Origin of the sequence: Pectobacterium carotovorum (genome assembly GCF_033898505.1) — a bacterium.
Taxonomy (GTDB): Bacteria; Pseudomonadota; Gammaproteobacteria; order Enterobacterales; family Enterobacteriaceae; genus Pectobacterium; species Pectobacterium carotovorum_J.
Genome location: NZ_JAXAFK010000001.1, coordinates 748,992 through 864,334 on the forward strand (window position 1 = coordinate 748,992; position 115,343 = coordinate 864,334).

Below are 115,343 nucleotides of genomic sequence, written 5' to 3' on the forward strand. Positions count from 1 at the left end.
CGTGCGAGACGCATATCGACAATCTTCTGGTAGAGCGGGTCTTCGCTGCTGGTGGCTAACTCGGCGACCAGATGACCCAATTCATGGGCCGGACGGTCAAGATAAAACCCACGATTACGGTGGTAATGCAGCATGCCTTTTTCCGTCAGATACAGCAGTGCGGCCTTGACCGGCGTGCGTGAGGCATTCAGCACCTGCGCCAGCGACGATTCGATCAGATGTGCGCCGGGGGGCAGTTGCTCGCGGCGAATATAGGCGACAATCTGCCTGACAATCCTTGTCTGTAGGGGAGTTAAAGCCATCGCTATCCTGCTATGTCATTTAAGGGTGTTACGGGGGACGTTATGTTCTGGTCAGCATGCTCCGGCTGGGCCGGAGCAATCCTGAGTTACTGGTGATAGAACGGAAACGCGCCGAAGACAATACCACCGACCAGCAGCGACAGGCTGACAAAAATCGCCCATTTGATGGCAAAGCGTTGATGATCGCCGATGTCCACTTTTGCCAGACTGACCAGCAGGTAGAGTGACGGCACCAGCGGGCTGAGCAGGTGGAACGGCTGGCCGACAATCGACGCCCGGGCGATCTCCTCTGGGGTGATACCATAGTTGACCGCCGTCTGTGCGATAACCGGTAAGATTCCGAAATAGAATGCATCGTTGGACATCAAAAAAGTAAACGGCAGGCTAATGAGCGCGGTGAATACCGCAAGATACGGGCCGAAGCTCTCTGGTATCACCTGCAGTAGGCTTTTCGCCATAGCATCCACCATCCCCGTACCGGATAAGATCCCGGTAAAAATCCCGGCGGCGAAAATGAGCGATGTTACCGCCAACACGTTAGCCGCGTGTGAGCCGATTCGCGCTTTTTGCTCTTCCAGCTTGGGATAGTTGAGCATGACGGCGATGGCAAAGCCGACCATAAACAGCACCTGAATCGGCAGAATGCCGATCACCAGAAACACCAGAAGCAGGGTGGTCAGGACAAAGTTAGGCCAGAACATCTTAGGGCGGCGATTGGCATCGCTTTCTTCGTCACTACCGTTGCCCAGGTTGATCGAGGCATTCTGGAAGTCGCTGATATCAATGATCCCCAATCGTTTACGTTCCTGTAGCCCCAGAAACACGGCCACGCCGACCAGCGTTAGGCTGGCTAGAATAATTGCAGGGAGCATGGGGAGGAAAACGTCCAGCGCATCAACGCGCAATGCAGCGGCGGCGCGCGCCGTAGGGCCGCCCCAAGGGGAAAGATTCATCACGCCGCTGGCGATGTTCACCAGACAGGTCAATCCGAGCACGCTCATACCCAACCGCTGATAGAGCGGCAGGAATGCGGCAATCGCGATCATGTAGGTTGTTGTGCTGTCGCCATCCAGCGCCACCATCAAGGTTAATACGGCGGTGCCGACCAACACTTTCAGCGGATCGCCCTTAACCAGACGGAGAATGAAACGCACCAGCGGATCGAACAGCCCCGCGTCGATCATGATGCCGAAGTAAAGAATAGAGAACGTCAGCATAACGCCCGTTGGCGCCAGCGTTTTGATGCCGTCCAGCATCATTGCCCCCAGCCCCTGATAAAAACCTGCCGCCAGCGCAAACAGTGTAGGGACAAGAATCAGCGCGATAAGCGCAGACATTCGTTTGGTCATGATCAGGTACATAAAGCAGATGACCATAGAGAAACCGAGAATAGTGAGCACAGTGAATCTCCTGTTTTTTATTATTTTCCGAGTAGCTTACTGCCTTTCTCTTCGGCAAATTTAGGGTGCCAAAAGCCGTGCGGTTTTTGCATAACCGCATATCGAAAGGGATAGGAACGGGTTATTTCCCAGTGTCAGAGACGTTCAGAGGAAATACGGATAAAAGGAGGGAATTAGCTTCCGGGGTCGATACGAATAATAAACGACAGGTAATGATGGCGAGACAAGGTAACGGTAATCGGCAACATAATCGACCTCGATGCGAGCGGTAATAATATTCCTTTTATCCCCATCAGCTGATATCTAACCGATTGTTTGGCATGACGTTAAGCGGCGAATTGCCACGGCTGGTAGGAGGCTCTTTTTGTTAAAAACAAATTAAATCATTGTAAAATGAAACGCAAATTGCGCTAAATTGGAATAAAAAACAATTGAACGGAGAGAGGGACTGCGATGACTAACATAATTTTAAAAGATAAACAGCGGTGTGAAAATTTAATGGCTGCGTAGAAATTTATTATCGATTAACGGAAATTCATCCGCGTTCATTAATAAATCTTTACAAGATGAGGTGAGGAATAAAAGTATTATCGGAAAGATTAGTTAAACGTTGTCTAAACCAGCGTGTATTTTCTGGACGACATGTATTCCTAAGCCGCCACGGCTTGTACTCAATGGCTTGGATTCGTGGCGGCTTAGGCAAGAGGATTAGCTAACGTTTTCTGCGGTAGTACGCAGCCGGTCTTTCAACTGGCTGTATTCCTGCTGTACATAGTTCTCCGCCGCTTGCTGATCGTCAATCGCCTCCAGCTTAACGGCGCAGTGTTTATATTCCGGCGTCTTAGATACCGGATCGAGATGATCCAACGTCAGCTCATTGCAGGCACCGATCCACCACTGGTAAGTCATGTAGACGGCACCTTTATTGATGCGCTCGCTGACGGCCACGCGAGAGATAACCTTACCGCGTCGCGACGAGATCCAGGCTAGTTGCTGATCGCGGATGCCTAAACGTTCGGCGTCATATGGACTAACCTGCACGTAGCCGGGCTCATCCGCCAGTGTTTGTAATGCTGTACAGTTGCCTGTCATGGAACGGCAGGAGTAGTGGCCGACTTCGCGCACGGTGCACAAGACCAGCGGATAATCCTCATCCACCAGCTCCATTGGCGGTCGCCATTCGGCCGTCATGAGCAGACCTTTCCCGCCGGGACGATCGAAGTGATTACCCGCATACAGCCACGGTGTTCCGGGGCTGTCTTCCGTCGGGCACGGCCAGGGCACATAGCCCAGCCCCGCCATTTTCTCGTAGGTCGCGCCGTAATACAGCGGGCAGAGTGCTCGCAGTTCGTCCCAGATCTCCTGCGTGTTGCGATAGTGCATTGGATACCCGAGCGCTGTTGCCATCAGGCTGATGATTTCCCAGTCGGGTTTCACATCGCCCTGTGGTTCCACCGCTTTATAAAAGCGCTGGAATCCCCGGTCGGCCGCGGTATACACCCCTTCGTGTTCGCCCCAGGACGTTGCAGGTAAAATCACATCGGCAATTGCGGCGGTCTTGGTCATGAAGATGTCCTGCACGATCAGCAATTCCAGCTCGTTGAAGGCATCACGCAGCATCGACAGGTCCGGCTCGGTTTGCAGCGGATCTTCGCCCATCACATAGTTGGCCTTGATTTTCCCTTCTTGTATTTTGTGTGGGAGATCGGTCAGCGAGTAGCCCACTTTGTCAGAGAGTGCAGGCACGCCCCAGGCATCGGCAAATTTCGCCAGCACTGCCTTATCCGTGACGTTTTGATAACCGGGGAACATATTGGGCAGCGCACCCATATCGCAGGCACCCTGCACATTGTTTTGCCCCCGCACTGGTCCGACGCCGACGTTCGGACGCCCCAGATTGCCGGTCAGCAGCGCCAGACCGGACAGCCCTTTGACTACATCCACGCCTTGCCCCCATTGCGTCACGCCCATTCCCCATAGAATGGTGGCGGACGGCGCGGCGGCATAGATCCGCATCGCGTCTCGAATCAATTTCGGCGACAGGCCGGTGATGTCGGCAACATATTCCGGCGTATATTTCGCGACAGTTTGGCTGAATTCCTCGAAGCCTTCGGTATGGCGGGCAACGTAAGCCTTATCGTAGTGGCCTTCGTTAATCAGTACGTTGGCGAACGCGTTGACCAGCGCCATATTGGAGCCATTTTTCAACGGCAGCCACAGATCGGCGATACGGGCGGTTTCAATATGGCGTGGATCGCACACGATGATTTTTGCCCCGCGCGCTTTGGCTTTCAGGATCCGACGCGCCACGATAGGGTGTGAGTCGGCGGCGTTGTAGCCGAAAATCAGGATGCAGTCGGTCTTTTCAATTTCACAGATGGAATTACTCATTGCGCCGTTGCCCAGTGTCACCTGTAGCCCGGCGACCGAAGGGCCGTGGCAGAGTCGGGCGCAGCAGTCGACGTTATTATTCCCGGTGACTGCCCGGGCGAATTTCTGCATCACGTAATTGGTTTCATTACCGGGGCCGCGTGACGAGCCAGTGTGCATAATCGACTCGGCGCCGTACTTCTCTTTAATGGCCTTCAGTCGAGAGCTGGCAAAATCGATAGCCTCATCCCAGGACACCGCTTCAAAGGGCGCGCCTTTCTGACGACGGATTAGCGGCTGTTTTAAACGCGGCGTCAGAATTTTTGTGTCATTAAGAAAATCCCAGCCGTAATAGCCTTTCAGGCACAGTTCACCTTCGTTGGTGACGCCGTTTGCCCCTTCTGCACCAACCACTTTGCCGTTCTCTACCAGCAGGTTAATTTTGCAGCCCGACCCGCAATACGGGCAGACGGTAAGCACTTTCTGCATGATTATTCTCCAAAGTCGAGTCTTGGATCGTAAGAACTGCATTCTTATCGCTGGCTGTTGATGCAGTCATCTAACTTTCGATAATCACCGATAAAGAAAATTAATTTACTGATCGTGGTCATGCTCAGGGCGATGACAAATCGGCCTAACGCGTTGAGCGCGGCGACCTTTTTTCATAGGGCATTCGTCTGGAAAATAACGTGACAGCGTATTCCTCCTCTTTATCCGTTAATGCCTATACTGTTTTTGACGATATTAACTCTACATGCCACCGATTTGGCTGTGGTAGTGACGCCTATCGGCCGTTTAAAACCATGGAGACGGGTATCTCAAGGAAGATAACGCATTGTGTTCGTGAGTTTTTTAGCGTGACTTCCCATTTGATGGGTAATGAATCAGGGAATTCCAGAACGTCTGTGAGATCGCGTGGGATAAGGGCGCGAGACAACGGACGGCACCGTCATGAGTAAAAAGTAAATACTTTTCCGACAGAGCGTGCGGGCGGGAAATATTTGTTAACGTCGCGGAGTGCATTATGGAATTTCTAAGAAATGTCAGCATAAAAATAATGGTGCTGGTCATAGTGGCTTCCCTGTTAGTGGCGTGGGGAGTGGCATCAGGATTTAGTCTTTACTCACTTTATCAGGTCACCAATCTGCTTGATAAAAGTGAGACTCAGCGAAAAACGTATTCCCATCTGGTCTATGGAGCCGATCAATATTTTCGGGCCGTAACTCGTATGGAAAGAACGATGGACTATTTGCAGCGTAACGAGCCAGAAAACGCCAAACAGACGTTGGATATGGCACAGGTTGCGCTAAAAAATACCAAGGATTCGCTGGAGAAATTCCAGACAGCGGAACACGTCGGCGTTGAGCAGGCGACGGTTGATGCAGTAAACAAAACGTGGAGCACTCTGATTGCTACCGCGATCGATCCGATGAATGCGGCGCTGCAACGTAATGATTACGAAGGGTTTCGGCAGATCTTCCGCTCCGTTTATCCGCCCATTAGCCTGACGTTTGGTGAAGATATCAAACGCTATTCGGATGGCATTACCGCCTCCTCATTAATTCCAAGCGTGAATGAACACAATACCCAAAACCGTAATGCGCTGATTGCCGTGATGGTGATTGGCTTCATCGTGTTGATTTTCACGGAATACTATTTGAGGAACTACTTGGTTATTCCGATTTCAGTGCTTAAATCCCATCTGGCTCAGCTGACGGCGGGCCGCTTAGGCTGTGAACTGGCGGAGTTTGGCAGGAACTGTGCGGGACGACTGATCCCCGACATCAAGCGGTTACAGAAAAGTTTGCGCGATACGGTGACCGTCATCCGGCAGAGTACGACGGAAATTAACAACGGGACGTCGAGTATTAAGGATGGCAACGATAATCTTTCCAGTCGCACGGAGCAGCAGGCCGCGGCACTACAGCAGACGGCTGCCAGTATGGAAGAGATTAGCTCCACGGTACGGCAAACTACCGATCATGTGCATCAGGTGCGTCAGCTGGCGAAGGATGCGGCGGATATGGCGCAAAAAGGCGGGAATATCAGCACCAATGTGATGACGACGATGGATGGCATTAGTGCCAGTTCCCGACAAATTTCCGATATCACTTCGGTCATTAACAGCATCGCGTTCCAGACCAACATTCTGGCGCTGAATGCGGCGGTTGAAGCCGCGCGTGCGGGGGAGCAAGGGCGAGGATTTGCGGTCGTGGCCGGCGAGGTTCGTACACTGGCGCAGCGCAGTGCGCAGGCGGCGAAGGAAATTGAGGCGCTGATTGCCGAATCGGTTTCGCGAGTTGCAACCGGGGCAGGACAGGTTCGACAGTCCGGTGAAGCGATGACGGCAATTATTGCCTCCATTTCGCATGTGAACGACCTGATTGGTGAAATCGCGGCGGCAACGGATGAACAAACGCGCGGTATTACGCAGATTAGCCAGGCGGTGCACGAAATGGACAGCGTCACGCAGCAGAATGCGTCGTTGGTGATGCAGTCGGCAGAAGCGGCTGCCCGCCTGGATGAACAAACCAGCGAGCTGTCCGCTGTGGTGGATGTATTCGATCTGGATTCCGATTGCGATCCGGCAACATCTTTCTCCCGTCCGGCGGTCGCTGCCCCTGTTCATCGCGCTGTTGGGCAGAGCACCACGCCGCTGTTGTCGGCACAGGGCCGCAACGGCGAAGGGTGGGAAAAATTCTGATCCATTGCGGGTTTAAACGCGTGACAGAACCTGACCGTGCGGGCAAACGCTGAAGACGAGGTAAGCCATGAGGCTGGCGACGACAGGGCGGAAAGGAGTCCGTCGGGTTCTGTTAGTCTCTGATTATTGTCTGAATACCACTGTGACTTAATGCGAGTGGCCGTTGCCCCAACGTCGTGGTGAAACGCGTTAACGGTGATGCGTGTAATGCCTTGGATTACAGAGGAAAAAGGGTATTTTTCTCTGTAAATCTGACTGTGGTAGTGTAAAGAAATGCTATCTTGAGACGAGGGTCTCCAGCGTAAAAGTGGTTTTCGTTAATTCGTGGCATATTTATTGCTTTATTTTTGTGGGCGAATTTTGCCGTTTTTGCGATCAAAAAACCGTATTTTTCTGGGGTTATGAGAAAAAAGTGGTTTTTTTTGAGCGATAAGTAATTTTGAAATCATTTGTTACACACTAAAGTCTTTATTGCTTATATTTTCGTGACGTAAATCAAGACAGATGGCGGCTTCAAAGTGATAATAAGAATAAATATCATTTGTGCTTCATTACACGCTTATGTCTATCTGGCAAAAAACGCTTCTGTTGCTGTGTTGGCTGTTGAGTTGTTCAGTGGCAGTTGCCGCGACCGATTACGCTTCATTCATTCAGGATATCGAAACCCGGCTGGATAAAACGGCTCAGCTCTATGAGCAGAAAAAGCCGGATGATGCCCGCACCGAAGTTCAGATGGCCTATTTCGAGGTGTTTGAAAACCTTGAAGGCCCTATCCGCATCAACATTTCCGCGCAAAAAAGCTATCAGCTAGAGGCCACGTTCGGTGAAATTCGCCGCATGATTGGCGAAGGAAAGCCGCAGGCCGAGGTACTGGAAAAAATTTCATGGCTGAAGGGCGAACTGGATGCCGTTCTGCCCGTGCTCTCAGAAGGCCACAAGCTGGTTGCACAGGAGCAGCACGGTGCTTATGACAACACTGATATCGCACCGTACTGGCAGCAGAGTTTTAAAATCATCGATGACCAGCTCGCGCTGGCCGTGACGGAATATCAGGCCGGTGATTACAAAAAGGCCAGTCAGAGCGTACAGCAGGCTCACTATCAGGGGTTTAAAAACTCTGAAATGGAGATGTCGGTCAGGCAGAATCGCTCGGCGCAGCAGGCCGCTTCCATTAATCAACAATTCTCCGCCCTGATTACGTTAGCTGGCCAGCCCGACCAACTGACAGACGTCGCCTATCGGGTGACCACGCTGTTACAGGACATCGAGGATGTCTTACCGGGATTGCCGACAACGCGCGACAGCCAGCAGGCGACGGCAACACCTGCCGCGAGTGCCGATACGGGTGCCGTGCCGGACGCAAACTGGGCGAAAGTCGCCGACGATATTAATCAGGCCATTGCTGCCGCGATTGCGCAGTACCGTCAGGGTCAGGTCAAACCTGCCATCATGGCGGTGCAGGACACCTATTTCGATCTGTTTGAAGCCACTGGCATGGAGAACAAAATTGGTTCTCGTGATGCGGCGTTCAAATCTACGCTGGAAGGCTATTTCACTCGTCTGGTGAGCCTGATGAATGCCAAACAGCCTGCGGAACAGCTGCAAGGGCAGGCCGAGGCGTTACAGCAGGAACTGGCGAAGGCGGTCACCATGCTGGGAGACGGCGGTGAAACGCACTGGAGTCTGTTGATCTACAGCCTGCTGATTATTGTGCGCGAAGGTTTGGAAGCCTTGCTGATTGTGGCGGCGATCGTGGCCTATCTGGTGAAAAACAACCAGCAGGACAAGCTGCCGCTGATTCGCCAGTCGGTTTACGTCGCGCTGCTGTGTAGCGTGATTACCGCTGTCATCTTCCAGCTCTTGTTCACCAATTCCGGTGCCAGCCGTGAGTTGCTGGAAGGCATTACGATGCTGATCGCCGTGGTGATGCTGTTCTTCATGAGCTACTGGCTGTTGTCCAAAGTAGAGGCACGACACTGGAAGGCCTATCTGGAAGGCAAGCTGTCCCATTCGCTGAGCAGCGGTTCCATGATTGGCCTGTGGCTGACCAGCTTTCTGGCGGTGTACCGCGAAGGCGCGGAAACGGTGCTGTTCTATTACGCTCTGGTCGGTGATGCCAGCAACATGGCGGGTCACCTCTCCATTCTGGCCGGATTTGCCATTGGCTGTGTGATTTTGCTCATCGCTTATCTCGTGATGCGCTACACCATTGTCAAACTGCCGCTTAAGCCGTTCTTCATGTTTACCGGCTGCTTTATGTACCTGATGGCGTTTGTGTTTGCGGGTAAGGGCGTGTTGGAACTGATCGAAGGCAAACTGTTTGAGCCGACGCTGCTGACTGGCGTACCGGAAATCAGCGGGTTGGGTATTTATCCTTATGTGGAAACGCTGATTCCACAAGGCGTGCTGGTTGTCGCGGCGTTCATTGCCCTGTGGGTGATGCGGCGCAGGGCGTCTGCCGTCTGAGAAAGAAAGCATTCGACGTTAATTTAATACTGAAAGCAATAAGAGCAGCAAATAACCATAACAACCCCAATCGCTTAGCGGATTAAGCGAAGAGGGACGACTGAGATGAGGATGGGTTTGATGAATATGCAAAAAAGTCTGATCGCGGGTGCCGTTATTGCCGGTATTTTCACCGCGCCTGTCGCGCTGGCGTTTAAAGAGTATCCAGCGGGTGAGCCGGTTTCCATGAACGAAATGGAGATCGCTGCCGTTTATCTGCAGCCTATCGACATGGAACCCCGTGGAATGGGTCTGCCTGCTGCGAAAGCTGATATCCACCTGGAAGCCGATATTCATGCTGCTGAAGGTAACAAAAATGGTTTCGGCGCCGGTGAGTGGATGCCGTTCCTGACCATTGCTTACACCCTGACTAACACCGATACCGGTGCGAAGCAGGAAGGCACTTTCATGCCAATGGTTGCCAGCGATGGCCCGCACTACGGCGCGAACATCAAAATGATGGGCGTGGGTAACTATAAAGTGACGTACCACATCGAACCGCCATCAAAAGCCGGTATGCACCGTCACACCGATGGTGAAACGGGTGTAGGCCGCTGGTGGAAACCGTTTGATGTCAGCTTTGACTTCAAATACGTCGGCTTAGAATAAGATCTTCTGTCCGCGATGTTCTGTCGCGGTCATATTCACGCTTCTGCGGGTACGCTATCGCTGCCCGCAGAGGTGGTGATTTTTCGGTCAGAGTACTGATGCCACCCGGCATCACGCTCAGCTAATGCACTTCTGGTCAGTGATTCGGGCGACTGACAAATCTGCCAGAGGCAGATTTGAACGCTGCTTGCAGCGGCCCCAAGGGGGCGAGGCACACGTGAGTGCGCCGAGTAGCGCAGCCAACGCACATGCAACTTGAAGTATGAAGAGTATATGAGTTATTTCTTTATCACGACCCTCCAATCCTTCCTGCCGATCGCGCTATTGCTGGGGTTGAACTGGAGCCATCGTTCTACGCCGACAATCAGGCCGCTGGGTTGGATCACGCTGCTGGCGCTGTTCGCCGGTACGTTTATTGGCGTGCATTTTCCTAACGGACAGGCGTTTCTGCTGGGCTTTACGGCGCTTCAGGCGCTTGCCTTGATCCTGTTTCTGGTCTGTCAGTATTTTTCCCACCCGCGTCTTGGCTACCTGTGGCAGGCGCTGCTGGTGGCGGGAGCGGCGGTGCATTGGGGCAGCGATCCTAATCTGACCGCGCTGACGACCACCCATGTGGTGAATACCGATCTGCTGCTGAATTTTAGCGCCGTGGTGCTGGCGTTTGGCTGGCTGCTGTTCTGTGCCGCGCTGTGCGGCATGATCGTGCGCCGCATTCGCTTACTGCGCTGGCCGCTTCTTGCGCTGTTGGTCGCACTTCTGCTGCTGCCTATAAGCGGCAACCTACTGCTGCTGTTGATGAAATTACAGGTGCTGGGGCTGACCAAGCCGCGTCTGAGTTACGTGGCGCACGTCACCAACAGCGCGCATTTATTGAATTACCTCAGTGCATTATTTATGACGGCGCTGGCCGTGGGGCTGGCTTGGCCGCTGCTGCATGCGCGTCGCCAGATGCTGGCTGAGCATGAAGCGATTGAAAAGCGTAAAGCGACGGCAGGCTATCGCACGGTGCGCCGTACGCTGCTGGCGACAGTCACGGCGCTGCTAGTGGTGGTGTTGGCCCAGCTCTATTGGGACAAGGTCGCGTCACAGCCGCCTCGTCTGTCGGAAGCACAGCCAGTGACGCTGGCGGCCGATGGCAAAGTGCATATTCCGATTGAGCAGGTGCGTGATGGCAAGTTGCACCGTTTTGTGTGGATTGCCGATGACGGCAAGGCCGTGCGCTTTTTCATTATTAACCGCTATCCCGATCGCCTGCGTCTGGGTGTGGTGTTTGATGCCTGCCTGCTGTGCGGCGATCAGGGCTACGTGATGGAAGGCAATCAGGTGATTTGCGTCGCCTGCGGCGTGCATATCTTCATTCCTTCTATCGGAAAAGCGGGCGGCTGTAATCCGGTGCCGATTGAAGGGTGGAGCAACGACGATAATGAACTGGTGATTGGACGAGCATCACTGGCGGCAGGCACTAACTACTTCTCGACGGTGGTATCGATGGAAGTCATCGACCCGGTTGATGGTTCCAAACTGACCAACGTGAATGCGGAACATAAATATCGCTACGGCGGTAAAACGTACTTCTTCTCGTCGGAGGCCAACTATAACCGCTTCCGCGAAAGTCCCGCGAAATTTGCCACTGCCAAAGCGGCGGCTGGCGAGCAGGCTGAGGGGGAATAATCATGCTGTGGCGACTGTTACGTCAGTCCTGGCGCAGAAATATTCGGCGTAAATCGCTGGCGGTGCTGACCGTGTTTTTGGCGGCGGGGTTGATCTCCGCGCTGCTGGCGGTGTCCATCGACATCGGCGACAAAATGGCGCGCGAGCTGAAGTCCTACGGGGCGAATATTCTGATTGAGCCAGCAGGGCAAGCGGCGCTGCCTGCGCTGTTTGGCGAACGCAGTAATCCGCTGGAAGGGCAGGATTTCCTCGATGAAGCCGAGTTGCCGAACATCAAAGATATCTTCTGGCGCAATAACATTGTCGGCTTTGCGCCGCTATTAAGCGGTGATGTTGAGATCAATGGACAGCCGGTTGCCGTGCTGGGCACCTTCTTTTCTCAGCCTGTCGCCGTGCCGGATGAAGAAGACTATCGCACGGGACAAATGACCGTTAGCCCTTACTGGCAGGTGGCGGGGCAGTGGCCGCAGGAACCGGTGGCGGCAGAACATGTGGCGCAGGCGCTGGTGGGAAAACAGCTGGCGGCGCAAACGGGCTGGAAAGTCGGGGATAAACTCGCGCTGCACGGCCCGAAAGGGGAGGCAACGGTAGAAGTGAGCGGCATTCTGAGCAGCGGTAGTGATGAAGAAAGCCGTCTGGTCATGCCGCTGGCAACGGTGCAATCGCTGCTGGGGCTGGCCGGTAAAATTCAGGCGATTCGCGTATCGGCGCTAACCGTGCCGGAAAACGAACTGTCGCGGCGGGCGCGGGAAAATCTGGAAGCGCTGAATGCCGAAGAGTATGACCTCTGGTACTGCACCGCGTATGTCTCTTCGATTGCACACCAGTTGGAAGAAGCCATTTCTGGCTCGGTGGTGCGTCCTATCTGGCAGGTAGCCGCCTCGGAAGGCGTGGTGATCGACAAGATCCAACTGCTTCTGGCGGTGGTGACGTTTGCCGCGCTGGTCGCTTCTGCGATGGGAATCGCCTCGCTGATGACCAGCACGATTATGGAACGTGCCAAAGAGATCGGGCTGATGAAAGCGCTGGGGGCCCGCCAGTGGCAGATTATGCTGCTGTTTTATCTCGAAGCGGCGCTGAGTGGGCTGGCGGGTGGGATCGCGGGCTGTGTCGCGGGCTGGGGGCTGGCGAAAGCCATTGGCCTGATGCTGTTCGGCGTACCGTTGAGCTTCGCGTGGATCGTGATTCCCTGCGTACTGGTGATCTCGGTGTTGATTGCCATCATCGGAACGTGGTTCCCGGCGCGTCGGATTGCCGGACTGTATCCGGTGGAGGTGCTGTATGGGCGCTAATGGCTGGATGAACAGCATGTTCTGGCGACTGGTGTTCCGTGCGCTACGGCTGCGTATGCAGCGCGTCAGCGTGGTGTTCGCGGCGCTGATGGTCGGGGCGGCGATTGTGACGGCGATGTCCGCCGTCTATTTTGATATCAACGCCAAGATGAGTCAGGAACTGCGCACCTTCGGCGCGAATTTTTATATTGGCCCGGCGCGGGGCAATACGATTCCACAGAGTACGTTTCAGCCGATTATCGACAATGCACCAGCTGGGTTAATCAATGCATCCAGCCCTTATCTGTACGGCATGGCACGTACGGAGCTGGAAAAAGTGGTGCTGATGGGCGTGTGGTTCGAGTCGTTGCGGCAGCTGGCGCCGTACTGGCAGGTCACGGGTAACTGGATTGGCGTGAGCTTCGATGACCGTAACGCGATGATCGGAGTGAAGCTGGCGGAGCGACTGAACGTCAAAGTTGGCGACAGTATCACGCTGGTGGGTGACGGCGGGAAGCAGCGCTTGCAGATTAAAGGCATCGTGGAATCCGGCGATGCGACGGACAACATGCTGATCGTCAATCTGGAGTTGGCGCAGAAGTGGCTGGATAAAGAAGGCGCGATCAGTAATGCGCTGCTGAGCGTCAGCAACGATCTGGGACAGGTTGATCGCTTCGCCGCCCAACTCCAGCAGCAGTATCCGCAGTTGGAGATCCGTCCGATCCTGAAAGTGTCGGCGTCGGAAGGTCAGGTGCTGAATAAAATCAAAGGGCTGATGGGGCTGGTATCGGCGGTGATCCTTGTGCTGTCTTCGCTGTGTGTAAACACCACGTTGATGGCAATTGTCGGGGAACGCGCGCGCGAATTTGCGCTACAGAAAGCGCTGGGCGCGAGCGGGCGAGACATCATTCGGCAGATGCTGGCGGAAACCGGCATCATCGCGCTGGCGGCCGTGGTGTGCGGTTCGCTGCTAGGCTATTTGCTGGCTCAGGTGCTGGGGATGGCCGTCTTCAACGCAACAATTTCGCTGCGTTTACCGGTATTCCCGCTCACGTTGGGGCTATCCTTGCTGGTTGCTGCGGTCGCGGCGGTGGTTCCTACCCGGCGGGCGATTTATGTTGAACCGGCCAAAGTCTTGAAAGGAGAGTAGGTCGATGTCTGTAGAGGTGAACGTGCAGGAAAGGGCACAGGCCGCGGAGGCGGTGATTGAAACTCGCCAGCTCTATAAACGCTTTGGTCAGGTTACCGCGCTGGAGAACATCAATATTCGCATCGCGCGCGGCGAGTTTGTCGCCATCATGGGCGCGTCCGGTTCGGGTAAAACCACGCTGATGAATATTCTCACCTGTCTGGATACGGTGAGCGAAGGGCAGGTACTGCTGGATGGCGTCGATGCGGCCGCGCTGGATGAGGAAGGGCGGCGTCAGTTTCGTGCCGATAAGATTGGGTTGGTCTTTCAGCAGTTCCACCTGATTCCGTTTTTGACCGCGCTGGAGAACGTGATGCTGGCGCAGCATTACCACAGCGTGGTGGATGAAGCGGCAGCGCAGCGCGTGCTGGAGCAGGTTGGTCTGGTGCATCGCGTGAATCATTTACCGAGCCAGCTTTCCGGCGGTGAACAGCAGCGTGTGTGTATTGCCCGTGCGTTGGTGAATGAACCTCCCGTGATTTTCGCCGATGAACCGACGGGAAATCTGGATGAAGAGAACGAACGGCGGGTGCTGGATCTGCTGCAAGATCTGCATCGGCAGGGGCGCACTATCGTGATGGTGACGCACAATCCTGAGCTGGGGCGGTTTGCTGACCGTATTATCCGCCTGCAACACGGCAAGTATTTTGGTGAAGAGGTGAATCATCATGAAATGGCGTAACGGGATTACCGCACTCTGTCTGCTGGGCGTAATAGCGCTGAGCGGCTGTAAGGAAGAACAGGTTAGCGTTGGGGCGCAGGCACCAGCGCTGGCGGCTTACGATCTAGCTGGCCAACAGGTGGATCTGTCGCGCTGGCAGGGGAAAAGCGTGTACCTGAATTTCTGGTCATCGGGCTGTGGCGGTTGCATGGTGGAAATGGGCGCGCTGGAGAAGCTGAGCCAGGAGTATGGCGATAAAGTCGTGGTGGTTGCGGTTAATACCGATCCTGACGGCGTGGATATCACCTCGATGCTGGCGCACCACAAGGTGACCTATCCGGTGGTGCGTGACCAGTTGGGCATCACCAAAGAGCGCTATCAGGTCAGCGGCACGCCAACCTCATTCATTATTGATGCCAACGGCAAGGTGACCGACCAGCATCAGGGCGCGCGCGATGAAGCGCAACTGACCGCACTGTTTCAAAAGCTGGCAAGCCGGACATAAAGACCGGCTTGTCTTATTTCCTCACCCGCTTTCACTCAGTCCGTGAAATCGGCACCTGAACTTCCACAATCACAGGTTCCGGTTTCACCCGCATCGCGTAGATTACGCCGATAATCAGGCAGGTGATGCCGCAGAGCGTCAGCAGCGGCGGCCAGGACTGCCGGATAAGGAAGGCATAGGCCAGTCCCGCCAGCGTTTCAAACACAATCAGCGGCCCTACCAGCACCGTCGGCAGGCGCTGGCTGGCTTCATTCCAGCACAGCGTGCCGATCCATGAGCAAAACAACCCAATCGCAATCATCAGTGGAATGAAAACCTCGGGTCGTGGGCCGAACGGCTGCGTAAAGGTACTGTCCGTTAGCGCCAAATGACCGCACACCAGCATATAGCCCAATAGCGCCAGCGGTAGCGTCACCAGCCCCTGCGCCGTGGCCCAGGTGGTCGGCGTATTGCCTTTGTGGTCGCGTAGCCAGCGGGCGTTGCGCAGCGGATACCAGGTCCAGCAAACCACAGCGAGAAATGCCATCGCAATCCCGCTGGCGTAACGCCATAAATCGAATTCGACGGAGGTTCCTTTCAGCTCCGCAATATTGACGCAAACCAACCCCGCCGCAATCAGCAGCAGCGAGGGCAGCAGTCGACGCCACGCCACGCGGCCATCGTGCTTGCTGTACAGCACATTGGCGGTGACGGAAATTACAACGGGCAGGGTGCCGATAATCATCGTCGAGATTGGCGCGCCCGTACGTTGGATGGCGCTGGCGAGCAGGAAGTAGTACAGCAGGTTGCCGATAATCGTGAGCTTCGTGGCTTCCAGCCAGTCGCGGCGGGTTAACTGGCGCAGACGACGGCGATCGAGCCACGCCAGCGGTAAGGCAATCAGTCCAAAAGCCAGATAGCGTCCGGTGGACTGCAAGGCAGCAGAGTAGTCCGGTACGATCAACGGTCCAACGAAAATTAGCCCCCACATGAGCCCGGCGGCAAGCGCAAATAAAACACCTATCAGCATAATAAACCCGTTTGTTCACAATAGTGCATCGCGCCAGTCTAGGGAGAGTCAACGGCAAATTATTGTAGGATATTGCTGTTTGTCATCGGCGGGGGAACGGTGAAAGCATGCGTGCTGAAAGCGTTAGCGCCGAACTGGATACACCTGCTTTTGGTAGCGAATGGGTGTGACACCATAGCGCTGAGCGAAGGTGCGGGTCAGATGTGCCTGATCGGTTAGCCCAACGGCGACGGCGACATGAGCCGCAGCCATACCGCGCGTCAGCATCTGTTTCGCCTCATACAGCCGAATTGCCATCAGCATCTGGTGCGGCGTGACGTGAAACTGGGCTTTAAACTGGCGCAGGAAATGATACGGACTCAGAGAAACCAGCGCCGCCAGCTCTTTTAAAGTTACGGAATGGGCGAAATTCTCCCGCAGATAGGCTTTCACTACATCAAAGCGGTGCAGCGGTTCAATCCTCTGACGCTGCGCGATGTGCGCGTGAGGACGGAAAAGCGCAATCAGCGACAGCAGCAGGCTTTCGCTCGCCAAGGGATCGGTCGTCTGCCACAACGCGGCCAGCGTCCTGGCTAGCCGGCGTGCGGTAGCCGGATCGTGGCGCACGACATCGGTAAACCACCAGCCTTTCTCGCCGGAGACGTTCTCCAGCACATCGGGCGGGATGTAGATCATGCGATAGCGCCAGCCGTCTTCCGCCGCCGATTCCCCCGTATGCAGCTCATCAGGGTTCATCAACACTAACGAATCGACAGGCGCAATATGCTTGGCACCACGATAGCGGAATCGCTCAGCACCAGCGTCGATGGTGCCGATGCCAAACGCCTCATGCGTGTGCGGCTCAAAGGCATAACGGCAGATGTGCGCGTGGTAAAGCTCAATGCCGGGCAGCGTCGGCAAATGCCGGAACTGGGCATAGTCTCTTTCATCGGTAAACTGTTCCGGTACGCCCTGCATGCTGCCACCTCGTCTCTGATCTTGACCGCCATCATAGCAACGATAGCACGTCAGCTTGAAGTGGTACGTCTTATTTAGCGCATACGGAAAGCGTGAATACAGGGAATAAACGCGCTGGGATAAATAGACCAGAAAGGCATAAATCATAGCGAAATGGTTGATTGATGATACGCGCGTGACAAAAATGAATTTATATAACTATTTGATTTTTATGCTTATGTCTATTTCTTGTTAGGTAAGGCTGTGCGGCAGACATACCGTTAGTATAAAAAAATATAATCAACTCCATTTGCTTATTTGTTCTGGCTCTCATTACTTGCATCAATATTGCTATCTGTAATAAAGGACAAGGGAGTGAAAGGTGAACTTTCAGCAACTGAAGATTATTCGTGAATCAGCACGGTGCAATTACAATCTGACCGAGGTGGCGAATACGCTGTTTACCTCTCAATCCGGCGTGAGCCGCCACATCCGCGAGCTGGAAGAAGAGCTGGGGATTGAAATCTTCATTCGTCGTGGCAAACGCCTGTTAGGCATGACCGAACCGGGAAAAGAGCTGCTGGTAGTAGCGGAGCGCATTCTGAATGACGCCAGCAATATCCGGCGGCTGGCGAATGTTTTCACCAATAACGATACCGGCCAGCTGGTGATCGCGACCACGCATACGCAAGCGCGTTACAGCCTGCCGCCCGTGATTAAAGCCTTCCGCTCTCTGTATCCGCAGGTGCGTCTGGTGCTGAATCAGGGAACACCGGATGAGATCGTGGCGATGCTCCATTCCGGTGAAGCTGATATTGGTATCGCCAGTGAGCAGTTGATTAACGATCCCTCGCTGGCAGCGTTCTCCTACTATCGCTGGCACCATTCCGTCATTGTGCCAGAGGATCACCCGCTGACCCAGGAGCGGGTTATTACGCTAGAGATGCTCAATGCGGAGCCGTTGATTACCTATCGCCAGGGAATTACCGGTCGCTCACGTTTGGATCGTGCGTTTCAGGCGGTGGGGATGTCGCCGGATATTACGTTGAGCGCGCAGGATTCGGATGTGATTAAAACCTATGTTGAACTGGGGCTCGGGGTGGGGATTGTGGCCGATATGTCATACGATCCCGCGCGCGATACCGGGTTGGTGCGGTTAAATGCCGAGCATTTGTTTGAAGCGAATACGGTCTGGCTGGGGTTAAAAAAGGGTCAGTTACAGCGTAACTATGCCTGGAAATTCATTCAGCTGTGTAACACGGAACTGTCGCTGGATGAGATTAAAGATAAGGTGTTCTCGGATAACGATGAAGCGGTGATTGATTACCAAATCTGAGTAACAGCATCGTTTCCTAACCCGATGCCCAGCCAGCGTTTTTTCTGACTGGGCAGGGTTTTCCCTTTCGATTTCGTTGCAATTTTTTGTACCGCAGCGTCCGCCGTTTTCTGTGATCGATTCAGCATAAATATGGTTTATCGTGCCGACAATCTGCTTGATCTGATCGTGCTGCAATAGTAGCATTCCTGCCATAACAATAACTTATGTCTGAATTTTTGTTAAGTGATACAAATGCTTGTGCGTTTTTATTGAATAATTATGTTAACGATTTTTGTATCGTAATAGAGAATTTACCCTAAATCATTCGAGTGGCAGGACAAAACGTGTGCGTTTTGAACAGCGCGCATGCAGCTTGAAGTATGACGGGGTAATCCATCAGACATCCTTCTCAATAGTCAGTCACCTCCACGTTGATTTTTTCGGTTCGCATTGCGCCGGAGTCGCGCTAGCGCCATGTTCGTGATGGCGGGGAGTTTAAAACGGAAAATGACGATGAAAACACAAAAAATCAGCCTTGCCTGGCAAATCCTTATCGCATTGGTACTGGGTATTGCACTCGGTGCCGTGCTGCATGAACAGCAAGAAAGCCGCCAGTGGCTCATCAGCAATATTCTTAGTCCCGCCGGCGACATCTTTATCCGCCTGATTAAAATGATCGTTGTCCCGATCGTGATCGCCACGTTGATTGTCGGGATTGCGGGCGTAGGGGATGCCAAAAAGCTCGGACGTATCGGCTTCAAAACCATTCTCTACTTTGAAATCATCACAACGGTGGCGATTATCCTTGGTATCACGCTGGCGAATATCTTCCAGCCGGGCCACGGTATCGACATGTCGACGCTGACCGCCGTGGATATCTCGCAGTATCAAAAGACTACCGAGCAGGTGCAGAGCGGTTCGCACAGCCTGGTGGGGACGGTGCTATCGCTGATCCCGCCGAATATCTTTGCGGCGATGGCGCACGGTGACATGCTGCCGATTATCTTCTTCTCGGTGCTGTTTGGTCTGGGGCTATCCTCGTTGCCGAAAGAGCACCGTGAACCGTTGCTGAACGTCTTCCGCGGCGTGTCGGAAACCATGTTTAAAGTGACACACATGATTATGCGCTATGCGCCTGTTGGGGTGTTTGCGCTGATTTCCGTCACGGTTGCCAACTTCGGTTTTGCGTCGCTGTGGCCGCTGGCCAAGCTGGTTATGCTGGTGTACGCCGCGATTTTCTTCTTCGCGCTGGTGGTGCTCGGTATCGTTGCGCGACTGTGTAAGCTGCGTATCACCATCTTGATTCGTATCCTCAAAGATGAACTGATCCTCGCATACTCCACCGCCAGTTCCGAAACCGTGCTGCCGCGCATCATTGAAAAAATGGAAGCCTATGGCGCGCCGAAGTCGATTACCAGTTTCGTGGTGCCGACTGGTTACTCCTTTAACCTCGACGGCTCTACGCTGTACCAGAGTATTGCAGCGATCTTCATCGCGCAGCTGTACGGCATCGAACTGTCGATTGGGCAGGAAATCGTGCTGGTGCTGACGCTGATGCTGACGTCCAAAGGCATTGCCGGCGTACCGGGCGTGTCATTTGTCGTGCTGCTGGCTACGTTGGGTAGCGTCGGTATTCCGTTGGAAGGTCTGGCGTTCATTGCGGGCGTTGACCGTATCCTCGATATGGCGCGTACCGCGCTGAACGTAGTAGGAAATGCACTGGCGGTACTGGTCATCGCCAAGTGGGAACACCAGTTCGATGAGAAAAAAGCGCAGGCCTACGAGCGCGAAATAAAGGGAATCACTACGCAGCCTGCCCAACAGGGGTAATCCCGGAAAGAAAAAGAGAAACGGGTGCATCGGTTATTCGATGCACCCGTTTCCATTTCGAAGGGTGATTATCAACTAGGCCGCGTGGCTATTTATCACACCCGTTTCTAACGTTTGCGTGCGCCACAGCGCCTGTTGGATTCGTTCAGCATCCGTGGCGAAAGGCAGCCGTGAGGCAATTTTTGGTGCGACTTTCACGTGCTGCGCGATGTTTTCAATCAGCTGTGGACGTTCGTTCAGACCGAGAGCACTTAGCGTTATCGGGCTGCCGTAGCGGCGCAGTAGGGTGAAAAGTTCTTCGCGATCGGCATCGCTATCGTGTTCCAGAAACGCCTGCACGGCCAGACCAAAACCTACTTTCTCACCATGCAACCAGTCATGCAGTTCCGGCAGGCGTGTCATGCTGTTGTGAATGGCATGGGCAACGCCGATACGTGGCACTTCATCTTTTATGCTGTTTGCCAAACCCGTTAGTGCGATAACGGCGTCGATCGCGCTGCGCAGGGCAGGTGTGACCAGACCTTGCTTATTATCTGCGATGGCCTGCTCACCATAGGTATTCAATGTCTCCACGGCTAGCCGTGCCGTCTGCGCTTTAAGTGCCAACGCCAGCCCGCCGTCGCCATGGCGCAGGTACGGTTGACATTCGTACCAGGTTGCCAGCGCATCTACGATACCGGCTTTGAGATAGCGCGAAGGGCTACGGGCAATGATCTCGCTGTCTACCAGCACCCACGCCGGTAAACGCGTTAGCGAAAATGCACCGTTGTACGCGCCGCTATCGCTGTAAATCACGCTGAAGGATGACCAGGCGGCGCAGGTGGCGGCAATTGTCGGTACGGTAATGACAGGAATCTGTCCCAGAATGTCGCCGACGACTTTGGCGACATCCAGCACGCGCCCGCCGCCAATGCCTAAAATCAGTTCAGCACCGAATGTTCGCGCCTGTGCCGTCAGCGCTTCTATCGCGGGTTTGGTGCAATCGCCCGGCAAAAATTCGACCTGATATCGTAAGCCATATTCATTAAGGCTTTGTTCGACGGCTTCTGATGTGACTTTCCATGCCTGCGGGCTGGTAATAATCAATATTGTGCGGGCATAGGGTGCTGCATATTCGCCGACAGAACGGATGACGCCATCACGATTCAGATAGGTTTGTGGCGCTTGTATTGCAATCATGGTCGCGACCTCTCATCTCTGTGGGAAAAGATAAATCAGTTGTAGCAGCGATAGAGAACACCGCAAAAGAACAATTCTGGCTATGAATGGGTAGATTTCGCATAACCAGAATGGCAGCGAAATAGGGTCTGGCAGGCTTATTTGGAAAAAAGCGGAGAGGGATTGGTGCGTTCGGGGTTATCAGCCACTTCGCCGCCCATTGCTGGGCGGCGTTTAGGGATAGCGAATCGAATTATAGGAAGCCGTACATTGCAGCGAACACCCAGCCAAAGATACAGGAGGTGGTTACGCCAATGAGTCCCGGCAGAATAAAGCTGTGGTTGATAACGAAACGACCAATTTTTGTGGTGCCGGAGCGGTCAAACTGGATTGCCGCCAGATCGCTTGGGTAGGTCGGCAGAATGTAGTAACCATAACAGGCTGGTGCGGATGCCACGATATACGCCGGATCCACCCCGATTGCCAACGCGACGGGGACAATGGCTGCCAGCGCTGCTGCCTGCGAGTTCACGAACTTTGACACAATCAGCAGGATAATGGCGTAGGCCCAGGGATAGACTTTCACCAATGAACCGAGCGTACCTTTGATCTCTTCCAGATGCGCGCCGAACATGGTTTCCGCCATCCAGGCGATACCGTATACCGCGACGATGGCAATCATCCCTGAACGGAACACTTCATTCTTTGAGATCGATGACGGATTGGTTTTGGTCGCAATAATGATGATGGCACCAGACAGTAGCATAAACATCTGAATGACCAGCACCATCGACAGCGGCTTGCCAGCAAAGACCGGACGCAGTTCTTCAACGGCACCCAGAATCGCTACCGCAGCGATGGTTGCCAGAAAGATCCACATGGCGATCCAGTTACTGCGCGGCAGTTTTCTGTCGAGCAGCGTGGCGGTATCGCCATACACATACTGTTTGTTTTCTGGATCGGCGATGAATGTCTGGAAATCTTCATCCTTGTCCAAATCCTTGCCGCGGAACCAGCTGAAAATCCCAATCGCCAGAATACCCAACAGGGTAGAAGGGATAGTAATAGACAGCAGGTCGAGGAATCCCAGATGTTTACCCTGGAAGGTGAAGTTAGCCAGCATGGCAACCAGCGACACTACCGCAACAGAGACCGGGCTGGCGATAATCCCCATCTGAGCGCCGATCGAACTGGCGGCCATCGGTCTTTCAGGGCGGATATTATTCTTGATGGCGACATCATAAATAATTGGCAGGATGGTATACACCACGTGGCCGGTACCACACAGGATCGTCAGAATACAGGTGACGAACGGTGCGATAATCGAAACATATTTCGGGTTACGCCGCAGCATACGCTCCGCGATTTGCAGCATGACATCCAGCCCGCCTGATGCCTGAAGCGTTGCCGATGCGGCCACCACGGCAATGATGACCAGCATGACGTCAACGGGAGGTTTACCCGGTTGCAGTTTAAAAATAAAGACCAGAATAACAAGTCCAATCCCGCCTAATAAACCCAGCGCGATCCCGCCTTTTCTTGCCCCGTAAAAAAGGCAGATCAGGACAATGACTAATTGAATGATGAAGTCCATAGTAGCCCCATTGCATTGCTTTATAAGATGAACTAATTAGTGATACCCGTCATACTTCAAGCTGCTTGTGCGTTGGCTGCCCTTACTCACCCCAGTCACTTACTTGTGTAAGCTCCTGGGGATTCGTGCGATTGCCGCCTTCACGCAACTCGAATTATTTAGGGTATAGAATTAAAATAAGTGAGTTTTTACTGTGGGTACTATATGGACGGGTTGTTATTTATTTTCTTGATCTAAATCTATTAAATTTTATCTTTGCCCTCTTTCCTGAAAATAAAAGATCGCGATCGCAATAATTATGTTTTTCTGATTTATTTAGTTATTTAAGTGTGATTTTAATTTATTAATTCCGGTTTAAAGCATCCCTTGGCGAAGTTGTTAATGGATGACGGGGTGTTTTTAAAAGTGATTAAATTATTGTTCTTATTTTGTTGTGGCCTGTTTTATTTTATTTTCTATTTTCGTTAACGGTTACCGTCAAAAACCCTACCTTAATGTTATCTCCTCTACCTCTAATGAGGTATTTTTTCCTATTGTATTGTTTTTAAATGATTAGTTTAAAAATGACAAAATGAATCCCTTTTTGGTAATGAAGTCAACGTCAGGCCGCCGAGTCATGGACGAAAAATAAAAAGGGTCGCTATGCTGTCGTTATTCACGTCAGAAATATAGCTGACGGGTTTACTGTTGTTTTTACATCGGGTGCGAAGAAAGATGCCTTTTATAGTGTGATTGGTTATTAATATAAAGTTTTTTATAAATATTTTAGAATATCTGGATGCGGCTTATTTTCCTTTCTAAACTGGACGTGGCCGAATACCAGCCACATTCGCTTTATCTCTATATCGCTTTCCGAACTTATGTCGCTAGATGTGCACGAAATAGGTCGCTAACTGACGCAAGGTTTGTTCGTCCAGCGTACCGGCGTAGTAACGCAACTGTAGCCAGGCCGTCAGCCAGGTATAACGCGCTTCGGTCAGATCGCGCCGTGCGCCATAGAGCTGCTGTTCGGCATTCAGCACGTCAAGGTTCACGCGTTCTCCGCCCTGAACGCTTTTCTGTGTAGCCGTAACCAACGCCAGCGCCGACTTTTCCGCCAGCTCATAGGCGCGGATTTTCGCCTGACTGCTGGTGACCAAATTAAACTGGCGGCGCAGTTCCGTCTGGATTGTCGCCGTCTGTTCGTCTTTCTCCAACGCCGTCTGCTGATAGCGCTCCTGTGCCTGACGCGTCGCGGCAGAGACGCCGCCGCCGGCAAAAATCGGTACGCTGACGCGGATGCCAATCGAACGCGTATCGTATTTCTGGTTGTAGCTGTTTTCGGTATCTGACTGCGTATTACGCGTGCTGGCAACCAGTGTGACCTGCGGCAGATGACCCGCCCGGTTACGCTCAATGCCGTATTTCGCGACGGCCAGCGACTGGTTTAGCGCTAATAGTTGAGCGTTGTGACGCACCGCCAATGATTGCCAGTGCTGATAGCCCGCAGGTTGAAGCGGCTGCGGCGTGAAGCGTGGCGTTAGCGCCGCAAGCTGATCCACACCAACGGGCATCCCCAGCAGCGTTTCCAGTTCACGCAGGCTGATATCCAGATTGTCCTGCGCTTCGATGAGCTGCGCTTCCGTCAGGTTAACGCGCGCTTCGGTTTCCAGCATATCGGTGCGGGTGCCTTCCCCCTGCTGGAAGCGGCGTTGATTCAACTGATATTGTTCGCGATAAGCGCGCTGCTGTGCCTGAACCAGCGCAATCTGTTCGCGGCTAAACAGCACATTGGTGTAAGCCTGAAACAGACGCACCAATAGCTGTTGGCTGGCATCGCGCAGCTGTTCGTCTGCCAGCACGGCGCTGGCTTCACCCTGCTGATAGCGCGACCATGCCGCGTAGTCAATCAGCGGCTGTTGCAGAGAAAAGCTGGAAGCGCGGCTGGTGTAATCCCGCTCTGACTGTTGCCCACCTGCCGTCACCGTGGAATCGTTGCGGGACTGGCTGTAGTCATAGGTGACTTTCGGCAACAGCCCGGCACGCCCGATGTTCTTCTCTTCGCTGTCGGCATTACGCGTGTGCACGGCGGCCTGAAAAGCCGGGTCGTGCGTTAGCGCCTGCTGCCAGGCTTCCATTAATCCCAATGCTTGACTCGGTGCACTGTAGAGCAGCGTGAGAACAAGGGGGATGGCATAACGGGAGCGGATCGCCGCGCGATAAACGGATGAAAGGCGCAGCATGATTACTCCTCGGTCAGCGCCAGATGCAGGCGATCGGAAAGCGGTTTAAACAGGTAGTTGAGCAGGGAGCGCTCACCGGTACGAATAAAGGCTTGTACCGGCATGCCGGGACGCACGTCCAGTCCGGCGAGCTGCTGCTTACCCTGTTCATCGACGTGAATACGCAGGGCGTAATAGGGTTTTCCGGTCTGTTGCTCGACGAGTTGGTCGGCGCCGATGAGTGCGACAACGCCGGAAATGCGCGGGGTCGTGCTTTGGTTGAACGCAGAAAACAGCAGCTCGACCGGTAGCCCGTTGCTGACTCTGTCTACCAGCTCGATAGGCAGTTGCGCGTCAATCAATAGCGGTTGCCCATCGGGAACAATCTCCATCAGCATCTGTCCGCTATTTACCACGCCGCCTTCGGTGTGCAGCGCCAGCCCAACCACCGTACCGCTGGCGGGAGCGCGAATGTGCGTGTGCTGAAGCTCATACTCCGCTGTTTTCAGCCGCTGGGTGAGATCCTGTATGGAACGCTGGGTATCGGCGAGCTGGGCGCGTACCTCTTTCTGGTATTCGTTCTGGCGCTGTTGGATTTTTTGCTCTAGTTCGACAACCTGTTGCTGAAGCTGTACCTGATTATTCCGTTCTTGCGCAATCGCGCCCGCCAGTTGGGCGGCCTGCCGCTCGACGTCCAACAGACGGTTACGGGCGATATAGCCTTCCTGCGCCAGCGGACGCAGCCCGCGCAGTTGCTCGCTGATAATCTGGAATTGTGTTTGGCTGCTGACCAGCAGCGCCTGTGAACCCTGCGACTGCGCCTTTGCCCCGATGATGGCAGCCTGCATCGCCGCGCGTTCCTGTTGCAGCGCGGCGCGACGGCTGATGAAGAGCTGCTGCTGGGCGATCTGAATTTGTTGCGTGACGGTACTGTATTGCTCGGCGGGAGCAGGGAAGACGATCGTACTCAGATCGTCTCGTTCAGCCAGCAGGCGTGCTTCGCCTGCGCGTGCTTCCTGAAGCTGGGTGACGAGATTGTCGCGCTGTGCCTGAGCGGGTGTTTGATCCAGCGTGGCGAGGACTTGCCCTGCCTGTACACGGTCGCCGTCCCGTACGGTGAGCGAGGCGATGCGTCCGCTACTGACGGGCTGCACCGCTTTGCGGTTGTCCGCGACAATGACCCGACCGGATACACCGACGCCTTTATCCAACGGTGCCATGCCGGCCCACAGCAGCAGACCACCAAAGCCGATAAGCACCAGCCAGAGGCCGTGCTTCAAATAGCGTCCAGCATCGGTATGTAACGGCATCGCCGCAACGTTATTCTCCACCTGAGGGAGAGGGGGCGTTGGCTGTGATGTGACTTCGCGTAACGCGGACATGGTTATCCTCTTCTTTCCATGATGCTTTTCTGACGGCAGGCGTTCGTTATCAATGCGCTGAGCCTCATTTATCCGGTGCGGCACGGCGCGGCGTCGGCGCGCTGTACACCATGCTCAGCCCCGCGGAACCGGGTTCTTTTGGGGTAAAGGCATTTGCGGCGTCAGCTGTGTTAACCGGTGCCGGTTTGGCGCTGGCGGGTTTCGTCATCGGTTTGTTAAGAGAAGCATTGGCGGGCTTGGCGCGCTGTAGCTCTTTCAGCACCTGCTCTGTTACGCCGAAGTACTGGATCTGTCCTGCGCGCAGAACTAACAGCTTATTGGCGCAGGACAGCAGAGCGGGTTTATGTGTGATCAGCACCTGCGTGCTTTTGGCCTCCTGCTGGGCGGCAATCGCGGCCAATAAGGCTTTCTCGCCGTCGTCATCCAGGCTGGCATTGGGTTCATCCATCACAATCAGGCGCGGCTGGTTGTAAATGGCTCTGGCGAGGGCAACGCGCTGCTTCTGACCGCCGGACAGCCCGGCACCGCCTTCGCCCAGTGGCGTATCGTAGCCCTGCGGCAGCCGCAGAATCATATCGTGAACGCCTGCCGTGACGGCGGCGGCAACGATCTTTTCTGCATCCGGCTGAGCGAAACGAGCGATGTTTTCGGCAATCGTCCCGCTGAAAAGCTGAACGTCTTGCGGCAGATAGCCGACGAAGCGGCCCAAATCGCCTTTGTCCCATTGGTGCATGTCTGCGCCGTCCAGCCTGACTTTGCCACCAAGAGCGGGCATGGCGGAAACCAGCAGGCGGGCGAGGGTAGATTTACCCGAGCCAGAAGGGCCTAACACGCCGAGCACATCGCCGGGCGCCAGTTCAAACGTGATATTAGCGAGTATGGGCGTGCGCGTATTGGGCGCGTTGGCGCTGAGCTGTTCCACCTGAAGTTTTCCCTCAGGGGCGGGCAGCGCCATACCCGCGGCGCGCGCAGGATGATTATCGAGCAAGATATTGACACGCTGCCAGGCGAGACGCGCCTGCATCCACTGTTTCCAAACGCCAATGATCTGATCGATCGGGCTGAGTACGCGGCTCACCAGTATGGATCCGGCAATCATCATGCCGGGCGTGATATCGCCGTTGACGGCCAGCAGCGCGCCCAGCCCCAACATCAGCGACTGGAGCGCCAGTCGGGTACTTTTCGTCAGCGAGGTAATGTTGGCGCTTTTTTCGCTGGCAACGTTCTGATAATAGAGAAACGCTTGGTGCTGTGTTAGCCAGCGTTCACGCATCGCGGGCAGCATTCCCATGGCTTCGATGGCATCGGCGTTGCGCAGGTTAGCGTTGGCCTGCTGCGTCGCCTGAACGGTGTTTTGTGCGGCTAAGGCTAAGGGTTCGCGGGTGAGTTTTTGATTCAGCCAGGCTAGCACAATCAGTATGATCGCCCCCGCCAGCGCCATCACGCCAAGCCAGGGATGAAGTAAGAAAATCACCAGAAGATAAACCGGAAACCACGGCGCATCAAAGAAGGCGAACAGCGCGTTCCCGGTGGCGAACTGGCGCAGGGCGGTAAGATCGTTTAAGGCTTGTCCGGCTCCGGCCGTGCCGTTCCTGAGATTACTTTCAAACGCCGCATTGTAGATACGCTGATTCAGTCGCATATCCATCTGCGTCCCGAGGCGGATCACCACGGCGCTGCGTATCCATTCCAATAATCCCATCAATAAAAACAGGCCCAGCATGATGATCGTCAGCATCGCCAGCGTCATGGTGCTGCTGGACGGCAGTACGCGGTCATAAACCTGGAGCATATAAATCGCTGGTGCCAGCATCAGCAGGTTGATGACGGCGCTGAACAGGCCAATTCCCCAAAATCCCTGACGGTAGGCGGCCAGCGCCTCAATAATCTCCCGGCCTGATGAAGCCGGATGGGATGCGGACATGGGATGTTCCTTCTTCAATAAAGTGCCATCGTTCCACCGTGGTGTCCCACAAGGTAGAAGAGGGGAAAGCGGTTAGCCGTACCGCTATTGACGCGGTTTGCCAACGGTTATTACACTCAGTAGACCGCCGCGGTGCCGTGCCCGTCATACTTCACGCCGCATCCGTGCAGCGTGAATTATTTAGGGTATATACTCTCTCCGTACCGCGACGGTGTTCACTCAAACGGCTAAAAGCGTCATCTTTTAGCCGTTTTCTTATGCCGCCAGCAGATCGGCCGTTTCGGCGACGCCAACGACGTCAACCACGGTATCGGCAGAAAGCGCAGCATCGGAGGTCGCCGTGGCGAAGCTCAGGCTATCCAGGCTGGCGTTAATATCGATACCGGCATTGGTCAGCGCATCCAGCAGTGGCTGAACCTGTCCGCTCATCAGACCGTAAATCACGTCATGCACCACGCCGCGATCGCTAACGGTCAGGTTGGCAACGTCCGTGGAGAGATCCAGTCCGCTGAAGGTGACTTCCGGCTCAGCCAGAGAGTACGTGGTACCCGCTGTGGTGCCGCCTTGCAGGACGTTACCGAAGGACAGACTGTCCAGATCGCCGTACAGCGTGTGGGCAGGTGGGGTGAAGAGGCTGTAGGTCAGATCGCCGCCGGCAATGAGTGCGGAGAAATCGTTCTGCGTACTCGTGATCGCATATTGAGTACCGTCTATAAAGGTATCGCCGCCGTAAAAGCCCCCGGTATTATTGCCACCGACTTGTGTATTACCCGCGGTATGGTTAACGTCACCAAACGCTGCCGACCATTCAGTCAGGTAGCTGGCAATGCTGTAATTGGCATAGTAGGCATCGTAGGTAATTGCAAAACTCATAATAGATTCCTCATTAACTAACGATCTACAGGCACGGTCATCCGTGTCTGTCGTGAAAGAGGATGAGCCATCCCATCCCCTTGGTTTTCCTGCCTCCCGCATGGGAAACAGAGAAATTAGAATCGATACTCCACGCCAGCCTGCACCGTTCTGCCTCGGCTTGGCGTGTAACCCAGTGATTCGCCATAACTCACGATGTAAGTACGGTTAGCGATATTCTCGACGGAACCGCGTACCGTCAGGCTGTCGGTCAGACGATAGCTGGCGTACAGATCGTAAACTTCATATTTGGGCCAGTCGGCCAAATAGGCGGAGTTGGCCGGTGCGGCAGCGTCCTGATAGCCGGGAGCAAAACGCATCGTCACACCCATATCCAGCTTGCGATCGAAGATGCGCGTTCCCAGCGTGACGGAACCGCGGTCGCCCGGCAGATAGGCGGCGTTGCTGAATAACAGCGTTTTCTGGCAAGAGGCATCGCTGGCCGTGGTATCGACAGGCGTAGAGTAGTAGTTGCCTCGGGAACCGCCGACGGTTGTGACGCCGCCCATCCAGGCCACTGGCGCACAGAAATCGTTATTGCCGATCATGTGGGTGTAGGTGGCATCGACATACAGAAAGCCCGCGTCGTAGTTAAGCTGGTATTCCATACCGCGGAAGCGGCTCTTCGCCAGATTGTTCTGGAACACGGAATTACTGAGGGAATAGCCGTTATAGCCCGGCTTATTGCGTGCGCCGTTCAGGCTGATGTAGTTGTTGATCCGGGTGTCGAAATAGGACACTTTGCTGACCAGCCTGTCGCCATCCACGAGCAGATCGGGCTGCTGAATATTGAACCCGACCTCCCAGGCGCGTGAGCGTTCCGGCTTAAGGTTGGGGTTTGGATAGAGGTAATAGTTGCCGGCGCTGTAGGTGCCGTTGGCAAAGGTTTCGCTAACTGACGGCGGACGCCAGGACAGGCCATAGCTGGTGAACAGCTGTAGCCATTCAACGCCGGGGCGGACACCCGCAAACAGGGTGGGGGAAAGCTTGCCGTGTTCGTCATCGACATTCCAATCCTGCGTGGTGGTGATGAACGGCGGGCAGAGCGCGATCGACCGTGCAGTGCAGGGATTCGTGATGGTATAGGGAATTTCCCGATAGCTGATGCTGGTGGTGCCGCGTAATCGGTAGCGATCGTAACGCAGGCCGCCTTGCAGCGTTACCCACTCGTCATACGCGTAATTCAGGTTCGCGAACAGGCTGGCCATCGCGCGGTTCCCTTCCGGGGTGGCGTTACTGGCCGTGCTATTGGTGCTGTCCGTCGTGATCTTGTCGTAATAGAAATCCAGTCCGTAGTCGACTTTCAGATCGTGCGCGCCCTGCTGCCATAGCGTCGAGGTATTCTGCGCTTGGGCGCCGTACGTGCGTAGCCGCGTGCTTTCATGATAGGCACTGGTATTGGAGAGAGCATAGTTATCGGTGTCGTTATTGGTATCGGCGTAATAAATCTTGGCCTTAAAATCTAGCCAACGCTGGTTGTCTGGCTTCAGGCTGTAATCCAGCGCGGTACTACGTGCCATAATCTCGCTGTGCCCGCTGGCTTTCCAACCCAGTTCGGTATTGGAAAGGTTGGACAACGTCCCGGCATTTTCAGAAGAGGTTTGCGTTTGCATATAGCTGAGCTGGAAGCGCTGATTGGCAGGCAAATTCCAGCCGACTTTCGCCAGCCGTGAGCGCATGGTGTAAGCCGCGCTGGTCACTTTCTGATGTTTTAAGTTATTGGCCCACTCTTCGTAATTACTTGAATTGCCAGGGATACGGATATTCCCGAGGTTACCGTCATTACCCGGCCAGTAGTCGCCCAGATGACGCTCGCTGGCACCGACCAAAATGTCACCGCTTTCGTTACCCAGTGCAAGCACGCCGCTGCCGATAAAATGCGTTCCGTTGTCGCCGGTGCTGGCGTGCAGTTTTCCGCCCAGTTCTTTACCCGGAGCCAGAAAATCGTGGGCGCTGATGGTGTTAAACGTGGCGACTCCGCCCAGCGTACCCGCGCTGCCCATCACGTTGGTCGCGCCTTTTTCAATCGTTGCGCCGGAGAGCAGCTCTGAATCGATATACATCTGCCCGTTGCGCTGGCCGTAGCCGGTTTTTTGAAAATTTTGTCGTACGCCGTCGATATTCATATTCACGCGACCGAAATCCTGTATGCCGCGAATGTTCACCGACAGCGACGGGTCCTGCTGGCTGACGCTGGAATAAACGCCAGCGGACTGCTCCAGTAGATCGGCGGCGTGGCGGGCAGGGCGGTTATCCATCTGCTCGCGTGAAATAACGCTGATTGCGCGTGGCTGTTCGTAGATCCAGTCACCGGGATTGGCGACGGTAAAGGCGCGTACCGTCATCACATCGTCTATTTTGGCCGTATCGACGTTGACTGGACGAGGGCGCAGGGTAATGACGCCGTTGCTGCCGATCTGGAAATCAACGGGATTAGCGCCGATCATCCTGCGCAGCCCTTGCTCTGGCGTGAAGCGCCCTTGAAGCGCAACGGCCTGCATATTTTCCAGTTTGACGTCGGCAAAAAAGACCTGTAGCCCCGCCTGTTCAGCGAAACGCAGCAGCGCGCTGCTTAACGGTTGCGAGCTGATGGAGAAGGTGATGCTGTGGCGAGCCGCTTCCTGAACGTTGGCTGCCGGTATTTCTGCTTGCGCATAGTGGAATGAAGCAGGCAGCGACAGTGCGATGCCGACGGCAAGAGAAAGTGGATTAAGTTGTAACAATCGGCTGTCTTGCTGTTGTGTTCTTTTAAACATTTTTCGCTTGGTCTGCCATTCGTTAAATTATCAATAAGCATTAATAAACAAAGGGATAATTACCCCTTCTTTTCTTAATGAAAATGATAATAAAAATCATTACCTAAATATGAAGACGGCTGAGAAGACAGAACCCGTAAAAAAATATTTAAATTTTTTTCTATGGCACGTTGCGGTCTTGTGAACGTGAAGGGCGTTTATGAGAGATCGCCACGCCTGAGCGGCGTGGCGGGGGTGGGGAAGACAGGGAAGAAAGAGATCAGTACAGAACGGTGACGCCGGGGAGTGAGACGGTTTTGGCACCCAGTTCGGTGGCGATGGTTTGCAATGCGCCATCCAGTTCGTTCAGTGAAAAAATGCCGCTGACCTGACGCTGGCGCAGCGCTGACGTGGGGATGACGATCGTTCCAGCGCGATACTGATTGATACGGGCGATGACGACCGCCAACGGCTGTTGATCAAAAATCAGCAGGCCGCGCCGCCAGTCGCCGCGTTCGCGGCTATTCCAGCCGGGGAGCCGCGTCATCCCTTGTTCGGTATAGCGTGCCGCCTGCTGCTCATCAAGCTGCAATGATTGCCCGTTTGCCGTGACCTGTACGCTGTGTTCCACCACGCCGACGGTCGTGGTCTGTGAGGCGTTTTGCACAATAAACTGCGTGCCCAGCGCCTGTGTGGTGCCTGAGGCCGCATCAACCAAGAAAGGGCGTTTTTCCTGTGCGGTCGTTGGGGCGACGGTGAACCAGGCGGAACCTTGTAGCAGCGTGACGCGCCGTTCTTGCGGTGTATAGGCGAGCGAAATGGCGCTGCCCGCATCCATATCGATCTCACTGCCGTCCGGCAGCGTAACGTGTTTGACCTGATGCGTCGCATGATAATCCGAGCGCAGCATGAGGACACCGTCGGAAATCCAGGTTGCGCCGATACTGAAGCCCAGTAGCAGCAAGGCCGCGATTTTCCACTGCGTTGCACGATTAACGCGCTTGATGAGAAAGGTTGCCGGCGTCTGTGGTTGCAGCACCTGCCGCTGCTCAGCGCTGAGCGATCCGAGCCCATGCCAGAGCATCCCTGCCTGTTCCAACGCGTGGCGATGGCGCGGATCCTGTGCCAGCCAGTGCTGGAATGCCAGTTCCTGTTCATCGTCCAGCGGCGCTTCGGCCAAACGTATGGCCCAGCGTGCTGCCTGCTGCTGGATTTCAGGGGGATAATCGTTCATGTCGTAGGCCTGGAGTATGTAGGGTCTCTAAATAGGTAGACGTCTGACGGCAATAAACCCGTAAATAATTTGTGATTATTTCATGATGGGCGATGTTTTTCATGATAATGACCGCTTTCACGAGGCGCGGATCGTCATCATCGCGTGCAGCGTCATGGCAAGATGTTTCTCAACGGTGCTGAGGGAAATCTCCAATTGCTGAGCAATTTGCGTCTGCGTCATGTGTTCAAACCGGTGCAGATGAAATATCAGCTGCGTGCGTTCAGGCAGTGTCGCCAGTACGTTTGCCAGACGCTCCAGCTCCTGTTGGGCGATGGCCGTTTGATCGAGCTGGGGTGCCGCATCCGGCAGGTATTCCAGCGTCGCCTCCGCATCGTCGACGGATGCCGCCATCTGCCAGCGCTGCTGGTGACGGACATGGTCGAGCAGCAAGTTATTTGCTGTCTTGTAGAGATACGCCTTCTTGTCGTCTACATCATTCTGCTGTTCCAGCCGTTGTGCCAACCGTAAAAAACTCTCTTGCACCAGGTCTGCTGCTGCCTGAGGGTCGCGCAGTTTATGATTGAGATAGCGTTCTAACCGCTCTGCATAGTGGTTGAACAGCATTCTGAGTTCAGACTCTGACATGCCAACGTCCCGTCAGGTGACCTTCCCGCCGACTCTGCGGCAACAGAACCCCTTTCCCTTGTCACGGCGCTCTCCATAGCGATCTTGTCCGTTGATGTCGACGGGGTAAGGCCCTGAATAATAAATTTAATGTAATTGATAATTATTATCACATATGACGAACCGGAAAGCAGAGTTAAATCTTCTTCAGATTGGCGGATTTTCGCCGTCGACTACACTTATCTTTGTTGACGTACTATTTCATTGAGAGGAATGACGATGGCGACGAAGGACGATCCTAAAGAGGTGACGGTCAGTGAAGGGCTGGCAAAGGTGCATGAGGCGTCAGATCAACTGACGGAAGAAGAGATCGAGGCGCTGGCGGAGGAAGCCAGACAGGCCGCTACGCAGACGAAGAAAGAATCGGGTAACGCGCCTTAGCGTAAGGCCGCCGGTTGCAGAACAGATTGGCAAGTAGGCGCAACGTGGCAGGTTTTTTGCACAGACATTTTGCAGATAGTGGTGAAAAACACGACGGTTTTCTCTCTGTAAGGAAAATGTATGCACGACAAATTACTCATAGAAGGCAAGCTGGTAGCGGGGAAAGGCGAGGCGTTGGCGGTATTCAATCCTGCCACAGGAGAGCAAATTGCCGCCATTGCGCAGGCCGATCTGCACCAGGTTGATGCAGCCGTTCTGGCTGCCGAGTCCGCTTTTGCACACTGGGGACAGACCACGCCGAAAACGCGCGCGACGCTACTGCTACAGATTGCCGATGCCATTGAAGAAAACGCCGAGGCGTTTGCCAAACTTGAATCGTTAAACTGCGGCAAACCCTATCATGCGGCGCTGAATGATGAAGTGCCTGCTGTCGCCGATGTGTTTCGTTTTTTTGCTGGCGCGGCGCGCTGCCTGAGCGGTTCGGCGGCGGGGGAATATCTTGAAGGACATACCTCCATGATCCGGCGCGATCCGGTTGGCGTGGTGGCGTCTATCGCCCCGTGGAACTACCCGCTGATGATGGCGTCGTGGAAGCTGGCACCGGCGCTGGCGGCGGGAAACTGCGTGGTGCTGAAACCTGCGGAGCAAACCCCGCTAACCACGTTCTATCTGGCGCATCTGCTGGCGGAGATACTGCCAGCGGGCGTGGTGAATATTGTGTTTGGGCGCGGCGCGGATATCGGCGATGCGCTGACGGGGCATGAGAAAGTGAACATGGTGTCGCTGACCGGTTCGATTGCAACGGGCGCGCATATTCTGTCGCATACTGCCGCGAGCGTAAAACGGACACATATGGAACTGGGCGGCAAAGCGCCGGTGATTGTTTTCGACGATGCCGATATCGATCAGGTCGTTGATGGGATCCGCAGTTTCGGTTTTTACAATGCGGGGCAGGATTGTACTGCGGCGTGTCGGCTGTATGTGCAGCGAGGGATCTACGATAAGGTCGTGGACGCATTAGGAAAAGCCGTGGCGACACTGAACATGGGCGATCCGCACGATGAAACCACCGAGCTGGGGCCATTAATTACCGAGCAGCAGCTGGAACGCGTAATTGGCTTTGTCGAACGTGCCAAAGCGCTGCCGCACATTACGGTGGTGACCGGTGGCGAACGGGTGAAAGGGCAGGGGTTTTACTTCCAGCCCACGGTGCTGGCGGGGGCGAAGCAGGAAGATGAGATCGTCCAGAAAGAGGTGTTTGGCCCCGTTATCTCCATTACGCCATTCGATGACGAGGCGCAGGTGATTGGCTGGGCCAATGCCTCGCATTACGGGCTGGCCTCGTCGGTCTGGACGCGCGATATCGGGCGGGCGCACCGTCTGGCTGCGTGCCTTCAATACGGCTGTACCTGGGTGAACACCCATTTTATGTTGGTGAGCGAAATGCCGCACGGCGGGCAGAAACTCTCAGGTTACGGCAAAGACATGTCGATGTACGGTCTGGAGGATTACACCATCGTGCGTCATATCATGATCCGGCACTGAGGATCGTCGGTCTGCCGCAGGGGATTAGGTTGTTCTGGACGAGAAGCCGGTAATGGTATAGCGCGTTTGTCCAGACTCGGCGTGCCCCAAAAGAGGGCGCGCTGGGCAAAACCGGGGCATCACGCGATGCTGTGATTTTCGTCATACTGGCATCCGCTATGCTAATTAGCTATTAATTTTGTTCATTCGCATTTAGTTCAAATCATCTGCTGGATTTTTGGTTTAGATCGCGTTTTTGTATTTTATTCTGGTTTGGGGCGGGCGACTGGCGTGTTATGTGCATTAATTAAATTGGCATCGCGTGATGTCCGTTTTCAAGGAGCGCATTTTGTCCAGATCAAACGCCCACCTTAACCCGCTAGAGTGTACTCAGCAGGCACTGCATTGGATTCATAGTGACACGCTATCCCACGATGACATGGCGGCACTGAATCGAGAAGTTTTGAGTTGTTTTCGTGAATACGTCAACCCGGGTTTTCTGGAATACCGAAAATCTGTCACTACCGGCGGCGATTACGGCGCAGTCGAATGGCGCGCCAGCGGCCCGAATACGCTGATTGATACCCAAGGGAATGAATATCTGGACTGCCTCGGCGGTTACGGTATTTTCAACGTCGGGCATCGCAACCCTAATGTGATCGCCGCCGTTGAGCGCCAGCTCGCCAGACAACCGCTGCACAGTCAGGAACTACTCGACCCGCTGCGGGGGCTGCTGGCAAAAACGCTGGCGGCACTGACGCCGGGCGATCTGAAATACAGCTTCTTCTGCAACAGCGGAACGGAATCGGTTGAAGCGGCGCTGAAGCTGGCGAAGGCCTACCAGTCGCCGCGCGGCAAATATACCTTTATTGCTGCGACCGGCGCGTTCCACGGTAAATCGCTGGGGGCGCTTTCTGCCACCGCCAAACCCGCGTTTCGTCGTCCTTTTATGCCGCTGTTACCCGGCTTCCATCATGTTCCTTTTGGCGACATCAACGCCATGCGTAAGCAGGTTCAGCAATGCCAGAAGACCGGCGATGATGTTGCTGCCATCATTCTTGAACCCATTCAGGGAGAGGGCGGCGTGATTGTGCCACCGGAAAATTACTTGCCTGCGGTCAGAGCATTATGCGATGAGGTTGGGGCATTGCTGATCCTGGATGAGGTGCAAACCGGCATGGGGCGCACGGGCAAGATGTTCGCCTGTGAGCATTATGGCGTGCAGCCTGACATTCTGTGTCTGGCGAAGGCGTTGGGCGGCGGCGTGATGCCGATTGGTGCCACGGTGGCGACGGAAGAGGTCTTCTCCGTGCTGTTTGAAAATCCGTTCCTGCATACCACCACGTTTGGCGGCAACCCGCTGGCCTGCGCGGCGGCGTTGGCGACCGTCAATGAGTTGCTGACGAAGAATCTGCCGGAACAGGCGGCGATACAAGGGGCGTTTTTGTTACAGGGCTTGCAGCAGTTGGCGGCCGAGTATCCTCAATTGATTATCGAAGCGCGAGGAATGGGGCTGTTGCAGGCTATCGAATTCAGGAAAAACGAGATCGGGTATGCCTTCGCGAAAGAACTGTTCCAACGTAATGTTCTGGTTGCGGGCACTCTGAATAACGCCAAATCGGTCAGGATTGAGCCACCGCTTACCATCACGCGCGAGCAATGTGCCCGAGTGCTGAAAGAAGCGCAGGAAGTCCTTAAGAAGCTCAATGGCACGATGCCTGACGAAAATAAAATGAAGGAATATGCGGTAGAGTGAAAAACGAGACGGAAATACGCAGCACCCTATTACGTTCATCCCGAAAGCCAGTCAGCCCTTACTGACTGGCTTTTTTTATCCTCATGCGATACGCAAGGGGTATATCATTGTGCTTTAAATCTCATTAATTCAGTCTCGTTACGCTGTATTGCGTGCCCCGCAACGTAATGATAGCGGGGGTGTTGTTACTCAATTAATATTATTAGCACTCTAACTGATAAGTTTGGTTTAATTAATGAAAATAAGATTTTTCCCTTTATTATTTTTTGATAGAAAAAAACGATCGAATAAAGAAAATTGAATGGTCTAATGATCGTTATTTCCGATCGATCTTGCGATTGTGATAGTGTAGAGTTATAGAATGTGGCAAGCCTCGGATTGATGCACTTTTTATCTATGCATTAACAATGAATATATGAACAATTAATTAAGCGTAGCACTAACTCGGATTGGGTAGATGAGGGGTAAGCTTTTGGCTTTCCTTAAACGCTTTGGTTTTCTTTGAACGAGAGTTTGCTTTTAGCTACGCAATAAATAATGTGATTCTCAACGCGGAATAAAAAAGGGGAGACAAATTACTTTATCAAGTAAACCGTTTCAATAAGTAAGCATCACCAACACACAGGCAATGTGAGATATAACAATATATGGCCAAATGGATTTCTTATGCCAGTATTCTGTTACATGCATCAGAAAATAAGAGATTTAGATAAGCCAGGGTGCCCGGCACGATAATGGTTCGCTTTACCGTTTGTGATGTTTTTTCGTTAAACAAACGGTGGCTGAACATGTTATCAATCGTGGTTGGGTAACGATTTTTAAAATGTAATATTCTGGTGCTACTATGATTTTTTTTAAAAATATAAAAATTGGCAATCGGCTTTTTCTGGGGTTTGGGTTATTAATTTTATTAACCCTGATTTTGTCATCCATCAGCTATTATTTCATGAAAAACATTGGCGCTGAGTTTGATGAGGTGACTGAAGATAGAATGGTTAAGGTCGATATGCTGCGTGATATTCAGGACGTATTGAATACCAACGTCCGCACGCTGCGGGATATTATTCTCCTCCCCGCAGACAGAAATCAAGAAAAACAAGAACTGAAGTCGGCCATAGCAAAAACGACAGACGAGGCAAGTGCAATATATAAAAAACTTGATGGTATGGTTAATTCGGAACAGGCGCGGGCGTTATTTAATCAGCTTATCGATATCAGAAAACAGTATAGCCTGAGCATTAACAAAGCGATTGGCTATGCTATGGACGATGAGGATGTGCTGGCAACAGAATTGGTCTTTGGTGATATAGCAAAAATCCAGGCCGTTTATTTTGCCAAACTGAGCGAATTTACCGAACTACAGGTCTCGTTTGTTGATCATGCCAAACAGGTGACGAAAGAATATATTGATAATGCGCTGTTGTGGCTGCTGGTGCTATCCGTCTTCTCAACCGTTTTAGGGGGCCTTACCGCCTGGTCATTAACCCGTAGTGTCACGGTTCCTTTATCCACAGCGCTGTCCTCTGCGAAGCGTATCAGTGCAGGCGATCTGAGTGGTTCAATTGATGTGAATAGCCGTGATGAAACAGGCCTACTCTTGGAAGCAATGAAAGAGATGCAAACGGCGCTGACGCGGATGGTTATTGGTGTCAGAAACAATGCAGAGAGTGTCGCAACGGCCAGTATGCAAATTGCTCAGGGTAATGCTGATTTATCATCACGGACCGAAGAACAGGCGAGCGCACTTGAAGAAACGTCTTCAACCATGACGCAATTAGGGATGACGGTAAAAAACAATGCTGACAATGCCCGTCAGGCAAACGTATTGGCTCAAAATGCGAGTGCAGTGGCTCTTCAGGGAGGGCATGTTGTTAATGACGTGGTGGATACGATGAAGTCCATTAATGACAGTTCACGCAGCATTGCGGACATTATCAACGTCATCGACAGCATTGCGTTCCAGACAAATATTTTGGCGCTTAACGCGGCGGTTGAAGCAGCCCGGGCTGGTGAACAAGGTCGAGGGTTTGCCGTCGTCGCGGGAGAAGTACGTAATTTGGCGCAGCGCAGTGCAGAAGCCGCTAAAGAGATCAAAAACCTGATCACTGCGAGCGTTGAACGTGTCGAGCTTGGTTCGGTATTGGTGAATAAAGCGGGGGAAACCATGCAGCAGGTGGTGATGTCTATCCGTCAGTTGAGCGACACGGTAGCAGAGATTAGCTCCGCAAGCGCGGAACAGTCGACGGGCGTCGAACAGGTCGGCATCGCTGTTAGCCAAATGGATCAGACAACACAGCAAAATGCTGCTTTGGTGGAAGAATCCGCTGCTGCTGCACAAAGCCTCAAGGATCAGGCGGATCAACTTGTCAGAGAAGTCTCGGTGTTCAGAATTGCAGGCTATGAACGTTCGGCGCTAAGGCAGCCTGTGACGGAGACGCTGTCGCTTGTTGCTATGCTTCCTGTTTCTTCCAAAGCATCAGCCCCTGGTGCATCTGACTGGACCCGATTCTGATAGTGAGAAGATTATGGTAGCCAGCACGTCAGGGATAGTGTGAAAGCAGTGAATCATAAATCAGATAGTGTTAGTGAAGGTGTTGTTTGCCAGTCAGCTTTTGCTGACTGGCTTTTTGCCTATGTCTTACTGCATTTTTACATCTGCTATGGCGTACTGCTCTCCGCCAGTTTCTTGACCAGGTCAAGACGTGTTTTCCACGGATCGGCGATATCGCGAGTCTGTTCTGCACCAGCCGCAGGGATAAATAGAATGTTGTCTTTCTGGCTGCTATACGCGTTCCATGTCGGTAAACCGCTGGCGTTAGGGTTACCGGTGCGGGCAAAGTTCACCCAGTACTGATTCATCTGCTGGGCAACGGCCCGATCTTGCGGCGTGGTTTTCTCGCCATAGCGTGCCGTTACCGTGTTAAAGACATACGGAATTTCACTGGCGTGGACGGCAGCAGGCCACTGTGCGCGCATGCTGTCGGCAACGTAGCCAAAGCGGAACTGCCAGACGGGCAGCGCGGCTTTTTCCCAAATACGTGCGACAAAACGCGCCGGTTCCACCATGAAACGGTCGCTCGAAACGGCCTTTGCTATCTCCTGCGGTGACATACCGTGGTAAGCCTGAAGAGCCTGCTGCCGATCGCTGGCAGGGAAAACGGCAACGGCGTCATCTGACGTCGCGACCTTCGGCGGGAAACTGATATCTGCATCCGTAGCGCCAATCATCAGCGGCACGCGCTGGAAGTTGCCCTTACGGTAGCTATCTTGCGGCTCTGCGGCGATCGCTTTGCCATCAAGCATCGGACCGGAATAATCCGGTGTATTCATGGAGGCCATATTCAGGCCGTTCACCACTTTTTCCGCAGGAATCTGCCGCAGCGCCGTCAGGGCTTTCGCATCGTGACCGCTAATGCCATTTGCGCTGGCGAAGGCGAGACCTGCCTGTTCTGCTTTTTGCCAGCTTTGGTTAGGCACGATATTTTGTCTGCCGGAACCGGATTGAATAATCGCTTTCTGGAATAATCCCTGAGATAGCTCACTGGTCAGCAGCGATCCGACGGCAAAGCCGCCTGCGGATTCACCAAACAGGGTGACGTTTTGCGGATCGCCATGAAAAGCAGCGATGTTTTTCTGCACCCACTTCAGCGCCGCAATCTGATCCATCAGGCCGTAGTTGCCACGCAGCGGCTGGTCGGCCAGCGCCGGATGAGCAAAAAAGCCAAAGCGGCCGACGCGATAGTTGAAGCTGACGAAAACGACGCCTCGACGGGCAAATTCCTGCCCGGAGTAAATCTCGGGCGACGCGCCACCGTTGACGAAACCACCGCCATAGATCCATACCATCACCGGCAGCGGGCCTGTAGCGTTAGCTGGCCGCCACACGTTGATAGTCAGACAATCCTCACTGAACCCAACGCCGAGCGGAGCGGCATCGCCGGGAAACGGATTCTGCATGCAATCCTTGCCGTATGCCGTTGCCGGGCGAATGTCGCTCCAGCTTTGCACCGGCTGCGGCGGCTGCCAGCGCAGTTCGCCGATGGGAGGTGCGGCAAAGGGAATACCTTTAAAGGCATCGACGCCTTGCGTTTCGGCCCCGCTGATGCGACCGCTGTCTAACGTAACCTGCGGAGCGCTTGCCAGCGCCGGCTGGCTGGCGGCAGCCATCAGTAATATCAGGCTGGCAGTGATTTTTTTATCCATGCATTTTTCCTTGGGAATGAAAACAAAAAAACCTGCCAGACGTGATAGGTCTATCACGTCTGGCAGGTTCGCCTTTTAACTCGTTATACTTCAAGTTACATGTACGTTAGCAGCGTTCAAATCTGCTCCCGGCAGATTTGTCACCCGAATCACTTACTTGAGTAAGCTCATCGGGACTCCTTCTCTTGCCGCCTGCCTGAAACTTGAATTATTTAGAGTTTCTCAATCAGTCACGCCCTGTAATGTCATTTATAGGCGCTTTACACCGGGCTGACAACCTTAGGTGCACAGAAATATGATAATCATCAACATGATGCAGTGATGGCGTTATCAGCGCTGTGTACGAATCACGTGTGGTTACCCGTGTTTACGGGCGATCAGCACATTCAACGGCGCCATGGGAAATGCCTGATGGCGGCGAGTCTCGACAGAGGTAAAGCCGGCAGCCAGTAGCCACTGCGTCAGTTGACCTTCTCGCGTGACGTGGCGTCCGCTCATTTGCATCGGCAGATAGAACGGCAGAACTGGCACAGCATCATCGGCCTCTTCGGCAATTTCCGCCTGTGCCAGAACCAGCGTGCCCTCCGATGACAGCGTATCGTGGAGCGTCGCCAGCATAGCGGGAATGTCCTCGACAAAATGCAGGAACGAGGAGCTCCAGATCAGATCGTATTTTTCGCTGGGAAACGTGCCGCTTTGCGCCGACAGCCGTGCAGATAACCCGGCAGCGTCAATATTGCGCTGTGCCACGGCGGCGGTCTGCGGTAGGTCATACACCGTGCCGGAGATCTGAGCATGACGCAGCGCCAGCGTAATCGCCACCCAGCCAGGGCCGCCGCCCAGATCGAGAACGTGTCTGATTTGTGGGAAATCCGGCAGGCTGGCGATCAACTGCTCGGCACGGTCAGCCGTTACCGCCCGCTGTTCTTGAGCGATCTGCTGTTCCGCGGCGTTGGCCCACGCCGCATCGCGCGGTAACTCGCTCAGTTGGGTCGGCAGAGGCTGACGCATGCCATCACCAAGTCCCTGACCAAACTGGCGCAGGCTGGTGAGGCGAAAACGCCAGGCGTCGCCCAGAAAACGCGAACTGCTGCGACAGAGTACGGCAGCGCAGGTTGGGGCGGTGCGATAGCCGTCGTGATGGTGTGTCAGTAGCTGCATGCTCCACAGCAGTTCAAGCAGAAATCCGGTTTTCTCCGGCTGCCAGCCCAGCGCTGCTGCCAGCTGTTCCGACGTGGCAGCATCCTCCAATCGGTCGAAAATCTGCTGTTCCAGCGCCAGATGCAAGGCATCTGCTTTCACGCTGCTGGCGGCAAGCTGCCATAACGTCTCTAATGGATTCATAAGTGGTCTTTCTCATTGATGGTCAGTCGATAGGGAATATGCTATCTATAAATGAGAATCGTTATTATGTTCATTGTTATGCGAGACGGCGTTTTTCATATGCGAAACGGCGGAGGAAAGATGGCAAAAAGAGAGCCGCGGGGGCAAGAGGGGCTATCGTCAGGCGATCGGTGCAGGATAAGTGAGGTGAACCGCTCTGATTCGCGTCGAGTACTGCCGCACGATATCGGTGAATGCTGGTCGGATTTCAGCCGTATTGATGCAGACCTATCATTGGCGCATTCGCAATACCGTCCGCGTCGCGCCTTAGTGGAAGAAACGCAGAATCCACATTCGCAACCCATGCTGGTCATGACGTTTGCGCTGGCAGGGGAGTCGGCTTATTACGATCGCAGCGGTTCACAGATTTGGTTTCGCCAACAGCATGTCACGATTACGACGTTTGGCGCCAGCGTAGGCGAACGCCATTATCAGGCGCAGCAGCAGGTCGATCAGCTACGGCTGTTGGTGGGGAAAACGGCGGCGGTGCGTTATTTTGGCACGGACTGTGCGGAACAGCTGTTCAGTGGCGATGGAGTACAGCAGCGTGTGTTTGCGCCTGTCTCTGCGGCCAGTCAGGTTCATGTTAATGCGTTATGCGCTGACGCCGATCCGCTGAATCGCCATATCCATGCCTTAAGTCTGCTGGCGCAGTATCGCCACTTCCTACAGCCGGAAGAGCGGCGTGGTGCTATTCATCTACAGGAACGGCAGCAATTGGAGCAGGTATGTCGTTGGATGCGTGAACATCTGGCAGAACCGCTGACGCTGGCCTGCATTGCGACTCAGGCGGGGATGAGTGAATCCAGACTTAAACTTGGGTTTCATCGCTGCTTTGCGACCACGCCGGGTCAGATGCTATTGCGGATGCGCATGGAACGGGCGCATCAGCTGCTGGAACAGGGATTTCAGGTGGCGCAGACGGCCTGGCAAGTTGGCTATCGGCACCCCGCTAATTTTAGTCTGGCATTTACGCGCTATTTTAACCGTAACCCGAAAATGATTACTCCGCGTAAGTAACAATCCCCATTGACGTTAATGTAATGGCCTTGTCATAATTATTTACCGTTATTTTCCTTTTGCTTTATTCCCGTGCGTTATTTCAGCAGGTAGTGCCTGAATCCGAGCTTTTGTCCAAATTCTTCTATACTTCATCCAGCAGTATCAACGTGTAATGAATATTGCGGCCAATAAGCTGTTCATTTTTCAGCGCGCAGTCGGGTGGTTCCCTGTGCATGAAAGAGAGCGTTTTATTTTTAATAAATGGTCGCTTTTTAAGCAAAGGAAAAAAGGATGAGATTAAAAAAGAAAAAAATCGAACCGATGAAAATTCAGGATATTACCATTATTGATAATGCCAGACTTAAAAAAGCCATTACCGCTGCCGCATTGGGTAATGCGATGGAATGGTTTGATTTTGGCGTATATGGTTTTGTGGCGTATGCGCTCGGACAGGTGTTTTTCCCCGGCGCTGACCCCGGCGTACAAATGATTGCCGCGCTGGCAACGTTCTCGGTTCCCTTTTTGGTTCGGCCACTCGGCGGGATATTCTTTGGCGCGATGGGCGATAAATTTGGTCGCCAGAAAGTCTTGTCGATCACCATTATTATCATGTCGGTGAGCACATTCTGTATCGGTTTGATTCCTTCCTATGAATCGATCGGTATTTGGGCACCAGTATTACTGCTGTTGGCGAAACTGGCGCAGGGATTCTCCGTTGGGGGAGAATATACCGGCGCGGCGATTTTCGTTGCCGAATATTCCCCGGACAGACGACGCGGATTTTTAGGGAGCTGGCTGGATTTCGGCTCGATTGCCGGGTTCGTCATGGGAGCGGGTGTCGTGGTGCTTATTTCCTCCATTGTCGGAGAAGAAAGCTTTCTGGACTGGGGATGGCGTATTCCGTTCTTTATTGCTGCGCCGCTCGGATTAATTGGGATTTATTTGCGCCATGCGCTGGAAGAAACGCCGACGTTCCAACAGCACGTTGACAATATTGATAAAGAATCAAAAGACAGTATTCAATCCCCGCCGAAGATCTCCCTGCGTGAAATTGTGACCAAACAATGGAAAGGTTTGCTGATCTGTATCGGGATGGTGATTACTACCAACGTCACCTATTACATGCTGTTGACCTATATGCCGAGCTACCTTTCACACAGCCTGAATTACTCGGAAGATCATGGGGTGATGATTATTATCGCCGTCATGATCGGGATGTTGTTTGTTCAGCCGGTGATGGGGCTGATGAGTGACCGCTACGGACGTAAACCATTTATTATTTGCGGCAGTATTGGGCTGCTGCTGCTGTCGGTGCCGAGCTTCATCTTGATCAACAGCGATGTGATTGGGCTGATTTTCTGCGGATTACTGATGTTGGCCGTACTGCTGAACTCTTTCACGGGGGTGATGGCTTCAACACTTCCCGCCCTGTTCCCCACGCATATTCGTTATAGCGCGCTGGCGACGTCATTTAACGTTTCCGTACTGGTTGCGGGCTTTACGCCAACGGCAGCGGCGTGGCTGGTGGAATCGACTGGCAATCTGTATATGCCGGCGTATTACCTGATGGTGATTGGACTGATCGGTTTGATTACCGGGATGTCGATGCGTGAAACCGCTAACCAGCCGCTGAAGGGCGCAACGCCAGCGGCGTCGGATCGGACAGAAGCCAAAGAGCTGTTACAGGAACAGTACGACAATATTGAACAGAAAATAGAAGAGATTGATGAGCAAATTGCCGAACTGGAGAAGAAAAGGAAACGGCTGACCGAACAGCATCCTGAGATTAATTGACACAATTTACTGGCCATAAACAAGCGCCACGGATGTGGCGCTTTTGCTATGTCGCGTACAACGACTCTGTCACGTAGGGCTAGCGACCAATGAGCCGAAGCTGGGTGCAAAACGGGCAACCACAGCCGTTAACGGAAGTCGCATCGCACTGGCCGGGGTGAATGGTTTCCAGCCCCATTGGTGTGAAACCGAAAAAGGTGCGCTTAGCCTCATCAATATTGCGCAATCCAGTCTCAGTAGACTGAGCTATTTTGGCCTGAAACGCCGAGGCTTGTGTCGCGACGAGGGAAAGAAACAGAATTGACAGACCTTTTTTCATCGGGCTTATCCGCTATGGAATTTGGTCTGTTATAACATAACGTATTTAGTCGCGCCAGAGCAGCCGACTACCCAAATAAGGTCGGCTGTCTGAACAACGTCATTCAATTAGCGGAACGGCGGCTCGTTAAAGGTGCGCAGTTTGCGCGAGTGCAGTTTGTCACTTTCCGCCCGCAGCAGATCGATGGCGCAGATGCCAATCTGCAAATGCTCCGAAATCGCCCCTTCATAGAAACGGTTCGCCTGTCCCGGCAGCTTGATTTCACCGTGCAACGGCTTATCCGAGACGCACAGCAGCGTGCCGTAAGGGACACGGAAACGATACCCCTGTGCGGCAATCGTTGCACTTTCCATATCTACCGCGACGGCGCGGCTGAGGTTAAAGCGCAGGGCGGAGGCCGCGTAGCGTAATTCCCAGTTGCGGTCATCGGTGGTAACCACCGTGCCGGTACGCAGGCGCTGCTTAACTTCTTCCCCCGGCATGCCACTGACCATCTTGGTGGCGTCGTACAGCGCGCGCTGCACTTCGGCGATACTGGGAATGGGGATATCAGGCGGCAAAACGGCGTCCAGTACGTGATCGTCACGCAGGTAAGCGTGCGCCAGCACATAATCGCCGATGGACTGGCTTTCGCGCAGGCCGCCGCAGTGGCCGATCATTAGCCAGGCATGCGGACGCATCACTGCAAGGTGATCGCAGATGGTTTTCGCGTTGGATGGCCCTACGCCAATGTTGACCATCGTAATCCCTTTACCCTGACGAGGGATCAGATGATAGGCGGGCATTTGATGGTTCTTCCAGGCCAGATCGGACACCGTCTGCTCCGGGTTAGGTGTCTCGGCGGTAATATAGATACCGCCTGCGCAGGATAGCGCCTCATAGGGACTGGCGGGATCGGCAATCTGCGCACACGCCCAGCGTACAAACTCATCGACATAGCGCGTGTAATTCGTGAAGAGGATGAACGGCTGAATATGTTCCACCGGTGTGCCGGTATAGTGACGCAGCCGCGCCAGCGAGAAATCGGTGCGCAGTGCGTCGAAGTGCGACAGCGGCGACGTGGTGGTGGCATGAAACAGCCCATCCGCTGTCTCGTCCCCAATCTGCGACAGTTCCGTTGTGGGGAAATGCTTGGCGATGCCGGCGCTCATGGAACGGTCAAGAATCAGATCGGAGCCGTCAAGCACGTAGGGGAACGGGATTTCCTGCTGTGATGGGCCGACGTCGATGGTGACATCATAATCCCCCTCCAGCAGCGCCAGCTGTTCCGCCAGATAAGCGCGCAGGAATGCCGGACGGGTAACGGTGGTGGAGTAGCTGCCGGGATGGGTAAAACGCCCATAGGCACGATGGCGGGGATGGCCGGTTGAATTGCCACTCCAGCTAACGCGCAGAGCCGGGTAGGAAAATAATCCTGCTGCGCGCGCGTTGGCATCGGGCAGGGTGCCGTCATTGATGAAATCCCCGATGGCGTCGCGCAGCGCTGAGACGGCGTCATCATACAGCGCTTCCAGTTTATCCAGAGTCTGCGTGACGGTAAGACTGACGTGGGACCCGCTGTTGTGCATATTCTCTCCTTTAATCACGCTCTGCACTATACCCGTCATACTTCAAGTTGCATGTGCGTTGGCTACGTTCTTCAATTCTGTACTTCGGCAGAAGTTAGCGCACAGCGTAACTGAAGATGCACAGACCCGCCATCGTGAAATCTGGCGGAGCTGTGAACGTGGAGAAAAGCGGGCGCTTAAGCAGTATTCTGCGATAGCGCAATAGATTAGTGCTTGTGGCGACCGGAGAGGTTCGCTGCACTTACAGCGAGTATCGACAGCACGCCGAGTGCAGCCGCTGGTGCTAACACGCCCCAGAAGGCACGTTCGATATACGGCATCCCTTCTGCCAGCACGCGTCCCCATTCCGGTGTCGGCGGGGAGGCACCCAGACCTAAAAATCCGAGCGATGCCAGCGCCAGCGCGATGCCAGGCAGTCGCAGCATCGCGTGACGGAAAAGCGGGCCAATCAGCGCCGGCAGAATATAGAACAGGCTACGCCGTATCGGGCCCACGCCGAGAATCGGCAGCATCCGAATATAAGGGCGTGCATTGACCTCGGCGACCAGCGCCGCGGTGTGGGCAGCCAGCGGTGCCCAGCTGACGGCAATGACGGCAATAGCTGCACCCGTTGCCGTCGGACCATTGACGGCGGCAACCAGCAGCCCGGCAATCACCGGCGGCAGGGCGTTAGTCACTTCAATGGGGCCGGTGAGCAGACGCGGGAACAGCCCCACCAACAGCCCTATTGCCAGACAGGCCAGCGAGACGACCAGTGCCAGCAGACAGGTATTTAGCGTGCCGTGTGCGACGCGTGCCAGCAAATCACGCCCCATCGCGTCCGCGCCAAAAGGCAGCAGCAACGACGGCGGTTGCAGGCGCAGAAAAGTGGAAGTATAGGGATCGCGCGGCAAGCCAGCCAGCAACAGCAGCGCCAGCAGTAGCACGCAGATAACCGGTAGCCAGATGGCATGGCGAGACACGGGGCTGCCGCGCTCTTCCGGCACGGGCATCGCTCCACTCCGCAGCGCACGTCCGAGAATCAGTAGCCGTACGCCGCTGGCGGCCATGCCAGCCAGCGAGGCGATGAGTAAGAGAATCAGCACGCCGACTTGCAAGGCGGGCAGATCCTGTGCTGCTGCGGCACCCAGCGTCGCGCGCCCCAGACCGGGAATCGCGAACACTTTTTCGACGGCGATGGCACCGCCGGTTAACGAGACCAGCACCAACCCGACTAACGGCATGACGCTGGGCAACGTGCGTTTCAGCACCGCCAGTGCGACATGACGACGGCCCACGCCCGCCACGCTCCAGGTGGTTAGCCAGTTTTCGCTGAAAGTGGCGGATAGCGCATCGGAAATAATCCGGCCAAGGTAGCCGCCTGCCGGAATACCGAGCGCCAGAGACGGGAGCACCGCATAGTGCAAGCCCAGCCAGCCATAAGGTGGGAACCACTGTAACCAGACGGCACCGACAATGAGCAAAAACGATGCCAGCAGAAATTCGGGCAGTGCGGTAAATAAGGCGGCAAACAGGCCGCCTGAACGATGAACCTGACCGCGCAACCCTTGGCGAAAAGTAGGCGCGCACAGTATGGCCGCCAGCGTGAAGGCGACCAGCGCTGAGGAGGTCATCAGCGTGAGCGATACGCCCGCCGCCTGCAACATCCCCGGAAGTACCGGTCGGCCAGACACCCAGGAATTGCCCGCATCGCCGTGTAATAAACCCGTCAGCCAGTTCAACAGCAGTTGCAGCGGGCCTTGATCCAGCCCGAGAGAATGACGAATCGCGTTTAGCGTTTCCGCCGTCGCTTCCTGATCGCCGGAACGGGCACGCAGCAGTGCCAGCGCGGGATCCTGACCGGACAACCACGGCAGCATACCAATCAGCACCACAATCCCCGCCAGCGTCAGCAGCCGTGACAGCAGCGGAATCAGCATGCCGTATCGCGGACGTTGCGTCTGGTTGAAGGTCGCACAGGTGCGGCAATATAGCGGTTCGCTCATAAACTCGTCATCTTTCTGGTTACTGGGGCGTGTTACCCGTTATTTTGCGTCGGCGACAATGTGCGTAGCGGCGTTAATCAGCGTACGTTCACGCGGGTCACGCAGGGCGTCTTTGACCTGTGCGCTCTCACCTTGAATAACGCGCTCATGCAGCATCGGGATCGCGGCATCGCTGGCAAGGATCAGATTTTCTGCCTGCATGATGGCCTGACGGCGTGCAACGCCCGCAGGAATCGTGGCCGCTTTTTGCAGCGCCTGATCGATGTCTGGTCGGCACAGTTGCGCGATGTTGAATGACCCTTCGCAGGCAAAATCGCTGTACAGGTAAGCCACCGGATCGCCGGAATCCAGCACGGTGGCGCGGGATAAAATAAAGGCGTCAAACTTGCCCGCCAGCGCGTCGGACTCAATCTGTGCATACTCACGCACTACCTGCTTCACCGTAAATCCTGCGGCGGTAAGCTGCTGTGCCAGATAGACCGCCACCTCAGGTAGCTCGGCGCGATCGCTGAAGGTTGCCAGCGTGATAGTCGCCCCCGCTGGCGTACCGGCTTTGACCGGATTCGCCACCGGCTGGCGCAGTTCCGCCGCCCACGGCAGCGCAGGACCTAGCAGACCCTGCGCGATGTCGGCGCGCTTCTCATAGACGTTATCCACCAGCTGTTGGCGGTTAATCGCATCACGCACGGCGGCACGCATTGCAGGATCGTGCATTACGCCGTGGCGCGTATTCAGATACAGCGTGTTAGTGCGCGGCATCGGGACTTCATGCACCAGCGATTGATCCAGCAGCGGTGCCTGAGAAACCGGGATGGCTTCGACAATGTCTGCCGTGCCGGTGCGTAATGCAGCCGCGCGCGCTGCACCGTCAGAGACAAAGCTGACGTCGATCCCGCTGGCCAGTGATTTCTCACCCCAGTAGCCGTCGAATCTGTCCAATACCGCGCTGCTGGTGCCAGTGACGCTACGCAGAACGAACGGGCCGCTTCCGGTGTTGATCGGATTGACCACGCCATTTTTACCGTATGCCGCGGTAGAGAGGATCGCCAACTGTGGGCTGGATAAGCGCTGAGGCAGCAGCGGATCCGCTTTAGCGGTAGAGACAATCACGGCGTTATCGCCATCGGCTTTTACCGTTAACTGCACGCCGTCCAGAATGCGCGGCTTGGGAGCCGCGGTGGATGCGACGGTGAGCGCGTTCACCACCGTGGCGGCGTTTAACGTGGTGTTATCGTGAAAATGGACGTTGGGGCGGAGTTCAAAACGCCAGGATTTATCATCGATTTGCTGCCATTTTGTCGCCAGTGCAGGCTGGGCTTCGCCGAGTGTGTCGAGCACCACCAGCGTTTCTGCCGTGCTCCAGCGCGACAGTTTAAAGGCATCGTCGCTCAGCGGCGTCAGACCGGAGCGCGGTGGTTGAAGCATCGCCAGTTTGATTCGACCGTCATGATGCGAAGTGTGCTTTTCCTCCGGCTCGTTGAAGCAGCCCGACAGCAGCAGCGTGGCTGATAGCAGGCCGGAAACGGGCCACAGGAGATTACGCATATTCATCAGTCTGTCCTTATTCATTCAAGGTTGAAGAGGATTTAAACGGGCGGCAGATGACCATCATCGCCAGCGAACTGCACAGCGGCACAGCGGCGAGCAGCACCCACGGAATAGCGGCCTGTGGTGACGGCGTCAGCGCACGGTCGAGCTGGCTACCGAGTACAAAATTGCCGAGCAGGACGGCAATGCCGCCCATCGACGCCAGCGCGCCATAGTGCGCACCCAGATTCTGGTTGTTGGCAAAGCGCGGGATGAGGTCCATCCCGACCGGAACGATTAACATCTGCCCCAGCGTCAACAGCGTAATTAACGAGATAGCCGGAAGCAGGCGCTGCCAGCCGTCAGGCGGCGTGCTGGAGGCAAACAGCGCGACGCTAAAGAACGAGGCAGCTAGCAGCGCAAAGCCCAGTGGCAGCATGCGTGCCGCGCCAACCCGGCGGGCAAAACGCGCCAGCGGGAGCTGTAACCCGATCACCAGCAGGGAAGCCAGCACAAACAGCGGACCGAGATCTTTCTCGCTGCTGCCGGAGCGATGCAGTTCAACCGGCAGCGCCAGATAGAGCTGGTTGTAGCTGAACAGGTAAGCGCTGTAGGCAATAATGAACGCGACAAAGCGGCGCTGGCGGAACGTTTCCCACCACGGGGCGATATGTAGTTCACCCTGATTGCGCTGCGTCGGCGGCAGGCTGAAAAACAGGACGATGAGCGCGATGACAAAGACGCCCGCGCCTGCGAGCGCCACGCGCTGGAATCCGTACCCGGCCAGTACCGAACCGAGCAACGGCCCTAACACCGCGCCCAACTCACCGCAAATGGCAAACAGGGCGAACCACTCGGAGCGGCTGCGTTTTCCCTCTTTTTCACTTTGCGTACCGGCTTGTGCCATTAATGCTTCAATCGCGGGGGAGAACAGGGCACCGCCAACGCCGGTCAGGCAGGCGCCGAGAATAATCGGCCACAGCGAGTCGCCCAGCGCCAGCAGCAGATAGCCGCTGATGCGCACGACACAGCCGCACAGGATAATCACGCGTGCGCCGAAGCGGTCAGCCAGCGCCCCGCCGACTAAAAACATGCCCTGTTGAGAAAAGGTGCGTAAGCCAATCACCAGCCCGATGGCCCAGCCGGAAAGCAGCATGTCGTCGCGCAAGAAAATCGCCAGAAACGGCACGACGGCATAAAAGCCAATATTGAAAACAAGCTGGCTGCCCAGAAGCAACGGGGGATAAGGCCGCGGCGGGCGGCTGGCGGTCAGGTCTGACATGTCATGGTCCGTTATAAGAAAAGTCGTTATAAAAAGCCCGTTATGGGAAAATGTGTTATTGACGCGGTATTTTATTGTAAAAAGGATGTTTTCGGCGAGCTAATAGCCAGACGTCGACAGCGCGGGCACGGCCTGCAACAGGCGGGCCGTGTGCGCCTGCTGCGGTGACGCCAGCACCTCGGCGGTGGGGCGATCTTCAATGATGCATCCGCCGTCCATGACCAGCATTCTGTCGCACAGGCCGGCGAGCATGGAAATGTCGTGCGATACCATCAGCAAGCCCATCTTGTTTTGTTCGGTGACCTGTTGAAGCAGGGCTTTAATCTGTTCGCGCAGCGGTAAATCCAGGCCGCTGACAGGTTCATCCGCCAGTAAAAATTCGGGTTGAATCATCAGCGCTCGTGCCAGCGCGACGCGCTGTGCCTGCCCACCGGAAAGCTGCCCGGCGACCTTGTCCAGAAGCGTGGCGCTTAGCCCCACCTGATCCATGACTTCACGCAGGCGGGTCGAATGATTTCCAGTGATGCGCTGACTTTCATCGGGGCGAAGTCGTTTCAGCGGCTCGATGAGGAGATCGGCGACGCGCTGACGCGGTGCAAGCGAGCCTGCCGGATCCTGCGGAATATACTGAACGCGACGGCGATACCAGAGCAGCGAACGTACCGAGCCCGGCTTAATCAGGTTGCCGTCGCAGTACACGCTACCACCCTCCGGTGCTTCAAGCGCGAGCAGGGTTTTTAGTAGCGTGGATTTACCACAGCCGGAAGCGCCGACCAGCCCGACGCGTTCATGCTGTTGCAGATTCAGCGACAGGTCATGAAAAATCGCACTGGCAGGATCGGCCTCTTGCCACGGAAAACGTGACGTCTGACGATAGCGGCTGACGTGTTCGAGGCTTAAAAACGGTGTGGGAACCGCATGCAGGTGGTGGTTCATCCGGCGAGCGCTCCGACAGCGGCTGAAGGTCGTACATTTGCCAGTAACACATTGTCAGATAAAAGCGTGTCAGCGCGACGTGCGGCAGCGACCAGACTGCGGGTATACGGCTGCTGTGGCGCATTCAGCAATTGCAGCATACTGCCGGATTCAACGATCCGACCGTTTTCCATCACCAGACCGCGCTGGCAGAGCTGGGCGGCGACGGCGATATCATGCGTAATAAACAACAGGGCAGGGGCATCCGGCTGCGCGCTACGTTCCTGTAAGACCTGCAATACCTGCTGCTGGGTAATGACATCAAGCGCGGTGGTGGGTTCGTCCGCCACCAGCAGACGCGTCTTGCCGAGCAGCGCAAGGGTAATACAAATGCGCTGACGCTGGCCGCCGGACAGTTCGGCAGGATAGCGTTGCAACAGGTTGGGGATATCATCCAACTGCATGGCGCTAAGAAGCGCAGAAAGCTCAGCGGAAGAAGTGGTTTTCAACGCGAGTGACAGCTGTTTTCCTAACGGCATGAGAGGATTAAGCGCCGTTGCCGAGTCTTGGAATACGGCCGAGACGCGGCCAGTCTGCGGGCGTGCCAGCGCTTTCAACTGACCAACCTCTTCACCATTGACCCGAATGCTGCCGCTACTCTGACAGCCCGCTGGCGGTGTGCCGATGACTGCTTTGGCGGTGAGGGATTTACCGGAACCGGATGCGCCGAGTAAACAGACACGTTCACCTGCGAACAGCGTAAAACTGATATCGCTGACTTTGGCTTCGCCACCAATAGATAGGTTAAGGTTCTCTACCTGAAGAATGGCGTCTGTGTGTCTGTTCCTGTTAATCATGGCTAACGTATACGGTTGATGTAAATCGATATGTAATAACATAACAAATTAAAACGAAGTGATGCAAAGGAAATGTGATCCAGAGCGTATAAATTGGCGCATTGATGCCGCTCACTCGGCGGCCACGTCCACCGCTGCATAATTTTTTAAGCCGGATATAAACCACCGCAAGTTGAGGCATTTGTGTTAGAGGCAGTGTACAGATAGACGCGATCTCACTGGGAGCGAGATCGCATTCAGGGGGAGGTTTAGCGTTGCTCGGCCAACCACTGGCGCAGGCGTTCGGGCTGCTGTGCGCCGCTCAAGCGAGCAAGCTCTTCACCGTTTTCGATCCAGAGTAAGGTCGGCAGCGTTCTGACCGCCAATTTCTCCGCCAGCGCAATGTGGTGATCGGCGTCCAGATAATGACTTGGCAACTGGGGGTATTCCTCGTTATCCCGCATCGAGTCTAACTGTCGGTAGAGGCTCTTGCAGTGGACGCAGCGCTCCGCGCCGACCAGCAGCAGCTGTGGGCCATGTTGCGCTGCCAGTTCAGGCCAACGGTCGGCGGTGAGTGGCGCAAAACGCTCACGGTTGACGGCAAAGAGCTTAGGGCTGCGCTTGAGGTCTTCGCTATCGGTTGCGACGCACAGGGCATCGCCGCTCTTTTTGTAGGGGCGCGTGCCCTCAATACGAATGACGCTGGCGAAGCCGGGCGCGGCGGCGCCGGGTTGGCGTAACTGGGTGTTGTCGGGGGCGATCACCTCAGTTTCCTGTGGACGCGGCAGCTGTGGTACCCACTCGTAGGGCACGCGGTAAGCGCGATACAGCATGTTGGTGTTCACCGTCTTGCCCCAGTAGGGGGAAATAAACTCCCAGACAATCTCGTGATCGACGGTGACTTCAAAGAGTCGACCGTTGGCGCCTTCATTAATCAGCGTATTGCCGTTCGGCAGACGCTGGATATTGCTGATGTACGGACTGTAAAAACGGAAGGCATCGGTCGGGTGTGGGATGCCTGCTTCGTAGGGCGAATAGCGCCAGACAATATCCAGCGTTACCGGGTTGATTTCCAGCACGCGGGAATAGTCACGCCAGGCGTTTTTCACGCCGTCGGCCGACGCCGGATTGGGCGCGCCGTAGCCAGCCCAACCGCCGTTATCAAACACCAGAATATTGCCCGCGCCCGGCAAGCCTGCGGGGATCATATGTGCGTGATGCTGGCCGATAATCCAGCCAATGTGTTTGAGTTCCGGTGTGTTGTAATTCGGGCCAAGCTGCCAGACGATATGGCCGCTCTGCTTGTCGATGATGGCGATGATGTTGGACTCGCGTGCGTCCCAGATAATGTTATCCGGGTGGAAGCGTGTATCGCCTTGATCGAACCACGGGTTGGGGCCGAGTGCCGACATGGAGTTGATATGCATCCAGTCGCCCATGCCGCCGCCGCTTTTGCGCAGGTTAGGGTTGTTATACAGCGCGGTTTTCGCATCGTCGTCAAAGCCCAGCTCATCGAAATGATCGCTGCAACGCCATTCCCACAAGATGTTACCTTCCCAGTCCACCTCAATAATGGTGTCGTCGAGCAGCAGTTTGTCGCTAATGCGCGCATTGTGCAGGTTGGTATGCGCTAGCAATAGCGTGTTGCCGCCGATCGACTGCGGTTCCTGACCCGGTGTGTAGTAGCCGACCGGATTACCGCTGCGCTGGTAGTCATGATGGACGCGCGCCATCCATTCGGGCGGAAGATCGGGATCGGTAATGTGTTCATAGCCGTTGAATTTCCAGACGACGTTGCCGTCCCAGTCCACCTGAATCAGATCGACCATGTCCTGCATGCCGTAACGCGAATCGCGTTCACCGCTGTGTCCGAGGATGTAACCGCCGGGCAGGATCTTGTTGGGGAAGCCGTGCAGACCTTCCCACAGACGCAGTTCGGTGCCGTTCATATCCACCAGTACCGCGCCGCGTTCCAGCGCTTGAAAGACGGTGTAGCCGCCCCAGGCTTTTTCCGGGTTGTAAATCGTCGTGCCGGTCGGGTAGACGGAAGGGTGTCCCATAATGGTGCTCCAGTATTTACGTGTTCAGAGAAGAGGAAGCGGCCGCCGTATCGGCGGGCTGCGTCAGCAGTGCGAGCAGGTCGCTGCACTGTTGGTGAAAGGCCTGACTGTCACGCTGGCGCGGATGCGTCAACGAAATCGTCGCAATCTGGCGGATACGGCCCGGACGAGGTGCCAGCACGACGACGCGATCGGCGAGGTAGACGGCTTCCTCGACATCGTGAGTGACCAGCAGCGTGGTAGTGCCCTCCGTCTGATGAATGCGGCGTAGCTCCTGCTGCATCTGCTGGCGGGTTAACGCATCCAGCGCGCCAAAAGGTTCATCCAGCATCAGGATGCGCGGATTGGCGACCAGACCGCGTGCGATAGCCACACGCTGCGCCATACCGCCGGAAAGTTGGGCGGGCAGGGCATCGGCAAAATCCTGCAAATGCACAAGCTGAATAAAGTGGTCGATCAGGCGCTTCCGTGCTTTGTCGTCGACAGCCTCATTTGCCAGCCCGAGCGCGATGTTTTGCCGTACCGTCAGCCACGGAAACAGGCGCGGTTCCTGAAACACCATGCCGCGCTCACGTCCGATGCCGCGCACGGTGTTCCCTTCCACCAGTACACGTCCCTGATAGTCGTTGTCCAGACCGACCAGCATACGCAGCAGCGTGGATTTACCGCAGCCGCTGCTGCCGACAATCGCCACCAGTTCGCCGCTGTGAATCGATAGGGAAAAATCCTCAATCACCGTCAGCGTCTCGCCCTGTACGCGAAACTGTTTACGCAGGCGATCGAACTGCACCACCGGTGGTGGTACGTCAAGGGTTGTGGATGTCATGCGATTTCTCCTGTGGAACGCCAGCGCGTCATCCGCTGTTCCAGACCGAATCCGACGCGGTCAAGCACCGCGCCCGTTAATCCAATCAACAGCATGCCGCTGATAATCAGGGGCATATCTAGCAGCTGTTGGGCATTGATCATCAGGCTGCCGATCCCGGTGCCGGATGACATGAAATATTCCGCGCCGATGGTGCCAAGCCATGCGTAAATCAGCGACAGACGTAAACCGGCGAAGATTGCGGGGGCGGCACCCGGCAGGATCAGTACCCGCAGGCGGGTCCAGAGACGGAGCTGCAACACCTGTGCGACTTCCTGTAACGCCTGAGAACGCTGGCGGATACCCCGATGGTTGGCTACCAGCATCGGGAAGAAGGAGGCCAGCGCGACAAATGTGATTTTCCCGGCTTCATCGTTACCAACCCAGGCGGTCAGCAGCGGCAGCCAGGCAAACAGCGCGATCTGGCGCAGCGTCGCGACCGTAGGGGTAAAGAGGGCATCGCTGGTGGCATTCAGTCCCAGCAGCACGCCGCACACGAGGCCTGCGGCAATGCCGCATAGTGCACCGGCGAGCGCACGGGTCAGGCTGGCCTGCATCGCCTCGGTGAGCGAACCGTCACGGACGCCTTGCAGCAGCATGTTCCAGACATCAGCGGGCGGTGGCAGCAGCAGCGGATCGATCCAGCCAAAACGGCTGGCCTGTTGCCAGAGCAGCAGAAGCAGGAACGGTAAAACCAATGCGGATAAACGGCGAGACGGCGTAGCGATTAAGCGGCTGAGCGGCGGGTGTGGCCAGAAGACCAGACGGCGTTCCAGTTGATTGATTGCCCACTCCATTGTCAGCCCTGCCAGCCCGATGACGGCGATGCAGACAAACACGATATCCAACTGAAACAGCTGGCGTCCCCACACCAGCAGGTAGCCAATGCCCTGAGACGATGCCAGCAGTTCGACCACAATCAGTGATACCCACGCTTGCGAGAGCGCCAACCGTAAGCCGGTTAGCCAGGTGGGGAGCGCAGCGGGCAGCGTTAATTTAATGAGGCGATGATGCCACGGCAGACGCAGGGTACGAGCGACTTCCTGTAGCGCATGCGGCACGTTGCGCACACCCGTTTGCGTATGCAGCGTCACAGGGATAATCACCGCCTTGATGATGACAGCAAGCTTCAGGCCATCATCAATGCCGAACAGCACCATAAACAGCGGGATCCAGCCCAACGTTGGGATTTGTGCCAGCGCGTATACCGTCGGGTGCAACAGGTGTTCGGCGCGGTGTGAGGCTCCCATGAGCGCACCGAGCAGCGTCCCTGCCAGTACCCCAGCCAGCAGGCCGCTAGCCAACCGTTGCAGGCTGATAAAGAGCTGCGGCAGGAGATCGTTATGCCAGAGTTCGACGGCAGTTTTAGCGACGACGTCAGGAGCCGGGAGAATCTGGGCGGGCATCCAACTGTAGTGAGTGCTGATATACCACAGGGCCAGCAGCGCCAGCGGCACGACTATTGGCGCTAGAAGTATTGGCACTACAAAAGAATAGACGCGCGTTATCGGCAGAGAAGGCCAGACGATCGCGGTTTTTTTCAGCAGTATCGGCTTATTCATTTTATTCCCGAAAACCATCGCAGTTGGATGAATAGGGAATAAAAAACAGGTTTCGACGTTGAACGCCAATGCAATAAAGCGATGGTCGCCGTGTAATAAATGCATATGCGTAGCCCGAGCCCGCCAGTGCTGATTTATGCTTTTTTCCGCTGAGTAAACCTGTAAATGTTATTTAAGCCTGATGCAGACGGTTCGTTAGTTTTCATGGCAGATGAAACGAATTATTAAGGAAAACCGTATGCAACAACCCTCAATCCCATCGATAACTATTTTGTCGGTAACCCTCTTTGCTCGCTGGCGACAGAGGCTGCATAAGATCATTAGCGTTGCGCTGCTGCTGATCACGGCGCTAATGGCATCGACCGTTCAGGCGAACGACGCTGCTCCGCAGGATGCACAGAAGCCGACGGAGATTCGCATTGGCTTGCCGGACCAGAGCGCAGGCAGCAAACCTTTTATTCGCGGGCCGTTGGGGTTGGCGCATATTCAAAAGCAACTGGAGAAAGAATTTGAACCGCAGGGCATCAAGATTCAGTGGTCGTTCTTTAAAGGCGCGGGCCCGGCGGTAAATGAGGCGCTGGCGAACAAGCAGTTGGATGTGGTGTATTTGGGCGATCTGGCGGCCATTATTGGTCGGGCGGGGGGATTGCCGACGCGGGTGCTGGTGGGATCGCGCGGCTCTAATTCTTATCTGGCGGCGACACCGGAATCGGGTATTCAGCGTATTGAGGATTTACGCGGCAAGCGAATTGCGGTCTATAAGGGAACGGCCGATCAGCTGTCGTTTGAACGTGCGATTAAAAGTGTTGGGCTGAATGAACGCGATGTGCGGGTGATCAATCTGGACTGGACGGCGGGCAAGGCCGCGCTGGCAGCCAGACGCGTGGATGCGGTGTGGGGCGGGGTTTCTCTGCTGGCGCTGCGTAAGCAGGGCATCACTATCGTGACCACCAGCCGAGCGCTGGGCTGGGCGAATACCACGCAGGCCGCCGTGCTGGCGACGCAGGATTTTATCGACCACTACCCGGGCACGACGCAGCAGCTGGTGAATGTGCTGGTGGACAATGCGCAGTGGATCGGCGAGGCGCAGCATCTGCCGGAATATACCGCGCTGATGGCCGAGCAGAGTCAGATTCCGCAGACGATTTTTCAGGAGGAACTGAAAGCGGAGGATCTCCCTTTCCAAAGCTCGCCGCGTCTCGATCCGTTCCTGCTCAGCAGCTTGCAGGACAGCATCGAGCGGGCGAAAGCCGCCGGGCTGATTCGCAACACGTTCTCGGCCAGCGACTGGTTTGCCAGCCAGTTTGTTGACCGGGCGCTGAAAGCCAAAGGGTTGGAATCGAACTGGGCGGTGTATGACGCCAGCGGTAGTCCCACGAAATAATCACGAATGCGCTCACAGGGTCGGCAGTGCCGGAGCCGGTGAGCGCAGCCTGTCCTGCGCCAGTATGCTTTCGATCATCAACTCAGCCAGCGGTGGCAGCGTTCTCTGCAAACAGGTGACAATACCGAATCGGGTTTGCATATTTCCCCATTCCGGCGGCGTGCCCGTCAGCGGAATTTCTACCAACTGATGGCTTAATCGTCCCAGCGCAAAGCCATCCTCGCTGGCAAAGCTGATGGCCTGAGTGTGCCGCAGGATGCTGAAGACGGAATAGATATGGTCACACTGAATCTGTGGCCGATAATCAGGCTGACGCGTTAAAGCCGCCAGCACCTTGCGCATGCCGACGGGCATAAAAGGGGAGGCGAGCGGAAAGCGCAGGAGATCGTCCGGCGTCACGTTTGCCTGCTGCGCCAGCGGGTGTGAAGAGTGGCAGATAAAGAAGCAGCGCTGCTGGCTTAATGGCTGTACGTGGAGGTTGGTTTCCATTTCGGCCTGCCAGGTATCGGCAACGATAAAAGGCCATTCGTCGGCTAGCAGCCGCTCACGCAGGGATTGCCAGTTATCTACGCTGTAGGTGACTCTGGCGCGCGGACGAAGGGCATGGAAATGTGCGACCGCTTTGGGAATTAGCGTAGTCGACGGTGCGGGGCCGCAGGCAAACGTCAGTTCGCCTTCCTGCGCCTCGCTGATCTGTCGCATGTCGGTCATCAACTCCCAGGACAGCTCCTGCATGCGGCGCGCAAAAGGCAGCAGCGTATTGCCCTGCCACGTTAGCGCGAAGCGGCGACTCTGACGATCGATAAGCGGATGCCCCATCGTTTGTTCCAGCGCCTGAATACTGCGGCTGAATGCCGATTGCGACAGACAGACGGCTTCTGCGGCCTGTACAAAACTCCCATGTTCGGCCAGAGCAAGAAAATTGCGTAATTGCCGTAAATCCAGATGCATATTGCAGCTACCTATCATATCGATTTTTTCCCACTTTTTAGGCGGAGGTAGACAGGCAACGCAATGAACAAAAAGTCATAAGTTATAGCGAATTATTGCTATAGGACTTTCAGTCCTCTGAATCTGCCTTCTGGCGCGGTCAGCGGCTATTTCGCCAGCGCACAGGAAAAATCCTGAATTTCTTCCACCGATCCGAGGCTCATATTGAACACGTCAAGGCTGCTGGCGAGCAGCACCTTTTCGCCTGCTGGCGTAGAGACCATCGCGAGACCGTATTTTCCGATCGATTCATTCCGCGGCTGGGCGTAGCGATCGAGTGTTTTGAACGGATCGCTTTGCATCAGTTCGTTCGCCGTGAGCGTTTTTGCCAGATAGACATGCCCGTTAATTTTCACCGGCAGCGTTTTCCAGTCGGCAGAGAGCGTCGGAAACTGTTGGTTCAACGTTTGATAAATCTCCGGGCGCAGGCAGGCAATGTGAATATGCAGCTGGTTTTGCGTACGGCCATAGCGTGAGTTAATCGCCAGCGAAAGATAGTCATCTCTGATCGGTTTGCCTGCCTCGCGGGAAAGGTGGCCGCGGCGCGTCCATGCCTGTTCGAAGAAATTGGGTATGTTTTGCTGCAAGAGTTCAGGGCTTTCGATACCGCTGATTTTATCCGTTGGGAGCAGCAGGTCATGATAGGGGCCGTTTCTGTCATCAAAAAGCACGTAACCTTCCGCCAGATTGACTTCCAGACAGGGAGCGGGATTGCCGCTACGCTGCTGATTGGGCACGCACTGTTCGCTGACGATCTTCCACAGTGCATTGCTGTTTCCGCGCCCGAACGACCACCATAGGATGGCAATCAGCAAGGCAACAACAGGAATCAGAAGGAGGAGGAGGAACTTATTACGCGTCATGATGGATCTCCGGCAGAATGCGGCTGGCACAAAACATCAGGATAAACGGAGCATGAGAAAGTAGCGACGCTCAGTATGGTGCAGGAGCGATGTCATTAATATGACCCCGCGGCGAAGGTGAAAGCCTAATCGGTAACGGATTGTAAGGGAAATACGTGACAAGCAGAGGCGGCCTGCGGGGATGGCAGAAAACTATCCCCGCAGGCCGTTGTGCTACGAATGTGTGATGACCGACATCAGAACAAAAATCAGAACAAATCGACCCGCACGTCCACGCCAACGGTTCGGCCTTCATTGACCTGCGCGTAGCCCGATGTGCCGCTCATAAAGCCAAAGGTGCGGTAGCGGCGGTCGAAGACGTTATCCACATAGCCAGCGATATTCACCCGGTCGGTGGCCTGCCAACTGAGGCGCAGGTCGGTCGTGGTATAGGTGCCCTGACGCAACGCGTTGTCTCCGTCGAAGTAGTGCGGCCCTACCACATTGAAGGCCAGACGCGGCATTAATGCGCCGAACGAGGTATCAATCAGTCCGTTCAGGCTGGTGCCAGCACCGTAGCGCGGGACGAAGGGCACGCGTTTATCCTGATAGCTCTCACTGTCGCCGGTAAATTCAGAGCGGACATAGGTGCCGTTGATATCCCATGACCAGTTGGGAACGACCTGCCACTTCAGCATCATTTCTACGCCACTGGCATCGGCGCTGCCTGCGTTGCTGAGCGTTTGCATACCGACCGGGCCGGAATACAGCTGCATATCACGCGTGTGAGTATGGAACACGGCGCCCTGAAGCTGCACATTGCCGCTCTGATAGCGCGAGCCGATTTCATAGTTAATCGATTTCTCCGCGCTGTACGGAATGGCCTGTGTGCCAGCGGCAGGTGAATAGTTAAAGCCGGTTGGCTTGTAGCCCTGTGCGACGCGGGTGTAGACACGCCAGTCATTATTCAGCAGATAGCTGGCGGAGAGCTGTCCCAGCACCTGATCGTCATCGACGCTATTGCTGTCGCCCACGTTCATGCCGGAGAACTGCTGGCGATAACGGGTTTCGGCCTTATCGTGCGATACGCGCAGCCCGCCGCCCAGATCGATACGGTCGGTCAGGTGCCAGGTCAGATCGCTGTAGGCGGCTAACGTCTCCGTTGACGTGTTGGCATTGCTCTGCATAAACGGAGAACCTGCCATGCTGTAGGTCAGATCGAGTTTTTCACGCGTGTTCTGCCGGTAAAGGCCGAACACCATATCCACCGTGCGGCCTGCGCCGTGTGTCGCGGCACGCAGTTCCTGCACGTCCTGATTCCAGCGCTCCGGCATGTCGGCAATCAGCGTACCGTTCGGGAAGGTGCGGTCGTAATTCTGCTGCTGCCATGCGCCGATCAGGCTAAAAATCCAGTTATCGGTAGTGTATTTTCCGCTCAGCGACTGGCTGTGCGTGCAGCGGCGCAGTTTAGGATCGGGGGCGCCAGCGGCGATCTCCAGCGTCCGGTTTTTAGCATCGCCAAACGGCAGATAGGTATCCTGTGTGGCGCGCGTGCAGTCTTCCGTTAGTGCCAGACTGGTTTCCCACGGTTGACCCTCGGGAGCCAGCCGCAGTCGAAGATTTCCGACGCTGGACTTTGTCCCGCCGAGGTTGTTGCTGCCCGTCGCGGGGTTGGTCATCGCGCCTGAGTCGACCTGGCGCAGCAGCGTGACGCTGCCATACAGCAGGCCATCCTGAATAGGGCCGCTGAGGTTGATTTTGCCGTGATAGCCGTCGCGGCTGGCGACACCGCCTTCGACATAGCCGCGCGGCGTGCTGTCCGGCTGCTGAGTCACAATGTTGATAATGCCGCCCTGTGCGCTTTTACCGTACAGCGTTCCCTGCGGGCCTCGCAGCATTTCGATGCTTTCCACATCGGAGAGCGTCTGCACGGTGTTGGTGGCGAGCTGTGGTACACCGTCCACGTAGACTGTCACCGCCGGGCTGTAGAAATCCTGTGCGGAAGACACGCCGCGCAGTGAGATCGAGGGGAACAGCAGGCTGCCGTTATTGCCGAGGTTCAGGCCGGGCATCACACGGGTCAGCTTGTCAGTGCTGGTAACACCAGCATCTTTCAGCTCCGGTGCCGTCACAACGGTAGAAGAGACGTTGTTGGCCGAGGCGGAATAGGGCGACTGCTTGCTGGCGGAGACAACAAGCGTATCGTCCTGAGCGGCAAAGGCGCAGGAAGAGAGAAATACGCCGGTTAAGGCAAGCGGATAAAGACGCATTATTTTCATTATGAAGTCCCTGAAAAACTAAAATCGATGTCAAAGGCAACGGTTTCATCACGACACGCTTTAGTTCGATACGGAAAGCTACGATACGGAAAGCTACGGTACGAAAAGCGCGTAAGACAGAGAATGATGAAAGTTAAATGATAATTGTTTGCATTTTTTGAGCTACCCGTATCGGGTCTATTTCAACCCGAATACAGTAGGCTTCCTGCCTGTTTTTCCGTTTTGTTAATCCCGTCCTTGCTGGCTTATGATCGCTGGCACAGCACCGTCAGAAAACACGCGGGAAAGCCGAACAGATAACCGTTTGGCGGGCCACAGGCTGGCGACGGCAAAGCAGGCCAGCACGCCCAGCGTGGTCTGGTAGTTCGTGTGATGCGCTAACTGGAGCGCGGCAATCGACACGATCATAGCGACAGCGGCATCGGTAGATTGAAACAGCGCATAGTCGGATGCAGGCTGATGCGGTCTGACTAGTCCCATCAGGACGTTGTATAACGTGACAAACCCGACGGCGGCGGCCAGATTGACCACGCCAAAGAGCACGATCCACATGTTCAGCGCAAACAGCGGATAGCCGACGGCTAGCGTGATAGCGAGTAGCGCGTGCGTGACCATCACGGGCAACAGGCAGCGCAGTGCGCCCATGCGTCGAATCAGGACGTTGGCGAGCACAATCCCTACGCCGCTCACGGCGGTGCTGTACACGGTCATGACGATGCCCAGTTGGCTCAGGCTAAGCTGTCTGTCGATCAGCATGACGGTCTGTAGCGCCATCATGCCGCGCATCGCCAGATAGAAAATGGCTGTGAAGGCTAATACCGGCCAGAGTGTTTTAAACGTCAGACGATTTAGCGTCGGGCGTGCGGCTTGCTGAGTCTGATGATGCTGAATTTGGGATTGTCGGGTATAGCGCAGCGGCAGGATAAGCATCAGCAGCGACAGCCCTGCCAGCGCGAAGAATCCGCCTCGCCATCCTGCCTGCTCCGCAATGCTCAGGAACGCATAAGAGCCGAATAGAATGCCCAGATAGCTGCCGCCGACCTGTGCGGTATTCGCCAGCGCACGGCTGGCGGCGCTGGTGGTGCAAATCGTGATGCCGTCGGCATAGATATCGTGGCTGGCGGAAAGCAGCGCCAATAACATCAGCGCGATGACGATAGTCAGGACTGAGTGCTCGGGGGAGAGCACGCCAATTGCGACCAGCATCGCCGCCATCGCGACCTGGAGCAGCACCAGACTGCCTAAATAGGGATTACCGCGCAGAGGAAGCGCGTGACGCTCGCCCCACGGTGCCCACAGGCATTTGGCAATCCACGGCAGAAAGGTCAGCGACAGCCAGCTTAACTGCGCCAGATCCAACCCGGCGTGGCGAAAATAGCCCGCCACGCCTTGCATAATGAGTGCGGTGATCATGCCCTGATGAAGATAGAAACACCAATAGGGAAGGTAGCGTGTCATCGGGCTGTCTGTCATGGTTTGTCGCTATCCAGCAGCGTTATCGCCAGCGCCTGTGCTTCAAGCGGGGTGGCGACGACAAAGTAAGCATAGGGTGCCTGTCCAGACTGTGCCCAGTTATCCGCCCATTCCACGTATTTTTGCCTTTTGGCCTCGTCGCTTTCGATACGAATGGCACCTGCGCAGTATTGCTGTTGCAGGCTGGTGTTATCGCGCGTCCACTGAAGGTAAGCATTCATAAAGACGGGGGAACGATGGGGCAGGTCGGCACCGGTCATGCAGAGTACAAAGCGTTCTTGTGCGGCATACAGCTGAGCGATCTGCGCCATATAGCCAGCGGATTCATCGTCGGGCACCTGTTCCGGCATGTGTAAGAACACCACCGGCCAGGCGTGTGTATCAAGGAAAGGGTGTGGTGTTGCAATAGAATCGGGCATGACGGTTTCTCCTGCTTATCATGGAGAAAATGATAATCATTCGCTGTTGTGGCGCTACCCGAATCCGGTCTATTTGTACCCGTATCGGGATGCACGGTGAGGTTGGTTCTCTGCTAAATGTTCAGGCGCTTGAAAGCGGAAGGCGTGACGCCGAACTGTTTTTGGAAAGCGGCGCTAAAGTGGCTGGCGTTGGCATAGCCCAGATCGGTGGCAACCACCATGACGGGTGCGCCTGTGACAAACAAACGACGGCGCGCTTCCTGCATACGTTCGGCCTGAAATAGCCCGTAGATACTGTTATTGAAGAGCTGGCGGAACCCGCGTTTCAGCTTGAGTACGCTTAATCCGGTTTCTCTGGAGAGTATGGCGATAGTGGGGGCCTGTGACAGATCCGCCAGCAGCAGATCTTTGGCCCGCAGCAGCTTTTGGCGATCGGCCAGGCTGAACGTGTCCTGCTGCGGAACGGTGTCGGCATGTCCGGCGACGGCGAGACTCACTAGAATCATGCTTTGCCCCAGCAGCCACAGCGGCGCATGGCGGTTTTCACCGGCCTGCTGCGGATGCGTCAGGCTGGACAGTGCATGGCTTAATACCTGAGCGGTTGCCCGCATTTCGGCATTACAGTCGCAGTGGGTGCAGAGTCGGCCGGAATCCAACTGCTGTTGCAGGTTACCGGTGAGATCCGGCACCCAGTTAGCCAATAGTTCAGGGCTCAGCGACACGGTGACGCTTTCAAACCGTCCAGCATAGGACGACGTGCCCTGACAGTCCGGGGTGTAGCTAATGCAGCCCGAATCTTGCTTCAGCACGTGCTCCCGTCCCCGATCGCCTTTCAGTGAAAATTGCGAATCTCCCTGCAACGAACAGGAAAAATTGATGCGTCCCCAGTCGTCGTGTAAATGCATGGTTGTCGGCTGCCGGAACTGCCCACGCCACACCAGAATATCCAGCCCTTCCTGAAGCGTCGCGCGCAGCAGACTACAGTCCGCACCGGTATCCGGCCGCACGACGTGCAGTTCAGCGATCAAATTCGAAATGGTGACTTCAGGCTCGCTGGTGGCTTTCAGTGGGGAGGCGTTCAATGGGCAGACTCCTGAAGATACGGGTTGCTGTCGTCGGACGATCCGGCCATTGGGCGACCCGAACGTTGAACAATCATAGCAACGCGGTTGATGGCGGTAATCCCATACCGATTCGGGTAGAAATCGGCTCGAATCGGGTAGATACGCAATTGAGAATAGTTATTATTCCTGACTTTATTGCCGCCGTCGAGTTGATTTGCTTGCGTTACGGGTAAGCGACTGTGCGGGAAGGAGAAAAGAGAAAAACTATGCCACATTCCGCTGTTGAGGGCGGTTCATCCGCTGCCACGTCGCATCCTGCGCCACAGAACCGTGCCTGGCACATTATGCACCCTGTAAGAGGGCAAGTTCGTCTGGCGATGTGCCTGTCGGGGCTGTCGGTTCTGGCTGGCATCGCATTTCTGCTTTTTCTGGCGTGGAGTATCCGGCTGCTCATTTTACAACCCGCGTCATGGCCGCTGTTGACGATGGTTGGGGCGGTACTATGCCTGAGCACCAGCTATCTGCTGCGTCTGCTGGCTTTTAATCAGTCTCACTACGCCGCGTTTCGGCTGGAAAATCAAATTCGCAGCGCGCTGGCGGAACAACTGGCGCGGATCCCGCTGGGTGAGGTGCAGCGTCTGGGTACCGGTTCGCTGGCGAAGATCGTTCAGGACGATGTAAAAGCACTCCACCTGTTTGTGGCGGACAGCACGCCGCTCTATGCCCGCGCCTTTGTGGCACCACTGTGTACGGGGGCGTTACTGTTCTGGCTGGACTGGCGTTTAGCGCTGGCGGCATTGCTGGTGCTGGTTGCCGGAGCCGTAGTGCTGAGGCTGGCGATGCGCAATGCCGGTGAGATGAACCAGCGCTACAACCAGGCGCGGGAAGCGGTCAGTACCGCCGTGATCGAGTTTGTGCAGGCGATGCCGGTGGTGCGCACTTTCGATACCGGCGCGTCAACGTTTGGACGCTACCAGCAGGCGCTGGAACATTATCTGGATGTGCTCACGCGCTGGTATCAGCAGGCGGGGTTCTCGGCGCGTTTTTCTTTCGCCGTGCTCAATCCGCTTCCAACGCTGCTGGTACTGGGCTGGGTGGCCTACGGTTTCTATCATTCCGGCGATCTTGATTTCAGCCTGTGGGTAGCCGTGCTGCTGCTCGGCAATGGCATGGCGGAGGCCGTTATGCCGATGATGGCGCTGAATCACATGGTAGCGAAAACCCGATTGAGTATCAGCCGGATTCAGGACGTGCTGGCGCTGTCGCCGCTGCCAGAAGTGGAAAATGATCTCTTGCCCGCGGATGCCAGCGTGAGTTTTGAGCAGGTGAGTTTCCGCTACGATCGGCATGCGAGCGACTGGGTGCTGGAGGACGTCAGTTTTCAGGTGCCAGTAGGCTCGGTTACGGCGCTGGTGGGGGCGTCTGGCGCGGGGAAAACCACCGTAGCACGGCTTATTCCTCGCTTTTGGGATGTGACGGCCGGGCGCATTTTGATTGGTGGTGTTGATATCCGGCAGATGAAAATCGCCACGCTTATGCAGCAGGTGTCGTTTGTTTTTCAGGAGTCATTCCTGTTTGCGGACACCATCGCTAATAACATCCGGCTTGGTTTACCTGAAAAGAGCATGGATGAGGTGATTGCCGCTGCAACAGCGGCACAGGCGCACGATTTTATCATGGCGCTGCCGCAGGGTTACGACACGCTGGCCGGTGAGCGCGGCCAGTTCCTTTCTGGCGGACAGCGCCAGCGCATCGCCATTGCGCGGGCACTACTGCACAACCGACCGATTCTGGTGCTGGACGAACCGACGGCTTTTGCCGACCCGGAAAACGAGGCGCTGCTGCTGGCGGCGCTTGGCGTCCTGATGCGGGGGAAAACGGTCATTATGGTGGCGCATCGGCTGTCGACGATTTGCGATGCTGATCAGATCGTGGTCTTCGATCGCGGTCGGCTGAGCGAATCTGGCCGGCATGAGGCGTTGCTGGCTGCGCAAGGTCGCTATAGCGCACTGTGGCAACATTATGAGCAGGCGCAGAACTGGGCGCTAGGCAGCGCCTCATCGAACAGCGTACAAGCGGGAGAGCGTGTGTGATGAACGAAAACCAGACTGCCATGAGTCATACCGCCATAAATCATGCCGCTATAACAACGCGGCTATTCGCATGGTGGCACACGTACCGTCAACTGGAGCGAGTGACGGGTTCGCAAGCCCGCCTGTTCCGTCGATGCTGCCTGAGCCTGCTGGCGGCAGCGGTGATGCAGGGGCTGGCGCTGGCATGCCTGTTTCCGCTGCTGTCGGCGTTCTCCCACGCGGCGGCTTCCCGCGAGATCGCGATATGGCTGACGGTCATGACGCTCCTGAGCCTGCTGACGCTGGTGCTGCGCTGGTATGGTCAAGGGTTTGAATACCGTGGGCAGCTTGCGGCGGCGACCCATGAACTGCGTATGCGTCTGGGAGAACAGCTGCGGAGAATGCCACTAACCACGCTTCAATCCGCGCGGGCGGGGGATATCAACGCGCTGCTGTTGGGCAGCGTGGATGAGAACCTGAACTATATGCTGGCGATAGTAAACCAGCTGCTGCTGGCTATCGTGACGCCCGCCGTGATAGCGCTCGTCATGCTGGCGGTAGAGTGGCGGTTAGGTGTAAGCCTGCTGCTGCTCTTTCCCGCTATTGCGCTGCTTTATCGCTGGCGGCGGCCAACATTTGCGCACACGATGCAGGTACTGGCGGAGGCAAACCAGCAAACCAGTGCCGATATTGTGGAATATGTGCAGGGGCTTGCCGTCCTGAGAACCAACTGCCAGCAGGCTGAACGCACATCAGTGCTGCGTCAGCGTTTTCAGCATCTACAGCAGATACAGACGTCAGCTCACCGTCGCGGAGCCAAACCCGGCGCGGTGGTCGCCAGCATCGTGGAGTTGGGTCTTCAAGGCGTGTTGATTCTGGGTATCAGCGGCGTTGTTGTGGGGGCGTGGGATGTGGCTATTGTCGCCGCGATGATGGTGATTACCGTGCGCTTCTCTGAACCGCTGGCGACGTTTGTCAGCTATACGGCCGTGCTGGAATTGATGGATACGGCGCTGCATCGCATTGACGATCTGTTGGTAATTGAACCGCTGCCTGTGTACTCGCCGGCGGCGGTGCCGACGACATACGCGATTACGTTCGAACAGGTTGGTTTCCGCTATGCGGATGAGGCTGAACCGGTGCTTGATGGGGTGAACATCATACTGCCGGAGAAGGGGATGACGGCGCTGGTTGGGCCGTCTGGCTCGGGGAAAACGACGCTAACGCGACTGCTGATGCGTCATGCAGATCCGCAATGTGGGCGCGTGTGTATCGGCGGCGTGGATATTCGCCACATACCAACGCGTGAATTGAATCGGCTGATTTCCGTGGTGTTTCAGGATGTCTATCTGTTTGATGATTCGGTGCTGGCAAACATTCGGATGGCGCGCCCGGGTGCCAGCGACGCAGAGGTTGAACAGGCTGCTGAAGCTGCCCAGTGTCTGGCGTTTATTCAACGGCTGCCGCAGGGATGGCAAACGCGGCTGGGCGATATCGGTGGCCGATTATCCGGCGGTGAACGGCAGCGTATTTCGATTGCGCGGGCATTATTGAAGGATGCGCCGATAGTGATTCTGGACGAACCGACAGCGGCGTTGGATACCGAAAGCGAGCTAGCCGTACAGCGGGCGATTGACAGGCTGGTGCAGGACAAGACGGTTATCGTCATCGCCCATCGGCTATCGACAATTGTGGGAGCACATCGGATTCTGGTTATGGAGAATGGCGTTATTTCCCAGCAGGGAACGCATAACGAATTACTGCGAACTGAAGGGCGTTATCGCGCATTGTGGAATGCGCAACAGAAAGGTCGTCACCTTTCCCACCATGCCCATGTTTAAGGGGCATCTAGAGGGGGGATAGATTTGCTGGGGTTATAACGGTTCCGGCTTGATGAGCTGCAATTCTACGCCCAGCCTGATGGCATGTTTGGCATTCAGCACGCCCAGTTTTTTTACCACATTGCCAATATGGAATTTCACGGTGCTGATTTTGATATCCAGAATCAGCGCAATTTCCGGGTAGGTTTTTCCCATGCTGGCCCAGTACAGAATTTCATTTTCACGCTGGGAGAAAATCTCTTTGTCGCCTTGTTTTCTGCTCTGAGGACTTTGCGTCATCTCTTTGTAAAGCGTGGTGATTTTTTCATGAATGGCAATGAGCAGCATTTGCAGCTTGTCTTTGTTTTCCTCAACAATACTTTCCATATCCGTTGGCGAGTGCTCTTCAAACATAATCGATAGCGCCGCCAGATTATTATTGTTGTCATGCAAGACAAAGGTGTAGCCATTAACAATATCGTACTCTTTTGACAGATTAAAAATCTTGGAGAACTTCAGTTTAGAGTTAATAACAATATTGTCTTCCCAGGAGAACGGCGAGACTTTATTTATCGCCGTCAAAATAACCGGGTCGATATGCTGATAGTTATTTTCTTTATAGGTATTAACCCATTCCTGCGGGTAATTTGAGATGATCACAACCTGAGATGGGTTCTTCTTGTTCATGATCATATAAGCGTATTTCAGGTCGCCATACTGCTTTAACTTTCGGCCGAGATAGCTTTTTATCGTGTTATTGATAATTTCATTATCAGAGCAAAATACAGACATGTAGCGGCCTCAATAAAAAGCGAGAATGTACCCATGATATAGATGACTTCATAAAAGTATAGTGCTGACCTATACCTAAGTCTAACTACTGTTACTCCATGATATCACTTATAATTTTTTCATGAACAGGACAATTTATAAAAAAATTTAAGAAAGTAAATTTTAAAAAAATTGTTACAGATTGATTTGCCAACCCAGGGAATTACCCATAATTTTGCTCCTGTTCTGTCTACTGAATTTAGGGTGTGTGGTATCAAACCACGCACCCTAAAAACAGCGCTCCCGTCATACTTCAAATTGCATATGCGTTGGTAATACTCGGTTCATCTCTGAACCTCGCCCTGATGGGCCGCCGCAAGCGGCGTTCAAATCAGCTAAGCTGATTTGTCCTCGCTCACCCCAGTCACTTACTGAAGTAAGCTCCTGAGGATTCACTGCGTTGCCGCGTTACGAGGCGCATAAATGAGCCTCGCCCTGTGGGCCAACGCCTTGCGTTGTTCAAAACGCTAACGTTTTGTCCTGCAATTCGAATTATTTAGGGGTATGCCGTCATGCGGAGCTGGATAGTAAATAATCCGTTTTCGCTTATCAACCCCGTTGTTTCTTGCTGTTCATCGTCGTGCCTGTGTTGCCTTTTCCTCCGTTTTTGTTGGCTGTAATGTTGCCTTGTGTAAAGAGGCGGCGACAGGGCTAATGTTTTGATAATATTGCTATATCGAATCCTATTTTGCTCGTCAGCCTCGGCTGGCAGGAGTGGTGATGAAAGTCCGAACTAAGGCTCGTCGGGAAGCCATCGTTAAAACGGCGGCGCAGCTTTTTCAGGAAATGGGCTATGAACGGGCCACCATGAATGAGCTGGCGAAGCGGGTCGGCGGTTCCAAAGCGACGCTGTATGGCTATTTCTCAACCAAAGAGGCGCTGTTTACGGCGGTTGTTCGTGAACATGCGACGATGCATCTGTCCGAGGCAACGGCGGAGCTGGCGACGGATACGCTGGCATCCGAAACGCTGGAAGCACAGCTGACGCGCTTCGGCGAACGCGTTCTGTATGTGTTGACCAACGATAGTAGCGCGATGGCGATTTATCGCATGGTTGTGGCAGAAGCTGGACATTCCGATATTGGTTCGCTGTTTTATGAGTCAGGCCCGAAAGAGAATGTCGATAAACTTTCTGAGCTGATGGCGGCGGCGATAGCGCGACAGGCGCTGAAGCCGGGGGATCCACGTGTGCGGGCGCTGCAATTTTTGGCGCTGCTGACGGCAGAAATCGATGACCGCATATTCCACCGTCATTTACAGCCCATGAACCTCGAACGCATTCGTGAAATCGTAGGGAATGCGGTCAGTATGTTTATGGCCGGTGCGGCGGCGTAAGGCAGCTTCCTTTGCGATCCGGCATCCAGCGGGTTGCCGTTGTCGCGATGTGATCCGCCAGCCGCGCGATGATCTGCTGTTGAGCGTGCAGCATGGGGATATCACCGCCACCTGCCTGTTCGGTAAACTGGCTACGGCAGAGCAATCGGGCGCGCTCATCTTCTTCCCCGATGGCGCTTAAGCTCCAGTCGGCGTCAAACGTCACAGACTGACCGGGCCAGCTATCAAATCGCCGAACCTGAAGGTGGATTCTGACCACCGGTGTGTCTGCCGGACGCACCAATCCTGAAACATCCTGCGTGTTGAGACGCTGCACCAGATTGGCGGAAAGCGCGGTACGGATTTCTTCACCCAGAGGGCTGAGCCAACGTTCGTTATCCAGTACGACGGCGCCGCTGTCACCCTGTCGAACAACACGCTGCGACGTATCAAGCTGCGCTGGCACGCCAACGGGCAGCACATCGATGAAAAAGGGGGCTGAGTGCGCCGTGGTTACCGCTGGTGCCGCGGGTGACAGCAGCGTGTGATAACGCACCGGAGGCGACGAACAGGCGCTCAGCGATGCAATAACGATAAGCGATAAGAGTCGTGTCGCACGCTTCATCTTGAAGATCCTTCTCGGGAAAGGGAATCGCGGTTAGCTGTCGGCGATGCGTCGTCTGGCCGCCCTTGCAGCAGCGATTCCGGGTGACGGTCGATCTGTTCGGCCAGGCTGCGCAGGGCGCGTAGCGTGCGCTGAATTTCCTGTAATGACTGCGTGATGCCCAACTGCATCGGTGAATCCTCTTCCAGCACATCCTGTGCGCGGCGTGCGGCCAACTGCATGTTTTTCATCAACCGATTGGCTTCCGGTAATGTCTGCCCGTTGACCTGTCGCAGCGCTTTATTGGCTTCTACCAGCGTGGTGTTCATGTTGCGGCCAATCTCATCCAGCGGCAGGTTGTCGATCTTGCCGATGATGCTGGCCATCTGCGTTTGTAGCCGATCAAATCCGCCATTGACGGTGGGTAAAACCAACGGACGGGCGTTGATATCGAAAGGTGTTTTCGCGGCATCGGGTACAAAATCGAGTGAGATATAGAGCTGTCCGGTCAGCAAATTGCTCGGTGCAACCTGTGCACGCAGGCCGTGTTCCACCAGATCGCGGGTAAATTCGGCAGTTTGCTGTTCGAGCGATGTCGCTGACTTAGGCAGCTTGTCCAGTACGTTGCCGAGACGGTTAGGGAACACTTCAATACTGACGACCGTCGGGAAGCGATAGCCCGTTTTGCGGTAATCCAGCTCAATGGCGGTCACGTTGCCGATTTTGACGCTGGAGAATTCAACGGGTGCACCGATCTCCAGACCGTGCAGCGAACGATCGAAGCGGAGTTTGAAGAGGATTGGCGGACCGTCGGGCGGTGATAGGGCTGATTCCCGATCGCTCGCCAGTTTGTAGGTTGTCAGCGGTTCCGGGCGGGTAACTGCGCTGTCCAGATCGGGGGTAGAAAACGCGATACCACCAGCCATCACAGCAGCGAGGGTTTGCGTTCTGAGGCGAAAGCCGTTGGCGTCAACCGAGAGATCCACGCCGCTGGCATTCCAGAAGCGGGTATTTGGCGTAACAAAGCGGTCATAGGGCGCGTCGATAAAAACCTGAAGCTGGACGCTGCGACCATCGCGGTTTAACTGATAGGACGCGACGCGGCCGACGGGAATACGGCGATAGTAAACCGGTGAACCGCTATCCAGCGATCCAAGATCGTCGGCCTGAATGATAAAACGGCTGCCCGGCATGCCGTTAATCACCGCGGGCGGCGACTCTAAACCGACAAAGCGGGTTTCTCCCTGAGTCGACTCGCCTTTATCGGCCCCGATGTAAGCACCGGAAAGCAGAGTGTCGATACCCGTCACGCCGTTGATACCGACGCGCGGGCGAACCACCCAGAAGCGGCTATCGGCATGCGCCAGATTTTCCGCATTTTTATTGAGCAGCACCGTGACGAGAACCTGCTTACTGTCCGGGCTCAGCGAGATGTCTTTTACGGTGCCTACCGCCACGTCTTTGTATTTGACGATGGTGCGACCTGCCTCAAGGCCAGTAGCGCTCTGGAAGGAAATCACGATCTCCGGTCCGGTATCCGACCAGGTGTGGATCAACATGGCGAGTCCCGTTAGCATCGCGAGCGCCGGTACCAGCCAGATCAAGGAGATTCGCCAGCGTTGGCGAACGATCACTGGATCGCCGGGGTGTTCGTGGATCATTTTTTGTCACCTTTCCAGATAAGACGCGGGTCATAGCTCATGGCAGATAACATGGTCAGTATCACCACCAGCCCAAAAAAAAGAATGCCACTGCGGGGTTCCGCTTCACTCAGGGGAGGAAATCTGACGAGCGCAGAGACGGCGCCAATGACGACGATATCCAGCATAGACCAGTAGCCCACCCATTCTGTTAGCCGATACAGCGCGGCGCGCTCGGCCATCGCCTTACGGCTTTTTTGGCGTGACATGAAGAGCAGCAGGCCAAGAATCAGAAATTTCATACAGGGGATGACGATGCTGGCGGTAAAGATCAGCAGGGCGATGCCGTAGTCGCCGCTGTGCCAGAAATCCATCACGCCGCTTAAGATGGTGCTTTCGCTCCCCAGTCCGAACAGACGGGTGTACATCACGGGTAACACGTTGGCGGGGATATAGAAAATCAGCGCGGCAACCAGCAGCGCAGAAGAGTACGCGGTGCTGTCTTTGTGGGAAGGCGTCAGCCGCGACCGACAGCGTGGGCAACGTACTACATCGTGCGAGTCGGCATCATGCTGGCAAACGAGGCCGCATACCGGACAGGCGACCAACGGCAACGGCTGGGCGGACAGATCACTTTTCATGGCTGACCACGCTGCGGTTACCGTCCGTGGGCACCAGCGACCACAGTGGGCGAAGGTCCACGCTGTTGACGACGACGAGCAGCAGCATCAGCGCCGCCAGCGCCCAACAGCCTGCCCCTGGCATCACCTGCATAAAACCGGAGAGCTTGATGGCGGCGATCAGAAAACCCAACGTCGCAATTTCCAGCATGCTCCAGGGACGAAGCCACAGCAGTATCTTCATTACAGGAATAAAACCGGGGGCGCAGCGGCCTTGATTAGCGAACATCAGCACCCAGCCAGTCAGCATGATTTGCAGAAAGGGGGCAATAATCAGGAGAAAAAAACAGCCTATCGCCAGCGGCAGGGTCGCACCGTTGGCCAGTGCGAGCGCCGCTTGCCACAGCGTTGCCGTATTCTGGAGCGCATGAAAACTGACGGTCAGTACCGGATAGATATTGGCGATAAAAAACAGGATGGCTGCCGTTTGGATCAGCGCCAGTCGATGTCCGGTATGCATCCAGCCTGAACGATACAGTGTGGCCTGACAGCGCGTGCAGCGTGCTGCCTCACCGGGGTTTAACGCCCGGTAATGGTGCACGCTGTCGCAGTGCGGACAGATAATTAAGTGAGGGTAGATTGTCATCATGCTGTTCCGCACCGTTATCTCTAGGTTTTCCGCTTACTTCAGCATGTCAGCCAGTTCTTCAGCCGCTTTGTCGATACCCACCTCTGCGGCGCTCAGTGCACCCACGCTGGCGCTGACGTTCATGGCGTTCGGATACTGCTTCGCGACATAGGCATTGAGTAGTTTGTTGGTCGTCGCATCATAAATTTCAACGGCATAGCTTACCGATCCGTTGAGCAGACCTTCCTTACCACGAATGGATTGCACGATGTTGTATGGCCCGCCAGCCAGGTCGAATTTGGTAAACGTACCGGCAACCGGCGTCGTGGTATCGGCGCCCGTCAGCGTCAGTTTCAGCCGCAGTGTACCGGGCGCAGGCGCCGTCACTTCGTTGAAACGGGAGCGTAAGGTTTTACTGAACGTATCCTGCATATAGGCGGCCAGCGACTGTCTGTCCTGCTGTGACATGTCATTAAATTGGTTGTCGCTTCCCTGATAAATGCTGACGGGATCGATGATGATGTGGGTGTATTGCTTCCAGTCGACGGTCGTGGTGTAACGGTAAGGAATGCGATCTGCGTGCTCACCGGTGTTTTGTGCCAATTGCGACGACGATGCGATACCGCTGTAGCGCACGGGGGGATTACTTGCGCAGCCTGCGAGTACGACAGCCAGAGCCAATACGGTAGGACGTGCAACCCGGGATAATGTGAACATATGAGAATCCTGTAAAGAGAACCGCGGAATCGCGTGATAACACGCAGCCTTAGCGACGCAGCGTTGAATGACGGTCACCATGCGTACTTTTAAAACTAAACTGTACGGTATCGTTTTAGTTTTTTCTGCTTGTGGTGTCAAGAGAGGCGTGAGGTTTTCTTCTCAGGCAACATTTCTGTCACGATTTGGGATAAGGTGTTGGCAAATTCTGCCGATATTAATGGTTCAGGGAATGTTATCTGCACCTTAAGGATGCTAGCCGACTGTTATACTGAAGAGGGCTGATATCCGTCTACTGCTCCGATGATTGCCATCGTTGGATGATGAGGTTGACACACTTAAAAATATTTTACGTTTGACGCTGGATAAGATTGAAGAACACGACTATCACGTACAGTGGAGCGGTCGGATGTTGGTTCCTGTTTGCTCACATCTCGAATGTTGCCTTGTTACGGTATACCTATAATGACTCGCACTGAGGAAAGCATGGATAATTTTCAAAAAGAAATCGATGAGAGAACAAACCTCACCTCTGCTAATAAATTTGAACTCTTATTATTCCAGCTGGGCAAATCACCCGAAGGTGGCAAATCTGAGCTGTTTGGCATCAACGTATTTAAACTGCGTGAAATCGTGCCGATGCCGACCTTGACCAAAGCGGCTGGTATGACATCGCCGATGCTGGGTATGGTTAACATTCGTGGGCAAATCATTCCTGTTATCGATCTTCCCGCCGTGGTGGGCAGCAAGCCGGAAACCGGTCTGAACATTCTTCTTATCACTGAGTATGCGCGCAGTACGCAGGCGTTCGCTGTGGAATCGGTCGACGATATCGTTCGTCTGGAATGGAGCCAGGTTTTGGCTGCCGAAGCGGGCATCAGTAACACCTACATCACAAGTATCGCGCGTCTTGATACCGACAAGGACAGCAATCGTCTGGCGCTGGTGCTGGATGTTGAACAGATTCTGTTTGATATCATTCCTGGCGATCGTGAAACCAAGCTCAAGGACGCGGAAGAGAAAATCTACCCTTACACGCCTGGCGCGATTGCGATTGTGGCGGAAGACTCCAAAGTCGCTCGTTCACTGCTTGAACAGGGTCTAACCCAGATGGGCATTCCGTTTAGCATGCACATCACCGGACAGGAAGCCTGGAATAAGATACGGCAAATCGCGCAAGAAGCGCAGTCGGAAGGCCGACCTATCTCGGACAAAATTTCACTTGTCCTGACCGACCTGGAAATGCCGGAAATGGACGGCTTTACGCTGACCAGAAATATCAAACGTGAAGAATTCCTGAAGAATATCCCTGTGGTGATTCACTCTTCACTGTCCGGCAGCGCGAACGAAGATCACGTGCGTAATGTTGGCGCGGATGCCTATGTGGCGAAATTCGAAATCAACGAGCTGTCGTCGGCGATTCAGACTGTACTGAATAAAGTACGTCGTTAATCGTTCCTGCGGTCACCGCATTCGGCCTTTGCCTCCTCCTGAAGGGAGAGGGCAGAGGCCGATTTTTTTAGCGAGCGACTGTTTTTAACCGCTGACTTTAACTTCTGACACTTATACCGACATGTCCACGTTCTGGCCCCAAAGCAAGCCGAGCCAGAAAGACGCCGCCGTCAGAAAAGTGTGGTTATCAGAATGAGGTCGTTACCCCCGCATAGTAGGCACGTCCCGGTTCGTTATAGGTGGAAGCGCCTTTCGCCTCGCGATAAATCTGCTTATCAAGCAGGTTACTGATACCGGCATTGACGCGCAGGTTCTTGCTGAATTGGTAGTTCACCCCGACGCCCGCAACGGAGTAGCTGCCGATTTCGCGTGAGGAAAGCCCGCTGTTGTACTCTGTCCAGTTCGTCGCGTACTGACGCGGTTTTTGCTTGCCGTACATTGTCCAGCTAACGTTGGCAGACAGCTTGTCCGTAGCCTGCCAGTCCAACTGGGTATTGACGGTGTATTTCGGGATGATCGACAGCGGATTGCCGGTGTCTTTATTTTTCGATTCAATCATATAGGTGGCGTTGGTGCTCCAGTCCAGCGTGTCTTCGATCACGGGTACCAACAGGTTGGCTTCGAGCCCTTCCACCAGCGCTTTACCGCCATTCTCCCAACGCAAAATCGCCGCATTTGACTGCGTCAGCCCGAGGATATCGGTGCCGGAAACAATCTTGTTTTTATAGTCATTACGGAAATAGGTTACGCCCGCCTGCCAGCCGGCATGTTTGAATTCCAGCCCGATTTCTTTGTTGACGCTGATTTCAGGATCCAGATTGTCATTGCCCGCCAGATAGCAGCCGCCGCCGTTATTATAATCCACGCCGAACGGGCAGCCGTTACCGCGCGAATAAAGCAAATAACCGGTAGAGGATTGATAAAGGTTTGGTGCTTTAAAGGCGCGCGCGATACCGGCTTTCACGCTGAACATCTCGCCCAGCTCCTGTTGGATGTTCAGGCTGGGGCTATAATTGCCGCCAAATTTATCGTGATAATCGAAACGCAGGCCGGGGATCACTTTGGTACCGGGCACAACTTCGATGTTGTCTTCAAAATAGAGCGCACTGAGCTCTGCGCTGTTTTTACTGCTGCGCTGAGCAGGGTTGACGGATGTACCGGGGAGCGTATCTCGGCTGTCTCCTGTGTAGCTGCTGGAGGAGGGGTCGTTTAACTGCTCTCGATTCCACTCTGCGCCTAGTGTGAGCGTTTGCTCGGCCCAAAGTTCAAGCGGGATATTCAGTTCGCTGTTAATGCGCAGATTCTTCAAACGGCTGGTACTGTAGCGATCGCTATTGATTGAGCCTTCAAAGCGGCCGAACAATCCTTCGTCAAGCCGGGTGTTATTGGTTTGGTCGTAAGCAATACCCAGCTTGGATTGTCCCCAATCCCAGATACCGTTGTGCGTAATGGCATAATTCTGGCGGTACAGTCGATTGGTTTCCGCTCCGCTTTTTGCCAGACTTTCGGGGATGACCCCTCCGCCGCTGAATTGTGTATCGCCGGTATAGATATTGCCCTGACGGCTATAGCCCGCTTCAACATCAACGATCTGCTGCGGTGAGAGTTTCCAGGACAGCAGCGTATTGAGGTCTTTATTACGCACACCTTCGCGTCCGGCCGCGGCAGAACCGTTCTGGTTACGGTTGATATCCCAACTGTCGGAATCGGTTTTATTGATATTGCCGTACAGGCGCATGGTGAGCGCATCACCGGCCAGCGGGCCGCTCAGGTTGATATTGGCGCGGCGTGTGGCACCTTCTTTGCTGTTTTCTGGCTGATTGCCGTACAGCGAGAGCGAGCCGGCCCAGACGGTGGACGGGCGCTTGGTGATGATGTTCACCACGCCGCCAGCCGCACCGGAACCGTAGCGCGCTGCCGCTGGGCCACGGATGACTTCAATGCGTTCCACTTCTTCTACCGGCACCCAGTTAGTGTCGCCTCGGGTATCCCGTTCGCCATCCCAGGCGTAGCGAATCGCGTTACGTGAGGTCACCGGGCGACCGTCAATGAGAATCAGCGTATTTTCCGGCCCCATTCCGCGCAGATCGATCTGGCGGTTGTTGCCTCTGGCCCCGGTGGCGCTATTGCCTGTGAGGTTCACGCCCGGCATCTTACGGATAATGTCGGAGAGATCGTTAACGGGCGGCGCTTTTTTAATATCGTCCGCCGTGATGATCGACACTCCGGGTTGCTGTTTTAATTCCTGCTCAGCGGTGGCCTTGACGGTCATCACATCCTCGTCGGCGGCCTGCGCCGTGCCTAAGTGTGCACCGAGTAGTCCGGCAACGATCAGTGCCAGTGGCTTTATGGTATGGAATTGCTGTTTGTGCATTTTTTATTTTTCATCCCTAACGACGCGCATATGTACGAATGCAAACGAGAGTTATTTGCGTTTGGTAATTTGGCAAAAAATAGTACATATGTACAGTTTTATTGTAAAGGGCAGAGAGAAGGAGAAGAAGGTGGGCAATAATTGGGAGGTAAACGGTTTTCCCGCGGGAAAACCGTATGGTTTAGCGAAAGGCGTTATACAGTGCTGAAACCGACTGATAAACCAGATCACGCGGCAGCGTGCGCTCGTGTTTTTCCAGCAGTGCGCGGATGAAAAAACCGTTCAGTAGCGTACCCAGCGGCAGCGCGGCGCTGTCGGGAGCGACCACCTTGATGATGGCGACAACGGTATTAGACCATTCGAGCGCGATGGGACGCAGGGAAGGACGCGAAATGGCAGCGGTAAATAACTCGTACTCGCGCGCCAGATCGTCAATATCCTCGATGCCGCGCATGACAAAATCGGTCAGGACATCGCGCGGGTCGTCGTGGCGACGCTGATGAAACCAGCTAAACATATCATCGCGAAACAGGGCAATCGCACTGCGCATCACGGCATTTAGCATGTCGTCCAGGCTGTTAAAATGGTAGGTAGTCGACCCTAACGGTACGTGGGCTTCACTCGCGACAGCGCGGTGCGTTAATGCACTAATACCGTCACGTTTGATGATATTCGTGGCCGTTTCGACAATATGCGCCGCACGGGAATGCACCGCTTCCAACCCAGTGCCGCTTGGCGTGACGCCTTTCTCTGCCAGCCAGGCGATCGCCTGTTCAGAGAGTGTTTCTCCGACCGGCATGAGGGGCATTTTTCGCGAGTAAGCAGTGGTGGGGGCTGGCGGCGCTGTGCAGCGATCAGCGGTGACCTGTGCGGTTGCCGTGCTGGTGCGAGCGTCTGGTTGGAACAAGGATTTGGCATCATCAATCATCGTCTGCCGTTCCTCGCGATCCAGCGTCACGAAGCCCAGTCCCTGTAACAGAAAAACGCCTTCTGTGGCGAGAAATGCCAGACGGATACGCTGCATGGTCGGCGTGGCGTCACGCAGCCGATCCAGTCGGGTGCGATAAAATTCCCGCACGGGTTCCAGCATAGCGGGGGAGTGAACCAGCGCGGTGAGCAGACCCACCGCGCGCGATGTTGTCTCGTCTTCTTCCTGACCTATCGCCGTAATATGGCCCAGTACATCGGCGTGAGGCTGGTTGGCGTAGCGTGCGGTTTGCTGCTGCGCCTCCTGCTCAAAACGTGCCAACTCACGCGACAGCATGGTCATGATCAGCTGGTCTTTACTGGGAAAGCTGTAAACCAGTCCGCCTTTGCTAATGCCCGCTTCGGCGGCAACGGCATCTAACGTAAAACGATGCACGCCATCGCGCAGCAGCACCTGTTCTGCGGCGTCCAGAATCCGATCGTTTCGAATGGTTTTTTTGCGCGCCATCACATTGCCTTGTATTTTCGACTGGTCAGTCATATATTGCGCTCAGCAATACGCATCTTATCCGATTCGCACTCCCTTTGCTGTCGGTTATTCACGATTGAGTGGTCTATTTTTGAGGTGTTATCGATGTCTGATTCGTCTTTACTGGCGTCGCGCAGTTTTATTCTCATCGGCATTTTAGGCATTCTGTGTGCGTTTGATGCCATGTCGATTGATATGTATCTCCCGGCTTTTCCTGCGATCCAGCAGGATATTGGGGCGGACGCGGCGGGAATGCAGACCTCGCTGTCGGTCTTTTTGATCGGGCTGGCGCTGGGTCAACTGGTCTATGGCCCACTGACCGATCGCTATGGTCGAAAAGGGCCGCTGCTGCTGGGCATTGTGTTGTTTTCCGCGTCTTCTTTGCTGATCGCCCACGCTTCCACGCTATCGTGGTTTGTCTTTTTCCGCCTGATGCAAGGCCTTGGCGGTGCCGCTGGATTGGTGATCCCGCGCGCCATCGTGGCGGATTTGTACTCGGAGCGCGATGCCGCAAAGGTGTTCTCGCTGCTCATGCAGGTGATGGCGATAGCGCCGATTATTGCGCCGCCGTTGGGCAGTGTGCTGCTTGGCTCGCTGGGGTGGTCAGCCATTTTCTGGGTACTGACGGTTGTTGGTATGCTGATGTTGTTTGCCACCTGGCGCTGGGTGCCGGAAAGCCTGCCGCGCCGTGACCGCGTCAGTGGCGGGATGCTGTCAGCGTTAACGGGTTATGCCGCACTGCTGCGGCAGAGAAAATTCATGGGCTATACGCTGTCCGGCTCTTTCGTGATGGGCGGCCTGTTTACCTACATTGGTGCGTCTGCCTTTATCTTTATTGAATATTTCCACCTGTCGCCCACCACTTACAGCTACATTTTTGCATCGAATGCCCTCGGCATGGTGGTGCTGGGACAGATCAATATCTTTCTGCTGAACCGCTGGCGTGAATATCAAATCTTGCCGGTCGGGATCGCGCTGCATGTTGTGGGAGGGCTGGTGCTATCCGGCGTTCTGCTGGCGGGTGTGGCGTCACTGTGGGTTGTTACAGCATTGCTATTCCTGACCATGAGCTTCCTGAGTCTGGTGTTCGGCAATGTGGTGGCGGTGGCGATGAATGCGGCACCGGGCCAGACCGGTTCGGCTTCCTCGCTGCTCGGCGTATTGCAGTATGTCTTTGGCGGGGTAGCCGGCGTGGTTATGGGGGTCATACATGATGGTACGCTGCTTCCACCAGTAATGTTACTCACAGCCTGTGCAATAGGTGCGCTGTTGAGCGGGGGGTACGCCGCGCGGCAGGCGGATAGCAATATTGTGGAAGAGGCGTCGGTCGATAGCCGCGCGCCGGAAAGAGAAGGGCGCTGAAGGTAAATCGGGAGGCCGCCTGCACCGATCGGCAGGCGGCAGACGATTAATCCAGATCGGATGCCTGATGGCGCTCGGCGACCTGCTCGGATTCGTCGCCCCAGGTGCGGTTGACCTTGCGACCGCGAATCACCGCTGGACGGGCAGCAATCTCGTCAGCCCAACGGATCACATGCGTGTATTCGTGTGCGGACAGGAACTCTGCGGCGGAGTAAAGCGCGTTTTGTACCAGCCCGCCGTACCACGGCCAAACCGCGATATCGGCAATCGTGTAGCTGTCGCCAGCCAGATAGCGGCTTTCTGCCAGTCGGCGGTTGAGCACATCCAACTGACGCTTGGTTTCCATCGTGAAACGGTTGATCGGGTATTCAAATTTTTCCGGCGCGTAGGCGTAGAAATGGCCGAATCCACCGCCAACGTAAGGCGCTGAGCCCATCTGCCAGAAGAGCCAGTTCAAGGTTTCCGTGCGCGTAGCGAGATCGTTCGGCAGCAGCGCACCAAATTTCTCGGCCAAATACACCAGAATGGAACCGGACTCAAACACGCGAACCGGTTTGTCGCCGCTTTGATCAAGCAACGCCGGGATTTTGGAGTTCGGATTGACGTCGACAAATCCGCTGGAGAACTGATCTCCATCGCCTATCTTAATCAGCCACGCATCGTACTCGGCACCCGAGTGACCCAGTGCCAGCAGCTCTTCCAGCATGATCGTGACTTTCACGCCGTTCGGCGTCGCCAGCGAATAAAGTTGAAGCGGATGTTTGCCAACGGGCAGCGCTTTTTCGTGCGTCGGACCGGCTATCGGACGGTTAATATTGGCGAAGGCACCACCGGAAGAGGCGGGCTGCCAGACTTTTGGCGGCACATAGGTTGGGGACGTAGCCATTGAAAAACTCCTTATGCATGAAAAGAGAGCGAGTTAAGGTAACACCATAACAAACTCACGCCGCTCGCTGATACCGTTCTGTTCTATCTCTACTACCTATTGATATAACGTGAGATCCGCACATGGCTGAGGGGGATGGCCAATATGCGGATCGCCGTCAGGGTTTAATAACCCACGGTAAAGCGTTGACGGGAGTGTGCCGGGTTTTCAATTTCATCAACCAGTGCGGCAGCGTAGTCCTCAAACGAGATGCTGCTGCCCTTGTCAGTACTCAGCAGTGTGTCTTTGCCGAGACGGAACGTGCCCGTGCGCTGGCCCGGAACAAACTCGGCGGACGGAGAGAGGAATGACCAATCAAGATCTTTCTCCTGTTTTAACAAGTCGAGGAAGGCTGCACCACGAGAGGCTTCAGGGCGGTAAGCATCAGGGAAGTCCGGCTGATCGATTAGACGCTGACCCGGTGCAATTTCCAGACTCCCGGCGCCGCCGACGACCAGATAGCGTTTTACCCCTGCGGCTTTCACGGCTGCAATCAGAGTCGCCGGGTCGGATGAACCAAATTTAACCGCGCTGACCACCGCATCATGCCCTTTGAATAAGGCGACCAGCGCATCTTTATCCAGCGCGTCTCCCTGCTTAGCGGTGACGTTCGGCAGCGAGGCAATTTTTTCTGGATGGCGTGCAATGGCGGTGACCGTATGCCCACGGTCTGATAATTCTTTAAGAATGCGTGAACCGGCATCGCCTGAGGCGCCAATGAGTGCGATATGTGACATGTAGACTCCTTATTTTCTTGTTTTGGGACTAAGTAACAAAAATAGACTATAGAGAATCTGGATGGTACATTGCCGACTTTTCTCCGACAAGAAGTCACCGGCATGCAACCAGGTCACACAGAAATGACTAATGACACACTCCTCACTGACACGGTTAACCCAAAAACGTCGGCGGCGGAAAGCCTCGACGATTCCGCGTTTGACCATCCTTGTCCAATCCGTGATGTGTTGGATCGCATCGGCGATCGGTGGAGTCTGTTGATACTAGAAGCGCTGGCGCAAAAGACGCTGCGTTTTAACGAATTACATCGCCATATCGACGATATTTCGCGTCAGATGCTGTCACGTACGTTAAAACGGCTAGAGACGGATGGGTTTATTTATCGGACGATTTATGCAGAAGTTCCCCCGCGCGTGGAATACACGCTGACGCCACTCGGGCACTCCTTTTTGCAGCCCATGCAGCTGTTAATTCAGTGGGCCGATCGGAACCATGCCGAAATTTGTCGCTCTCGCCGCCAGGCCAGACAACGCGATGCCTGAACGAGCATTTGACGCTTAATCAATTGGTCTCCCCACGCTAAATACCACCACATCGTGCGACCTTGCTCGCACGATGAGTGTCATTTTATTTTATCTCCACAGAAGTATTGGAATACCGTTTCCGGTTTCGTTCACTGGCCTGTGCATATCGTCTGCAGCCACTTCATAATCCAAATTATAGCTTTACCGCTATGCGTGAGAGGGTACAAAAAACGCAAGTAGAAATGGCGCAGGTGCTTGGCTTAAAACAGCCGACCGTGGCGGTAATGGAGAAACCTAGCCGTGACCTGAAGCTTTCCACACTCAAACGCTATGTCGAGGCGACTGGCAGTAAACTACGCCTTGATATTGAGCTACCGGACGGCTCCCATTACGAGTTCACGCTGTAGCGCTTCATCCTCACCGTGGCGTGCTGAATGGTTCCCACTGCGACAGGTATTTTCGGACTTAAGTTAATGACTTTCACTGAGATTTAGCTCTGGCTGTGCGTCCCCGTGTCGCGGGTTTGACGGGCACCGTTTGGCCGTATTCCATCCACCATGCTGTTAACGCCTGCATGGTTGGGCCAAGCCCGCGAGCCTTATCCGTGATTTCATACTCGACGCGCGGAGGAACTTCTGCGAAAACGGTGCGGGATACCAAACCATCGGTTTCCAGTTCTCGTAGTTGGACTGTCAACATGTGTTGAGTAATGCCGGGTATCGCTTTTCTGAGTTCTCCAAAGCGATAAATTCGTTGGTTAAGCAGCCACATAATCTCTAGCTTCCATTTGCCTGCTAACAGCCCAAATGCGCGGCGCATTTCCTCATGCATATTGATTTCAGTATCGCCATTAGTCTTATTTACCATACTAACCATCACTATTTCATCCTACTTGCGGTAATTCATATTAGCAGACATTCTGCACTAACGTTGAAAAACACGCTTGAGGAAACGTCATGCAAACACATTACATCTATTGGATAAGTACAACACTGTTGTCATTGCTATATATCGCCTCCGCGATGCTCTACATCACCAAAAAGGCGTGGGTTCGCCAAACGCTGATCGACTTTGGTTACCCCGGCTATCTTCTACCTCTCCTTGTCGCAGTAAAGATTCTGGCTGTCGTCGCCATACTTTCCCGGATCAGCGTGCTGCTCAGCGATCTGGCCTATGCGGGGATGTTCTTTCACCTGCTTCTTTCGGCTCTCGCGCATATTGGCGTACGCAAACCTGGTGGAGCATTACCGGCAGGGCTAGGGCTCGTACTGTTGATTGCTTCATTTGCTACCCAAAATGCGGCGCGTGATCTCCCTTCGCCATATGGCGATGTCATTACAGGACAGCACCAGACGCTCAGCGGGCAAGCGAGTGCGCAAGGCTAACCAGTCAGGCTATTGCTGACGTATTTGCCTGTGAATAGAAACCTCGTTCTTTTGGTATTTCACATTTTAAATAGATAAGGAGGCGACATGAAAGTGACTCTGTTCGGCGCGACAGGAAAAACAGGGCGTTATTTGATTGCCGAGGGCCTTAAGCGCGGAATAGCGCTGACGGTATTTGCGCGCACGGGGTCTTTATTTGACGATCCAAATGTCCGCATTATTCGCGGTGAATTAACCGATAACGCCGTGCTAAAAGATGCGATTCAGGGCGCGGATGCCGTGTTATCTGCGCTTGGGCCGACCCGATTTACCCACCCCAAAGATTTGCCGATTACCCGGGCGATGCAATCCATTATTACGGTGATGAAACAGGAAAATGTCATCCGCCTGATTGCTGTATCAACCGGAACGGCGGCTGATCCAGACGATGGATCTGACTGGAGAGTTCAGTTTCCTGCATGGTTGATCAAAATTATGATGGCAAGTTCTTATCAGGACATTATTGCTCTCGCAAAAACAGTTCGCGTCTCTGAATTAGATTGGACGTTAGTTCGTGCCGCCTTTCTTAATCATCATCCCGCGTCGGGCCGCCTTAATGTGGGGCTTTATGGCAAGACCCAACATTCAATGACGTTATCCCGTGAAGAATTAGCGAAGTTCATGTTTGATCAGCTACGGGATGATCGGTTCATAAAAATGGCACCGGGAATTAGCACGAAATGAAATGTGTCTGCATTAATCTGGCGCACGTAATCATAAATTGAGGCTTTGATTTATGATCCCCACTCATAAACTCATGCTGATTTGGCACGATTATCCTCTGAACTAAACCCTCTATGATATTTCAGTTCTCCCCGTAACAGCGCGCTGTCGCGATCGTTAGGTCGTTTAAGGGCGGTGGATACGGTGTAATTTTTTCGTGAGGAAGAAATATGAAAGAGGTCAATGTTGTTATTGGAGCAGGATCAATTGGTCAGGCCATCGCGCGGCGTGTCAGTCAGGGTAAACGCGTTCTTATGGCCGATCTGCGTCAGGAAAATGCGGATGCCGCAGCCAAGGTGCTACGTGAGGCCGGTTTTGATGTCGAAACCACCGTTGTTAATGTGGCGCACCGTGAATCCGTTCACGCTTTGGTGGAGAAAGCTGCATCAATGGGGAACGTCATGGGCGTTATTCTCTCTGCGGGTGTTTCCCCTTCGCAGGCTACAGCGGAAATGATTCTGAATGTGGATCTGTATGGAACAGCAGTCGTTCTCGAAGCATTCGGTCAGATCATTGCTCAAGGGGGCGCTGCGATTGTCATCGCATCGCAGTCAGGCCATCGGTTGCCACCACTAACGATCGAGCAAAACGCGGCTCTGGCGACAACGCCAACGGAAGCGCTCCTGAGTCTGCCCATGTTACAGCTTGAGCAGATCGCTGACACATTACACGCTTACCAACTGTCCAAGCGTGGGAACACATTAAGGGTGATGGCCGAAGCGGTTAAGTGGGGAAAACGCGGTGCCAGAGTTAACGCTATCAGTCCGGGGATTATCTTCACACCTCTGGCGAATGATGAACTGAACGGGCCACGAGGTGAGGGGTATCGCAAGATGCTGGAAAATTCGCCTGTTGGTCGTGGTGGTAATCCTGATGAAGTTGGTGCGCTTGCGGCGTTATTGATGGGGCCGGAAGGAACCTTTATCACCGGCAGCGATTTCCTGATGGATGGCGGCGTAACGGCATCTTATTGGTTTGGTGAACTTGCGCCAGCCAAGAGCTGAACGCCGGTGAGCTACGATGAGGAGATAGAATCTGCCTCTGAGTGGTCTGTAAATGTCTATTGGGGATGATGATGAAAAGGAAAGCGGTTATATCGTTGATGACGCTGTTCAGTTTGGGTTTACCCGCCTCCCAGCCTGTAGCCCAAACTGCGCTTTCAGATGGAAGCCGTTTAGATACAGGGGGACACGTGACTACAGGGAAAACGTACACTAATTCACTTGGTATGCGCTTTGTTGCGATTCCCGCGGGTAACTATCTGATGGGGTCGGCAGACGCGGAGGCCGACAGTCGCGAAAAGCCACAGCATAAAGTAACAATTTCTCATGCTTTTCTGATCGGCCAAACCGAGGTCACGCAAGCAGACTGGTTAGCGGTTATGGGAGAGGCGTCTTTTGATCGCGATCGCTCGAATCCCTATTATCGCCTCCCGGGTATGGCGGCGCGTATTACCCACCCAAATCATCCGGCGACCGTTTCCTGGTTAGATGCCATGGAGTTTATTGCGAAATTGAATCAACGCGAGGGCGTCAATGTTTACCGTTTACCGACAGAAGCCGAATGGGAATATGTCGCCAGAGCGGGAACCGCCAGTCCTTATTTCTTTGGGAACGATGCCACATTATTAAATGACTATGCCTGGAATGGCGAAAATTTTGTATCCGGCGGAACGCACCCTGTTGGTAAGAAAAAGCCTAATCAATGGGGCGTGTACGACATTTATGGCAATGTGTGGGAATGGGTCAGTGACTATTATAGCAACGACTATTATTCGCAGAGTCCTGTCATTGATCCACAAGGGCCAGACCACGGCAGTTCCCGCGTGGTTCGCGGAGGAAGCTGGCACAGCACGGCTGATGGCTGGCATAGCGCATGGCGAAAACCATATTCAGAGGATTATCGGGGGATCAGTATTGGGTTCAGAGTGGTGTTAGCGCGATTGCCGGAGGAAATGAATTAACGGTATGTCCGGCAATGGAAATATATTGAATTTCCCCCATGTTACTTGTTTTTTATCTCTCTTTTTTTCTGATTCAATTAATTATCTGGTTGTAACGCCAGCTTTTTATGACGGCGTTATCGTCATCCATGCTTAATACATCGTGTTAAGGAATAAATATGAAATACCGTCAATTAGGTCGTAGTGGGTTAGAGGTTTCTGCTCTTGGTATGGGCGCGATGAATTTAAGTTTTGGCACAGGGCGTGCGGTCGATGATACAACGGGCATCAATGTGATTCATGCCGCGATTGAACGGGGGATTACATTTTTTGATACGGCAGAAGCCTATGGGCCTTATATCAATGAACAGTTAGTTGGGAAAGCGCTCCAGCCATATCGTGATAAGGTTATTATCGCCACCAAATTTGGTTTCAGGCTGGAAAATGGCGCGATAACCGGAGTGGATAGCCGCCCGGAAAATATCCGTACGGTAGCGGAAGCGTCGCTGAAGAGCCTGAAAACAGATTATATCGACTTATTTTATCAACACCGTGTGGATCCGAATATCCCAATTGAAGACGTGGCAGGAACGCTAAAAGATCTGATTCAGGAAGGAAAAATTCGCCACTATGGCTTATCGGAGGCGGGCGCTGAGACGATTCGCCGGGCACACGCTATCCATCCTGTCACCGCTGTCCAGAACCAATATTCGTTGTGGACGCGTGAGCCAGAAGCGGAAGTTTTGCCAGTATGTGAAGAATTAGGTATTGGATTTGTTCCGTGGGGGCCGCTGGGGACGGGGTTCCTGACAGGGACGATTGATGCGACGACCACCTTCGACAGTGCGACTGATTTACGAGCGAATTTCCCGCGATTTACCCCCGATGCCATCAAAGCCAATATGCCGTTTGTTGATGTGCTGCGTGATATCGCTGCGAAGAAACAGGCGACCCCGGTTCAGATTGCGTTAGCCTGGCTGCTGGCGCAAAAGCCCTGGATTGTTCCTATTCCGGGAATGGATAAGGTGGAGTATCTCGATGACAATCTTAAGTCTCTCGCGCTGACGTTGAGTGCAGCAGACTTATTTGCTATGGACGCGTTATTTTCCCGTATCCCTATTCAGGGTAACCGTTTGGATGATGGCCTGCTTTCGATGTCTGAATAATGATAACGGCCTGAATAATGATCGCGACGCTGAGACGTATTACCGCTGATTCATCGCGATTTTGATTCTCTGATAAAAGGGGCAAATGTTTGCCCCTTTGAAAAAAGGCATCAGATATCAGCGACGCGGCGTATCGCCTCTTTAACATGCGCTGGCTCTAACGCTTCTGCCATATTGTCGATATCCAATATACCGTCATTTTTCTCTGGCCGATCTGCTGCCAGTGCGGCGAATAGCGGCGTCAGGTTTGCCTGTGCGTGACCTCTTTCAGCAACCAATTCAAACGTTTTGTTGATAGCGGCACTATCTGTCAGGCTGGCGACTAAAATCTCTGCAATTTGACGGCGTGAAATGACGCCATCATCTGGCGTTCCGGTATGCCGTTGGTCACCCTGTAGCAGAGTAATGTGATGTTGGTCGGGCGAATGGTAATCAAACCAACCGGGGCGGACGATAGTGTAAGGATGACCGCTGGCGCGGACGAGACGTTCTGAACGACGCTTCCAATCATGGGCTTCGGTGCGCTGGTTATAGCTTCCCGCGCGGTCAGTTACGCCGATTGATGTCATCAGCGCAATGCGTATTTTTTGACGGCGCAGCGCCATCAGCACATGGTAGACGCCACCATAATCAATAGTCATTGCCCCGTTTTTCCCTAAACCATCGGAACCGAGAGTAAAAACGACGGCATCGACTGACGGTATTGCTTCTCGCAAGGTTTCTGGCTTAGTGACATCGGCCTGGATCGTACTGGCCCCTGCCGGGAGTCGGGCTGCCTTCGCAGCGCTACGACAAAGGCCAATGACGCGATTTCCTTGGGTTAGCGCGACGTCTACCACATGCTGGCCGATACTACCGGTTGCGCCGACCACAAAAATAGTAAGAGGGGTGGGTGTCATCGTTTCTTCTCGATAATTAAATATTGGAATGGTGCATATTTTGATGGGCGAACTATAGCAGTCAGAAAGCTAACTGATTAGCTGGAGAAAACAGCATGGCGTTATGTGTGTGATTCATTAATCGCTATTCTGATTGAATTACTGATTTTTAACGCGATATGATTTTTATTAATAACAAGTGGTTTTTCGATAGAGAGAGCAAGGATGAATAATGACATTGTTACCTGTTGAGAATAGCTTTCGCTTATATTTTATTTCTGTCATTTATGCGCTAAATAATTTGAGTCTTAGGCTGGTGGTAAGATAAGGGCAGGCAATTTGAAGTATGACGAGCATATCGACTGAATCCTCGCGGTATATGGTAGGATTAAATCATCCTGCTTAATCAAGAATCTTGTGGTGGTTGAAGAATGCTTAAGGATAATTTCACCGATCTGTACTATTTAATTGTTGTTGCCGAGGAGCAAAGCTTTACGCGAGCCGCCGCAAGGCTGGGCGTTTCTCAGTCAGCGCTTAGCCATGCCATCAAAGGGCTGGAAGAACGGTTAGGCGTGCGATTATTAACACGAACCACGCGTAGTGTTGCTCCCACAGAAGCCTGCGAGTCATTAATTAATGGTATCAGCCCCCGCTTGCAAGAAATTGAGGAGCATTTAGCCGCACTTGCAGATAAAAGTAACGATATCAAAGGCAATATTCGGATCACCTTGGGTGAACATGCGCTTCATTCTACCGTTTGGCCACTGCTGGAAAAATTTGCTCACGATTACCCCGATATTCACATTGAGCTGAATATCAATAATGGGATGACCGATATTGTCAGTGGCCGTTTTGACGCGGGTGTTAGGCTTGGCGAGCATCTTGCCAGAGATATGGTTGCGGTAAGAATAGGGCCTGACTGGCGCATGTGTGTGGTGGGATCGCCAGATTATTTAGCAAAAAAGGGCATTCCTGAAACGCCACATGATTTGCATCAGCACAATTGCATTAATATGCGTTTGCCGACGATGGGGGGATTATATGCCTGGGAATTTGCTAAAGGGGAACAGCAAATCCGGGTCAGAGTCGAAGGGCAACTGACTTTTAATAATCTTGTTTCACGGGTGAATGCGGCAATATCCGGTTTGGGATTATCCATTGTTCCAGAAGATGCCATTGAACAAGCCGTGGCTGAAGGCAAATTGGTTAAGGTTCTGGAGGATTGGTGTGAACCTTTTCCCGGTTATTTTCTTTATTATCCCAGCCGTAAACAGCATACTTCCGCTTTTGTTAAGCTCATTGAAGCCATGCGTTATCAATAAGATGAGGGCGATATAGCTGCCCTCATGTAAATCAGCTGGTTTGGATCGTGTCTAGCCAGCGAGCCACTGTTTCTGTCGTTTTTCTTTCCTGATCGCATTCAATCGTCAGTGGTTGTTCCCATTTATTCCCCGGTGTCAGGGCAGCAAGAATCTCCTTGCTGTTGCCGAGACCATATCCTCCGTGGGTAATGAAAGGAATCAGAGTCTTACCCGTTAGATTATGTGTGCTGAGAAAGGTCTGGACGATTGGCGGAACGGTCGTCCCCCAGACGGGGAAACCTAGATAAATCGTCTGATAACGATCGATATTGGTGACGCCATTTTTTAATGGCGGCCTTATTCCACGATCGCGTTCATCTTTAGCCTGAGCCACGGTCTGGAAATAGTCATCTGGATAAGGTGTGGCCGATTCAATTTCAAAAAGGTCAGTTTTCAGATTGCGATGAATCACGCCAGCGATGACCCGTGTATTACCACTTCTGGAAAAGTACGCGACCAAAATACGACGGCTATTTTGAGTCTTGGTCGCGTCAGCCGCGCTGGATGGCAGCGCGACGTTTGCCAGCGTTAATCCTGCCAGAGCGGTAATCAGTCTCCTTCGGGTGAAATCATGTTCGTTGGTCATGGCCTCAGATTCCTTATCGTTCCAATGATGGACAGATTTGATGCGTGCTTCGCTAACTGTCCGTTTTTGTGACTCGCGCGGTCAGCGCGATGAGGGCACTGGCTGCGGTAAACAGGGCGATGATCCACGCCATCGTCCACGGTGTCCCATCGCTTAGTAGCGCAAGCAGGAGCGAGGAGATAATGCCGCTGCCGTACTGGAGCGATCCGATCAGGGCTGAGGCTGAACCAGCAATATTGGGCACCGCATCCAGTGCGGCGGCGGTAGAGGTTGCAGCGATGATGCCGTTCATCGAAAAGAAGACGAACACCGAAACCACAATCAGCACGACTCCCCCGATATGCAGCTTTGCGCCGATAGCCAGAATGAACGATGCGGCGGCTGCGATCAGCACGGCAAATTTAAGCAGCCTTTCCAGCGAGTAGCGCTGAACCAGACGGCGGTTTACCACGCTCATGCCCATCACGCCGACAATATTTAGCGCAAATAACCAGCCGTAATGCTGCGGATCGATACCGAAGTAGGTGATGTAGACAAAGGCCGAACCGGTAATAAAGGCGTAGGCGGCGACATAATAGAATGTCAGGCATAAGGTGAAACGCATGAAGTTAGCGTTCGTCAGCAGGGCATAATAGTTGCGGAAAGCGCTGGGCAATGACGCTTTCACCCGCCTGTCTTCGGGGAGCGTTTCCGGCAGCCAGCGTAATGAAATCAGCATCGCGAGGCCAATTACTGCCAGCAGCCAAAAAATGGCATGCCATGATGTCACTTTGATTAACTGCCCGCCGAGGAGTGGCCCGGCAATCGGTGCAATCGCCATTATGATAATGAGCGTCGAGAGCATTTGTGCGGCGCGGGTGCGGCTAAAGAGGTCGCGAATCATCGCGCGAGCCAGCATCGGGCCTGTACACGCGCCCAGCGCCTGGAAGACTCGCCAAAAAACGATTTGCGACATATCCGTAGACAGGGCGCAGCCGACAGAGCCGATGATAAACAGGACCATACCAATAAACAGCGGCACCCGACGCCCCAGATGATCGCTTAACGGCCCCCAAATCAGCTGCGCGATGCAAAAGCCGATTAAAAAGCCGGTGATGGTTAGCTCCGCATTCCCCTGTAAATCCTTCGCCATGACGGGCATAGCGGGTAAATAAATGTCTGTCGATAAGGAGGTAAATGCCATTAGTGCACTGAGAATGGCAATAAAAAATAGCCCTGACGTTTTTTCCGGGCGTGTTTGAACCTGAGTCATATCTATCCATCTGGCTTTATATTCTTCAGGCTATATTATCGGGATTACGTCCGGTGATAATCGGGCGCAATAGGATAGACGCTATGAATCGTATTCATAAATTCGCGGGGATTTAAGCAGGAAAGGGGGCGTAACCCCCGTGAATGTAAACGACACCAGTTTAGATCGTTATCGGGTAACCCGCTTCCATCTTGGCAGGTGGGCGAATGCGATGGCGACAACGATGATGCCGCCAGCCAGAAAGAAGGTGAGCTGCATGCCATTCGCGAGGGAAGCGGGAGCGGCATGGGTAAAATCTTCCGTGCCGGCCCCCAGCGCGAAGGCTTGTCCCATGATTGAGGCACCCGCGATCAGCCCAATGTTGCGCGACAGGTTAAGCAGGCCGGAAACGGTCCCGCGCTGGTTCCCGGGAACCTCGGCAAGGGTCGCAGTGTTGTTTGCTGCCTGAAAGAGCTGGTAGCCCGGCGTCAGGATAGTAATGGCAAGGATATAGCCTGCAACGCCGAGCAGGTTGGGTAAGATCGCTAACATAAAGGTGCCAGTGACCGCGAGAGAGAGCCCGGCGATAAGAGCCCGCTCAAACCCCCAGGTATCGACCAGTCGCCCTGACGGAACCCCGATAAAGATTGCAATGGCGGGGCCAATGGCCATCACCAGTCCCACCAGCGTGTCCTTCAGTCCCAGACCCGAGCCAAGATAGTAGGGCCCAACGACTAACGTCGTCATCATGACGGAGGAGACGGCCGCATTGACGATGAGATTCGGCAAAATTGTGGTCGGTGAGAGACCTGAGTTCTGCGTTTTCTCCTTAACCGGCGTATCTGGCAGCAGAGCGAAAGCCAGAAACAGAACGATCGTGACCAGCGGGATCTGTACCCAGAATAGGCTACGCCATCCTGCCGCCGTAAGCAGGACACCGCCGACAGAAGGGCCAAGCGCGGTACCCAGTGCAGATACCGTTCCCAGTATCCCCATCGCTCGCCCGACGTGATTTTCACCGGCCGTCTGCCTCAGCAGCGCCATGCTGAGCGTCATCAGGAAGGCCGCGCCGATCCCCTGAAGCGCTCTTGCCCCGATAAGCGACCACAGCTGGGGGGCAACGGCACACAGCAGCGACGCAACGGCGAAAAGCCCAAGCCCTGCAATGAAAACGGGCTTCAGCCCATAGCGATCGCCCAGGCGACCCGCGATCACAACGGAAAGTGCCATAGCTGCAAGATAGGCGATGACGACGGCCTGCACCTGTGCAAATGGCGCAGAAAATATTTCTGTCAGCGTTGGAAGGGCGATGTTGGCAATACTCGTTCCCAGCGAGGCTGACAGTATCGAGAGTGCCAGTGTGAGGGTAATCCCCGGTTTAGCTTGCTCGGGTTCGCCTGGTCGATGAGTTACCATTTTTTATCCTTGTCAGAATGTGGGTTCCAGAGCATGCTACAAATTAAAGTCGACTTGAGGTCAAGCATGAAATTTCTGGATATTGGCGAAATCGCGGAGAAGAGTGGGATCACGCCTTCGGCGCTGCGTTACTACGAGGAGATTGGGCTGATTGCTTCGGTATCCCGACATGGGCTGCGGCGGCAGTTTCCTGCCGACGTGCTGCTGCAACTCAGACTGATCACGCTGGGGAAATCGGCGGGATTTTCACTACAGGAAATCGCCGGCATGTTTAACAAGAATGGGATGCCGGATTTGCCCCGCACTGTGCTGCATAAGAAGGCTGATGAAATCGACCAGCAAATTCATGAGCTGAAGATATTGCGCGACACGCTGCGGCACGTCGCCGACTGTCCTGCGCCATCGCATATGGAATGCCCGACGTTCAGGAAGCTCGTTGAAACCACGCACCGAAGGCGGGATAAAGCGAGCAAGCCAGCCACTCGCAAGGCGCCTCAGAAGACGAAAAAATAAAGCGCAATCCGCCGTTCGTGGCGGATTTTTTATATCGCCAGACCCGCGCGTACCGGATATGCAACCGGTTTCTTATTTCTGTTCATGCCCTCTTTTTTCCTCTAGAATTTCTGCCATTCGGGCCGCACTGAATCAAATCAACATCATGCAGACCCACAACGTTAAAGAATCATCATCGATAAATCACCAGCATTGATAAAGGATAAGTGCCATGAGCGAAAGATTTCCGCACGGCTTTATGTGGGGCGGGGCCACCGCAGCAAATCAGGTCGAAGGGGCCTACAATATCGACGGCAAAGGTCTGTCGATTGTGGATGCCATTCCCGGCGGTAAAGCGCGTTTAAGTATCGTGGCTTCCGACGCGTTTGACTTCACGCTGGATGAACAGCGCTATACCTATCCTAACCATAAAGGTATCGATCACTATCATCGCTTCCGTGAGGATATTGCGCTGTTTGCCGAGATGGGCTTCAAATGCTATCGCTTCTCCATTGCCTGGACGCGCATCTACCCGAACGGCATTGAGCAACAGCCCAACGAAGCGGGGCTGAGCCACTACGAACAGGTGATTGATACCTGCATCGCCCACGGCATCGAACCCGTGATTACGATCTCTCACTATGAAATGCCGCTGCATTTGGCCACCGTCTTTGGTGGCTGGAAAAACCGTGAGTTAATCGGCCACTTCGAGCGCTTTGCCCGCACGGTGCTGGAGCGCTTCGGCCACAAAGTGAAGTACTGGATGACCTTTAACGAGATCAACAGCGCTGCCCACTTCCCGATCATGAGTCAGGGGCTGACGGTGCAAACTGGCGCGCTGGAGCCACAGGTTAAATTTCAGGCGTGGCATAACCAGTTTGTCGCCAGCAGTCTGGCGGTGAAAATTGCGCATGAGACTAACCCGCAGATCCAGATCGGCTGCATGATCCTGTTTGCCACGAACTACGCCTATGACTGTAACCCTGTCAATCAACTGGCGGCGCTCAAAGAGACTCAGTCATTTAACTTTTACTGCGCGGACGTGCAGGCGGGCGGGAAATATCCTTACTACGCGAAAAGCCTGTGGCAGTCGCTGGGCGTCACGCTGGATATTCAGCCGGGCGATCTGGAACTGATTAAACAGCACACCGTCGATTACATCGGCTTTAGTTACTACATGTCTTCCACCATCTATAAAACTGACCCGGATGCGGCGGCCGCGCACGGCAATCTGCTGGGCGGGGCGCGCAATCCGTTTCTGGAAGCCAGTGAGTGGGGCTGGGAAATTGATCCGGTGGGGCTGCGCATTGCGCTGAACCAACTGTATGACCGCTACGAAAAGCCACTATTTATCGTCGAAAATGGCTTGGGTGCGGTGGATAAACCGGATGAAGATCGTTATATCGCCGATGACTACCGCATCAACTACCTGCGTCAGCACATCGAAGCAATGGCCGAGGCGATTGCCGACGGCGTCGAACTGATGGGATATACCCCGTGGGGCTGTATCGATCTGGTCAGCATGTCTACCGGCGAGATGAGCAAGCGCTACGGCTTTATCTACGTCGATCTGGATGACACGATTTCCGGCAGCGGCAACCGTTATAAGAAAAAATCGTTCCACTGGTATCAGAAAGTCATTGCCACTAATGGTGGTGATATCAGCTAAATGGCTGTTTCCCGATGCTGAGGTGATGGGCATCGGGAATGTTTTTATGTGGACTTTTCCCGTTGTTTTGCGCTGAGGTAAGCTCGCATTTTTTGAGCGATTTCTTCTTCGAGAGCGCTCATCGCATGACTGCATGCTGTTGCTAAGCGGGCAGGGGATTCCAACGCTTAACACGTTCCCGGATCGTCATGAATCCTTTTTCAGGACGATCTTCACGTCCCTAAAATTGAGACGGAAGTGTGCGCCCCGGTTCCTAACCGCTGGCAGTAATTCGGCATAGCCGCCATGTATAGCCATGATTTTCTGTACAAGATCCAAGCCCAGTCCAGCGCCGCGCCCGTCGTTTTTAACCCGATGGAAGGGTTCAAATATTCTTTCCCGTTCTGCTTCAGGAATACCGTCCCCTTCGTCAAGTACATCAATATTTCCTTCGAGCCCGATTCTGACGGCGATCGTTCCCCTTTGACCGCCGTAGCTAATGGCATTTTGGATCAAATTAGTGAGTGCGCGCTCTATCGCGAATATGTCTGCTTTCACCCAAGCCTGAGCCACCTCGCTTTCCAAAGCGATCTCATATCCCGCACTCACCGCGAGCGGGGCGATATCACCGACGAGACGCTCAATGACTTCGACAACGTTGACGGTTTCAAACGAGGTACTGCTATTTTCAAACCGATGCAGGTCAAGCAATTGGCCGCTTAGCACCGTAAGCCTCGAGGTATCGGCGAGCAAACGGGTTTTTATTGCCCCAGAGGGAAGGCCGGAAAGCCGGGTGTTTAAGATAGCGATGGGGGTGCGTAATTCATGGGCGGCATTGGCTAAAAATCGCTTATGCGATTCATACCCTTCGTCTAATCGGTCAAATGCGCCATTGACCGTGTCTATAAAGGGTAAAATTTCTGTCGGGACGCCTTGTTTACTAAGATGCATTCCTCTGCGGTTGTAGTCGATCGCCGCAGCGTCTTCCGAGGCTCGGCTTATCCCTGCGAGTGTCCGTTTGACAACCCACGGTGTGGTGATAAGCACGACGACGATGATGACTAAGGAAAGAAAACCCACCACCACAAGATTTTTTACCGAAACTATCTGGAGTGCTTCTAAAAAGGTCACCGGTGTTTGTGCCGTCGTCATAACCTTAATCTCTCCGGCCTGTGACTGCGCCCATTGTACGGTTCCGAGAGGGGCCTCCGACTTTCCGATATCCTGTCCCAAATCGGCGTAGGCAATTGCGTCCAGCGCTGACATGGCGGAATCTATGTTTTTCGGTGGCGATCCATAGGTAATCTGTTGGCCGCGACTATCACGAACGACAAACCAAAATTTTGTGTCGCCACCCAAATAGTGATGCAATTCCGGACTTGCCTGTATGATCAGCTTACCCGCAGAGTCCCGTGTCACTGAATCAGCCACCGCGTTTACCGCAGCGTAAGAGTCAGTCCCATAGTAGATTTTCCCCTTATGCCAGAGGCTTGCCTCCACAACTAATTGCGCCAGACCTAAAATAACGATCAGAACAATCTGGGCACCGATAACCAGGCTTGTAAGTCGCCAGCGTAACGAATGAGGTTGGAATAGTTTCACGTGGATTCCCTGAGAAAGTATCCTACGCCCCGGACACCTGTTACTTCCAGACCGCTATTCGCGTCCGAAAGCTTGTGCCGAAGCCGAGAGACATGTGTATCCAATGCATTAGGCTGTACTTCATCGTCAATGGAAAAGACGGCTTCCATCAACGATCGCCTTTGTACTACCTGACCAAAACGGCGAAGCAGGCACATGAGCACTAACGTTTCTCTACGGGTCAAAATCAAAGCGACGCCATCCACACTCGCTTCATCATTCACGTAATCGAAGGCTAAACGACCAAAAGTGACTTTATCGGATAGAAGGTTCGCTGGGCGTCGAACCAGTGCTTTAAGCCGAGCAAACAGTTCACTTACATCGAAAGGTTTAGTGAGATAGTCATCGGCTCCACCTTCTAACCCTTCGATGCGGTCGTCTACGCTGCCACGGGCCGATAAGACGAGAACAGGAATGGCATTAGCAGCGGATCGCCAGCGCTTTAACAAGGTTAAACCGTCGCCCTCAGGTAATTTTCTGTCCAGGATGATGACATCATACGGAAAACTTGAAACGGCAACTGCCGCTTCATTCAGTGTCTCAGCATGATCGACAATAACATGATGACGACCAAGTGCATCACTCAGAGCGGATGCCATTTCCGGCTCATCTTCTACCAACAAAACTTTCATAGAATCAACTGCGATTTCAGAAATATGGAGTCGATTCTAGCAGCATATATTTGATATACGTAAATCAAATAAGGCGGGAGCGGACGACAGACTAACGACAGATACGGCAGGCAGAATAGCGGGTGAATCCGATGAAATAGAAATTAACACATCGCCATACCATTTCTGTTTCAACAATTATCTCGCTAAATCCCGAGTATCTTAAGGAGTAGGCTCGAAATGAAATATGTAAAATCTGCCGCTATGCTGTTATCCGTTCTCTCCATCGTTGCATGCAGTTCACTGGAAGCGGCATCTGCAAAAAAAGATTATTCTTTCTATTTAGCTCAAAATGATTCGGGTTTCGGACAGAAGAATGGAACGCTCGATCAAGGGGGATATCTTAATGTTACCTATCAGGGTGAGACGTTTACCGGTAGAAATGCGAACAACGTGATTGAAGCTAAAGGAAATAAAGGCAACAAACTGGTTTGTTCGTATGAAATGCCAGCTGAAACTGGTATCGGAAACTGTAAATTGTCCAATGGCACTGTCCTGAAAATGAAATTTGAGTAAACCGCTTTCGGTAAGCGGCTAATAGCAATCGTGATTGGCCGCTTCACCTGGGTATGGTGAGATTAATGCGTCAAACCCAAAAAAACCGTTTAAGTTCTCTTAAGAGGTTTTTTAATGTGGTTCTCTTGGTGGGCTGCCTTTGCCGGTAATTCTTTAATATTTAAACTAAAAGCTACATCCCTTTCTGTCAACACCGTCCGAATGCCCGCCGTTTAGCCTGAGTGCTATAGTTAATTTTGGCGTTGGTCAGCGCTCCTTTGCTGAGTAGAGATTTATCATCAAAACTTAACCCAAAGACGTAGTCTGCGCAGGCAATGTGCTTTACACTGCGCGCTGCAAAAACTGAGTAGATAAACGATTAAGTAGGCGGTAATGGCGATGAACGGAACGATCACAACCTGGTTTAAAGATAAAGGTTTTGGATTCATTAAAGATGAAAACGGCGATAACCGTTATTTTCATGTGATTAAGGTCGCCAACCCCGATCTGATTAAGAAAGATGCGGCGGTCACTTTCGAACCCACCACGAATAACAAAGGCTTGTCAGCGTATGCTGTGAAAGTCTTACCAGAAAGCAAATACATCTATATCGCAGGTGAGCGTCTTAAGCTCGCGTCGATCAAGTCTTATCTGGTTTATAGCGAAGAAGTGCCTGCCGAGACCCGCATTGATAAAGAAAATGCGGTACTGTCTGTGGGGATACTGATGAATAGCATCAAGCCGAAATCCGCGGCTAAGCCCGGTGAAATGCGTTCTCTGAAAAAACTGGCGATCACCACCTTTCAGGGAACGACGCTCATTTTCTCGGAAGATGAGATAGACATCGACGCTACGGTAAAACTGCTCAAGGTCTGAAATCATTCGGACTGACCCTGTGCCGATGTTCTTCGCTAGTATAAGCAGAATGTCGGCATCGCTTCTGATAAATCCCTCCAAACTCAAGCCATACCGCGATCGCGTCCTGCAATCTGGTACTACCTCAAAAATTACAGGTATAATCCTGTAAATTATTCAACGGGTTTAGAAACGACAATGACAAAACTCACCTTACAAGAGCAGATGCTAAAAGCTGGATTAGTGACCAGCAAGAAAATGGCCAAAGTCCAAAGAACGGCGAAAAAATCACGTGTTCAGGCTCGTGAGGCAAGAGAGGCTGTGGAAGAGAATAAGAAAGCACAGCTTGAGCGTGATAAACAGCTAAGCGAACAACAAAAACAGGCTGTTTTATCGAAAGAATATAAAGCTCAGGTGAAGCAGCTCATTGAAATGAACAGAATCAACATTGCAAAAGGCGATATTGGTTTTAACTTCACAGATAACAACGTCATTAAGAAAATAGAAGTGGATAAGCTAACTCAGGCCCAGCTGATTAGTGGTCGTCTCGCGATTGCTCGTTTGGTGGTTGATGGCAGCGGCGAGAGTGAATACGCGATTATCCCCGCCGTCGTAGCGGATAAAATTGCGCAGCGAGATGCGAGCAGTATTGTCTTAAATAGTGCGCTGAGTCAGGAAGAGCAAGACGAAGACGATCCGTATGCTGATTTTAAAGTGCCTGATGATTTGATGTGGTAATTCACGTTTTGCCGATGCTTATCGATGAAAAGCCCTTACGGGCTTTTCATTACGATTTTATATTCAGCCTATTTATGGTGAAACGCAGTTCTCTAATGTTTTAGAGAAACAGGCGGCCTCTTCTCTTCCTCTTTATTTGCGTTCCTCATATTTGCTGCGCTTATGCTGATAGAGTAACTCGTCTGCTTTGAGCATCGCTACTTCCAGCGTGTCACTCGGGTGTAGCTGATGAGCACCCCAGGAAAATGCCACAAGTTTTTCTTTATCAATGGTGAGCAAATGTTCCTGTGCGCGGGCAATGACGTCACGGGATTTTGTCAGCGAATAATCAATAAGAATCAAACAGAATTCATCTCCCCCAAGCCGTATGCCATAGTCACTTTTGCGAATAGCATTCCCCAGCGCTAACCCCAGATATTGTATTGCCTTGTCGCCCATGTGGTGGCCGAGAGAATCGTTTATTCTTTTCAGACCATCACTGTCAATGGCAATCACCGTGACAGGGATGTTCCTGTCAACGAGTGTCCGAATTTTTTTATCAAGCTCAGGCGTAATGACTTTTCTATTGTAGAGACCGGTCATCGCATCGGTAACATTATCTCTGGAAAGCGATTCTTGTTTTTTTAGCTGCTTACTGGCATATCGACATAATATCCAGGTTACCAGAGTGTAAAGTAAGAGCAGCCAGATATTCGCAATAATGACATAGATAGCATCTAGCTTAACATGCAGGGTGTAATACTGAGTGATACTATCTTTGTGATTGATTAAATCAAAAGATTTTATGCTCGGTTTATGAAAAATAATATTTGCACCAGTTGCATTATCAGTCACATAAAGAGAAAGAAATCTCCAGAGCAGAGGACGGTCGACTGTTTTAAAAGAAATAGCAAGATCGTTAATGTTGATGTCGGTAATCAGGATTCCTTTCACCTTATCACTCAGGAAAACCGGAGTAAGCATGCTGATGATATTATTTCTAGTGTAACCATCCTGGTAAATATGAGAAACAATGTTTTCACCCCGAATGAGGTCATCTAGCGCATTGTCATCAATGGTAATGGTATGTGCACTACGCGCTATATTGATGCCACTGCCATTCCTCACTAACCAGTTATTGAATGTATAGTTACGCGTATCGACCAGTCGATTAATATAAATATAATTATGTGAAAGGTCGATATAGTATCTGATATTCCTGAAAGCATAATGGGTATAGTTTGAAAAACTGTATTTTGGTAATACATCATTTTCGGTTCTGTGAATAACGGACAACGCACCAATATCTCTACCCCATTCCTCACACGATGTGTTCAGTGTCTGAAAGGTGCCTTCAAGATTTTTCATGGTTTTTGTCACAAGGTTGAATCCGGATATGCTGCCTTCGGTTTCAACATGCTGACATATCTCTGCTAGCTCAGTATCGGAATGGTTATCTGGATATATCCTGGAAAAAAAAGCCCGCGAAAGTTGGGTAGCGATGCTCTGGTTGATGGATTCTTCATGGAACAGTGCTGATTTGCCATTTTCGGCTACATACCCCATATAGCTCTGTAAATTGCGCAGTTCATGGAAGAGCAGAGCAGTGAAAAGTGAAGTGGTGCAGGCCACAATGAATACAACCGCACTAATATATTTTTTCCTGGACAAGATGGCTAACTCCCTGTTGTAGCAACAAGAAATAATGCTAAGTATAGCACTAATCAAATCCTGTCCTGATGAAGCGTGCGCCAGGCGCCCACTGCGCGTAAGCGCGTTCCTTTAGAGTGATGTAGGATAGTCAGTATGTGGAAGCTTTCTAAAATTAAATGGCTTGTTTAGGCGGGATACTTACAGAGCGTCGTCGCTCAGCACGGTTGGTGGTTTGAGATAGTTGGCGATTGATCAGATCGCCAACCCGGACTGAGACTGCTTTAAGTGATTTACTATTTGGCGGCGTTATTTAGCCAAGAGTTCTCTGCGAACGATTTCTGCGCCTGCACTTAACGCATTGAGTTTGCCTCTTGCGACGCGACGAGATAACGGAGCCATGCCACAGTTGGTAGATGGATAGAGTTTGTCGGCATCCACAAACTGAAGCGCTTTTCGTAACGTATCAGCGACTTCTTCTGGCGTCTCAATGGTATTGGTTGCCACGTCAATGGCGCCTACCATCACTTTTTTACCGCGAATGAGTTCAATCAGATCCATCGGAACACGGGAGTTCTGACATTCCAGTGAAATGATATCGATGGCCGATTTTTGCAATTTAGGGAAAATTTCTTCATATTGCCGCCACTCGGATCCCAGCGTCTTTTTCCAATCGGTATTGGCTTTGATGCCATAGCCATAGCAAATATGTACCGCAGTTTCACATTTAAGCCCTTCAACGGCTCTTTCTAACGCGGCAATGCCCCAATCATTTACCTCATCAAAGAAAACATTAAATGCGGGTTCATCAAACTGGATAATGTCGACACCCGCCGCCTCTAACTCTTTCGCTTCTTGATTCAGAATGGTGGCGAATTCCCAGGCGAGTTTTTCGCGACTTTTATAGTGGCTATCATAAAGCGTATCGATCATTGTCATGGGGCCAGGCAGGGCCCATTTGATCGGTTGAGTCGTGTGCTGACGTAAAAATTTGGCGTCTTCAACAAAAACAGGCTTTTGGCGAACCACTGCACCAATGACTGTCGGCACACTCGCGTCATAGCGATTACGAATTTTAACGATCTCACGTTTCTCGAAATCAACACCGCTGAGGTGCTCAATAAACGTCGTGACAAAATGTTGGCGCGTTTGCTCGCCGTCGCTGACAATATCAATCCCTGCCTGTAGTTGATCTGCCAGGCTCAAACGTAGCGCATCTTGTTTGCCCTCAACCAATTCCTCACCTTGTAATTTCCAGGGTGACCAAAGTGTCTCAGGCTGCGCCAGCCAAGAGGGTTTCGGTAAACTGCCAGCGGTTGAGGTGGGTAACAATATTTTCATAATAATCGGTGACCTTGTGTGTTTGGTTAATCAAAGAACGTAATTAGCAGACCATTGCTCAAGAATAGCGTGGTATGGTTTGATAAAGTTTTTCTCCGTAAACTTTCCCTGCTCAATAGCCAACAGGCTACGTTCTTCTCGATCGTAAACAATTTGAGTGAATGAATGATCCTGATGATTCAGGCTTGGCTGATAGCATTGACCTGCCGGAGAGTTCGCATTGTAAATCTCAGGTCGGTAAATCTTTTGAAACGTCTCCATCGTGGAGATGGTGCTGATCAGCTCAAGATTCGTGTAATCACTCAGTAAGTCACCAGAAAAATAGAAGGCTAAAGGCGCAACGCTATTTGGCGGCATAAAATAGCGAGCCTGTAACCCCATTTTATGGAAGTATTGGTCGGTCAATGAATACTCATCTTGCTGGTATTCGATGCCTAATACAGGATGCTGATTTCCCGTCCGATGATAGGTATTTTTACTTGAAACACTGAGGCATATCACTGGCGCTTTACTAAACGTCTCTTTGTAGCTCTTCGAATTCACGAAGCATTTAAAGATATTTCCATGCAGATCGCCAAAGTTATCGGGGGTGCTAAATCCAGGGTTGCTCTTATTATGATCTGACAGCAATACGCTAAAGTCATAATCTCGCACGTAGGAGGAGAAATTATTCCCTACAATCCCTTCAATGCGCGTGTTGGTTTTTTTATCAACAACATTCGTTTTCAATATTTCAATGACCGGGAAAGTGTTGCCATTGCCTTCAATATCAATTTCAACGGAAATGATATCGAGTTCGACAGCGTAACGATCGCTTTTAGGATTATCCCAATGCGCCAGAGAATTGAAACGGTTGTCAATCATTGTTAAGGCGTTGCGCAAGTTTTCCTGGCGGTTCTTTCCTCTCGCCAAATTCGCAAAGTTGGTCGTGATACGCGTATTTTCGGACGGGTTATAATTCTCATCGAAACGCGTGTTCTTAATCGTAAATGTAAAATTCTTATTCATCGCGATCTAACATCCTAATTGTTGATATCAACCTGATTTTATGTCTTTTTTTTCGAAGATTTTCAGGTCTTATCATTCAGCAGATTTCATATTGTCTCTAACTACTTGTCGCTAACTACTGCAACTGCACAATTTATGCCAGAGTCACTACGTGAGTAAAAGTGATTTAATTTCAATAGACATGAGCCATCTTCATGACTTGGGGGACGGTTCGCATCGGCGCCGTTGTAACGCCCCCTGTTAAACAGGGTTTATTTTTATAATTCATGTGGTTAGTGGTAGGTGCTTGCATGGTTTTATGGTAAGGCTAAAGTGGAAAAGCTTACCAGTTTTTCACGTCTAAGGGACTGAGGCGTCCTCGTTTGGTTCCTTGCCCCTATATGGATGACTGGAAAACGAAGTAAGAATGGTATTATTCAGGCCAGATGATGCACGCATCAACGGACATAGACCTTAACCCCTGGGGACGACTGATGAACAATGAAATACCGCTTAAATTTTATGACATTACAGATGAGTATTCGACGGAATCCGAAAAGCCGGTGAGCGAGTCGGAACGTGATGCTGTGGCACGCTATTTCCAACTGCTGATCACCCGCTTAATGAATAATGAAGAAATCAGCGAAGAGGCGCAGCAAGAGATGGCCAGTGAAGCCGGTATCGACGCGCATCGTATTGATGAGATCGCGACGTTCCTGAATCAATGGGGCAATGAGTAGCGCTTGTTGAGAGCATGTTGCAAAGGATGCAGGGTGAGTGTGGTTGTGTCCGCTTCCCATCTTAGACGACCGTCATAGATGCTAAAAACAAAAATCCCGCCTGTGTTGCCTGAAGCGGGATTTTCAAATTGGGTTCCCTTGCTGTGGCAGGGCAGGGAACGTATTCGATCTATATCGCGTGTTGGCCTGTTTGTGGCTGTAGCTGATAAATCCAGGCTGTAACCTGCCGGCCTTCCTCCGTGGTAACCACAACCTCAACGCGATCGTAGCCCTCTTCAAATTCATCCAGCATCGGCCAGTGTGCTTCAAGGTTAGCGGACAAGAACAGGTAACCGCTGACGCGCGACCCGTGCTCATCCAGCACGATCCCCGGAAAATCCGCGGCGGCCCCCCAGCCACGCTCATAAAACGTGCCTGTTACATAACCCGGCAACCATTCTCCACCGATGTTCTCCAGAATATAGGCATTCCCGTGACCCGGACGCAGCGTACCGTAGACAAACAAGCGTTCCATTTTTCCTCATCAATCAAAACAGTGAATCCTCAAAGGGCGAAGAGAAATACTCACGTTAGGGCTTAATAAAACGGTTCGCAACAGGTTCTTCAGCGTCGTTAAAGACATATTTCCGAAAACATCGTATTCCCCTACATTTTGCATGCCTTTATCAATGTAAATGCCTGAGTCGCAGGGGTAAGATTGGTGGAGAAGATCAGAGGTTGTAGCAGAGCGCCTACCATTCTAGCGGTATTGGCAACCATTCTGATTTGGCAAGGACACACTTAAAGCGTCGTTAAATGTTTGTCAACTTAACTGAGAATATCAATGAAAACGAATAATAATATTGACGTCTTGGCTTCAAACATTGCCATCATGGAGCCTTCTAATGGGCTTGAAAAGAAGCTTGAGCTGGCTAAAAAAGAGAATCGCAAACTTATCATTAAGCTTGGGTTCGACCCTACTGCACCCGATCTTCATCTCGGGCATGCTGTGGTATTACGCAAATTAAAGCAGTTTCAGGATGCCGGTCACGATATCGTCATTATCATTGGCGACTTTACCGCCTCTATTGGCGATCCGACAGGCCGTAACAAGCTGCGTCCACCATTGAGTGAAAAACAAATCGCTCTTAATAGTCAGACCTATCTCGATCAACTCGGCCAAATTATTGATACTTCGCGTATACAGGTGCGTCGCAATTCTGACTGGTTTAGAAAAATGCCCTTTTCTGAAATTCTTGGGCTGGTTTCCCGCGTCACGCTAGCGCAAATGATGCAGCGTGATGATTTCAAAACTCGGTATGCCGCATCCTCACCGATTCATCTGCATGAGCTTCTGTATCCGATCCTTCAAGGCTATGACTCCGTGATGATCAACGCGGACATTGAGCTTGGTGGTACGGATCAACTCTTTAATAACATGGTCGGACGAATGCTACAGGAATCTTTCGGCAGCGAGGGGCAGTCGGTTATCACGATGCCTCTGCTTGAGGGACTGGACGGCAAAGATAAGATGAGTAAATCGAAAGGGAACTACATCGCATTAACGGATAGCCCAGAAGAGATGTATGGGAAGATCATGTCGTTACCCGATCCGCTTATTATCAGTTATTTCAGCCTGGCCACGAATGTTTCAGCAGAATATATCTCTGAGGTCAGAGAGCAGATGGAGCGGGGAAAAAATCCCATTCTTATGAAAAAGGATCTGGCACACCAGATCGTGGGTATCTACCATGATGCGGAAGCGGCAGATGCTGCGGGCAAACATTTTGAGCGGGTATTTCAGCGCCACAATCCCACCGAAGAGGACCATCTTCCACTCGTCGTTGACGGGCACGCGCCGCGGGCACTGATTGATTTCTGTAGTCAGGCAATTGCCGAAATGAGCCGTTCTGAGCTGCGGAGGCTGATTCGTTCGGGAGCCGTCAGGATCAATACGCATAAAGAAACTGATGAACTGGCAATGATTAATCCAGAACCCGGCATGCTTCTCTGGCTGGGTAAACATCACCGCTTCATCGTCAGATAGGTTCTGATGTCTATCGCGTAAAAGGCCGGGTCGAAAATCCTAATTGATCTCATGATTTGTTATGTTATAACATAACAAATCATGGCGTGACATGCAGAATCGATGGGATACCCATGTTTGACTGACATGGCAGGCTGAGACAGGCCAGTTGATTCCACGTGCTGAGATTTTGAAAGCCATTCCCTGCTGGGAGTGTAAGGGAGAGGCTGGTTATAAACGGCTAAGTGTTGAGGAACAGAGTAAAAATGCCTGAATTAAATGCAACAATGAACAACGATTCTCGCCTTCCTGTAACCGTATTATCAGGGTTTCTGGGTGCAGGAAAAACAACCTTACTCAACCATATCCTGAATAATCGCGAAGGCAGACGCGTGGCGGTGATTGTAAATGATATGTCGGAAGTGAACATAGATGCTGCTCTGGTTAGGGATGGCGGCGCTGAACTTTCACGAACCGATGAAAAATTGGTAGAAATGAGTAACGGCTGTATCTGCTGCACACTACGGGAAGATCTCTTACTGGAAGTGAATCGTTTGGCGAAAGAGGGGCGTTTTGATCAGTTGGTCATTGAATCTACTGGGATTGCCGAACCTCTTCCTGTTGCTGAGACTTTCACCTTTGCGGGTGATGATGGGGAAAGTCTCTCGACTGTCGCCCGCCTTGACACCATGGTTACCGTGGTGGATGCATTCAATTTTCTTAAAGATTATGGCTCAGAGGACAGCATCCAGTCTCGCGGAGAATCGCTGGGGGAAGAAGATGAACGTAGCGTGGTTGATCTTTTAATCGATCAGATCGAATTCTGTGATGTGCTGATCCTTAATAAGGTCGATCTTATTGATGAAGAGCAAAAAGGTAAGCTGCAAGCTATTTTGCATTCACTTAATCCACGAGCAAAAATTGTGGTATCGCAGTTTGGTCAGGTTCCGCTTGATAATGTACTGAATACCGGATTATTTGATTTTGATCATGCGGCTCAGGCCCCTGGCTGGCTTAAGGAGCTGCGTGGCGAACATACGCCAGAAACAGAAGAGTATGGAATAACGAGTTTTGTCTTCCGTGCTCGCAGGCCTTTTCATCCGTTCCGCTTCTGGCAAGTGATGGAGAATACACTCGCTGGCGTTGTCAGATCTAAAGGCTACTTTTGGCTAGCCAGTCGCCCAGAATATGCGGGATCCTGGTCTCAGGCTGGTGGTGTCGCCCGTCAGGGGCTGGGCGGAATGTGGTGGGCCAGCGTGCCCAGAGAACGTTGGCCGGAAGATGATGAATCACTTGGATTTATCATGTCAAACTGGATAGATGGTATTGGGGATGCGCGTCAGGAGCTGGTGTTCATTGGCATGAATATGGATGAATCTGGTCTGCGGGCTCGGTTGAATTCAGCCTTGCTAACGGATGCGGAAATGTCGGAAGGGCTGCAAAAATGGCTTAATTATCCCGATCCGATTGAGCCCTGGTTCAAAGAATAATTTTTGAAAATATTGCGAAAGCTGCCTTCAATGAAAGCGGCTTTTTACGCTTTACGCTGTTGTGAAATGCCGACGCTATCTTTGCCACCGCTCCCGATCAATTTGATCATCCTACATACCACCTTTATTTACGTCGCATAGATAGCTGTTCTCAGTTCGAACGGCAATGAAATAAGGCATAGCGTGAAAAATAGCTATGCCTTTTAATACAACGATGCTTTTTAATACAGGAACTCAGCGGGTATTAATGATGATGCAGCAGGTCATCAACAACCTGATCGCTGGTAAGCTGATAAGGATAATACGTTGGCCAGTTATCCATTTCTTTAAGGATCTCTTCTTGAGAGGTATTTCCCATAAAGATATGGAAGTGGGCTGATTTACGCGGCGCGATGGTGTGATCGCTGAACTGGACGTATTTAGGTGCTTTCGATTGGGCATCTTTACATTCAAAGAGGTAGCGCACACCTTTTTTACCCGATACATAGTTAAGGATCTTATGCCCAGCGTAGTCATAATGGCATGAGGCGACTTCGCCATCTTTATGGAATTCCATGATGCCATTTTCTATTTTTATTTCTGAAACAGTGGTGGCGTAGCCTTTCCGGTAATAATCTTTAACTTGTTCAAAGGTATTGCTCTTATCGTTTTCCGCTTTCTTTTTGAAAACCGGATCCATTTCACCTGACAGCATAATAGGGTAAATAGACTGCCACATCCCTTCCCAGTCGGTAAGCGCTCTATCTTTTACATCGCTATTATTGAAAACACCATTGGCTGCTTTCTTTTCCATTTCGGTCATGGGCGCACCATGTAGATGGTCGTGGGCATGGTCGTGAGAATGCTCATGACCGTGATCGTGGGAATGACCATGATCGTGAGAAGTACCGTGCTCATGGACTTTGCCCGATCCCCCGACAGCAACAATGTTGAACGGATGTCCCTGTACATCAATTGTGCTGGTTTCTTTCAGCTCCACCGCATCCAGCACGTGAATTTTGCTCTTTAGAGGATCGGTAATATAGATGCTGTTAGCCGCGACGGCGATACGCGGACGCGCATCGTTCCAATGTCCGTCCATAGAGTACGGTTCGGTGACGCGTACAGATTGGGTAATCTCACCCTTGAGCACATCAACCTGATTCAACTTGCCGTCTTCCGTAAAGACATAAGCATATTTGGGACGTACCGGATCGACGGTGAAATGCACGCGGCGGGTTGGCAACTGTACCAAACGGAAGCTCTGCGCTTCAGTTGGGTCGATAAGTACGATGCGATCTGGGCCGTAGTTACCGATAAAGTACTGCATGCCTTTACCGCCGATCAGTGTAGAAACGCTGCCTTTCGGCAATGCGCTGGAGTAAGGCAGATGACGGATTTGGGGGGTATCGCCTTTCTGAGTTACCAGCAGCAGGCCCGTTTCGCAGGACAGAGCGTAAGTATCGCCGGAACGGGCAGAACCGTGCAGACCGGGGCAGGCCACATTCTCACCGACAGTTTGACTATCTAGGCTAATCACATGGGCACCGATCGGGCGTTTGGAAGCATCTTCTGGGTTAGGAACGGAGGCGACGATATGGTTGTCATACGGAACAGCAACGCCATGATGCGCAGCACCAACAAACACTCTTTTCGCGTCATTGACGCCGTCCAGCACCGCGTGTTCACTCAAGACCATCGCGTAACGTTCGCCATCAAACCACTGGGCGACTTTGCCTTGACGTTCGACGAAATGTCCCGGCTTTTTACCTGTCAGTTGGGTCTTAAGTAATGTGGGTTCATCGATATCAATATCGGCGTGATCGCCGTGATCGTGGAATGAGATGCCGGAACCGATCATCGAAACGGTTTCCGCGCTGCCCTGAACGGCAAACACCGTCGCACCGTTTTCACTGCGATAAAGTGATGCTGGCCCTTTCACGGTAAAGGAGGTCAGCTTGTCGCCATTAAGGGCATCAATCACGTTTACGACGGGTTTGTCGCGATCGGCGACGAACAGACGCCAGGCGGTGACATCTTCTTCTGCCGCCATTGCCGATCCCGCAGTACCCAGCAGAATGGCTGAAATAGATAGCGGTAATAAAAGCTTTTTCATGTGGATCTCCATTATCAAATAGTTCAGATTCGAGTGAAATCAGGGAGTTTGCTTATCGTCAGCCAGCGCCGACACAATGGTGTTGACGTTGTGCTGCATCATTGCGATATAGGTTGGTGCCGGGCCGGAAGGGCCTGAAAGTGCGTCGGAATAGAGTACGCCTGCGATGGGTAAACCGGCTTCGGCTGCAATTTGCTCCACCAGTCGTGGGTTCGAAATATTCTCGGTGAAGACGGCGGCGGCGCGGTTTTTCTTTATCTCGCGCAGAATGCCTGCGACATCGGCGGCAGACGCTTCAGACTCGGTAGACACCCCTTGAGGGGATAAAAAGTGGATGCCATAAACGTGCTCGAAATAGCGAAAGGCATTGTGGCCGACCACCACGGTACGGCGTGATGCGGGGATGCGAGCCATTGCACTATCGATGGCCGTGCCCAGTTTGATGAGTTTTTCCTCATAGACTTTGGCGTTAGCCTGATAGGTGTCGCAACCGCTTTTATCCGCAGCGCAAAAGGCGGCGGTAATATTTTTCACATAGATATGGGCATTAGGCAGCGACTGCCAGGCATGAGGGTCGAAAGGGGCGGCATGGAATACCGCCTTACCGTTATAGAAATGGTAATGCCCGCCAGCGGGGTCGCGAATAATCTCTGCACCGTTAGTCACTTCAACCACCGGTGCTTTGCTCTCACTGGCCTCAATAAGCCGGTTAATGAATCCCTCAAACTGTAAGCCGTTAATTAAAATCACGTCGGCTTTCGCCATCGCAATCGCATCCGCTGGGGATGGTTCATACACATGCGCATCGCTGTCGGGGCCGACGATGGTGCGCAGCTCAATACGATCTTGGCCGATATTTTTTGCCATATCGCCCAGAATAGAGAAGCTCGCAATGACATTGAGTTTGGCATTCGCCTGAAACGGCAGTGACAGGGAAAGCAAGACAGCGACGCTGAGCGCCGTGGTAATTTTCATAGGATTTACTCCGTGCGTGAAGCGCGCGTTTTAACTAACGAAGAGTGAGAAGGGCGGCGGGTGTCTTTCATCATGACAAGGGCGGTTGAGCCCAGATAAAAAACGCCGTTGGCGAGAATAATGGCTGGACCTGATGGCAGCGAATAGTGGTAGGAGAACAGCAGACCCGTCACGCAGGCTACCACCCCAATCAGCACCGAAAACAGGCAAAGCGTGATGACGCGATGGGTCCAGAAAC

At 53.4% G+C, this 115,343-nt stretch carries 93 protein-coding genes and 3 pseudogenes (2 of these 96 cut by a window edge); 39 read left to right on the forward strand and 57 right to left on the reverse strand.

Annotated features, from left to right (window positions below; all coding sequences use genetic code 11):
- From R9X49_RS03215 to fdhF, 3 genes are all read right to left on the reverse strand, one after another.
- Window positions 1-302, reverse strand: partial view of a GntR family transcriptional regulator gene (locus R9X49_RS03215; protein ID WP_319847189.1) — the 5' portion only. Its footprint begins 592 nt before the window's first position; the window shows 302 of its 894 coding nt (coding positions 1-302); the start codon lies at window positions 300-302; its stop codon lies off the left edge, out of view.
- 86 nt (window positions 303-388) lie between these two features.
- Window positions 389-1,702: a CitMHS family transporter gene (locus R9X49_RS03220; RefSeq protein WP_263059238.1), complete on the reverse strand. Its 1,314-nt coding sequence runs from the start codon at window positions 1,700-1,702 to the stop codon at window positions 389-391.
- 708 nt (window positions 1,703-2,410) lie between these two features.
- Window positions 2,411-4,561: a formate dehydrogenase subunit alpha gene (fdhF, locus tag R9X49_RS03225; RefSeq protein WP_319847190.1), complete on the reverse strand. Its 2,151-nt coding sequence runs from the start codon at window positions 4,559-4,561 to the stop codon at window positions 2,411-2,413.
- 535 nt (window positions 4,562-5,096) lie between these two features.
- Between fdhF and R9X49_RS03230 the strand changes: the two genes are divergently transcribed.
- From R9X49_RS03230 to R9X49_RS03265, 8 genes are all read left to right on the forward strand, one after another.
- Window positions 5,097-6,776, forward strand: coding sequence for a methyl-accepting chemotaxis protein (locus tag R9X49_RS03230; RefSeq protein ID WP_319847191.1), 1,680 nt, complete (start codon window positions 5,097-5,099; stop codon window positions 6,774-6,776).
- A 561-nt stretch (window positions 6,777-7,337) separates the two neighbouring features.
- On the forward strand, window positions 7,338-9,242 hold the full coding sequence (locus R9X49_RS03235; protein ID WP_319848569.1) for an FTR1 family protein: 1,905 nt from the start codon (window positions 7,338-7,340) through the stop codon (window positions 9,240-9,242).
- Window positions 9,243-9,362: 120 nt separating this feature from the next.
- Complete coding sequence (locus R9X49_RS03240; protein WP_319847192.1) at window positions 9,363-9,890, forward strand: iron transporter; 528 nt, start codon at window positions 9,363-9,365, stop codon at window positions 9,888-9,890.
- Window positions 9,891-10,163: 273 nt separating this feature from the next.
- Window positions 10,164-11,561 (forward strand): Fe-S-containing protein, encoded by a 1,398-nt coding sequence (locus tag R9X49_RS03245; RefSeq protein WP_319847193.1) that lies wholly within the window; start codon window positions 10,164-10,166, stop codon window positions 11,559-11,561.
- 2 nt (window positions 11,562-11,563) lie between these two features.
- On the forward strand, window positions 11,564-12,853 hold the full coding sequence (locus R9X49_RS03250; protein WP_319847194.1) for an ABC transporter permease: 1,290 nt from the start codon (window positions 11,564-11,566) through the stop codon (window positions 12,851-12,853).
- On the forward strand, window positions 12,843-13,982 hold the full coding sequence (locus tag R9X49_RS03255; protein WP_039506740.1) for an ABC transporter permease: 1,140 nt from the start codon (window positions 12,843-12,845) through the stop codon (window positions 13,980-13,982). Before R9X49_RS03250 ends, R9X49_RS03255 begins: the two co-directional genes overlap by 11 nt.
- Window positions 13,983-13,986: 4 nt before the next feature.
- Entirely contained in the window at window positions 13,987-14,703 is a 717-nt protein-coding gene (locus R9X49_RS03260; protein WP_319847195.1) for an ABC transporter ATP-binding protein, read from the forward strand.
- Window positions 14,690-15,187: a TlpA disulfide reductase family protein gene (locus tag R9X49_RS03265; protein ID WP_319847196.1), complete on the forward strand. Its 498-nt coding sequence runs from the start codon at window positions 14,690-14,692 to the stop codon at window positions 15,185-15,187. Before R9X49_RS03260 ends, R9X49_RS03265 begins: the two co-directional genes overlap by 14 nt.
- A 31-nt stretch (window positions 15,188-15,218) precedes the next feature.
- On the opposite strand, the gene R9X49_RS03270 is transcribed toward R9X49_RS03265, so the two are convergent.
- Window positions 15,219-16,196 (reverse strand): DMT family transporter, encoded by a 978-nt coding sequence (locus tag R9X49_RS03270; protein WP_319847197.1) that lies wholly within the window; start codon window positions 16,194-16,196, stop codon window positions 15,219-15,221.
- A gap of 123 nt (window positions 16,197-16,319) precedes the next feature.
- Complete coding sequence (locus tag R9X49_RS03275) at window positions 16,320-17,153, reverse strand: AraC family transcriptional regulator (RefSeq protein WP_319847198.1); 834 nt, start codon at window positions 17,151-17,153, stop codon at window positions 16,320-16,322.
- 361 nt (window positions 17,154-17,514) lie between these two features.
- Here R9X49_RS03275 and cbl point away from each other — a divergent pair, with 361 nt between their 5' ends.
- On the forward strand, window positions 17,515-18,468 hold the full coding sequence (gene cbl, locus R9X49_RS03280; protein ID WP_015839666.1) for an HTH-type transcriptional regulator Cbl: 954 nt from the start codon (window positions 17,515-17,517) through the stop codon (window positions 18,466-18,468).
- 495 nt (window positions 18,469-18,963) lie between these two features.
- Window positions 18,964-20,280: a glutamate/aspartate:proton symporter GltP gene (gene gltP, locus R9X49_RS03285; protein ID WP_319847199.1), complete on the forward strand. Its 1,317-nt coding sequence runs from the start codon at window positions 18,964-18,966 to the stop codon at window positions 20,278-20,280.
- A 75-nt stretch (window positions 20,281-20,355) separates the two neighbouring features.
- Here the strand turns inward: gltP and R9X49_RS03290 are convergent, their stop codons facing one another.
- The 9 genes from R9X49_RS03290 to R9X49_RS03330 form a co-directional block, all read right to left on the reverse strand.
- A complete protein-coding gene (locus R9X49_RS03290) occupies window positions 20,356-21,459 on the reverse strand; it encodes an iron-containing alcohol dehydrogenase family protein (protein WP_319847200.1) in 1,104 nt (367 codons plus the stop codon).
- Between the two features lie 232 nt (window positions 21,460-21,691).
- Window positions 21,692-23,032, reverse strand: a complete 1,341-nt coding sequence (locus R9X49_RS03295; protein WP_319847201.1) for an anaerobic C4-dicarboxylate transporter — start codon at window positions 23,030-23,032, stop codon at window positions 21,692-21,694.
- An 866-nt stretch (window positions 23,033-23,898) separates the two neighbouring features.
- The gene (locus tag R9X49_RS03300; protein ID WP_319847202.1) at window positions 23,899-25,254 is read right to left on the reverse strand and encodes a TolC family outer membrane protein; all 1,356 of its coding nucleotides are present in this window, start codon (window positions 25,252-25,254) and stop codon (window positions 23,899-23,901) included.
- A 2-nt stretch (window positions 25,255-25,256) separates the two neighbouring features.
- Window positions 25,257-26,615: an HlyD family type I secretion periplasmic adaptor subunit gene (locus tag R9X49_RS03305; RefSeq protein WP_319847203.1), complete on the reverse strand. Its 1,359-nt coding sequence runs from the start codon at window positions 26,613-26,615 to the stop codon at window positions 25,257-25,259.
- Window positions 26,616-26,679: 64 nt separating this feature from the next.
- On the reverse strand, window positions 26,680-28,539 hold the full coding sequence (locus tag R9X49_RS03310) for a type I secretion system permease/ATPase (RefSeq protein WP_319847204.1): 1,860 nt from the start codon (window positions 28,537-28,539) through the stop codon (window positions 26,680-26,682).
- A gap of 255 nt (window positions 28,540-28,794) precedes the next feature.
- Window positions 28,795-29,412, reverse strand: coding sequence for a heme acquisition protein HasA (locus R9X49_RS03315; RefSeq protein WP_015839682.1), 618 nt, complete (start codon window positions 29,410-29,412; stop codon window positions 28,795-28,797).
- 116 nt (window positions 29,413-29,528) lie between these two features.
- Window positions 29,529-32,207 (reverse strand): TonB-dependent receptor, encoded by a 2,679-nt coding sequence (locus R9X49_RS03320; protein ID WP_319847205.1) that lies wholly within the window; start codon window positions 32,205-32,207, stop codon window positions 29,529-29,531.
- Between the two features lie 259 nt (window positions 32,208-32,466).
- Window positions 32,467-33,420 (reverse strand): FecR family protein, encoded by a 954-nt coding sequence (locus R9X49_RS03325; protein WP_319847206.1) that lies wholly within the window; start codon window positions 33,418-33,420, stop codon window positions 32,467-32,469.
- A 117-nt stretch (window positions 33,421-33,537) separates the two neighbouring features.
- The gene (locus R9X49_RS03330) at window positions 33,538-34,047 is read right to left on the reverse strand and encodes a sigma-70 family RNA polymerase sigma factor (protein ID WP_319847207.1); all 510 of its coding nucleotides are present in this window, start codon (window positions 34,045-34,047) and stop codon (window positions 33,538-33,540) included.
- A gap of 258 nt (window positions 34,048-34,305) precedes the next feature.
- Here R9X49_RS03330 and R9X49_RS03335 point away from each other — a divergent pair, with 258 nt between their 5' ends.
- The 4 genes from R9X49_RS03335 (at window position 34,306) to R9X49_RS03350 (ending at window position 40,259) form a co-directional block, all read left to right on the forward strand.
- Window positions 34,306-34,467 (forward strand): hypothetical protein, encoded by a 162-nt coding sequence (locus R9X49_RS03335; protein WP_271877840.1) that lies wholly within the window; start codon window positions 34,306-34,308, stop codon window positions 34,465-34,467.
- Between the two features lie 120 nt (window positions 34,468-34,587).
- A complete protein-coding gene (gene patD, locus R9X49_RS03340) occupies window positions 34,588-36,012 on the forward strand; it encodes an aminobutyraldehyde dehydrogenase (RefSeq protein WP_319847208.1) in 1,425 nt (474 codons plus the stop codon).
- A gap of 328 nt (window positions 36,013-36,340) precedes the next feature.
- On the forward strand, window positions 36,341-37,747 hold the full coding sequence (ygjG, locus tag R9X49_RS03345) for a putrescine aminotransferase (RefSeq protein WP_319847209.1): 1,407 nt from the start codon (window positions 36,341-36,343) through the stop codon (window positions 37,745-37,747).
- An 844-nt stretch (window positions 37,748-38,591) separates the two neighbouring features.
- The gene (locus tag R9X49_RS03350; protein WP_319847210.1) at window positions 38,592-40,259 is read left to right on the forward strand and encodes a methyl-accepting chemotaxis protein; all 1,668 of its coding nucleotides are present in this window, start codon (window positions 38,592-38,594) and stop codon (window positions 40,257-40,259) included.
- 146 nt (window positions 40,260-40,405) lie between these two features.
- Here R9X49_RS03350 and R9X49_RS03355 read toward each other — a convergent pair whose 3' ends face one another.
- Together R9X49_RS03355 and R9X49_RS03360 are read right to left on the reverse strand one after the other, a co-directional pair.
- On the reverse strand, window positions 40,406-41,950 hold the full coding sequence (locus tag R9X49_RS03355) for a carboxylesterase/lipase family protein (protein ID WP_319847211.1): 1,545 nt from the start codon (window positions 41,948-41,950) through the stop codon (window positions 40,406-40,408).
- A 357-nt stretch (window positions 41,951-42,307) separates the two neighbouring features.
- Entirely contained in the window at window positions 42,308-43,294 is a 987-nt protein-coding gene (locus R9X49_RS03360; protein WP_319847212.1) for a class I SAM-dependent methyltransferase, read from the reverse strand.
- Between the two features lie 51 nt (window positions 43,295-43,345).
- On the opposite strand from R9X49_RS03360, the gene R9X49_RS03365 reads away from it, so the two are divergent.
- Together R9X49_RS03365 and proP are read left to right on the forward strand one after the other, a co-directional pair.
- Window positions 43,346-44,353 carry an AraC family transcriptional regulator gene (locus tag R9X49_RS03365; RefSeq protein ID WP_319847213.1) on the forward strand — a complete coding sequence of 336 codons (1,008 nt, stop codon included), beginning with the start codon at window positions 43,346-43,348 and terminating at the stop codon, window positions 44,351-44,353.
- A 273-nt stretch (window positions 44,354-44,626) separates the two neighbouring features.
- Window positions 44,627-46,129, forward strand: a complete 1,503-nt coding sequence (gene proP / locus R9X49_RS03370) for a glycine betaine/L-proline transporter ProP (RefSeq protein ID WP_319847214.1) — start codon at window positions 44,627-44,629, stop codon at window positions 46,127-46,129.
- Window positions 46,130-46,208: 79 nt separating this feature from the next.
- Here proP and R9X49_RS03375 read toward each other — a convergent pair whose 3' ends face one another.
- From R9X49_RS03375 to R9X49_RS03420, 10 genes are all read right to left on the reverse strand, one after another.
- Entirely contained in the window at window positions 46,209-46,448 is a 240-nt protein-coding gene (locus R9X49_RS03375; RefSeq protein WP_319847215.1) for a hypothetical protein, read from the reverse strand.
- A gap of 107 nt (window positions 46,449-46,555) precedes the next feature.
- The gene (locus R9X49_RS03380) at window positions 46,556-48,016 is read right to left on the reverse strand and encodes an AMP nucleosidase (RefSeq protein ID WP_319847216.1); all 1,461 of its coding nucleotides are present in this window, start codon (window positions 48,014-48,016) and stop codon (window positions 46,556-46,558) included.
- 206 nt (window positions 48,017-48,222) lie between these two features.
- Window positions 48,223-50,001: an ABC transporter permease subunit gene (locus tag R9X49_RS03385; protein ID WP_319847217.1), complete on the reverse strand. Its 1,779-nt coding sequence runs from the start codon at window positions 49,999-50,001 to the stop codon at window positions 48,223-48,225.
- 39 nt (window positions 50,002-50,040) lie between these two features.
- Window positions 50,041-51,552 (reverse strand): ABC transporter substrate-binding protein, encoded by a 1,512-nt coding sequence (locus tag R9X49_RS03390; RefSeq protein WP_319847218.1) that lies wholly within the window; start codon window positions 51,550-51,552, stop codon window positions 50,041-50,043.
- 10 nt (window positions 51,553-51,562) lie between these two features.
- Window positions 51,563-52,810 carry an MFS transporter gene (locus R9X49_RS03395; protein WP_319847219.1) on the reverse strand — a complete coding sequence of 416 codons (1,248 nt, stop codon included), beginning with the start codon at window positions 52,808-52,810 and terminating at the stop codon, window positions 51,563-51,565.
- Between the two features lie 99 nt (window positions 52,811-52,909).
- Window positions 52,910-53,746 (reverse strand): dipeptide/oligopeptide/nickel ABC transporter ATP-binding protein, encoded by an 837-nt coding sequence (locus R9X49_RS03400; RefSeq protein WP_319847220.1) that lies wholly within the window; start codon window positions 53,744-53,746, stop codon window positions 52,910-52,912.
- Entirely contained in the window at window positions 53,743-54,582 is an 840-nt protein-coding gene (locus tag R9X49_RS03405) for an ATP-binding cassette domain-containing protein (RefSeq protein WP_319847221.1), read from the reverse strand. Before R9X49_RS03405 ends, R9X49_RS03400 begins: the two co-directional genes overlap by 4 nt.
- A 248-nt stretch (window positions 54,583-54,830) precedes the next feature.
- Window positions 54,831-56,621 carry an aryl-sulfate sulfotransferase gene (locus R9X49_RS03410; protein ID WP_319847222.1) on the reverse strand — a complete coding sequence of 597 codons (1,791 nt, stop codon included), beginning with the start codon at window positions 56,619-56,621 and terminating at the stop codon, window positions 54,831-54,833.
- A gap of 16 nt (window positions 56,622-56,637) precedes the next feature.
- Window positions 56,638-57,447 carry an ABC transporter ATP-binding protein gene (locus R9X49_RS03415; RefSeq protein ID WP_319847223.1) on the reverse strand — a complete coding sequence of 270 codons (810 nt, stop codon included), beginning with the start codon at window positions 57,445-57,447 and terminating at the stop codon, window positions 56,638-56,640.
- Entirely contained in the window at window positions 57,444-59,048 is a 1,605-nt protein-coding gene (locus R9X49_RS03420; RefSeq protein WP_319847224.1) for an ABC transporter permease, read from the reverse strand. Before R9X49_RS03420 ends, R9X49_RS03415 begins: the two co-directional genes overlap by 4 nt.
- Before the next feature lie 238 nt (window positions 59,049-59,286).
- Between R9X49_RS03420 and R9X49_RS03425 the strand changes: the two genes are divergently transcribed.
- A complete protein-coding gene (locus R9X49_RS03425) occupies window positions 59,287-60,432 on the forward strand; it encodes an ABC transporter substrate-binding protein (RefSeq protein WP_319847225.1) in 1,146 nt (381 codons plus the stop codon).
- Between the two features lie 12 nt (window positions 60,433-60,444).
- On the opposite strand, the gene R9X49_RS03430 is transcribed toward R9X49_RS03425, so the two are convergent.
- The 6 genes from R9X49_RS03430 to R9X49_RS03455 form a co-directional block, all read right to left on the reverse strand.
- On the reverse strand, window positions 60,445-61,383 hold the full coding sequence (locus R9X49_RS03430) for a LysR family transcriptional regulator (protein WP_319848571.1): 939 nt from the start codon (window positions 61,381-61,383) through the stop codon (window positions 60,445-60,447).
- Window positions 61,384-61,529: 146 nt separating this feature from the next.
- Window positions 61,530-62,285: a CDP-diacylglycerol diphosphatase gene (locus R9X49_RS03435; protein WP_319847226.1), complete on the reverse strand. Its 756-nt coding sequence runs from the start codon at window positions 62,283-62,285 to the stop codon at window positions 61,530-61,532.
- A 248-nt stretch (window positions 62,286-62,533) separates the two neighbouring features.
- Window positions 62,534-64,543, reverse strand: a complete 2,010-nt coding sequence (locus R9X49_RS03440) for a TonB-dependent siderophore receptor (protein ID WP_319847227.1) — start codon at window positions 64,541-64,543, stop codon at window positions 62,534-62,536.
- A 225-nt stretch (window positions 64,544-64,768) separates the two neighbouring features.
- Window positions 64,769-66,016 (reverse strand): MFS transporter, encoded by a 1,248-nt coding sequence (locus tag R9X49_RS03445; RefSeq protein WP_319847228.1) that lies wholly within the window; start codon window positions 66,014-66,016, stop codon window positions 64,769-64,771.
- A complete protein-coding gene (locus R9X49_RS03450) occupies window positions 66,013-66,435 on the reverse strand; it encodes a hypothetical protein (RefSeq protein ID WP_319847229.1) in 423 nt (140 codons plus the stop codon). Before R9X49_RS03450 ends, R9X49_RS03445 begins: the two co-directional genes overlap by 4 nt.
- Before the next feature lie 113 nt (window positions 66,436-66,548).
- Entirely contained in the window at window positions 66,549-67,517 is a 969-nt protein-coding gene (locus R9X49_RS03455; RefSeq protein ID WP_319847230.1) for an AraC family transcriptional regulator, read from the reverse strand.
- Between R9X49_RS03455 and R9X49_RS03460 the strand changes: the two genes are divergently transcribed.
- From R9X49_RS03460 to R9X49_RS03470, 3 genes are read left to right on the forward strand one after another with little or no spacing between them, the layout of a single operon-like run.
- Window positions 67,517-67,732, forward strand: a complete 216-nt coding sequence (locus tag R9X49_RS03460) for a hypothetical protein (protein WP_319847231.1) — start codon at window positions 67,517-67,519, stop codon at window positions 67,730-67,732. The two genes, R9X49_RS03455 and R9X49_RS03460, sit on opposite strands and share 1 nt — an antisense overlap.
- 33 nt (window positions 67,733-67,765) lie before the next feature.
- The gene (locus tag R9X49_RS03465) at window positions 67,766-69,592 is read left to right on the forward strand and encodes an ABC transporter ATP-binding protein (protein WP_319847232.1); all 1,827 of its coding nucleotides are present in this window, start codon (window positions 67,766-67,768) and stop codon (window positions 69,590-69,592) included.
- Between the two features lie 20 nt (window positions 69,593-69,612).
- Window positions 69,613-71,412 carry an ABC transporter ATP-binding protein gene (locus R9X49_RS03470; RefSeq protein ID WP_413775883.1) on the forward strand — a complete coding sequence of 600 codons (1,800 nt, stop codon included), beginning with the start codon at window positions 69,613-69,615 and terminating at the stop codon, window positions 71,410-71,412.
- 33 nt (window positions 71,413-71,445) lie between these two features.
- Here the strand turns inward: R9X49_RS03470 and R9X49_RS03475 are convergent, their stop codons facing one another.
- Window positions 71,446-72,183, reverse strand: a complete 738-nt coding sequence (locus tag R9X49_RS03475) for a LuxR family transcriptional regulator (protein WP_319847233.1) — start codon at window positions 72,181-72,183, stop codon at window positions 71,446-71,448.
- Window positions 72,184-72,942: 759 nt separating this feature from the next.
- Between R9X49_RS03475 and R9X49_RS03480 the strand changes: the two genes are divergently transcribed.
- Complete coding sequence (locus R9X49_RS03480) at window positions 72,943-73,557, forward strand: TetR/AcrR family transcriptional regulator (protein ID WP_319847234.1); 615 nt, start codon at window positions 72,943-72,945, stop codon at window positions 73,555-73,557.
- Here R9X49_RS03480 and R9X49_RS03485 read toward each other — a convergent pair.
- The 5 genes from R9X49_RS03485 to R9X49_RS03505 are packed head-to-tail and all read right to left on the reverse strand — an operon-like array spanning window position 73,535 to window position 77,745.
- Window positions 73,535-74,161, reverse strand: coding sequence for a PqiC family protein (locus R9X49_RS03485; protein WP_319847235.1), 627 nt, complete (start codon window positions 74,159-74,161; stop codon window positions 73,535-73,537). The genes R9X49_RS03480 and R9X49_RS03485 overlap by 23 nt on opposite strands.
- Window positions 74,158-75,801, reverse strand: coding sequence for an intermembrane transport protein PqiB (locus tag R9X49_RS03490; RefSeq protein WP_319847236.1), 1,644 nt, complete (start codon window positions 75,799-75,801; stop codon window positions 74,158-74,160). The genes R9X49_RS03485 and R9X49_RS03490 overlap by 4 nt, the downstream gene beginning before the upstream one ends.
- The gene (locus R9X49_RS03495; RefSeq protein WP_319847237.1) at window positions 75,798-76,421 is read right to left on the reverse strand and encodes a paraquat-inducible protein A; all 624 of its coding nucleotides are present in this window, start codon (window positions 76,419-76,421) and stop codon (window positions 75,798-75,800) included. Before R9X49_RS03495 ends, R9X49_RS03490 begins: the two co-directional genes overlap by 4 nt.
- Complete coding sequence (locus tag R9X49_RS03500) at window positions 76,411-77,046, reverse strand: paraquat-inducible protein A (protein WP_319848573.1); 636 nt, start codon at window positions 77,044-77,046, stop codon at window positions 76,411-76,413. Before R9X49_RS03500 ends, R9X49_RS03495 begins: the two co-directional genes overlap by 11 nt.
- 36 nt (window positions 77,047-77,082) lie before the next feature.
- The gene (locus R9X49_RS03505) at window positions 77,083-77,745 is read right to left on the reverse strand and encodes a DUF3313 domain-containing protein (protein WP_319847238.1); all 663 of its coding nucleotides are present in this window, start codon (window positions 77,743-77,745) and stop codon (window positions 77,083-77,085) included.
- A gap of 486 nt (window positions 77,746-78,231) precedes the next feature.
- Here R9X49_RS03505 and R9X49_RS03510 point away from each other — a divergent pair, with 486 nt between their 5' ends.
- Window positions 78,232-79,197, forward strand: a complete 966-nt coding sequence (locus R9X49_RS03510) for a chemotaxis protein (RefSeq protein WP_319847239.1) — start codon at window positions 78,232-78,234, stop codon at window positions 79,195-79,197.
- Between the two features lie 187 nt (window positions 79,198-79,384).
- Here R9X49_RS03510 and R9X49_RS03515 read toward each other — a convergent pair whose 3' ends face one another.
- Complete coding sequence (locus tag R9X49_RS03515; RefSeq protein WP_319847240.1) at window positions 79,385-81,571, reverse strand: TonB-dependent siderophore receptor; 2,187 nt, start codon at window positions 81,569-81,571, stop codon at window positions 79,385-79,387.
- A gap of 181 nt (window positions 81,572-81,752) precedes the next feature.
- A complete protein-coding gene (locus R9X49_RS03520; RefSeq protein WP_319847241.1) occupies window positions 81,753-83,039 on the reverse strand; it encodes a TetR family transcriptional regulator in 1,287 nt (428 codons plus the stop codon).
- A 93-nt stretch (window positions 83,040-83,132) separates the two neighbouring features.
- On the opposite strand from R9X49_RS03520, the gene R9X49_RS03525 reads away from it, so the two are divergent.
- The gene (locus R9X49_RS03525) at window positions 83,133-84,389 is read left to right on the forward strand and encodes a multidrug effflux MFS transporter (protein WP_319847242.1); all 1,257 of its coding nucleotides are present in this window, start codon (window positions 83,133-83,135) and stop codon (window positions 84,387-84,389) included.
- A gap of 46 nt (window positions 84,390-84,435) precedes the next feature.
- Here the strand turns inward: R9X49_RS03525 and yghU are convergent, their stop codons facing one another.
- Window positions 84,436-85,275, reverse strand: a complete 840-nt coding sequence (gene yghU / locus R9X49_RS03530; protein WP_319847243.1) for a glutathione-dependent disulfide-bond oxidoreductase — start codon at window positions 85,273-85,275, stop codon at window positions 84,436-84,438.
- Between the two features lie 164 nt (window positions 85,276-85,439).
- Window positions 85,440-86,051 (reverse strand): NAD(P)-dependent oxidoreductase, encoded by a 612-nt coding sequence (locus tag R9X49_RS03535; RefSeq protein WP_319847244.1) that lies wholly within the window; start codon window positions 86,049-86,051, stop codon window positions 85,440-85,442.
- 102 nt (window positions 86,052-86,153) lie between these two features.
- Between R9X49_RS03535 and R9X49_RS03540 the strand changes: the two genes are divergently transcribed.
- Together R9X49_RS03540 and R9X49_RS03545 are read left to right on the forward strand one after the other, a co-directional pair.
- A complete protein-coding gene (locus R9X49_RS03540; RefSeq protein WP_319847245.1) occupies window positions 86,154-86,594 on the forward strand; it encodes a helix-turn-helix domain-containing protein in 441 nt (146 codons plus the stop codon).
- A gap of 194 nt (window positions 86,595-86,788) precedes the next feature.
- Window positions 86,789-86,983: pseudogene (locus tag R9X49_RS03545) on the forward strand (helix-turn-helix domain-containing protein); the annotation flags it as partial.
- A gap of 73 nt (window positions 86,984-87,056) precedes the next feature.
- Here R9X49_RS03545 and R9X49_RS03550 read toward each other — a convergent pair.
- Complete coding sequence (locus R9X49_RS03550) at window positions 87,057-87,452, reverse strand: helix-turn-helix domain-containing protein (protein ID WP_319847246.1); 396 nt, start codon at window positions 87,450-87,452, stop codon at window positions 87,057-87,059.
- An 80-nt stretch (window positions 87,453-87,532) separates the two neighbouring features.
- Between R9X49_RS03550 and R9X49_RS03555 the strand changes: the two genes are divergently transcribed.
- From R9X49_RS03555 to R9X49_RS03575, 5 genes are all read left to right on the forward strand, one after another.
- Window positions 87,533-87,961, forward strand: a complete 429-nt coding sequence (locus R9X49_RS03555; RefSeq protein ID WP_319847247.1) for a DoxX family protein — start codon at window positions 87,533-87,535, stop codon at window positions 87,959-87,961.
- An 87-nt stretch (window positions 87,962-88,048) separates the two neighbouring features.
- Window positions 88,049-88,684 carry an NAD(P)-dependent oxidoreductase gene (locus R9X49_RS03560; RefSeq protein WP_319847248.1) on the forward strand — a complete coding sequence of 212 codons (636 nt, stop codon included), beginning with the start codon at window positions 88,049-88,051 and terminating at the stop codon, window positions 88,682-88,684.
- Window positions 88,685-88,893: 209 nt separating this feature from the next.
- A complete protein-coding gene (locus R9X49_RS03565; protein ID WP_319847249.1) occupies window positions 88,894-89,727 on the forward strand; it encodes an SDR family oxidoreductase in 834 nt (277 codons plus the stop codon).
- A 188-nt stretch (window positions 89,728-89,915) separates the two neighbouring features.
- On the forward strand, window positions 89,916-90,686 hold the full coding sequence (locus R9X49_RS03570) for a formylglycine-generating enzyme family protein (RefSeq protein ID WP_319847250.1): 771 nt from the start codon (window positions 89,916-89,918) through the stop codon (window positions 90,684-90,686).
- Window positions 90,687-90,844: 158 nt separating this feature from the next.
- Window positions 90,845-91,831, forward strand: coding sequence for an aldo/keto reductase (locus tag R9X49_RS03575; RefSeq protein ID WP_319847251.1), 987 nt, complete (start codon window positions 90,845-90,847; stop codon window positions 91,829-91,831).
- Between the two features lie 110 nt (window positions 91,832-91,941).
- Here the strand turns inward: R9X49_RS03575 and R9X49_RS03580 are convergent, their stop codons facing one another.
- On the reverse strand, window positions 91,942-92,730 hold the full coding sequence (locus R9X49_RS03580) for an SDR family oxidoreductase (RefSeq protein WP_319847252.1): 789 nt from the start codon (window positions 92,728-92,730) through the stop codon (window positions 91,942-91,944).
- Between the two features lie 410 nt (window positions 92,731-93,140).
- Between R9X49_RS03580 and R9X49_RS03585 the strand changes: the two genes are divergently transcribed.
- Entirely contained in the window at window positions 93,141-94,031 is an 891-nt protein-coding gene (locus tag R9X49_RS03585) for a LysR family transcriptional regulator (RefSeq protein ID WP_319847253.1), read from the forward strand.
- Between the two features lie 31 nt (window positions 94,032-94,062).
- On the opposite strand, the gene R9X49_RS03590 is transcribed toward R9X49_RS03585, so the two are convergent.
- The 3 genes from R9X49_RS03590 to R9X49_RS03600 all read right to left on the reverse strand — a co-directional run bounded on the left by R9X49_RS03590 (window position 94,063) and on the right by R9X49_RS03600 (window position 97,303).
- Window positions 94,063-94,656: a flavodoxin gene (locus tag R9X49_RS03590; protein ID WP_319847254.1), complete on the reverse strand. Its 594-nt coding sequence runs from the start codon at window positions 94,654-94,656 to the stop codon at window positions 94,063-94,065.
- Between the two features lie 52 nt (window positions 94,657-94,708).
- The gene (locus tag R9X49_RS03595) at window positions 94,709-95,908 is read right to left on the reverse strand and encodes a multidrug effflux MFS transporter (RefSeq protein WP_319847255.1); all 1,200 of its coding nucleotides are present in this window, start codon (window positions 95,906-95,908) and stop codon (window positions 94,709-94,711) included.
- A 168-nt stretch (window positions 95,909-96,076) separates the two neighbouring features.
- Entirely contained in the window at window positions 96,077-97,303 is a 1,227-nt protein-coding gene (locus R9X49_RS03600; RefSeq protein WP_319847256.1) for an MFS transporter, read from the reverse strand.
- 66 nt (window positions 97,304-97,369) lie between these two features.
- Here R9X49_RS03600 and R9X49_RS03605 point away from each other — a divergent pair, with 66 nt between their 5' ends.
- Both R9X49_RS03605 and R9X49_RS03610 read left to right on the forward strand, forming a co-directional pair.
- Window positions 97,370-97,816: a helix-turn-helix domain-containing protein gene (locus R9X49_RS03605; protein WP_413775872.1), complete on the forward strand. Its 447-nt coding sequence runs from the start codon at window positions 97,370-97,372 to the stop codon at window positions 97,814-97,816.
- A 211-nt stretch (window positions 97,817-98,027) separates the two neighbouring features.
- Window positions 98,028-99,464, forward strand: a complete 1,437-nt coding sequence (locus R9X49_RS03610) for a 6-phospho-beta-glucosidase (RefSeq protein WP_319847257.1) — start codon at window positions 98,028-98,030, stop codon at window positions 99,462-99,464.
- 186 nt (window positions 99,465-99,650) lie between these two features.
- Here the strand turns inward: R9X49_RS03610 and R9X49_RS03615 are convergent, their stop codons facing one another.
- Together R9X49_RS03615 and R9X49_RS03620 are read right to left on the reverse strand one after the other, a co-directional pair.
- Window positions 99,651-101,045 (reverse strand): HAMP domain-containing sensor histidine kinase, encoded by a 1,395-nt coding sequence (locus R9X49_RS03615; RefSeq protein WP_319847258.1) that lies wholly within the window; start codon window positions 101,043-101,045, stop codon window positions 99,651-99,653.
- Window positions 101,042-101,716 (reverse strand): response regulator transcription factor, encoded by a 675-nt coding sequence (locus R9X49_RS03620; protein ID WP_319847259.1) that lies wholly within the window; start codon window positions 101,714-101,716, stop codon window positions 101,042-101,044. Before R9X49_RS03620 ends, R9X49_RS03615 begins: the two co-directional genes overlap by 4 nt.
- Window positions 101,717-101,935: 219 nt before the next feature.
- Between R9X49_RS03620 and R9X49_RS03625 the strand changes: the two genes are divergently transcribed.
- From R9X49_RS03625 to R9X49_RS03635, 3 genes are all read left to right on the forward strand, one after another.
- The gene (locus R9X49_RS03625) at window positions 101,936-102,271 is read left to right on the forward strand and encodes a hypothetical protein (RefSeq protein ID WP_319847260.1); all 336 of its coding nucleotides are present in this window, start codon (window positions 101,936-101,938) and stop codon (window positions 102,269-102,271) included.
- Between the two features lie 372 nt (window positions 102,272-102,643).
- The gene (locus R9X49_RS03630) at window positions 102,644-103,126 is read left to right on the forward strand and encodes a cold shock domain-containing protein (RefSeq protein ID WP_319847261.1); all 483 of its coding nucleotides are present in this window, start codon (window positions 102,644-102,646) and stop codon (window positions 103,124-103,126) included.
- Window positions 103,127-103,303: 177 nt separating this feature from the next.
- Window positions 103,304-103,843: a DUF2058 domain-containing protein gene (locus R9X49_RS03635; RefSeq protein WP_319847262.1), complete on the forward strand. Its 540-nt coding sequence runs from the start codon at window positions 103,304-103,306 to the stop codon at window positions 103,841-103,843.
- Window positions 103,844-103,975: 132 nt separating this feature from the next.
- Here R9X49_RS03635 and dgcJ read toward each other — a convergent pair whose 3' ends face one another.
- The 3 genes from dgcJ to R9X49_RS03650 all read right to left on the reverse strand — a co-directional run bounded on the left by dgcJ (window position 103,976) and on the right by R9X49_RS03650 (window position 107,821).
- Entirely contained in the window at window positions 103,976-105,493 is a 1,518-nt protein-coding gene (dgcJ, locus tag R9X49_RS03640) for a diguanylate cyclase DgcJ (RefSeq protein ID WP_319847263.1), read from the reverse strand.
- Window positions 105,494-105,781: 288 nt separating this feature from the next.
- A complete protein-coding gene (locus tag R9X49_RS03645) occupies window positions 105,782-106,813 on the reverse strand; it encodes a methionine synthase (protein WP_319847264.1) in 1,032 nt (343 codons plus the stop codon).
- A 30-nt stretch (window positions 106,814-106,843) separates the two neighbouring features.
- Window positions 106,844-107,821, reverse strand: a complete 978-nt coding sequence (locus R9X49_RS03650) for a DUF1852 domain-containing protein (protein ID WP_319847265.1) — start codon at window positions 107,819-107,821, stop codon at window positions 106,844-106,846.
- 473 nt (window positions 107,822-108,294) lie between these two features.
- Here R9X49_RS03650 and R9X49_RS03655 point away from each other — a divergent pair, with 473 nt between their 5' ends.
- Window positions 108,295-108,540, forward strand: a complete 246-nt coding sequence (locus R9X49_RS03655; protein ID WP_319847266.1) for a YmjA family protein — start codon at window positions 108,295-108,297, stop codon at window positions 108,538-108,540.
- 169 nt (window positions 108,541-108,709) lie between these two features.
- Here R9X49_RS03655 and R9X49_RS03660 read toward each other — a convergent pair whose 3' ends face one another.
- Window positions 108,710-109,054: a gamma-glutamylcyclotransferase family protein gene (locus R9X49_RS03660; RefSeq protein WP_319847267.1), complete on the reverse strand. Its 345-nt coding sequence runs from the start codon at window positions 109,052-109,054 to the stop codon at window positions 108,710-108,712.
- A gap of 309 nt (window positions 109,055-109,363) precedes the next feature.
- Between R9X49_RS03660 and tyrS the strand changes: the two genes are divergently transcribed.
- Together tyrS and zigA are read left to right on the forward strand one after the other, a co-directional pair.
- The gene (gene tyrS / locus R9X49_RS03665) at window positions 109,364-110,566 is read left to right on the forward strand and encodes a tyrosine--tRNA ligase (protein WP_319847268.1); all 1,203 of its coding nucleotides are present in this window, start codon (window positions 109,364-109,366) and stop codon (window positions 110,564-110,566) included.
- A gap of 245 nt (window positions 110,567-110,811) precedes the next feature.
- Window positions 110,812-112,035 (forward strand): zinc metallochaperone GTPase ZigA, encoded by a 1,224-nt coding sequence (zigA, locus tag R9X49_RS03670; RefSeq protein WP_319847269.1) that lies wholly within the window; start codon window positions 110,812-110,814, stop codon window positions 112,033-112,035.
- 244 nt (window positions 112,036-112,279) lie between these two features.
- Here the strand turns inward: zigA and zinT are convergent.
- From zinT to aztB, 4 genes and pseudogenes are all read right to left on the reverse strand, one after another.
- Window positions 112,280-112,867, reverse strand: a pseudogene (gene zinT, locus R9X49_RS03675) (metal-binding protein ZinT); the annotation flags it as partial.
- A 90-nt stretch (window positions 112,868-112,957) separates the two neighbouring features.
- A pseudogene (aztD, locus tag R9X49_RS03680) lies at window positions 112,958-114,142 on the reverse strand (zinc metallochaperone AztD); the annotation flags it as partial.
- Window positions 114,143-114,169: 27 nt separating this feature from the next.
- Window positions 114,170-115,105: a zinc ABC transporter substrate-binding protein AztC gene (aztC, locus tag R9X49_RS03685; RefSeq protein ID WP_319847270.1), complete on the reverse strand. Its 936-nt coding sequence runs from the start codon at window positions 115,103-115,105 to the stop codon at window positions 114,170-114,172.
- A gap of 5 nt (window positions 115,106-115,110) precedes the next feature.
- On the reverse strand, window positions 115,111-115,343 hold the end of the coding sequence (gene aztB / locus R9X49_RS03690; RefSeq protein WP_319847271.1) for a zinc ABC transporter permease AztB. The gene runs 658 nt beyond the window's last position; the window shows 233 of its 891 coding nt (coding positions 659-891); its start codon lies beyond the right edge, outside the window; its stop codon occupies window positions 115,111-115,113.

What these genes read in the sequence shown, in the direction of transcription:
- R9X49_RS03380 (WP_319847216.1), bottom strand. Translation starts at nt 48,016, where the DNA reads ATGCACAACAGCGGGTCCCACGTCAGTCTTACCGTCACGCAGACTCTG.
- R9X49_RS03410 (WP_319847222.1), bottom strand. Translation starts at nt 56,621, where the DNA reads ATGGGACACCCTTCCGTCTACCCGACCGGCACGACGATTTACAACCCG.
- R9X49_RS03265 (WP_319847196.1), top strand. Translation starts at nt 14,690, where the DNA reads ATGAAATGGCGTAACGGGATTACCGCACTCTGTCTGCTGGGCGTAATA.
- R9X49_RS03310 (WP_319847204.1), bottom strand. Translation starts at nt 28,539, where the DNA reads ATGTCCGCATCCCATCCGGCTTCATCAGGCCGGGAGATTATTGAGGCG.
- R9X49_RS03630 (WP_319847261.1), top strand. Translation starts at nt 102,644, where the DNA reads ATGGCGATGAACGGAACGATCACAACCTGGTTTAAAGATAAAGGTTTT.
- proP (WP_319847214.1), top strand. Translation starts at nt 44,627, where the DNA reads ATGAGATTAAAAAAGAAAAAAATCGAACCGATGAAAATTCAGGATATT.
- R9X49_RS03435 (WP_319847226.1), bottom strand. Translation starts at nt 62,285, where the DNA reads ATGACGCGTAATAAGTTCCTCCTCCTCCTTCTGATTCCTGTTGTTGCC.
- R9X49_RS03485 (WP_319847235.1), bottom strand. Translation starts at nt 74,161, where the DNA reads ATGAAGCGTGCGACACGACTCTTATCGCTTATCGTTATTGCATCGCTG.
- R9X49_RS03460 (WP_319847231.1), top strand. Translation starts at nt 67,517, where the DNA reads ATGGGCAGACTCCTGAAGATACGGGTTGCTGTCGTCGGACGATCCGGC.
- R9X49_RS03580 (WP_319847252.1), bottom strand. Translation starts at nt 92,730, where the DNA reads ATGACACCCACCCCTCTTACTATTTTTGTGGTCGGCGCAACCGGTAGT.
- R9X49_RS03490 (WP_319847236.1), bottom strand. Translation starts at nt 75,801, where the DNA reads ATGATCCACGAACACCCCGGCGATCCAGTGATCGTTCGCCAACGCTGG.
- patD (WP_319847208.1), top strand. Translation starts at nt 34,588, where the DNA reads ATGCACGACAAATTACTCATAGAAGGCAAGCTGGTAGCGGGGAAAGGC.
- R9X49_RS03645 (WP_319847264.1), bottom strand. Translation starts at nt 106,813, where the DNA reads ATGAAAATATTGTTACCCACCTCAACCGCTGGCAGTTTACCGAAACCC.
- R9X49_RS03400 (WP_319847220.1), bottom strand. Translation starts at nt 53,746, where the DNA reads ATGAACCACCACCTGCATGCGGTTCCCACACCGTTTTTAAGCCTCGAA.
- R9X49_RS03240 (WP_319847192.1), top strand. Translation starts at nt 9,363, where the DNA reads ATGAATATGCAAAAAAGTCTGATCGCGGGTGCCGTTATTGCCGGTATT.
- R9X49_RS03300 (WP_319847202.1), bottom strand. Translation starts at nt 25,254, where the DNA reads ATGCTGCGCCTTTCATCCGTTTATCGCGCGGCGATCCGCTCCCGTTAT.
- R9X49_RS03375 (WP_319847215.1), bottom strand. Translation starts at nt 46,448, where the DNA reads ATGAAAAAAGGTCTGTCAATTCTGTTTCTTTCCCTCGTCGCGACACAA.
- R9X49_RS03610 (WP_319847257.1), top strand. Translation starts at nt 98,028, where the DNA reads ATGAGCGAAAGATTTCCGCACGGCTTTATGTGGGGCGGGGCCACCGCA.
- R9X49_RS03625 (WP_319847260.1), top strand. Translation starts at nt 101,936, where the DNA reads ATGAAATATGTAAAATCTGCCGCTATGCTGTTATCCGTTCTCTCCATC.
- R9X49_RS03430 (WP_319848571.1), bottom strand. Translation starts at nt 61,383, where the DNA reads ATGCATCTGGATTTACGGCAATTACGCAATTTTCTTGCTCTGGCCGAA.
- R9X49_RS03595 (WP_319847255.1), bottom strand. Translation starts at nt 95,908, where the DNA reads ATGACTCAGGTTCAAACACGCCCGGAAAAAACGTCAGGGCTATTTTTT.
- R9X49_RS03620 (WP_319847259.1), bottom strand. Translation starts at nt 101,716, where the DNA reads ATGAAAGTTTTGTTGGTAGAAGATGAGCCGGAAATGGCATCCGCTCTG.
- R9X49_RS03660 (WP_319847267.1), bottom strand. Translation starts at nt 109,054, where the DNA reads ATGGAACGCTTGTTTGTCTACGGTACGCTGCGTCCGGGTCACGGGAAT.
- R9X49_RS03635 (WP_319847262.1), top strand. Translation starts at nt 103,304, where the DNA reads ATGACAAAACTCACCTTACAAGAGCAGATGCTAAAAGCTGGATTAGTG.
- R9X49_RS03655 (WP_319847266.1), top strand. Translation starts at nt 108,295, where the DNA reads ATGAACAATGAAATACCGCTTAAATTTTATGACATTACAGATGAGTAT.
- R9X49_RS03360 (WP_319847212.1), bottom strand. Translation starts at nt 43,294, where the DNA reads ATGAATCCATTAGAGACGTTATGGCAGCTTGCCGCCAGCAGCGTGAAA.
- R9X49_RS03525 (WP_319847242.1), top strand. Translation starts at nt 83,133, where the DNA reads ATGTCTGATTCGTCTTTACTGGCGTCGCGCAGTTTTATTCTCATCGGC.
- yghU (WP_319847243.1), bottom strand. Translation starts at nt 85,275, where the DNA reads ATGGCTACGTCCCCAACCTATGTGCCGCCAAAAGTCTGGCAGCCCGCC.
- fdhF (WP_319847190.1), bottom strand. Translation starts at nt 4,561, where the DNA reads ATGCAGAAAGTGCTTACCGTCTGCCCGTATTGCGGGTCGGGCTGCAAA.
- gltP (WP_319847199.1), top strand. Translation starts at nt 18,964, where the DNA reads ATGAAAACACAAAAAATCAGCCTTGCCTGGCAAATCCTTATCGCATTG.
- R9X49_RS03245 (WP_319847193.1), top strand. Translation starts at nt 10,164, where the DNA reads ATGAGTTATTTCTTTATCACGACCCTCCAATCCTTCCTGCCGATCGCG.
- R9X49_RS03275 (WP_319847198.1), bottom strand. Translation starts at nt 17,153, where the DNA reads ATGCAGGGCGTACCGGAACAGTTTACCGATGAAAGAGACTATGCCCAG.
- R9X49_RS03540 (WP_319847245.1), top strand. Translation starts at nt 86,154, where the DNA reads ATGCAACCAGGTCACACAGAAATGACTAATGACACACTCCTCACTGAC.
- R9X49_RS03270 (WP_319847197.1), bottom strand. Translation starts at nt 16,196, where the DNA reads ATGCTGATAGGTGTTTTATTTGCGCTTGCCGCCGGGCTCATGTGGGGG.
- R9X49_RS03295 (WP_319847201.1), bottom strand. Translation starts at nt 23,032, where the DNA reads ATGGACTTCATCATTCAATTAGTCATTGTCCTGATCTGCCTTTTTTAC.
- R9X49_RS03555 (WP_319847247.1), top strand. Translation starts at nt 87,533, where the DNA reads ATGCAAACACATTACATCTATTGGATAAGTACAACACTGTTGTCATTG.
- R9X49_RS03425 (WP_319847225.1), top strand. Translation starts at nt 59,287, where the DNA reads ATGCAACAACCCTCAATCCCATCGATAACTATTTTGTCGGTAACCCTC.
- R9X49_RS03465 (WP_319847232.1), top strand. Translation starts at nt 67,766, where the DNA reads ATGCCACATTCCGCTGTTGAGGGCGGTTCATCCGCTGCCACGTCGCAT.
- R9X49_RS03405 (WP_319847221.1), bottom strand. Translation starts at nt 54,582, where the DNA reads ATGATTAACAGGAACAGACACACAGACGCCATTCTTCAGGTAGAGAAC.
- R9X49_RS03420 (WP_319847224.1), bottom strand. Translation starts at nt 59,048, where the DNA reads ATGAATAAGCCGATACTGCTGAAAAAAACCGCGATCGTCTGGCCTTCT.
- R9X49_RS03315 (WP_015839682.1), bottom strand. Translation starts at nt 29,412, where the DNA reads ATGAGTTTTGCAATTACCTACGATGCCTACTATGCCAATTACAGCATT.
- R9X49_RS03450 (WP_319847229.1), bottom strand. Translation starts at nt 66,435, where the DNA reads ATGCCCGATTCTATTGCAACACCACACCCTTTCCTTGATACACACGCC.
- R9X49_RS03515 (WP_319847240.1), bottom strand. Translation starts at nt 81,571, where the DNA reads ATGCACAAACAGCAATTCCATACCATAAAGCCACTGGCACTGATCGTT.
- R9X49_RS03355 (WP_319847211.1), bottom strand. Translation starts at nt 41,950, where the DNA reads ATGGATAAAAAAATCACTGCCAGCCTGATATTACTGATGGCTGCCGCC.
- R9X49_RS03495 (WP_319847237.1), bottom strand. Translation starts at nt 76,421, where the DNA reads ATGAAAAGTGATCTGTCCGCCCAGCCGTTGCCGTTGGTCGCCTGTCCG.
- R9X49_RS03520 (WP_319847241.1), bottom strand. Translation starts at nt 83,039, where the DNA reads ATGACTGACCAGTCGAAAATACAAGGCAATGTGATGGCGCGCAAAAAA.
- R9X49_RS03560 (WP_319847248.1), top strand. Translation starts at nt 88,049, where the DNA reads ATGAAAGTGACTCTGTTCGGCGCGACAGGAAAAACAGGGCGTTATTTG.
- R9X49_RS03305 (WP_319847203.1), bottom strand. Translation starts at nt 26,615, where the DNA reads ATGTCCGCGTTACGCGAAGTCACATCACAGCCAACGCCCCCTCTCCCT.
- R9X49_RS03230 (WP_319847191.1), top strand. Translation starts at nt 5,097, where the DNA reads ATGGAATTTCTAAGAAATGTCAGCATAAAAATAATGGTGCTGGTCATA.
- R9X49_RS03325 (WP_319847206.1), bottom strand. Translation starts at nt 33,420, where the DNA reads ATGAACGATTATCCCCCTGAAATCCAGCAGCAGGCAGCACGCTGGGCC.
- R9X49_RS03480 (WP_319847234.1), top strand. Translation starts at nt 72,943, where the DNA reads ATGAAAGTCCGAACTAAGGCTCGTCGGGAAGCCATCGTTAAAACGGCG.
- zigA (WP_319847269.1), top strand. Translation starts at nt 110,812, where the DNA reads ATGCCTGAATTAAATGCAACAATGAACAACGATTCTCGCCTTCCTGTA.
- R9X49_RS03385 (WP_319847217.1), bottom strand. Translation starts at nt 50,001, where the DNA reads ATGAGCGAACCGCTATATTGCCGCACCTGTGCGACCTTCAACCAGACG.
- R9X49_RS03600 (WP_319847256.1), bottom strand. Translation starts at nt 97,303, where the DNA reads ATGGTAACTCATCGACCAGGCGAACCCGAGCAAGCTAAACCGGGGATT.
- R9X49_RS03335 (WP_271877840.1), top strand. Translation starts at nt 34,306, where the DNA reads ATGGCGACGAAGGACGATCCTAAAGAGGTGACGGTCAGTGAAGGGCTG.
- aztC (WP_319847270.1), bottom strand. Translation starts at nt 115,105, where the DNA reads ATGAAAATTACCACGGCGCTCAGCGTCGCTGTCTTGCTTTCCCTGTCA.
- R9X49_RS03330 (WP_319847207.1), bottom strand. Translation starts at nt 34,047, where the DNA reads ATGTCAGAGTCTGAACTCAGAATGCTGTTCAACCACTATGCAGAGCGG.
- R9X49_RS03500 (WP_319848573.1), bottom strand. Translation starts at nt 77,046, where the DNA reads ATGACAATCTACCCTCACTTAATTATCTGTCCGCACTGCGACAGCGTG.
- R9X49_RS03235 (WP_319848569.1), top strand. Translation starts at nt 7,338, where the DNA reads ATGTCTATCTGGCAAAAAACGCTTCTGTTGCTGTGTTGGCTGTTGAGT.
- R9X49_RS03575 (WP_319847251.1), top strand. Translation starts at nt 90,845, where the DNA reads ATGAAATACCGTCAATTAGGTCGTAGTGGGTTAGAGGTTTCTGCTCTT.
- R9X49_RS03445 (WP_319847228.1), bottom strand. Translation starts at nt 66,016, where the DNA reads ATGACAGACAGCCCGATGACACGCTACCTTCCCTATTGGTGTTTCTAT.
- R9X49_RS03535 (WP_319847244.1), bottom strand. Translation starts at nt 86,051, where the DNA reads ATGTCACATATCGCACTCATTGGCGCCTCAGGCGATGCCGGTTCACGC.
- R9X49_RS03320 (WP_319847205.1), bottom strand. Translation starts at nt 32,207, where the DNA reads ATGTTTAAAAGAACACAACAGCAAGACAGCCGATTGTTACAACTTAAT.
- R9X49_RS03505 (WP_319847238.1), bottom strand. Translation starts at nt 77,745, where the DNA reads ATGTTCACATTATCCCGGGTTGCACGTCCTACCGTATTGGCTCTGGCT.
- tyrS (WP_319847268.1), top strand. Translation starts at nt 109,364, where the DNA reads ATGAAAACGAATAATAATATTGACGTCTTGGCTTCAAACATTGCCATC.
- R9X49_RS03590 (WP_319847254.1), bottom strand. Translation starts at nt 94,656, where the DNA reads ATGACCAACGAACATGATTTCACCCGAAGGAGACTGATTACCGCTCTG.
- R9X49_RS03650 (WP_319847265.1), bottom strand. Translation starts at nt 107,821, where the DNA reads ATGAATAAGAATTTTACATTTACGATTAAGAACACGCGTTTCGATGAG.
- R9X49_RS03585 (WP_319847253.1), top strand. Translation starts at nt 93,141, where the DNA reads ATGCTTAAGGATAATTTCACCGATCTGTACTATTTAATTGTTGTTGCC.
- R9X49_RS03440 (WP_319847227.1), bottom strand. Translation starts at nt 64,543, where the DNA reads ATGAAAATAATGCGTCTTTATCCGCTTGCCTTAACCGGCGTATTTCTC.
- R9X49_RS03290 (WP_319847200.1), bottom strand. Translation starts at nt 21,459, where the DNA reads ATGATTGCAATACAAGCGCCACAAACCTATCTGAATCGTGATGGCGTC.
- R9X49_RS03395 (WP_319847219.1), bottom strand. Translation starts at nt 52,810, where the DNA reads ATGTCAGACCTGACCGCCAGCCGCCCGCCGCGGCCTTATCCCCCGTTG.
- R9X49_RS03260 (WP_319847195.1), top strand. Translation starts at nt 13,987, where the DNA reads ATGTCTGTAGAGGTGAACGTGCAGGAAAGGGCACAGGCCGCGGAGGCG.
- R9X49_RS03350 (WP_319847210.1), top strand. Translation starts at nt 38,592, where the DNA reads ATGATTTTTTTTAAAAATATAAAAATTGGCAATCGGCTTTTTCTGGGG.
- R9X49_RS03510 (WP_319847239.1), top strand. Translation starts at nt 78,232, where the DNA reads ATGGATAATTTTCAAAAAGAAATCGATGAGAGAACAAACCTCACCTCT.
- R9X49_RS03550 (WP_319847246.1), bottom strand. Translation starts at nt 87,452, where the DNA reads ATGGTTAGTATGGTAAATAAGACTAATGGCGATACTGAAATCAATATG.
- R9X49_RS03415 (WP_319847223.1), bottom strand. Translation starts at nt 57,447, where the DNA reads ATGACATCCACAACCCTTGACGTACCACCACCGGTGGTGCAGTTCGAT.
- R9X49_RS03565 (WP_319847249.1), top strand. Translation starts at nt 88,894, where the DNA reads ATGAAAGAGGTCAATGTTGTTATTGGAGCAGGATCAATTGGTCAGGCC.
- R9X49_RS03475 (WP_319847233.1), bottom strand. Translation starts at nt 72,183, where the DNA reads ATGTCTGTATTTTGCTCTGATAATGAAATTATCAATAACACGATAAAA.
- R9X49_RS03255 (WP_039506740.1), top strand. Translation starts at nt 12,843, where the DNA reads ATGGGCGCTAATGGCTGGATGAACAGCATGTTCTGGCGACTGGTGTTC.
- R9X49_RS03390 (WP_319847218.1), bottom strand. Translation starts at nt 51,552, where the DNA reads ATGAATATGCGTAATCTCCTGTGGCCCGTTTCCGGCCTGCTATCAGCC.
- R9X49_RS03365 (WP_319847213.1), top strand. Translation starts at nt 43,346, where the DNA reads ATGAGAATCGTTATTATGTTCATTGTTATGCGAGACGGCGTTTTTCAT.
- R9X49_RS03605 (WP_413775872.1), top strand. Translation starts at nt 97,370, where the DNA reads ATGAAATTTCTGGATATTGGCGAAATCGCGGAGAAGAGTGGGATCACG.
- R9X49_RS03250 (WP_319847194.1), top strand. Translation starts at nt 11,564, where the DNA reads ATGCTGTGGCGACTGTTACGTCAGTCCTGGCGCAGAAATATTCGGCGT.
- R9X49_RS03470 (WP_413775883.1), top strand. Translation starts at nt 69,613, where the DNA reads ATGAGTCATACCGCCATAAATCATGCCGCTATAACAACGCGGCTATTC.